This window comes from Ancylomarina sp. YFZ004, assembly GCF_054254355.1.
The window spans coordinates 173015-288357 of the sequence record NZ_JBTCHQ010000006.1 but is presented as its reverse complement, the minus strand read 5'-3'; the positions used below and the strand labels follow the sequence as shown (position 1 = coordinate 288357).

Annotated in this window: 100 protein-coding genes and 1 other RNA gene (2 of these 101 running past the window's edge); 45 read left to right on the top strand and 56 right to left on the bottom strand. The window is 35.7% G+C overall.

The annotated features are described in order from the left end of the window. The 8 genes from ACXR6G_RS12070 to ACXR6G_RS12035 all read left to right on the top strand — a co-directional run. A protein-coding gene (locus ACXR6G_RS12070) for an AAA family ATPase (protein WP_458361688.1) crosses the window boundary here: on the top strand, window positions 1–780 show its 3' portion. Its footprint begins 216 nt before the window's first position; only the last 780 of its 996 coding nucleotides appear in the window; its start codon lies off the left edge, out of view; the stop codon is at window positions 778–780. Window positions 781–883: 103 nt separating this feature from the next. Continuing rightward, complete coding sequence (locus ACXR6G_RS12065; RefSeq protein WP_458361687.1) at window positions 884–1753, top strand: DUF58 domain-containing protein; 870 nt, start codon at window positions 884–886, stop codon at window positions 1751–1753. Window positions 1754–1850: 97 nt separating this feature from the next. Continuing rightward, window positions 1851–2879, top strand: a complete 1029-nt coding sequence (locus tag ACXR6G_RS12060; protein ID WP_458361686.1) for a hypothetical protein — start codon at window positions 1851–1853, stop codon at window positions 2877–2879. Between the two features lie 88 nt (window positions 2880–2967). Further along, window positions 2968–3960 carry a vWA domain-containing protein gene (locus ACXR6G_RS12055; RefSeq protein ID WP_458361685.1) on the top strand — a complete coding sequence of 331 codons (993 nt, stop codon included), beginning with the start codon at window positions 2968–2970 and terminating at the stop codon, window positions 3958–3960. 94 nt (window positions 3961–4054) lie between these two features. After that, window positions 4055–5086: a vWA domain-containing protein gene (locus tag ACXR6G_RS12050; RefSeq protein ID WP_458361684.1), complete on the top strand. Its 1032-nt coding sequence runs from the start codon at window positions 4055–4057 to the stop codon at window positions 5084–5086. Between the two features lie 35 nt (window positions 5087–5121). Then, entirely contained in the window at window positions 5122–5928 is an 807-nt protein-coding gene (locus ACXR6G_RS12045; RefSeq protein ID WP_458361683.1) for a tetratricopeptide repeat protein, read from the top strand. A gap of 206 nt (window positions 5929–6134) precedes the next feature. Next, window positions 6135–7946: a BatD family protein gene (locus ACXR6G_RS12040; RefSeq protein WP_458361682.1), complete on the top strand. Its 1812-nt coding sequence runs from the start codon at window positions 6135–6137 to the stop codon at window positions 7944–7946. A 2-nt stretch (window positions 7947–7948) separates the two neighbouring features. Continuing rightward, a complete protein-coding gene (locus ACXR6G_RS12035; protein WP_458361681.1) occupies window positions 7949–8704 on the top strand; it encodes a tetratricopeptide repeat protein in 756 nt (251 codons plus the stop codon). Between the two features lie 86 nt (window positions 8705–8790). Here ACXR6G_RS12035 and buk read toward each other — a convergent pair whose 3' ends face one another. The 15 genes from buk to ACXR6G_RS11960 all read right to left on the bottom strand — a co-directional run bounded on the left by buk (window position 8791) and on the right by ACXR6G_RS11960 (window position 27849). Then, entirely contained in the window at window positions 8791–9864 is a 1074-nt protein-coding gene (buk, locus tag ACXR6G_RS12030) for a butyrate kinase (RefSeq protein ID WP_458361680.1), read from the bottom strand. Between the two features lie 60 nt (window positions 9865–9924). Beyond that, window positions 9925–11070: an acyl-CoA dehydrogenase family protein gene (locus ACXR6G_RS12025; RefSeq protein WP_458361679.1), complete on the bottom strand. Its 1146-nt coding sequence runs from the start codon at window positions 11068–11070 to the stop codon at window positions 9925–9927. A gap of 181 nt (window positions 11071–11251) precedes the next feature. Continuing rightward, complete coding sequence (locus ACXR6G_RS12020; protein ID WP_458361678.1) at window positions 11252–13048, bottom strand: acyclic terpene utilization AtuA family protein; 1797 nt, start codon at window positions 13046–13048, stop codon at window positions 11252–11254. A 64-nt stretch (window positions 13049–13112) separates the two neighbouring features. Continuing rightward, window positions 13113–15089: an acetyl/propionyl/methylcrotonyl-CoA carboxylase subunit alpha gene (locus ACXR6G_RS12015; protein WP_458361677.1), complete on the bottom strand. Its 1977-nt coding sequence runs from the start codon at window positions 15087–15089 to the stop codon at window positions 13113–13115. A gap of 9 nt (window positions 15090–15098) precedes the next feature. Beyond that, complete coding sequence (locus tag ACXR6G_RS12010; RefSeq protein ID WP_458361676.1) at window positions 15099–15887, bottom strand: enoyl-CoA hydratase-related protein; 789 nt, start codon at window positions 15885–15887, stop codon at window positions 15099–15101. Between the two features lie 39 nt (window positions 15888–15926). Beyond that, window positions 15927–17534, bottom strand: a complete 1608-nt coding sequence (locus tag ACXR6G_RS12005; protein ID WP_458361675.1) for a carboxyl transferase domain-containing protein — start codon at window positions 17532–17534, stop codon at window positions 15927–15929. 245 nt (window positions 17535–17779) lie between these two features. Then, a complete protein-coding gene (locus ACXR6G_RS12000) occupies window positions 17780–18607 on the bottom strand; it encodes a mechanosensitive ion channel family protein (protein ID WP_458361674.1) in 828 nt (275 codons plus the stop codon). Window positions 18608–18667: 60 nt separating this feature from the next. Continuing rightward, the gene (locus ACXR6G_RS11995; RefSeq protein WP_458361673.1) at window positions 18668–19465 is read right to left on the bottom strand and encodes a (Fe-S)-binding protein; all 798 of its coding nucleotides are present in this window, start codon (window positions 19463–19465) and stop codon (window positions 18668–18670) included. Between the two features lie 36 nt (window positions 19466–19501). Continuing rightward, window positions 19502–20761, bottom strand: a complete 1260-nt coding sequence (locus tag ACXR6G_RS11990; protein WP_458361672.1) for a 4Fe-4S dicluster domain-containing protein — start codon at window positions 20759–20761, stop codon at window positions 19502–19504. Window positions 20762–20827: 66 nt separating this feature from the next. Next, window positions 20828–21793 carry an electron transfer flavoprotein subunit alpha/FixB family protein gene (locus tag ACXR6G_RS11985; protein ID WP_458361671.1) on the bottom strand — a complete coding sequence of 322 codons (966 nt, stop codon included), beginning with the start codon at window positions 21791–21793 and terminating at the stop codon, window positions 20828–20830. A 71-nt stretch (window positions 21794–21864) separates the two neighbouring features. After that, entirely contained in the window at window positions 21865–22614 is a 750-nt protein-coding gene (locus ACXR6G_RS11980) for an electron transfer flavoprotein subunit beta/FixA family protein (RefSeq protein ID WP_458361670.1), read from the bottom strand. Window positions 22615–22707: 93 nt separating this feature from the next. After that, window positions 22708–23847 (bottom strand): acyl-CoA dehydrogenase, encoded by a 1140-nt coding sequence (locus tag ACXR6G_RS11975; RefSeq protein WP_458361669.1) that lies wholly within the window; start codon window positions 23845–23847, stop codon window positions 22708–22710. A 57-nt stretch (window positions 23848–23904) separates the two neighbouring features. Next, complete coding sequence (locus ACXR6G_RS11970) at window positions 23905–25149, bottom strand: thiolase C-terminal domain-containing protein (protein ID WP_458361668.1); 1245 nt, start codon at window positions 25147–25149, stop codon at window positions 23905–23907. 525 nt (window positions 25150–25674) lie between these two features. Then, window positions 25675–27006 carry a 3-hydroxyacyl-CoA dehydrogenase family protein gene (locus ACXR6G_RS11965; RefSeq protein ID WP_458361667.1) on the bottom strand — a complete coding sequence of 444 codons (1332 nt, stop codon included), beginning with the start codon at window positions 27004–27006 and terminating at the stop codon, window positions 25675–25677. Window positions 27007–27069: 63 nt separating this feature from the next. After that, window positions 27070–27849, bottom strand: coding sequence for an enoyl-CoA hydratase/isomerase family protein (locus tag ACXR6G_RS11960; RefSeq protein WP_458361666.1), 780 nt, complete (start codon window positions 27847–27849; stop codon window positions 27070–27072). 354 nt (window positions 27850–28203) lie between these two features. Between ACXR6G_RS11960 and ACXR6G_RS11955 the strand changes: the two genes are divergently transcribed. Further along, a complete protein-coding gene (locus ACXR6G_RS11955; RefSeq protein WP_458361665.1) occupies window positions 28204–30030 on the top strand; it encodes a peptidase U32 family protein in 1827 nt (608 codons plus the stop codon). Between the two features lie 75 nt (window positions 30031–30105). On the opposite strand, the gene pyk is transcribed toward ACXR6G_RS11955, so the two are convergent. Beyond that, on the bottom strand, window positions 30106–31518 hold the full coding sequence (gene pyk, locus ACXR6G_RS11950) for a pyruvate kinase (protein ID WP_458361664.1): 1413 nt from the start codon (window positions 31516–31518) through the stop codon (window positions 30106–30108). Window positions 31519–32120: 602 nt separating this feature from the next. After that, window positions 32121–32552, bottom strand: a complete 432-nt coding sequence (gene aroQ / locus ACXR6G_RS11945) for a type II 3-dehydroquinate dehydratase (RefSeq protein ID WP_458361663.1) — start codon at window positions 32550–32552, stop codon at window positions 32121–32123. Window positions 32553–32740: 188 nt separating this feature from the next. Between aroQ and xerD the strand changes: the two genes are divergently transcribed. Continuing rightward, on the top strand, window positions 32741–33649 hold the full coding sequence (gene xerD, locus ACXR6G_RS11940) for a site-specific tyrosine recombinase XerD (protein ID WP_458361662.1): 909 nt from the start codon (window positions 32741–32743) through the stop codon (window positions 33647–33649). Window positions 33650–33724: 75 nt separating this feature from the next. On the opposite strand, the gene ACXR6G_RS11935 is transcribed toward xerD, so the two are convergent. Both ACXR6G_RS11935 and ACXR6G_RS11930 read right to left on the bottom strand, forming a co-directional pair. Continuing rightward, window positions 33725–34342, bottom strand: a complete 618-nt coding sequence (locus tag ACXR6G_RS11935; protein WP_458361661.1) for a hypothetical protein — start codon at window positions 34340–34342, stop codon at window positions 33725–33727. Between the two features lie 110 nt (window positions 34343–34452). Beyond that, window positions 34453–35688 carry an S-adenosylmethionine:tRNA ribosyltransferase-isomerase gene (locus ACXR6G_RS11930; RefSeq protein WP_458361660.1) on the bottom strand — a complete coding sequence of 412 codons (1236 nt, stop codon included), beginning with the start codon at window positions 35686–35688 and terminating at the stop codon, window positions 34453–34455. A 169-nt stretch (window positions 35689–35857) separates the two neighbouring features. Between ACXR6G_RS11930 and ACXR6G_RS11925 the strand changes: the two genes are divergently transcribed. Next, window positions 35858–36877 (top strand): DUF2027 domain-containing protein, encoded by a 1020-nt coding sequence (locus tag ACXR6G_RS11925; protein ID WP_458361659.1) that lies wholly within the window; start codon window positions 35858–35860, stop codon window positions 36875–36877. Window positions 36878–36967: 90 nt separating this feature from the next. Here ACXR6G_RS11925 and ACXR6G_RS11920 read toward each other — a convergent pair whose 3' ends face one another. From ACXR6G_RS11920 to ACXR6G_RS11910, 3 genes are all read right to left on the bottom strand, one after another. Then, window positions 36968–37573: a LysE family translocator gene (locus ACXR6G_RS11920; RefSeq protein ID WP_458361658.1), complete on the bottom strand. Its 606-nt coding sequence runs from the start codon at window positions 37571–37573 to the stop codon at window positions 36968–36970. 145 nt (window positions 37574–37718) lie between these two features. Further along, entirely contained in the window at window positions 37719–39521 is a 1803-nt protein-coding gene (locus tag ACXR6G_RS11915; RefSeq protein ID WP_458361657.1) for a lysophospholipid acyltransferase family protein, read from the bottom strand. Between the two features lie 228 nt (window positions 39522–39749). Next, a complete protein-coding gene (locus tag ACXR6G_RS11910) occupies window positions 39750–40589 on the bottom strand; it encodes a histidinol-phosphatase (protein ID WP_458361656.1) in 840 nt (279 codons plus the stop codon). 231 nt (window positions 40590–40820) lie between these two features. Between ACXR6G_RS11910 and ACXR6G_RS11905 the strand changes: the two genes are divergently transcribed. Both ACXR6G_RS11905 and ACXR6G_RS11900 read left to right on the top strand, forming a co-directional pair. Further along, a complete protein-coding gene (locus tag ACXR6G_RS11905) occupies window positions 40821–42659 on the top strand; it encodes a YgiQ family radical SAM protein (RefSeq protein ID WP_458361655.1) in 1839 nt (612 codons plus the stop codon). A 96-nt stretch (window positions 42660–42755) separates the two neighbouring features. Then, the gene (locus ACXR6G_RS11900; protein WP_458361654.1) at window positions 42756–43481 is read left to right on the top strand and encodes a tetratricopeptide repeat protein; all 726 of its coding nucleotides are present in this window, start codon (window positions 42756–42758) and stop codon (window positions 43479–43481) included. A gap of 47 nt (window positions 43482–43528) precedes the next feature. Here the strand turns inward: ACXR6G_RS11900 and ACXR6G_RS11895 are convergent, their stop codons facing one another. Continuing rightward, entirely contained in the window at window positions 43529–44479 is a 951-nt protein-coding gene (locus ACXR6G_RS11895; RefSeq protein WP_458361653.1) for a TIGR01212 family radical SAM protein, read from the bottom strand. A 271-nt stretch (window positions 44480–44750) separates the two neighbouring features. On the opposite strand from ACXR6G_RS11895, the gene ACXR6G_RS11890 reads away from it, so the two are divergent. Next, window positions 44751–46307 carry a DUF4301 family protein gene (locus tag ACXR6G_RS11890; RefSeq protein ID WP_458361652.1) on the top strand — a complete coding sequence of 519 codons (1557 nt, stop codon included), beginning with the start codon at window positions 44751–44753 and terminating at the stop codon, window positions 46305–46307. A 74-nt stretch (window positions 46308–46381) separates the two neighbouring features. Here the strand turns inward: ACXR6G_RS11890 and ACXR6G_RS11885 are convergent, their stop codons facing one another. The 6 genes from ACXR6G_RS11885 to ACXR6G_RS11860 form a co-directional block, all read right to left on the bottom strand. After that, window positions 46382–47071 (bottom strand): IspD/TarI family cytidylyltransferase, encoded by a 690-nt coding sequence (locus ACXR6G_RS11885; RefSeq protein WP_458361651.1) that lies wholly within the window; start codon window positions 47069–47071, stop codon window positions 46382–46384. Window positions 47072–47160: 89 nt separating this feature from the next. Next, the gene (gene map, locus ACXR6G_RS11880; protein WP_458361650.1) at window positions 47161–47940 is read right to left on the bottom strand and encodes a type I methionyl aminopeptidase; all 780 of its coding nucleotides are present in this window, start codon (window positions 47938–47940) and stop codon (window positions 47161–47163) included. Window positions 47941–48258: 318 nt separating this feature from the next. Then, window positions 48259–50571, bottom strand: a complete 2313-nt coding sequence (locus ACXR6G_RS11875; RefSeq protein WP_458361649.1) for an ABC transporter permease — start codon at window positions 50569–50571, stop codon at window positions 48259–48261. Between the two features lie 75 nt (window positions 50572–50646). Then, complete coding sequence (locus ACXR6G_RS11870) at window positions 50647–51057, bottom strand: hypothetical protein (protein ID WP_458361648.1); 411 nt, start codon at window positions 51055–51057, stop codon at window positions 50647–50649. Window positions 51058–51280: 223 nt separating this feature from the next. Next, window positions 51281–52021, bottom strand: a complete 741-nt coding sequence (locus ACXR6G_RS11865; protein ID WP_458361647.1) for a DUF6261 family protein — start codon at window positions 52019–52021, stop codon at window positions 51281–51283. Window positions 52022–53082: 1061 nt separating this feature from the next. Further along, a complete protein-coding gene (locus ACXR6G_RS11860) occupies window positions 53083–53490 on the bottom strand; it encodes a hypothetical protein (RefSeq protein ID WP_458361646.1) in 408 nt (135 codons plus the stop codon). Between the two features lie 787 nt (window positions 53491–54277). Between ACXR6G_RS11860 and ACXR6G_RS11855 the strand changes: the two genes are divergently transcribed. After that, a complete protein-coding gene (locus tag ACXR6G_RS11855) occupies window positions 54278–55270 on the top strand; it encodes a sensor histidine kinase (RefSeq protein ID WP_458361645.1) in 993 nt (330 codons plus the stop codon). 397 nt (window positions 55271–55667) lie between these two features. Here the strand turns inward: ACXR6G_RS11855 and ACXR6G_RS11850 are convergent, their stop codons facing one another. After that, window positions 55668–56867 carry a PAS domain-containing sensor histidine kinase gene (locus tag ACXR6G_RS11850; RefSeq protein ID WP_458361644.1) on the bottom strand — a complete coding sequence of 400 codons (1200 nt, stop codon included), beginning with the start codon at window positions 56865–56867 and terminating at the stop codon, window positions 55668–55670. Window positions 56868–57251: 384 nt separating this feature from the next. On the opposite strand from ACXR6G_RS11850, the gene ACXR6G_RS11845 reads away from it, so the two are divergent. After that, complete coding sequence (locus ACXR6G_RS11845; protein ID WP_458361703.1) at window positions 57252–57437, top strand: S16 family serine protease; 186 nt, start codon at window positions 57252–57254, stop codon at window positions 57435–57437. On the opposite strand, the gene ACXR6G_RS11840 is transcribed toward ACXR6G_RS11845, so the two are convergent. Then, on the bottom strand, window positions 57434–58360 hold the full coding sequence (locus ACXR6G_RS11840) for a DMT family transporter (RefSeq protein ID WP_458361643.1): 927 nt from the start codon (window positions 58358–58360) through the stop codon (window positions 57434–57436). The genes ACXR6G_RS11845 and ACXR6G_RS11840 overlap by 4 nt on opposite strands. Before the next feature lie 680 nt (window positions 58361–59040). On the opposite strand from ACXR6G_RS11840, the gene ACXR6G_RS11835 reads away from it, so the two are divergent. The 3 genes from ACXR6G_RS11835 to ACXR6G_RS11825 all read left to right on the top strand — a co-directional run bounded on the left by ACXR6G_RS11835 (window position 59041) and on the right by ACXR6G_RS11825 (window position 60989). After that, a complete protein-coding gene (locus ACXR6G_RS11835; RefSeq protein ID WP_458361642.1) occupies window positions 59041–59655 on the top strand; it encodes a hypothetical protein in 615 nt (204 codons plus the stop codon). 7 nt (window positions 59656–59662) lie between these two features. Beyond that, the gene (locus tag ACXR6G_RS11830; protein WP_458361641.1) at window positions 59663–59947 is read left to right on the top strand and encodes a winged helix-turn-helix domain-containing protein; all 285 of its coding nucleotides are present in this window, start codon (window positions 59663–59665) and stop codon (window positions 59945–59947) included. A gap of 145 nt (window positions 59948–60092) precedes the next feature. Then, window positions 60093–60989, top strand: coding sequence for a hypothetical protein (locus tag ACXR6G_RS11825; RefSeq protein ID WP_458361640.1), 897 nt, complete (start codon window positions 60093–60095; stop codon window positions 60987–60989). 297 nt (window positions 60990–61286) lie between these two features. On the opposite strand, the gene ACXR6G_RS11820 is transcribed toward ACXR6G_RS11825, so the two are convergent. From ACXR6G_RS11820 to tnpA, 3 genes are all read right to left on the bottom strand, one after another. Next, window positions 61287–63257 (bottom strand): SUMF1/EgtB/PvdO family nonheme iron enzyme, encoded by a 1971-nt coding sequence (locus tag ACXR6G_RS11820; protein WP_458361639.1) that lies wholly within the window; start codon window positions 63255–63257, stop codon window positions 61287–61289. A gap of 521 nt (window positions 63258–63778) precedes the next feature. Beyond that, on the bottom strand, window positions 63779–65008 hold the full coding sequence (gene rocD, locus ACXR6G_RS11815) for an ornithine--oxo-acid transaminase (protein ID WP_458361638.1): 1230 nt from the start codon (window positions 65006–65008) through the stop codon (window positions 63779–63781). 391 nt (window positions 65009–65399) lie between these two features. Further along, the gene (gene tnpA / locus ACXR6G_RS11810) at window positions 65400–65855 is read right to left on the bottom strand and encodes an IS200/IS605 family transposase (RefSeq protein ID WP_458361637.1); all 456 of its coding nucleotides are present in this window, start codon (window positions 65853–65855) and stop codon (window positions 65400–65402) included. A 263-nt stretch (window positions 65856–66118) separates the two neighbouring features. On the opposite strand from tnpA, the gene ACXR6G_RS11805 reads away from it, so the two are divergent. Continuing rightward, complete coding sequence (locus ACXR6G_RS11805; protein ID WP_458361636.1) at window positions 66119–68458, top strand: TonB-dependent receptor; 2340 nt, start codon at window positions 66119–66121, stop codon at window positions 68456–68458. Between the two features lie 25 nt (window positions 68459–68483). Further along, window positions 68484–70529, top strand: a complete 2046-nt coding sequence (locus ACXR6G_RS11800; protein ID WP_458361635.1) for a BatA domain-containing protein — start codon at window positions 68484–68486, stop codon at window positions 70527–70529. An 80-nt stretch (window positions 70530–70609) separates the two neighbouring features. Here the strand turns inward: ACXR6G_RS11800 and ACXR6G_RS11795 are convergent, their stop codons facing one another. The 7 genes from ACXR6G_RS11795 to ACXR6G_RS11765 form a co-directional block, all read right to left on the bottom strand. Continuing rightward, complete coding sequence (locus tag ACXR6G_RS11795) at window positions 70610–70975, bottom strand: NifB/NifX family molybdenum-iron cluster-binding protein (protein WP_458361634.1); 366 nt, start codon at window positions 70973–70975, stop codon at window positions 70610–70612. A gap of 12 nt (window positions 70976–70987) precedes the next feature. Further along, entirely contained in the window at window positions 70988–71311 is a 324-nt protein-coding gene (locus ACXR6G_RS11790) for a NifB/NifX family molybdenum-iron cluster-binding protein (RefSeq protein ID WP_458361633.1), read from the bottom strand. Then, window positions 71308–71718 carry a DUF134 domain-containing protein gene (locus ACXR6G_RS11785; protein ID WP_458361632.1) on the bottom strand — a complete coding sequence of 137 codons (411 nt, stop codon included), beginning with the start codon at window positions 71716–71718 and terminating at the stop codon, window positions 71308–71310. The genes ACXR6G_RS11790 and ACXR6G_RS11785 overlap by 4 nt, the downstream gene beginning before the upstream one ends. Before the next feature lie 159 nt (window positions 71719–71877). Next, window positions 71878–72241: RNase P RNA component class A (gene rnpB / locus ACXR6G_RS11780), an RNA gene on the bottom strand. A gap of 149 nt (window positions 72242–72390) precedes the next feature. After that, complete coding sequence (locus ACXR6G_RS11775; protein ID WP_458361631.1) at window positions 72391–72777, bottom strand: YchJ family protein; 387 nt, start codon at window positions 72775–72777, stop codon at window positions 72391–72393. A 50-nt stretch (window positions 72778–72827) separates the two neighbouring features. After that, window positions 72828–73673, bottom strand: a complete 846-nt coding sequence (locus ACXR6G_RS11770) for a hypothetical protein (protein WP_458361630.1) — start codon at window positions 73671–73673, stop codon at window positions 72828–72830. Between the two features lie 26 nt (window positions 73674–73699). Further along, complete coding sequence (locus tag ACXR6G_RS11765; RefSeq protein ID WP_458361629.1) at window positions 73700–74836, bottom strand: MFS transporter; 1137 nt, start codon at window positions 74834–74836, stop codon at window positions 73700–73702. Between the two features lie 93 nt (window positions 74837–74929). Here ACXR6G_RS11765 and ACXR6G_RS11760 point away from each other — a divergent pair, with 93 nt between their 5' ends. Both ACXR6G_RS11760 and ACXR6G_RS11755 read left to right on the top strand, forming a co-directional pair. Beyond that, window positions 74930–75445: a nitroreductase family protein gene (locus tag ACXR6G_RS11760; RefSeq protein WP_458361628.1), complete on the top strand. Its 516-nt coding sequence runs from the start codon at window positions 74930–74932 to the stop codon at window positions 75443–75445. 60 nt (window positions 75446–75505) lie between these two features. After that, complete coding sequence (locus ACXR6G_RS11755) at window positions 75506–76468, top strand: CobW family GTP-binding protein (protein ID WP_458361627.1); 963 nt, start codon at window positions 75506–75508, stop codon at window positions 76466–76468. A gap of 49 nt (window positions 76469–76517) precedes the next feature. On the opposite strand, the gene ACXR6G_RS11750 is transcribed toward ACXR6G_RS11755, so the two are convergent. Beyond that, window positions 76518–78374, bottom strand: coding sequence for a sensor histidine kinase (locus tag ACXR6G_RS11750; protein ID WP_458361626.1), 1857 nt, complete (start codon window positions 78372–78374; stop codon window positions 76518–76520). Window positions 78375–78988: 614 nt separating this feature from the next. Here ACXR6G_RS11750 and ACXR6G_RS11745 point away from each other — a divergent pair. Further along, window positions 78989–80098, top strand: coding sequence for a metallophosphoesterase (locus ACXR6G_RS11745; protein WP_458361625.1), 1110 nt, complete (start codon window positions 78989–78991; stop codon window positions 80096–80098). Between the two features lie 66 nt (window positions 80099–80164). Here ACXR6G_RS11745 and ACXR6G_RS11740 read toward each other — a convergent pair whose 3' ends face one another. The 5 genes from ACXR6G_RS11740 to ACXR6G_RS11720 all read right to left on the bottom strand — a co-directional run bounded on the left by ACXR6G_RS11740 (window position 80165) and on the right by ACXR6G_RS11720 (window position 86749). Further along, window positions 80165–81349 (bottom strand): SpoIIE family protein phosphatase, encoded by a 1185-nt coding sequence (locus tag ACXR6G_RS11740; RefSeq protein ID WP_458361624.1) that lies wholly within the window; start codon window positions 81347–81349, stop codon window positions 80165–80167. A 73-nt stretch (window positions 81350–81422) separates the two neighbouring features. Further along, a complete protein-coding gene (locus ACXR6G_RS11735) occupies window positions 81423–83258 on the bottom strand; it encodes a [Fe-Fe] hydrogenase large subunit C-terminal domain-containing protein (protein ID WP_458361623.1) in 1836 nt (611 codons plus the stop codon). A 51-nt stretch (window positions 83259–83309) separates the two neighbouring features. Continuing rightward, window positions 83310–83561 (bottom strand): (2Fe-2S) ferredoxin domain-containing protein, encoded by a 252-nt coding sequence (locus ACXR6G_RS11730; protein ID WP_458361622.1) that lies wholly within the window; start codon window positions 83559–83561, stop codon window positions 83310–83312. Window positions 83562–83688: 127 nt separating this feature from the next. Continuing rightward, the gene (locus ACXR6G_RS11725) at window positions 83689–84873 is read right to left on the bottom strand and encodes a SpoIIE family protein phosphatase (protein ID WP_458361621.1); all 1185 of its coding nucleotides are present in this window, start codon (window positions 84871–84873) and stop codon (window positions 83689–83691) included. A 157-nt stretch (window positions 84874–85030) separates the two neighbouring features. Next, on the bottom strand, window positions 85031–86749 hold the full coding sequence (locus tag ACXR6G_RS11720) for a [Fe-Fe] hydrogenase large subunit C-terminal domain-containing protein (RefSeq protein WP_458361620.1): 1719 nt from the start codon (window positions 86747–86749) through the stop codon (window positions 85031–85033). 663 nt (window positions 86750–87412) lie between these two features. Here ACXR6G_RS11720 and ACXR6G_RS11715 point away from each other — a divergent pair. After that, the gene (locus tag ACXR6G_RS11715) at window positions 87413–87895 is read left to right on the top strand and encodes a YkgJ family cysteine cluster protein (RefSeq protein WP_458361619.1); all 483 of its coding nucleotides are present in this window, start codon (window positions 87413–87415) and stop codon (window positions 87893–87895) included. 136 nt (window positions 87896–88031) lie between these two features. On the opposite strand, the gene ACXR6G_RS11710 is transcribed toward ACXR6G_RS11715, so the two are convergent. Continuing rightward, window positions 88032–88625, bottom strand: coding sequence for a 2OG-Fe(II) oxygenase (locus tag ACXR6G_RS11710; protein ID WP_458361618.1), 594 nt, complete (start codon window positions 88623–88625; stop codon window positions 88032–88034). Between the two features lie 227 nt (window positions 88626–88852). On the opposite strand from ACXR6G_RS11710, the gene ACXR6G_RS11705 reads away from it, so the two are divergent. From ACXR6G_RS11705 to ACXR6G_RS11665, 9 genes are all read left to right on the top strand, one after another. Next, the gene (locus ACXR6G_RS11705; RefSeq protein ID WP_458361617.1) at window positions 88853–89140 is read left to right on the top strand and encodes a YtxH domain-containing protein; all 288 of its coding nucleotides are present in this window, start codon (window positions 88853–88855) and stop codon (window positions 89138–89140) included. Window positions 89141–89209: 69 nt separating this feature from the next. Beyond that, window positions 89210–89566 (top strand): hypothetical protein, encoded by a 357-nt coding sequence (locus ACXR6G_RS11700; RefSeq protein WP_458361616.1) that lies wholly within the window; start codon window positions 89210–89212, stop codon window positions 89564–89566. Window positions 89567–89662: 96 nt separating this feature from the next. Further along, window positions 89663–89866: a hypothetical protein gene (locus ACXR6G_RS11695; protein ID WP_458361615.1), complete on the top strand. Its 204-nt coding sequence runs from the start codon at window positions 89663–89665 to the stop codon at window positions 89864–89866. 225 nt (window positions 89867–90091) lie between these two features. Then, a complete protein-coding gene (locus ACXR6G_RS11690; protein WP_458361614.1) occupies window positions 90092–90634 on the top strand; it encodes an ester cyclase in 543 nt (180 codons plus the stop codon). A gap of 160 nt (window positions 90635–90794) precedes the next feature. After that, on the top strand, window positions 90795–91373 hold the full coding sequence (locus ACXR6G_RS11685) for a hypothetical protein (protein ID WP_458361613.1): 579 nt from the start codon (window positions 90795–90797) through the stop codon (window positions 91371–91373). A gap of 95 nt (window positions 91374–91468) precedes the next feature. Next, entirely contained in the window at window positions 91469–92674 is a 1206-nt protein-coding gene (locus ACXR6G_RS11680) for a winged helix-turn-helix domain-containing protein (RefSeq protein ID WP_458361612.1), read from the top strand. 559 nt (window positions 92675–93233) lie between these two features. After that, window positions 93234–93680, top strand: coding sequence for a GNAT family N-acetyltransferase (locus ACXR6G_RS11675; RefSeq protein ID WP_458361611.1), 447 nt, complete (start codon window positions 93234–93236; stop codon window positions 93678–93680). A gap of 144 nt (window positions 93681–93824) precedes the next feature. Further along, the gene (locus tag ACXR6G_RS11670) at window positions 93825–94367 is read left to right on the top strand and encodes a DUF5655 domain-containing protein (RefSeq protein WP_458361610.1); all 543 of its coding nucleotides are present in this window, start codon (window positions 93825–93827) and stop codon (window positions 94365–94367) included. Window positions 94368–94397: 30 nt separating this feature from the next. Further along, window positions 94398–95540 (top strand): dienelactone hydrolase family protein, encoded by a 1143-nt coding sequence (locus tag ACXR6G_RS11665; protein ID WP_458361609.1) that lies wholly within the window; start codon window positions 94398–94400, stop codon window positions 95538–95540. A 175-nt stretch (window positions 95541–95715) separates the two neighbouring features. On the opposite strand, the gene ACXR6G_RS11660 is transcribed toward ACXR6G_RS11665, so the two are convergent. From ACXR6G_RS11660 to ACXR6G_RS11645, 4 genes are all read right to left on the bottom strand, one after another. Next, window positions 95716–96246, bottom strand: a complete 531-nt coding sequence (locus tag ACXR6G_RS11660; RefSeq protein WP_458361608.1) for a 3'-5' exonuclease — start codon at window positions 96244–96246, stop codon at window positions 95716–95718. Between the two features lie 152 nt (window positions 96247–96398). Further along, a complete protein-coding gene (locus tag ACXR6G_RS11655; RefSeq protein WP_458361607.1) occupies window positions 96399–96770 on the bottom strand; it encodes a DUF1801 domain-containing protein in 372 nt (123 codons plus the stop codon). 108 nt (window positions 96771–96878) lie between these two features. After that, window positions 96879–97502: a hypothetical protein gene (locus tag ACXR6G_RS11650; protein ID WP_458361606.1), complete on the bottom strand. Its 624-nt coding sequence runs from the start codon at window positions 97500–97502 to the stop codon at window positions 96879–96881. A gap of 523 nt (window positions 97503–98025) precedes the next feature. After that, a complete protein-coding gene (locus ACXR6G_RS11645) occupies window positions 98026–98595 on the bottom strand; it encodes a hypothetical protein (RefSeq protein WP_458361605.1) in 570 nt (189 codons plus the stop codon). Between the two features lie 679 nt (window positions 98596–99274). On the opposite strand from ACXR6G_RS11645, the gene ACXR6G_RS11640 reads away from it, so the two are divergent. The 4 genes from ACXR6G_RS11640 (at window position 99275) to ACXR6G_RS11625 (ending at window position 104670) form a co-directional block, all read left to right on the top strand. After that, entirely contained in the window at window positions 99275–100384 is a 1110-nt protein-coding gene (locus ACXR6G_RS11640; protein ID WP_458361604.1) for a transglutaminase-like domain-containing protein, read from the top strand. Between the two features lie 162 nt (window positions 100385–100546). Next, window positions 100547–102328 (top strand): hypothetical protein, encoded by a 1782-nt coding sequence (locus ACXR6G_RS11635; RefSeq protein ID WP_458361603.1) that lies wholly within the window; start codon window positions 100547–100549, stop codon window positions 102326–102328. A gap of 176 nt (window positions 102329–102504) precedes the next feature. Beyond that, a complete protein-coding gene (locus ACXR6G_RS11630; protein WP_458361602.1) occupies window positions 102505–103767 on the top strand; it encodes an alpha/beta fold hydrolase in 1263 nt (420 codons plus the stop codon). A gap of 144 nt (window positions 103768–103911) precedes the next feature. Then, complete coding sequence (locus tag ACXR6G_RS11625) at window positions 103912–104670, top strand: DUF6090 family protein (protein ID WP_458361601.1); 759 nt, start codon at window positions 103912–103914, stop codon at window positions 104668–104670. A 232-nt stretch (window positions 104671–104902) separates the two neighbouring features. Here the strand turns inward: ACXR6G_RS11625 and ACXR6G_RS11620 are convergent, their stop codons facing one another. Continuing rightward, window positions 104903–106189 carry a citrate (Si)-synthase gene (locus ACXR6G_RS11620; protein WP_458361600.1) on the bottom strand — a complete coding sequence of 429 codons (1287 nt, stop codon included), beginning with the start codon at window positions 106187–106189 and terminating at the stop codon, window positions 104903–104905. A 518-nt stretch (window positions 106190–106707) separates the two neighbouring features. Between ACXR6G_RS11620 and ACXR6G_RS11615 the strand changes: the two genes are divergently transcribed. From ACXR6G_RS11615 to ACXR6G_RS11605, 3 genes are all read left to right on the top strand, one after another. Beyond that, on the top strand, window positions 106708–107259 hold the full coding sequence (locus ACXR6G_RS11615; protein ID WP_458361599.1) for a transposase: 552 nt from the start codon (window positions 106708–106710) through the stop codon (window positions 107257–107259). Between the two features lie 146 nt (window positions 107260–107405). Beyond that, window positions 107406–107591: a PspC domain-containing protein gene (locus ACXR6G_RS11610; protein WP_458361598.1), complete on the top strand. Its 186-nt coding sequence runs from the start codon at window positions 107406–107408 to the stop codon at window positions 107589–107591. Window positions 107592–107953: 362 nt separating this feature from the next. Then, window positions 107954–108523, top strand: coding sequence for a DUF1287 domain-containing protein (locus tag ACXR6G_RS11605; RefSeq protein ID WP_458361597.1), 570 nt, complete (start codon window positions 107954–107956; stop codon window positions 108521–108523). An 87-nt stretch (window positions 108524–108610) separates the two neighbouring features. Here ACXR6G_RS11605 and ACXR6G_RS11600 read toward each other — a convergent pair whose 3' ends face one another. After that, entirely contained in the window at window positions 108611–109519 is a 909-nt protein-coding gene (locus ACXR6G_RS11600) for a phospholipase A (RefSeq protein WP_458361596.1), read from the bottom strand. A 112-nt stretch (window positions 109520–109631) separates the two neighbouring features. Beyond that, complete coding sequence (locus ACXR6G_RS11595; protein WP_458361595.1) at window positions 109632–110009, bottom strand: RidA family protein; 378 nt, start codon at window positions 110007–110009, stop codon at window positions 109632–109634. Between the two features lie 570 nt (window positions 110010–110579). Between ACXR6G_RS11595 and ACXR6G_RS11590 the strand changes: the two genes are divergently transcribed. The 4 genes from ACXR6G_RS11590 (at window position 110580) to ACXR6G_RS11575 (ending at window position 114413) form a co-directional block, all read left to right on the top strand. Further along, window positions 110580–110993 carry a VOC family protein gene (locus tag ACXR6G_RS11590; protein WP_458361594.1) on the top strand — a complete coding sequence of 138 codons (414 nt, stop codon included), beginning with the start codon at window positions 110580–110582 and terminating at the stop codon, window positions 110991–110993. A gap of 180 nt (window positions 110994–111173) precedes the next feature. Beyond that, on the top strand, window positions 111174–111728 hold the full coding sequence (locus ACXR6G_RS11585; protein WP_458361593.1) for an REP-associated tyrosine transposase: 555 nt from the start codon (window positions 111174–111176) through the stop codon (window positions 111726–111728). Window positions 111729–111979: 251 nt separating this feature from the next. Beyond that, entirely contained in the window at window positions 111980–113209 is a 1230-nt protein-coding gene (locus ACXR6G_RS11580; RefSeq protein ID WP_458361592.1) for an outer membrane protein assembly factor BamB family protein, read from the top strand. A 37-nt stretch (window positions 113210–113246) separates the two neighbouring features. Then, window positions 113247–114413 (top strand): hypothetical protein, encoded by a 1167-nt coding sequence (locus tag ACXR6G_RS11575; RefSeq protein ID WP_458361591.1) that lies wholly within the window; start codon window positions 113247–113249, stop codon window positions 114411–114413. A gap of 363 nt (window positions 114414–114776) precedes the next feature. Here the strand turns inward: ACXR6G_RS11575 and ACXR6G_RS11570 are convergent, their stop codons facing one another. Next, window positions 114777–115343, bottom strand: the 3' portion of a protein-coding gene (locus tag ACXR6G_RS11570; RefSeq protein ID WP_458361590.1) for a hypothetical protein. 2484 nt of this gene lie beyond the right edge of the window; 567 of the gene's 3051 nt are visible here — the last part of the coding sequence; the start codon falls outside the window, past its right edge — the gene reads right to left on this strand; it ends in the stop codon at window positions 114777–114779.

Sequence of the window (115343 nt, the reverse complement as noted above, 5' to 3'; positions counted from 1 at the left end):
ATAGATGCTGACTTCAGCCGTATACAGTTTACGCCAGACCTTTTACCTGCCGACCTTATCGGTACAATGATCTATTCACAGAAGAAAGAAGAATTCGTAGTGAAAAAGGGACCAATCTTCGCCAACTTTATTCTTGCCGATGAAATTAACCGTGCTCCCGCAAAAGTTCAAGCGGCTCTTTTAGAGTCTATGCAAGAGCGTCAGGTAACTATTGGTGACCATACTTATAAGTTAGAAGAGCCATTCCTTGTTATGGCAACTCAAAATCCGATTGAGCAAGAAGGAACCTACCCTCTTCCAGAGGCACAGGTTGACCGTTTTATGCTTAAGGTGGTAATCAATTACCCTAAAAAAGATGAAGAGCAATTAATTATGCGTCAGAATCTTTTAAAGACATTCCCAGTTGCTAGTCAAATTCTTAAACCAGAAGATATTCTTAAGGCACGTTCTGTTGTTAAGGATGTTTATATGGATGAGAAGATTGAAAAATATATTGTTGATATTGTTTTCGCGACTCGTTTCCCAGCTGATTATGGTCTAGAGAAATTCAAAGAGATGATTGCCTTTGGTGGTTCACCTCGTGCGAGTATTTCATTGGCATCGGCAGCTAAAGCATTTGCTTTTATCAAGCGTCGTGGTTACGTTATTCCTGAAGATATCCGTGCCGTTTGTCACGATGTGCTTCGCCACCGTATTGGTTTAACTTACGAAGCAGAAGCTAACAACATCACAAGTGAGCATATTATCTCTGAGATTTTGAATACTGTTGAAGTACCATAGAAATTACGAATGAGGAATTAAGAATTACGATTGAAACTCCTTTCGTGATTCTTAAATTCAACGACTTAATTATTAATTTATAATTATCAATTCGTAATTAACTATGGAGACTAGCGAATTATTAAAAAAAGTTCGGAAAATCGAGATCAAAACCAAAGGCTTGTCTCGAAATATATTTGCTGGAGAATACCACTCAGCATTTAAAGGACGAGGTATGACCTTTAGCGAGGTTCGCGAATACCAATACGGAGACGACATTCGTAATATCGACTGGAACGTAACAGCTCGTTACAATACGCCTTTCGTTAAGCTTTTCGAAGAAGAGCGTGAAATGACCGTAATGTTGATGATTGACGTGAGTGGTTCACGAGAGTTTGGAAGCATGTCGAAGCTCAAGAAAAATCAGATTACTGAGATTGCAGCTGTACTTGCTTTTTCAGCTATTCAGAACAACGATAAAATTGGTGTTCTATTCTTTTCAGATATCATTGAAAAGTTTATTCCTCCTAAAAAAGGGAAATCTCATATCCTAAGAATCATCCGCGAGCTAATCGATTTTAAACCTGAACATCGTAAGACTGATATCAGTAATGCTCTTCGTTACCTGACTAAGGCAATTAAGAAGCGTTGTACCACTTTCGTGATATCCGATTTTATCGACGATAATGACTTTGAAAAATCTTTGAGTATTGCCAACAACAAACACGATGTGGTTGCTCTTAAGATCTACGATAAGCGAGAAGAAGAATTACCATCAATCGGATTGGTTAGAATGCTAGATGCAGAGACTCGTCAATATCAATGGGTAGATACCTCTAGTTCGAAGGTAAGAAATGCTCATGCTAAATGGTGGAGAGAGAATCAATCAAAAGTTGAAGAAACTTTCAAACGTTCAGGTGTGGATGTGGCAAATATCAGAACCGATCAGGACTATGTGCGATCGTTGATTGCCCTATTTAAACGAAGAGCCTAATTAAATTTAGGATTTTAGATTTGTGATTTATTCATATTAATCATTCATAAATCTTAACTCATAATTCAAAAATAATTGAGGGTTTTAAAGAAATAAGATGATAGGATTACAAACAATAAAAAAACAATTCCAAAGAAGCTTCTTACTTCTGAGTTTTGCCTTGCTCTTAAATCCAGCAATGGCACAAGACAATGAAGATGGCTTTAAAGTTAGTGTAGCATTGGATACCAATGTAATCTCCATTGGCGATCAGATCAACTTGAAACTTTCCGTTGATCAGCCTAAAGGTATGATAATTGGATTTCCTGTTTTCACAGATAGTATCACAAAGAACATTGAAGTCATAGGTCAATGGCCCATGGATACAACAAAGAAAAAAGATGGTAGCCTCAAGATTAATAAGAGATACCTGATTACTTCTTTCGATGGTGGCGTTCACAAAATTCCGCCCTTCGTTTTTAAATTGAATCGGGAGAATATCAATAACATTATTCGTACTGATACCATGCAATTGGGTGTGCGAAGTTTTGAAATTGATACCACAAAGGCCAATTTTGATATTGCTATGCCGATTCATACGCCTGTATCATTTGCTGAGGTTGCGCCCTGGGCTGGAGGTGGTTTAATACTTATTGCCATTCTTTTTTCTGCTTATTATTTCTATCGCAGATACAAGAGCAATCAACCATTATTCAAAGCTGAAGTTCCTGCTGAGCCTGCTCATGTTATCGCACTCAGAAAACTGGAAGAAATTGACACTCAAAAGCTCTGGCAAACAGGTCATATCAAGCAATACCATTCAGATCTTACTGATACGGTTCGTAACTATCTTGACGAACGTTTTGGTTTGGCAACTATAGAATCAACTACTGATGAGACTATGGATGCTATTTCTGAGAACATGATGCATAAGGATCTGATTTCTGACTTGAAAGTTATTTTGGAAAGAGCTGACCTGGCTAAGTTTGCCAAATTTCAACCTCTACCTGACGAAAATCAATTGAGTTTGAAATATGCTTATCGTATTGTCGAAAAAACACTGATAAAAGAAACAGTCATAGAAGAACCTGAAGAGGAATCTGAACCAGCTGAATTAACAAAAGAAGAAGAGAACAAATTAGTCTAATTAGTGACCTTAGTTATCTTCTGACTTTTCACTTAATATCTCGTTTGCTAAGAAATAATGCAAACCATTTACACTAGGTACTTAAAATATGAATAATCTAGATTTTGCAAATCCTGAATACCTATACTTATTACTGCTAATTGTTCCTGTTATTGCATGGTACATTTGGCGTGATAAGAAGGCACATGCCAGCATACAGGTCTCTACATTAAAGAGTCTGTCCAAGGCACCTAAAACGTATAAGTTTTATTTCCGACATTCTCTTATTCTTTTCAGAGTTCTAGCTATTGCCTTTTTGGTGATTGCTTTGGCTCGTCCACAATCGAGCAATGATTGGAAAAATGTGAGTTCAGAAGGTATCGACATCGTTATGTCACTGGATATTTCGAGTAGTATGTTGGCTCAAGACTTCGAACCCAACCGATTAGAAGCGGCCAAAGATGTGGCAACCCAATTTATCACGGGACGTCAGCAAGATAAAATAGGTTTGGTCATTTTTAGTGGAGAGAGTTTTACTCAATGTCCACTGACGACTGATCATGCTGTATTAATCAATCTTTTCAGCGATATCAAATCAGGAATGATTGAAGATGGAACTGCTATTGGTTTAGGCTTGGCAAATGCTGTGAATCGCTTGAAAGATAGTGAAGCTAAATCAAGAGTTATTATTCTACTGACGGACGGTGTTAATAACCAAGGTGTGATTGCACCAATTACTGCTGCTGAACTAGCTAAGACATTTGGCATTCGTGTTTATACTGTAGGTATTGGAACTCAAGGCACAGCGCCTTACCCTTTCAGAACACCTTTTGGTATACAAATGCAGGATATGCCTGTTGAAATTGATGAAGCTACTTTAACTGATATTGCAGAGCTTACAGGTGGACAATACTTTAGAGCAACAGATAATAATAAGCTAAAAGCCATCTACGAAGAAATTGATCAGATGGAAAAACGAAAGATAGAAGTGAAACAGTTTAGTACTAAAAGCGAAGCTTACAAAAACTACGCACTATGGGCTGCCCTTTTCCTTTTACTTGAAATTGCTTTCCGTAACAGTATTCTAAGAAACATTCCCTAATCAAAGGTTGATAAGTGATTGTTGTAGTAAATAAATTTATGAGTGAATAAGCATTTTACAGATGCTCAGATCTCAAACCTAATATTATTTGAAAATGAACCAGTTTCGTTTTGAACATCCAGAATATCTCTACTTATTCTTCATTATTCCAGCTCTTGTTGTGCTATACTACATTAGCTACAGAATGAAGAAAAAAGCACTAAAGGAATATGGTGATATGTCTATCATTTCGCAATTGATGCCTTTCGCATCATTCACACGACCTGTCTATAAGTTCGCTATTATGCTTTTGGCTTTCAGTTTTCTTATTATTGCCATAGCTGGTCCTCAGTTTGGCTCTAAGCTGAGAAAAATCAAGCGCAAGGGTGTTGAAATTGTCATTGCTTTAGATGTATCTAACTCAATGCTGGCACAGGATATTAAACCCAATCGTTTGGAGAGTGCAAAACGTGCTATTTCCCAAATGCTTGATAATTTGAACAACGACAAGATTGGTTTAATTGTATTTGCTGGTGAGGCTTATACACAGTTACCAATTACAACTGATTATTCTTCAGCTAAGTTATTTTTATCGACTATCAATACAGATATTGTACCTGTTCAAGGAACTGCAATTGGATCGGCCATTAATTTAGCAAGCAAGAGTTTTACACCGGATAGTGAAGCGAGCAAAGCCATAATTGTCATTACCGATGGTGAAAACCATGAAGATGACGCTATAGCTGCCGCAGAAGCCGCTCTTGAACAAGGCATTGTTGTTCATACCATTGCTATGGGATTACCTAAAGGAGCTCCAATTCCAATAAAAGGTCGATCTGGCCAATTTAGACAAAATGAAGAAGGCAATGTGGTTATCTCAAAGCTGGATGAAAAAATGCTTTCAGAAATTGCTGAAGCTGGTGGTGGTAATATGATTAAAGCCAACAACACAACGACAGGCTTAAAAGCACTTTTCAAAGAAATTAATAAAATGGAGAAAACCGAATTGGAACAAAGAATCTATTCGGATTACGATGAGAAATTTCAATACTTTATTGCCTTTGTCCTTTTACTTATTCTGATTGAATATCTGATTCTAGACAGAAAAAACCGTCATTTTAAAGACATTCACCTATTCAGCAAGTAAAAAATTAAGATCAGGATTGATTAAAAAAAATTATCATGAAGATAAGAATTAGCTTATTCATTATAGCTCTTCTCAGCCTTGCTTGTTTTGAAGCAAATGCTCAGAAAGAGAGAAAATTCATCAGAAAAGGGAATGGTCTTTTCGAAAATAAGAACTTTGAGAATTCTGAAGTAGAATATCGCAAGGCTCTTAACAAAGATGTGGCATCTTTTGAGGCTGCCTTCAACTTGGGTGATGCCCTTTACAAACAAAAGAAATACGATGAAGCTTTAGAGCAATTTCAAGCACTGGCTTCAAAAGAAACCGATCCTCAGCGTTTGGGTATCTTACACCACAATATTGGGAACACCTTACTCGTTAATAAAAAGATTGACGAAAGTATTGAAGCTTACAAACAATCTCTAAGACATTTTCCTGATTCAAAAGAAACCAAATACAATTTGGAGTATGCTCGTAAGATGAAAGAAAAAGAAGAGCAGCAGAAAAAGAAGAATCAGCAAAACCAAGACAATAAGGATAACAAGGACAATAAAGACAAAAAGAAAGATCAGGATAAAAAGGATCAACAAAATAAAGACGATCAAAAGAAGAAGCAAGACGATCAGAAAAAAGATCAGGATAAAAAGAAAGATCAAAAAGATAAACAGAAGGAGAAACAAAAACCTAATGAGGGTGACAAGGACAAAAAACAGAAGCCTAAAGAAGGTAAGATCTCCAAAGAGGATGCTCAACGCTTGTTGAAAGCTTTAGAAAACGACGAGAAGAAAGTGCAACAGAAAGTGCAAAAAGCCAAGGCTAAAGCACAAAAAAAGAAGAAACAAAAAATTAAAAAGGATTGGTAAAGCATAATGATAAATTAGGATTTATGAATTAAAAATTATTAGCTATTATCCATTCCTAATTCTAAAATTATCACTCAAAAATTAATTGCTAGTTTAATTTCTAAATTAACAATAGACTTATTGAGTGCTTCGCACTTATTTTGCAAAATTATCAGTAATTTTGATTTTGTTAAAATTTAAACCTTTAGAAAAATAAATAAAGATTGATGAAGAGACTATTTTTCTTACTACTTACATTTCTATTTATTAGTACTTCGGCCTTTGCCGATAAAACTAAATTTACTGCAAAAGCACCCAATGTTGTTGCTTTAGGTGAACAATTCCGTTTATCCTATAGTGTCAATGAAAAGGGATCTAATTTGAAACTCCCTCCTATCAAGGGCTTTCAAATACTCTTGGGGCCTTCCTCCTCAACCAATATGAGTACGCAGTATATCAATGGAAAAAGGACTTCCAATTCGTCTTATACATACACGTATGTATTACTTGCCGAAACAGAAGGGAAGTTTACATTTGAGCCCGCTGAAATTACAGTTGATGGAAAGGTGGTTAAATCGAATAGCCATACCATTGAAGTGGTTCGACAGAGCACAAAGAATAAACAGCAAGGCACGCATGGCAGCACATCGGCTCAAGCACAAAATATTACACCGGATAATCTATACATTAAGGTTAATGTAGACAGAAAATCTGTTTTTATGGGAGAACCCGTAAAAGCAAGTTTAAAAATCTATTCCAAAGGTGTTAAGGTTGTCAACTTTGAACAGTTTAAAGAACCTTCCTACCAGGGATTCTTGACTCAGAATATTGAAGGTGCTAATTCTAATGCCTTTCAAGGCGAGAATGTTAATGGTGAAATATTCTATACGTATACGCTTAAGGAAGTTTTACTGTTCCCACAACATGAAGGTGAGATTATAATAGATCCTTTGGAGCTAAGCTGTATTGTTCAGTTAACAGCACAAGCACGCTCAAGAGGTTTCTTTGATGATTTCTTTAACAACTACAAGAACGTTCGTGTTCCTCGTAAATCTAAGCCTGTTAGAATCAAGGTAAAGCCTTTTCCAAACAATGCACCTAAAAGTTTTGATGGTGCTGTTGGCCAGTTTAAGATGAGTACTAACATCAATCAAGATTCTGTTAAGGTTGACGATGCCATTACTATGAAAGTGAAAATTTCAGGTAATGGAAATATGAAGCTTATCAATCCATTGAATTTTAATTTCCCTGCAGACTTTGAAGTTTATGATCCCAAAACCAATCAAAACTTAAAGAGTTCAGCAAAAGGAATGACGGGTTCCACAACTTTCGAATACTTGATTATTCCTCGTCATGCTGGTGACTTTACCATTCCTGCAAACGAGTTTACATATTTCGATCCTAAAGCAAAACGATACAGAACCAAGCTAAGTCCTGAATTTAATATTCATGTGGCAAAAGGTGAAGGTGGCGTTTCAAATACAAGCATTAGTTCTTTCACTAAAGAAGATGTGAAGTTCATTGGTAAAGATATTCGCTTTATTAAGACCAATATATTTGAGCCAATCTACAAAGGTGAAATCTTTTTTGGAACGCTTAATTTCTATTTGGCCTTTATCTTACCTCTTTTCATTTTCTTAATGGCATTTGTTTTCAATCGTAAGCGAATCAAAGAAAATGCTGATGTTGCTAAAATGAAAAACAAGCGTGCGAATCGAATTGCTATGAAACGTTTAAAAGCAGCATCTATTAGCCTTAAAGCAAATAAAAAGGAAGCTTTCTACGATGAAATTCTGAAAGCACTTGGGGATTATATCTCAGATAAGTTCAACTTACCCTTATCAGATTTAAGTAAGGATAATATCAATGATATTCTTGTAGAGAAAGAAGTTGATCAGGAAATCATTTCCGATTTCATGACTATTCTAGATACTTGTGAGTTTGCACGTTATGCACCATCAAGTGGTTCGTCCGAAATGGATAGCCTTTATCAGAAAACCATCGAAACAATTACCAAACTTGAAAAAAATATCAAGTAATTATGCGAAAGTTCATTTACACCCTCATAGCCTTAGCTTTATCTATTCAGGTTTTTGCTCAAATTGAAGTAAACCCAATTCAAGAAGCTAATGACCTTTATCAGAAAGGCGAATACGAAGAAGCTGTCAAATCATACGAATCGGTATTAGAAACTCGTATTGAAGCTCCTGAAATCTATTTCAATCTAGCTAATGCCTATTACAAAACAGGTCAAATAGCTCCAGCGATTTTAAATTATGAAAGAGCTCTTCTTCTTTCTCCTGAGGATGAGGATATCAAGTACAATCTAGAATTAGCACAAAAGAATGTTACTGACAAGCTAGAAGTTCTTCCTGAGTTCTTTGTGAGTTCATGGGTTTCTGGCTTATGGAACAGTTTTTCAGCCAATGCTTGGTCTTGGTTATCGATAGGTTTCTTTTTCTTCTTCTTAGCTTTAATGAGCTTGTACTTGTATAGCAAGCTAAGTCGAATTAAAAAACTGGGATTCTTCCTAGCAATCCTGTGTTTACTTTCAAGTCTGGTATTCTACAACTTTGCTTCGAAAATGAATAAGCAACTGACACTTCGTGAGTATGCTATCATTTTCAGTCCAAGCGTTACTGTTAAAGGATCACCTGACGAAAGTGGTACTCAGCTCTTCTTACTACACGAGGGCACCAAAGTTAAAGTTATTGAAGAACTTGGCGATTGGAGTAACATCAAACTAAGTGATGGTAATCAAGGTTGGCTTAAAAAAGAAGATATTGAAGTTATTTAGATTCTGAATCAGAACTCAAAAAATAAGGGCAACAGTAATGTTGCCCTTATTTTTTTGTCTAGCAGACTTAATTAAAGATGTGTAAATTAATAATTCTTGACCTCAGTTTCACCTCTAAGAATCATTTGCCCATAATAGGATAAAGCACCCAATACTTCCGCCCCCGGAATAACATATACAGGAGCAATTACCTCTACTCTATTACGAATTTCACGAACAAATTTATCATCCTTAGCTAAGCCACCAGTAATTACAATACCATCAACTGCTTCCCCTTCAAAACAGACGTATAATGATGAAATATATTTAGATACCTGATAAGCCATGGCAGATAAAACCTCTTCAGCTTTCTCATCTCCGGCATCTCTCATTTGGCAAACATCGAAAGCGCTATGCGTCTTGAAATAAGAATACAAGCCCCCTTCGCCTGTCTGTATCTTCAGCATTTCTTCTTTTGTATATTTTCCAGAGTAACACATTTTTATCACATCACCCATAGGTAATGATCCCGAGCGGATTGGTGAAAATGGTCCATCTCCATCATAAGCTTGATTGGCATCTATCACGCGTCCTTTTTTATGAGCACCAATACTAATTCCTCCACCAAGATGTGCCACAATCAAGTTCATGTTTTCATACTCTGAATATTTAAGCTTAGCATATTGTCGAGCAGATGTTTTTTGATCAAGTGCATGAAAAATTGAGCGACGTTTAAGGTCTGGATGACCCGTAAATCGAGCAATATCCTGAAGTTCATCTACCACAACCGGATCAGCAATAAAAGCATGAGCTCCTTCAATTGCATTTGCAATGCCATAAGCCAATAAACCACCTAAATTAACAACATCTTCTCCAAATTCTGCAGATCTAAGATCTTGAACCATTGCTTCGTTTACACGGTAAACCCCCGATTCAACAGGCTTAATCAAACCTCCACGACCAATAACAACCTTAATGTGTTTAATCTCAATATCATTATCTTCAAGTTCTTTCAATATCACCGAAATGCGATAATCAGCCTGATCGTTAAAGGATTGATAAACACCTTTTTCTAAATCATGATGATTAATTTTCTTGAAAAACAAAGTCGAATTGCCCTGATATACAGCCACTCTGGTGAAATACATTCGTGGATTAAGTGCTAATACTAGATCTCTCATATTATTCGTGTTTATTGTTCCTAATTTGATTTTATCTCCTATTTCTAACGCTTTGACTGTTTAACATCCAATATAGCGTGCTATGACCATGCGTTGAATTTCTGATGTTCCTTCTCCAATCTGTAATAAACGCTGATCTCGGTAAAAACGCTCAATAGGATACTCTTTCATAAGACCATATCCTCCATGAATTTGAACACCCTCATCAGCGACTTCTTTTGCAATTTCAGAGCAATATAATTTCGACATAGCCGCTTCCTTTTCAAATGGCTGGCCATTATCCTTCAACCAACAAGCTTTGTACAAAAGGGTTCTGGCTAACTCAATCTTCATTGCCATATCAGCCAATTTAAAACTGTTGATTTGAAACTTTGAAATTGGCTTACCAAATTGCTTACGTTCCTTTGCATATTCCAGAGCCATTTCAAAAGCACCTTGTGCTAAACCAAGTCCCATAGCAGCAATTGAAAGTCGTCCCGAATCAAGTGTCTTCAACATGATTTTAGATCCCATTCCACGTTCTCCAAGAATATTTTCTTTGGGTACTCTGCAATTATCAAAAAACATTTGTGATGTATCTGAAGCACGCCACATAAGTTTGCCATGCATTGCCTGACTCTTCCAACCTTCAGTCCCTTTTTCAACCAATATACAAGTGAATTCTTTTTCCTCACCATTTATTGCTGATATGGTTTGAACTGTAACGCCTGAGGTTAGCGTATTAGATCCATTTGTGATAAAAATTTTGGATCCTTGAATCTCCCACATTGTTCCATGGTCCTTCACAAAAGTCTTGGTCCCTCTTGAATCAGATCCAGCTTCAGCTTCAGTTAATCCAAAAGCCCAAAGCTCATTCCCAGAACAGAGCCCAGGTAAATATTTTAGTTTTTGCTCTTCAGTTCCAAAATTATAGATTGGACCAATTCCCAATGAATTGTGTGCAGCTAAAGTTGCTGCATGCGATCCATCAACTCGAGCCACTTCTTCAACTGCAATAATATATGAAAGATAATCGCTTCCATGTCCACCATACTTTTCGGGTAAGAACATACCGAATAGTCCCATCTCTCCCATTTTCCTTGTCAGTTCAGGAGAAAATTCTTCTTTCTCATCTAATTCAGCAGCAAGAGGTTTAATCTCTCTTTCAGCAAAATCGCGAACCGCCTTTCGTATTATATGATGTTCTTCGTTTAAAAAAGGATCCATATGCTGTGTATTTTCATCTGTTAATAATATTCATCTTAAGGTCAGATGGAACTTTCCATAGATTAAATAATCATTTTCCTGTGTGAATTAATAATGATTTAATCATGGACGTTTCTTGTTGATTATAAGTTAAGAATTATTTTAAGACTCAACTTCATTCAAATAATAATTCAATCTATTTTCACTTAATATCTTTTAAGTAAGCCTTTGGAATAGGGAATGATTGATTTAAAAGTGCCGAAGCCATTGTCTTACCTTGTGCATCAATCATCAAGGATTTTGTACCACCTCCATCTAAAGATTCTTCTAAAAGGAAATTAAAAGCCAATAAGTTATCCAGTTCATAGCGCTTCACTTTCCCCTTACATATACTTTTAAACATCGTTTTCACAAGCTCAGAGCTTAAACTTGATTTCAGATAATTATAAATAGATTCTGATCGGGCTAAAACACCAATATTAAAGGTATCACCCTTATCACCAGAACGGGCCATACAAACTGTTCTAAGAGGCACATTCTCCATCTCCATTTGAGAATACTTATCATTGGAAGTCAAATGAGATTTTGATTTTTCTACCTTAAAGTCTGCTTCATTTCCGAGAACGGAATCAATTTCATGAGTTTCTTGTATGTCTCCCTTTGAATCTAAGACATGTACTGTAGTTTGAATCAAAGTTTTCGGAATAAGTGTTGGCCAATAGGTCATAACCTGCTGACCACGAGCCCTACCACCTATAACAGCCACGCCTGGAGGGCCACTTAATATTAAAGGGGCAATGCTTGTCGAAAAGGCTTTAATTTTATCTAAATCATCATCGTAAACAGAAAAACGTAGAAGAATCTCATTGGGATCTATTTCCTCAACCAAATCCTGATGACATGCATTGTACCCAATATATTCTGTATTTGTTTTCTTATAATCAATGTTCAGCCTTTGCCAGAATATCTTTTCAAACTCACGAGCTTTATTTAAAACACGCCCTCCTGATATCACGATAGAACTGACTGCCTTATATCCATCCTCGTATGCCATAGATACTTTTAGAAAATGAGTAGAAGGATGACCTTTAGCATTTTTCACTAAGACTCTATTCGGAGCCAATTCTTTTAGTTCCAACTGGCTAAAATCTGCAACCACATCAGGACTAATATAATGCTTAGGATCTCCCATTTCATAAACCAACTGTTCACGAATGGTATCACGACTGATTAGCCCACCTGTATTGGGATGTTTATAAACCTCAAAACTGCCATCACGATTCATCTCAACAATTGGATAACCCATATTATCCCACTTCTGGACTTTTTGCCAATCGGTAAAATTACCTCCACTGGCTTGTGCACCACACTCAATTATATGTCCTGCAACCAATCCTGCAGCTAGTTTATCCCAATCACCTAAATCCCAACCGAGTTCATAGATGAAAGGTGCCATGGTTATCGATGTATCGGTCACTCTGCCTGCAAGAATTAAATCAGCACCACTTTCAAGAGCCTTCAGTAAAGGAGGAACACCTAAATAAACATTTGCAGATTGAATATTATCTTTGATATGAGCAAAATCATCACCTGTTTCCATATCTGTAAACATGGCCTCATCAGGATAGAACTCATCAATTCGATCAATGATATTATCACCAATAACAACAGCAATTTTCAAGTCAACGCCTTTAACTTTCAGCTCTGCTAAAATTTTACGTGCACAAGCTAAAGGGTTTATACCACCTGCATTAGTTAGCATTCTCACCTTTTTGGCTTTCATCAATTCAGCCACATCAACAATCTGATCGACAAAATCACCCACATAGCCCATGGCTTCATTCTTTAACTGTTGTTTTCGAAGGATACTCATGGTAACCTCAGCCAAAAAGTCTGAAGAAATATAGTCCACTTCTCCACCTTCTAACTGACGTCTTAAAACCCCAAGATCATCTCCCCAAAAGCCACCGGCATTTGCTATTCGAATTTTGTCTTTCATCTGTCTATCTTTTAATTAACAATTGAGAATACTCGATTCTAATCGTATAAGTTCATAATTTATCCTACGCCTCAATCAATTTTATAAGTTCCATTTGACTTTTAACCTGATCACCTTCCTTAATCACTATTTCAGAAACAACGGCATCGAAAGGTGCCAATATGCTATTTTCCATTTTCATGGATTCCAGAATAAGTAAAACATCTGATTTTTGAATTTTATCTCCTGACTTTACATTAATCTTAACAACTTTACCCGGAAGAGGAGCAAGAATCCTATCTCCAGAATTACTTTCACTTTCAAAGCTCTCATTGAAAAGTTCATTAACAGAATCAGACCAACGTCTCAAACTCACAAGTATCCCCTTACATGAAATATGTGCTTCATTACGCTCATCCTTTGAAACATAGAATGAATAGATTTTCCCTTTATAAATCAGGTCAATACAATTGTCATTCAATTCTAGCTTTTCAAAACGATAAGGCTTACTATCTATCTCGTAAGTCATTTCATCAATTGCAGAAACTTCAATCGTTTTATCATCGTGAGTTAACTTAAATACTTGTCTGGCATTACGCCAATAGCCTATTTCTTCCCAAATGTTTTTAGCTTGGTCTATATGCAAGTCAAAATGTGAGAAGGCAGCATAGAATAAAGCATGATCAATGGATTGCTGATCTTGATTCATCCGAACTAAAAGTTCTTTCTCATTATCCTTGCAGAAATGAGTTGAAATCTGATTTTGAATATATTCATTCGTTCCAATCAGGTTCTTAAGAAAGTGAATGTTGTTTTTTATGCCATGAATATGATAACCTGACAAGGCTTGTTGCAAACCATTAATAGCTAAATCTCTTGTTTCATCCCATACAATCAATTTCGAGATCATTGGATCAAAATCCGGATAAATTGTACTCGCATTCGAAAGTGACGAATCTACACGAAGCTTAGTGTTTGTAACAACCGGTTCCTTATAAAGCACAATATCTCCAGGAGCAGGTATAAAATCGTGCTCAGGATCTTCAGCATAGATTCTGGCTTCAATGGCATGACCATTCAAAACAATGTCCTCTTGATTATATCTGAGTTTCTTACCTGATGCAATCGCCAGCTGCTCTTCAACCAAATCAATACCCGTAATCATTTCAGTAACGGGATGTTCAACTTGAATTCTCGTATTCATCTCCAGGAAGTAGAACTCATTGTTCTCGTCCATCAAAAACTCAATTGTACCCGCATTAGAATAGCCTAAAGCTTGAGTTAAACGAACGGCAGCGTTCCCCATTCTTTGTCTAAGATCAGGGCTTACACTTGCTGATGGCGCTTCTTCAATGATTTTCTGGAAACGACGCTGAATCGAACATTCTCTCTCAAACAAATGAATGGCATTCCCATGCTTATCTGCTAGAATCTGAACTTCGATATGACGTGGATTTTCAATATAACGTTCTAATAGCACTTCACCATTACCAAAGTATTTTTCAGCCTCACGAGATGTTGCCGTAATAGCTAATTCCAAATCTGATTTTGATCTAACAATGCGCATCCCCTTACCACCACCACCTGCAGCTGCTTTTACCAAAACTGGAAATTGCAACCTTGAAGAATTCTTAAGTAAAGTAGCCTTATCGCCTACAATCCCCTCAAGGACAGGCAAATTCTGTAAAACAGCAAATTCACGAGCGTTAACCTTATTTCCCATCAATTCAATGGACTTTGCATCAGGCCCCACAAAATCAATTTTTGCCTCTGAACAGGCTTTAGCAAATTCAGGATTCTCTGCAAGAAATCCATAACCTGGGTGAATCGCATCGGCCTTATTCTCAACAGCAATCTTAATTATCTGTTGTTTATTCAAATAAGTTGACAACAAGTCATCTCCATTAAGAGGGTATGCCTCATCAGCAAGATGAACATGATCAGCATCCTTATCTTTATCAGAATAAATAACCAAGGTCGAAATACCCAATTTATGAGCGGTTCGAATAATTCGAACGGCAATTTCACCTCTATTTGCTATTAATAGTCGTTTATAATACATCTGTATCTATTATTTCACCCAATTCGGTTTTCTCTTTTCCAGGAAGGAATTCATACCCTCTTGTCCTTCATCTGATTTTCTCAGATCAGCTATCATTTTAGCTGTATAAGTCATAGCTTCTTCATGACTCAGTCTATTACTCATATCATAGATTAACTGCTTGCACTGAGAAACTGCAATAGGTCCACTAGTGCCAAGATTTTGAATCAATTCCTCGAGTTTAGCTTTTCTTTTCTTCACTCCCAGTGACCAATTCACAAGGCCATATTTTTCAGCTTCTTTTCCCGAAAAACGGATTCCTGTAAGCATCAATTCTTTAGATTTATATTCCCCAACTCTTTTCATCACATAGGGCGAAATACAAGCTGGAACGATACCGATTTTAACTTCACTAAGTGAGAAAACAGCTTTTTTATCGGCAAGTACAAAATCGCAAGCTGCTAATAAACCATTAGCGCCACCTATAGCTGCCCCATGAACCATGGCTATTGTTGGAAACTTACAGGAGTAAATAGCATTAAAACATTGTGACAACTTAAAACTTTCCTGATAATTCTCTTCATGAGAATAATTAACAACCGACTTCATCCATTTTAGATCTGCTCCAGCACAAAATGAAGGACCTCTACCTTCAATAATAAGTAAACGAATTTCAGTATAATCCATTTTTCCTACCTCAGCAAAACAATGAATCAACTCAGATATCATGACTTCATTAAAGGCATTGTGTATCTCAGGTCGGTTCAAATAAACGTAACCAATCTGATTCTCTATTTTAAATTCTATCGTCTTATACATGATCTATGTTTCATTCAATTTTCAAAAAAACACTTAGGATTACATTCGGAATACGCCAAATTTAGGTTCTCCGTATTCTTTATTTTGAGAAGCTGCAATACCTAAAGCAAGGACTTGTCTGGTTTCCAATGGATCTATAATACCATCATCCCACATACGTGATGTGCTGTAATATGGAGAGCCTTCTTCTTCAAATTTCTGAAGGATATTATCACGAAGTTTGTTCTTCTCAGCCTCATCAAACACCTGACCTCTTGATTTTAACTGTTGTTCTTTCACTTGAACCAAAACACCTGCAGCTTGTTCACCACCCATAACTGAAATTCTGGCATTTGGCCACATCAACAACAAACGGGGCTCATAAGCACGTCCTGCCATTGCATAATTTCCAGCTCCAAAAGAACCACCTACAATAACCGTAAATTTGGGTACTTGCGCATTAGCCACAGCATGAACCATTTTGGCACCATCACGAGCAATTCCTCGATGTTCGTATTCTTTACCGACCATAAAGCCAGTAATGTTTTGAAGGAATACCAAAGGTGTTTTACGCTGACAACACAACTCGATAAAATGGGCTGCTTTAAGAGATGTTTCGGAGAAAATAATACCATTATTGGCTATGATCCCGACTGGATAGCCCATTATTCGTGCAAAGCCTGTTACAATAGTTGGGGCGTAACGTTCTTTAAATTCATTAAAAGAACTACCATCAACAATTCTCATGATCAGCTCACGAGCATCTAGAGGCTTCTTGAGATCTAAAGGTGCTAATCCATACAATTCTGAAGGATCATAAGCCGGTTCTACAGCCTTTATCTTATCTAAGGTTTGTTTTTGAGGAATTGGAATCGATTCAAAAATATTTCGGCAGATTTGAATGGCATGTCTATCGTTCTCAGCCAAATAATCGGCTACACCAGATGTTGATGTGTGCACCTCAGCACCACCAAGTTCTTCGGCAGTGACTTCCTCTCCAGTAGCCGCCTTAACCAAGGGTGGTCCACCAATAAAGATGGTGCCTTGTCCTCTAACAATAATGGTTTCATCACTCATGGCAGGCACATAGGCTCCACCAGCAGTACACGATCCCATCACCATTGCAATTTGAGGAATGCCTTTGGCTGACATTTGAGCCTGATTGAAGAAGAATCGACCAAAATCCAACTTATCAGGAAATACATTAGCCTGCTCAGGAAGAAAAGCACCTCCTGAATCGACCATATAAATACAAGCCAAGTGATTTTCCATTGCAATCTCCTGAGCTCGAATATGCTTCTTAATTGTTGATTGATTGTAGGTTCCACCTTTAACGGTTGCATCATTAGCAATAATAATGCATTCTCGTCCCTGCACAACACCTATTCCTGTGACTATTCCAGCTGATGGGAATTTATTTTCGTACTGGTTATAAGCTGCAAGTGGTGAAAGTTCTAAAAATGGGGTGTTTTTATCTAATAGAAGTTCTATCCTATCGCGTACCAGAAGCTTTCCTCTAGAGAGGTGTTTTTCTCTTGCTTTAGGATCAGCATCCTCAATAACTGATTTCAGTTTTTGACGATAGTCCTCTACCAAAGTTGCATAAGCAGCTTTGTTCGAAATAAATTCTTCAGATTGTGTATCTATTTTTGATTTTAAGCGGTACAATGTTTTTCATTTTTCGTGAGACAACTGAACATATCATGTTCATTATATTCATCAAGTCAATACATTCAAATTTTACTTGAATATAAATCAAATTTAAACAAAATACTAGCAGATCTGTTTTTCTTAATTAAAATATTACCTTAAGAAAAACTAATTATCTAAGCTTATTAAAGATCATTAAGATTTATCCGAGAATGCTTTCTCCTCAATCAACATCTTTCCCTCTCATTATCAAAATAAACACTTTATTTTATAAGATGCACATCTCTTTGAGGAAATGGAATTGTGACTCCATTCTTTCTAAAAGCCTCATCAATGGCAAATCTCAAATCACTTTTAATATTTTCAACTAAGAAGGTCTCTTGCACCCAGAAGTATAATTGAAAATCGAGTGAAGACTCTCCAAAATTGTTAAAACGTACAAAAGCTTCTGGTTTATTAGCAATCTTATTATGAGCCATGGCACAAGCTTTTAATAAGTCACTTACCAACTTCACATCAGAACCATAAGCCACACCAACTTCTACGCAAAAACGAGTTTTAAAATCGATATGGCTCCAATTAATAATTCTGTCATTAACAAACTTCGAATTTGGAACAATCATCACAATATCATCCCTTGTTTTAATTTTAGAAGTTCTCAAGCCAATTTCAATTACCTTACCAACCGTGTCATCATCCAATTGAATGACATCATTAATCTGTAGATTTCTTTCTATTATTAAAACCAAACCTGAGGCAATATCATTGAAGAGTTGTTGAATCCCCAAACCAACTCCAACCAAAAGAGCCGCGATACTGGCAAGTAGAACAGAAATCTGTACGCCTACCGTATCAAGTAGAGCTATAACAACAATTACCCAAGTTAGATATTTTACAAATAAGAAAACTGACCAATAAACACCTTGATCTCTCTCTCGTTTGGCAATAAAACGTTTAAAAACACGCTTCAGTATTCTTAAGATAATAATGGTTACAATAACGACACCAATAACGATTAGAACACCATAAACAGTCAGACTAAAGTTCTTAGACGTAATCAAACTGTAATTTAAAAATTCACTTATTCCCATTAATTAATTTGTTTCAAAAAATTCATTGCTTCACTATAAATAGCGAAGCCGTAGTATATGTTATAGATCTAGAGCCTGTGCAACAATTTCTGCTATATCCAGGTTCTCAACTTCGGTTTCCTTATTCTTAAACTTTATCCCATCAGTTAACATGGTCATGCAAAAAGGACAGGCTGTAGCCACTTTATCTACTTTTTGCTCGAGCACATCTTCGGTGCGTTCAATAAAGACCTCTTTATCTCCCTTTTCAGCTTCCTTAAACATTTGAGCTCCTCCTGCACCACAACAAAGAGCTGAACTTTTGCATCGTTTCATCTCTTTAACTTCACCATAAACAGCCTTTACAATATTTCTAGGTGCATCATAGATCTTATTTCCTCTACCTAAATAGCATGGATCATGATAAGTGATAGATTGATTCTCAAATGGATTCTTGTCTAAGTCTAAGTTTCCCTTTTTAATTTGATCATCTAAAAACTCAGTATAATTAATCACCTCGTAATGACCGCCTAAATCTGGATATTCATTCTTAAGGGTATTATAACAATGAGGGCAAGTACAAATGATTTTCGTAACGCCATATCCATTTAAAATTTCAATATTTTGCATGGCTTGCATCTGGAATAGCATCTCATTACCTGCACGTTTTGCAGCATCACCAGTACAACTCTCTTCGGTGCCTAAAACAGCATAACTTAATTCAAGGTGATTCAATATTTTTGCAAATGAGCGAGCCACTTTCTGATAACGAAGATCAAAAGCTCCTGCACATCCTACCCAGTATAAATACTCAACTAGTTCGCCTTTAGCAGCGACATCAGCCATTACTGGAATATTTATTTTCGTGTCTTTATTCATATAATTTAGATATGATTTTTCAATTTTTAAGATCAATTATTCTGCCCACTTCATTCTATCCTCAGGAGAATATTGCCATGGAGCTCCATTATTTTCAATATTTGCAAACATGGCATTCAATCCGGCTGGAGCTGAAGCTTCTTCCATCACTAAATACCGTCGCATATCCATAATCAAATTTGGATGACTTATTTCTATAGGGCACTCTTGTGCACATGCATTACAGGATGTACAAGCCCAAATTTCTTCTTCGCTAATATAATCTCTGATTAAACTCTTCGCATCTTCTTTCCCTTGTAATATAAGAGCACCTTTCTCATCCATTCGGTGTCTTAAATCAACAAATATTTTACGGGGTGATAAAAGCTTGCCAGTGATGTTTGCAGGACAAACATCAGTACATCGTCCACACTGAGTACAAGCTAATGAGTCCATATAATTACGCCAAGTGACATCCTCAATATCCTTGACGCCAAAGCGCGTTACTTCTTCACTATCATCGTAAGCTGCTTCAGGATCTAACATCAATTTTACCTCTTTCGTTATAGATTCAAGGTTTGGATATTTTGTTAATGGCTCAAGATTAGATAGAAAAACATTTGGTATAGATAAGAATACATGGAAATGCTTAGAGTAAGGCAGGTAGTTCGCAAAAATAAATATCAATAGGATGTGAACCCACCAACCCGATTCTTGCAAAGCTCCAAAATCCATGGAAGTCCATTGGATAATTTTAGAAGAGACAGGATAAACACCCAAAACCTCATTGGAGTGGTTACTGATATAACCCAAATTAAACACCAATAGGGATAACATTAGGAAACCAATAAAATAAAGCGACAATTGAGCATCTAAATTCGTTTTAGGCGTTATCTCAACGCCTTTAAAACGAGAGATATTCAAGAAATTTCTTCTGATGATGAAGAAAATAATGAAAACCAGAATAATAAAAGCAAACACATCTCCAGATGCCATCATCACATCATAAAAAGTGCCCATAAAAGCAAAGGATCGATCAGAGCCTACAAGCCCATCAAAAACCATCTCGATACTCCCCAAAGTGATCACTAAAAAACCCCAAAAAACTAGCGCATGCATGAAACCAATAACGGGTTTTCTGAAAATTTTACTCTGTCCAAACGCAACATTCAATGTACGTGTTATTCGTGCTGATATATTCTTTATGGGGTATGCAGGCTTAGTCAATTTAAAGAAAGCTCTTAAGCGAAATACCGACCAAACAAAAACACCTAGGGTAATAAGAAGAACAACAGTAAATAGGGTTTGCTTTATCATGATGTATAGGGTTAGCTTTTAGATTTGAAAATAATGAGTCAGCTACAAGAGCTGACTCAATGTGTATTACTCTCCACTACGAATAATCTCAGTTAATTTTGGAAGCACTGTCATAGCATCACCAACAACACCATAATCAGACACAGAAAAAATGGGTGCCTCAGGATCGGTATTGATAGCAACTATACATTTGGAGCGACTAACCCCAGCTACATGCTGAATAGCTCCTGAAATACCAATTGCGAAATACAAATTTGGTGCAATCACCTTACCTGTTTGTCCGACGTGCTCTTCGTGACCACGCCAACCATCATCAGATACTGGGCGTGAACATGCTGTTGCTGCTCCCAATACAGAAGCTAAATCCTCAACGGGCTGCCAATTATCAGCAGCTTTCATTCCTCTACCGGCAGAAACCACAATATCAGCATCAGCCAAAATAATTTTATTATCAGCACTCTCTACAGATTTTACTTTAATCTTAAAGAGACCATCACTTAGCTCAGGTGTAAACTTCTCGAGGTTTAAACTCGTTGGGTTTTCGACTATACCAAAGGAATTCTTCGATAATGTCAATATCTTCTTTTCAGAGTCAATTTGAACGTAAGCAAAAGCCTTACCCGTGAAGACTTGCTTCTTTATTACAAAAGGATCTAAAGATTTCGGCACATCTAAAACACCTGCTGCCAATCCTGCTTTCAGTTTAACTGATAAACGTGGTGAAATAGCCTTTCCCGAATTATTATCGCTCAAGATCACACAGGAAACATTCTCTTTGTTTACGACTTGATTAATAACTTCAGCATAAATACGGCTACTAAGAATATTTAAACGGGAATCATCAACAGAAATAATTTTATCAGCTCCATATTGAGCCAATTTTTCCAATTCTGATTCGTCAACCTCTCCAATCGAAAGAACGAGAGTTTGTGTATTAAGACGAGAGGCCAAATCCTTAGCATAGGAAACCAACTCATAAGTTGATTTTTTAAATTTACCCTCCCAATTTTTTGCAAATGCGATTACTGACATAGCATATAATATTTTAGAATTTATCTTCTCAAATTTATCTAATCACTAATAATAAAGTCAATTGTAATAGCCTATAGAACTTTGGCTTCTGACTTGAGTAGATCTACCAATTCCTCCAATTGTTCAGCATCTATCATTTTACACGACGCTTTGGCTATTGGTAATTCAAACTCAACAATATGACTTAGAGATTCCATTTCAACTGCTGACACGACTTCTAAAGGCTTCTTTCTTGCCATCATAATGCCACGCATAGCTGGAATTCTTGGCTCATTCGTGATTCCTTTTTGAACGATACCTACAAAAGGAGGTGTCAATTCGAGTATTTGTTTTCCACCTGGAATGGCTCTATGAATAATTACATTCCCATTCTCAACTTCCAGTTTAGTCATCGATGAAATGGCAGGACAATCCATAAACTCACTGAGCATACCTCCTACTGAAGAGCCATTATAATCGCTCGATTCAATACCACTTAGAACAATATCAAAAGGGTTGTTTTTAAGATAGTCTGAAATTTGACCTGCGACAAAATAAGCGTCAATAGGATCAGCATCAATTCTGATGGCCTTATCAGCTCCAATTGCTAGTGCTTTTCTTAAAGTTGCATCACATTTAGGTAAGCCTACATTAATAACACAAACTTCGTCAATTGAATTGTTAGCATCTTCCTTCAATTCTATGGCTCTGGTTAAAGCTAGTTCATCCCATGGGTTGATAATCCACTGAACACCTGCATCATCAACCTGCTTTTTATCATCGGTGAACTTTACTTTGGTAGTGGTATCGGGAACATTACTGATACAAACTAATATTTTCATATGGTTTATATTTTTGTGGTTAGTATTGATTTATAGTTCGATACTAGAAATAGGTATTCTAATATTCATAAATCTTTAATTAAGATAATCAATCTATGCTAATAATCCCCTTGAAATAACAATTTTTTGTATCTCTGAGGTACCTTCATAGATCTGAGTTAGTTTTGCTTCACGCATCAAACGTTCAACATGATACTCTTTCACATAGCCATTACCGCCATGAATTTGGACGGCTTCTGTGGTCACTTTCATAGCTGTTTCAGCAGCATATAATTTAGCCATAGCACTTGCTTGTCCATAAGGTTTTCCTTGGTCTTTTAGCCAGGCGGCTTTCAGACAGAAGTAGCGAGAAGCTTCAATCTCAACTGCCATGTCGGCCAGTTTAAAGGCAATAGCTTGATGCTTAAAAATTTCTTTTCCAAAGGTCTTTCTCTCCTGAGCATACTGCAAGGCTAACTCGTAAGCACCTGATGCAATACCTAAAGCTTGCGAAGCAATTCCTATTCGCCCACCCTCAAGTGATTTCATTGCAATTGTAAAACCCTGTCCATCCTCTCCTAAACGATTCTCCTTAGGTACCTTCACATTATTAAACATGACTGAGTGGGTATCCGAAGCTCTCATTCCCATTTTATTCTCATGTGGACCAATAGTAATCCCTTCTAATTTTGAGTCTATCAGAAAGGCATTTATGCCATGATGCTTTTTTTCTGGATGGGTGTGAGCAATTAGTAAGTAGGTTGATGCCGTTCCTCCCGAAGTAATCCAGTTTTTTATACCGTTTACCAAATAATGATCTCCCATATCAACAGCAGTCGTTCTTTGTGATGTAGCATCCGAACCTGCCTCAGGCTCTGAAAGCAGAAAGGCTCCAATCTTATCTCCTCTAGCCATTGGCTTTAAGAATTCCTCTTTTTGAGCTTCACTTCCATATTTCTGAACTCCCCAGCAAACTAAAGAATTATTTACAGACATGATAACTGAAACGGATGCATCTACTTTGGATATTTCTTCCATTGCTAAAACATAGGAAACAGTATCCATTCCTCCTCCATCATATTCAGGACTAACCAGCATGCCTAGAAATCCCAGCTCGCCTAATCGTTTAACTTGTTCTTTGGGGTAAGTTGCATTTTCGTCACGTTCAATCACTCCTGGTAATAATTCACGTTGTGCAAAGTCACGAGCTGCATCTCGAATCATCTCTTGTTCATCGGTGAGTTCAAAATTCATAGTGTGGTTTGTTTAAGGGTTAATAGTTAGTGTGTGTGGTTATTTTTTATTCCAATTCTAGCCCTTTTTATATACAATAGAGACCAATGTTTTATCATCACCTCCCATATTAATACTTAAGGCATAAGGTCTATCCTTACTAATTTTAATTTGGGCATCACCTGCTTTGCCAGTCAATTGTTCCCATAGGGTAACTGCCTGATGAACGCCTGTTGCTCCAGTTGGGTGTCCCCATCCAATTAGTCCCCCAGTGGTGTTAATTGGCATTTCTCCATTCCTTTTTGTTTTCCCATCGATCACGAAATCGATTCCTTTTCCTGGCTTTGCTAGGCCAATAGCTTCAATAGCCATTATACCTGCAATTGAAAAACAATCGTGTAATTCAATTGTGCCTAGCTGGCTGATACTAATACCTGCCATATCTAATGCTTTTGTAACAGTATTTCTTGTTGTTTCTAAAACGGTAAGATCTGTTGGGTCTTGAGTAATATCTGATGTCACTTGTGCAAAACCAAGTACTTCGATAGCTTCTTCTGGTTTAAAACCTAAACGTTTTAAACCCTCCTCTGAAACAACAGCAATAGCTGAAGCACCATCTGAGACCTTAGAACAATCGAGAACAGTTAAATGATCAACAAATTTCTTAGGATTCAATGGCATCTTAAGTGCCATATCGTATAAATTTGATTTTTTATTCTCCGCTTCTTGAGCCGTGTGACAGAGTCTGGCATTTTCTATAGCATTAACATACCATTGGCTCATGGCCATTCGAGTTCGGTCTTTTCCATATTTTTTATAGTAAGCTCCAGCTCTTTTACTAAATACACCTGGAAAGAAATAGGCATGTCCAGCTTTTCGAGATTGATTCCAACCTGCTGCAGCTAGAATATCAGCACCATATACTGCTTTCTTTGTGTTCTGAACTTCAACTCCCAAAGCCAACACCACATCTGCAGTTTCTGCTAATACCGATTTTATGGCAGATACTAAAGCCAAACCTCCCGAAGCACAAGCCCCTTCAACACTTACCGCTGACTTAAACTTAAGACCTTCATCAATTAAAGGGAAAAATGCGGGTAAATTTGCCTGATTATTAAATCGAGCAGCCATAAAATTCCCAATAACGCCTTCGTCTACTTTATCTGCGCCGCCGATATTTTCTAACACTGCTTGCCCAGCTTCCTTGATGTAACTTTCCAGAGGACGACTACCTTTTTTAGGATTGAATTCGGAACGACCTGTTCCCATTGATACGGTATTATAACCGGCAAGCATGTAGATTTTTCGACGTGGGGATTTCATATGAGTTAGCATTTGTTAATAAATCTCTATTCAAACGAATAGGAAAGACTAATTGAGTCTTAATTTTAGTGTGAAATTAAGTTCTTATAGTCTAGACTTTATTGCTCAATTGGTGAAGCAAAACATCGTTTCAGTGACTTAATTTAGTAATAATTCACTTAAAATCAGAATCATGACCAAGCTTATTTATTTTAAATAAACATAAGAGAATCGATACATCTAGTAAATACAGCATAAAGAGTACAAATTGATAAATGCTTTTTTTATTTTATATAATACTGAATTTATTATCTAATCAAAATGTCAAATTAGAAAGAATGAACTGTAAGCTCCCAATTATAACCCTTACAGCTCAAAGCTCTAAATACTGAACCAACAAACGATTATATTGATGAATAAGTTCGATATGACTCATTCGGCAAGAAAAATTCCAATTTATATGGGAATCATAAAACTCAGAAATCATGGGGTATAAAAAAAGCCCAACCGAAGTTGAGCTTTATCATATCTATAATAAGAATAATCCTATTCGAAATAGTTGTTTACTGGACCATAAGAATGATAGAAACCTGTTTCCATCACTTTATTTACTGCATTGGTATCAGCAGCAACACCACCATCAACTAATAATTGTCCGATAGCTTTAGACTTTTGTCCGTAAGCAACAGCCAGTTTAGAAGCAGGACTAGCTAATACTTTTAACTCATTAAAGAATGGAGATAGAATAGCTTCTCTCTCTCTTTCGCGAATCACCGTTTTCCAATTCAATTTTCCAGAAGGTTGAGGTGTAAAATAAGCCTCATTAGAAGTTTTCACATCTGCAATTGCCTTATAAGCTTTTGCAACCATATCGTAAACAGCAACAATTTTACCTTTCTCGTACTGGAAGAAACCATCTTTCTGAGAACCATCAGAATATTGACCACCTGTTACACCAAGTTCGATGTATTGGCTCAAAATTTCATGAGATAATTTTTCTTGTGGAAATGCAGCTTGCATACTCTTAAGAATAAAGCACATCACATCTACCCCTACATAATCCATCAATTGGTAGATACCCATTGGACGAAGTAATAAATCACGACTTACAGTATCAACACGATAAATCGCATCTGCCAAAGAAATCTCATTTGTCATCCCTTTAGCTTGATCCAAAGCAAATAAAGCATCACGCATAAAATGACCATTACCAATAAATCCAGCTACATCGCTAGAGTAAACAACAATCTTTCTCATCGATTTTGCTAACTCTTCAGATAACTTAATCAAATCAGGGTTGATATTTTCTACTGGAATAACTTCAAGTAATTTCTGAATAACTGGTGGGTTATAGAAATGGAAACCAACAATATCACCATTCAAACCAGCTTCCTTGTCAATCTCACCCAATGGAATTGAAGAGGTGTTACTTAGGAACCAAGTATCCGGGTTATTCTGCTTGATCTGTGAGAACAACTTTACTTTTAAGCCTTTATCTTCTTTAATTGCTTCAAAAACAAGTTGAGAATCATAAGCCGTTTCGATACGTGTACTTGTTTTGATCATTGCCATCACATCGTTGGCATAAGCTTCAATTACTTGCTCGTTTTCTACTAGCTCAGCTGAATCTTTATACCACTCTCTTAGCTCAACGATATTTTTCTCACCCGACTTTAAAAGTTGAGATTTTAAATACTTCAACAAGCCTTCTAATGCCTCAGGAGAAACATCAATTGCATTAATCACAAAAGTTTCTTCACGTTTAGCACCTATCTTAAGTTTTCCAACTTCGAATGCTAAAAGAGCCATAATACCGCTACCCATTTTACCTGCAGCACCTAATAGACTTATGTTTGTGTATTTATTAATGTAGTTCATTTTGTTATTTTGATTTTGGATTTCAGATATTGAATTTACAATTACAAATCTAAAAGCCTGTGATTATTTCCAGTTTGGTTTACGTTTCTCAATAAATGCGTTAACACCTTCAATTCGTTCAGTCTGATCTGCTTGAAATAAATTTCCGAATTCTTTAGATTCCATTTCTTCAGCATCCGTACGAGTCATCTCTTTACCCTCACGTAAAACTGTCTTTAATAAACGAAGTGCATTCGGACTATTCTTAGCAATCTTCTTAGCCATATCAATAGCTTGATCAAGAACTTGGTCAGCCTCAGCCAATTTTTGAACCAATCCCAAGTCATATGCTTCAGTAGCCTTAACACCACCGGCAGTCATCATTAAATACATGGCATGACCTAAACCAATTTGTTTTAAAGCTTCAACGGTTCCATTAAAACCTGGAATTAAACCTAAAGACGCTTCTGGTAATCCCAATCGAGTATCCTTATTGGCTACACGAATATCACAGGCTAAAGCTAACTCTAAGCCCCCACCAAGAGCAAAACCATTAATAGCTGCAATAACAGGAATTGGTAATTGAGCAATATTTCGAAAGACAGATTTACCTTTCTCTGAAAAATCATAGCCTTCCTGAACAGTCATATCCTGGAAAGCTTTAATATCAGCACCAGCAACAAAAGCTTTTCCTGCACCAGTTATTATTAAAACTCTGACATTAATTGACTGTTTAAACGAATCAAGAAAAGACTGCAATTCGTCAAAGACTTCATTATTAAGAGCGTTTAAGGCGTTCGGACGATTCAGAGTCAGAATACCAACCTCATCCCTTTCTTCATAAATCAGATAAGAAAAATTCATAAGATTGTGTGTTGTATAAGTAATAGGTATGATTTAATTCGTTAATTAATAAGTAACAGTAAAGATTATCTTAGTCCATGAAATGAAATTTTCAACTTATCGGAAACCTTTGCGTTAGAGATCATAAATTTAGAAAAAAAAGTGACTTCTTGAATTAAATCTGATGAGAGAATATATAGATATGATAATCCCCTGATTAAAACCATGTTTGACACAAAATATTTGAGAAAGTAAACTGATTGCAAATTAAATTTCATCTATAAGATAAATTCTGAGCCCCTTTTTCCTGAGTAGCTCATCTCTTAAACAGAATTTCAGCTATAATATCTTATCTTCGCAATCAAATTGAAACAAATGCGTAAAATCGAACTTTTAGCTCCGGCTAAGAATCTTGAAACAGGTATTGCAGCCATAAACTATGGTGCAGACGCTGTTTATATAGGAGCTCCAAAATTTGGAGCCCGTGCTGCCGTAGGCAATACTCTAGAAGATATTGGAGAGCTAATTAAATATGCTCATCAATACTGGGCCAAAGTATTCATTACAATGAATACCATTTTGTATGACAATGAACTAAAAGAAGCTGAAGCTTTAATTCATGACCTTTACAAATTAGGAGCAGACGCTCTTATTGTGCAGGATATGGGTATTTTGGAAATGGATTTGCCTCCTATAGAGTTGCATGCCAGCACACAAACTCATAATTTCGATTTAGAACGCATTCAGTTTCTTGAAAAGGCAGGTTTTAAGCGTATTATTTTAGCCAGAGAACTCTCTCTTGAACAAATAAAAGAAATACGAGCCAATACTAATGTCGATTTAGAATATTTTGTAAACGGAGCACTTTGCGTTTGCCTAAGTGGACAATGTTACTTCTCACATGCCATTACAGGTCGATCGGCCAACCGTGGCGAATGCAGTCAGGCTTGTCGTATGAAGTACGATTTAGAAGATGCTGATGGCAATATTTTGGCAAAAGACAAACACCTCCTTTCGCTTAAAGACCTAAACCTTTCAAACGAGATTTCAGATATTGTGGATGCAGGTATTTGTTCACTTAAAATTGAAGGTCGATTAAAAGATATTTCATATATAAAAAATATAACCAGTCATTACAGCCAGAAGTTAGATCAAACTATAAATCAAAACAAGAAACTTGAAAGAGCTTCTTCAGGAAATACTCAAGTCAACTTCAAAGCAGATCCTGAGAGAACTTTCAATCGTGGTTTCACCCCTTATTTCTTCAAAGGAAGAGTGCCTGAGATTGCAAATTTCTTCTCACCGAAAGCATTAGGTAAGGAAATCGGGAAGATCATCGCAGTTCGAAAAGATCACTTCATTGTTAAAAGTAAACTTCCTATTCACAATGGTGATGGTTTATGTTTTTTCAATAAAAGCAAGCTATTGAAAGGTATACAGGTAAATGGTGTTAAGGGTGATAAAATTTATCCAAACGATATGGGCATGGTTTGCGATGACGTAACACTTTATCGCAACAACGATCATGAGTTTGCCAAGGAGTTAAAGCAAGACAAAAGCACTCGTAAAATCTCCATAGATATTCTGTTTGAACAATTAGGTGAGCAATATTGCTTACATATCACTGATGAGAATGGTATATCTGCTTCAAATAGTATAGATGAATCATTCGAGCTTGCCAAGAATGAAGATATGGCGAAAAGTAATATTGAAAAACAACTATCAAAGCTGGGTGATTCAATTTATGAATTAGGATCCATACAACTGAATTTGGAGAACACTCCATTCATACAAGCTAAGTTATTAAATGAACTTAGAAGAAAAACCCTCGAAGATTTAACTCGGGCACGGATTGAATTTGCAGAAAAAGAGGAAACCCGTCCTTTAATTTCTCATCCAAAATATTATTCTGACAAAATTACTTATATGGGAAATGTAAGTAATTGTAAAGCTGAGGATTTCTATAAAAAATGTGGTGTTAATGATATTGAGAAAGCCTTCGAACTTCAGAAAAATTTCGATGGAAAAACGCTTATGGTGACCAAACATTGTTTACGTTACGAATTTGGCAAGTGTCCTAAATTGGTGAAAACTATTGGCGAAAAACCAGGACCACTTTATTTGGTAGATAACAACAGAAAATACAGTTTGGAATTTAATTGCCAACGTTGTGAAATGAAGGTCATCTTAATGCCCAAATAAACTAATCACAAAAAAACAAATGCTCATATCTTATAAGATATGAGCATTTGTGTTATATACTAATTCGAAAATAGACTAAACTTTATGGGTTAGTTGATAAGCATTGGAAACTTCCATAAAACTAACACCTTTTGAAGGTCCAAAACTACCTCCTAAGATAATAACAGAATCTTCACTTGTGAAGTAACCTTTCTCCATTAGGGTTAATAACGCTTCCTTCACAAATTCATCACGACTAGCTAACAATGTTTTATAATCAGCTTCCACGCCGTAAGACAAAGCCAATTCTCTCATCACGCGTTTAGAGTAACAAAGAGCATAAACTGGAACATTTCCTCTATAGGCAGATAAATAACGTCCTGTCCTACCAGTAAGCGTATCAGTTACAATTGCTTTAATAGGAAGAAATTGAGAAGCATTTACAGCTGAACGTGCCAAAACTGAAGTTACCTCCTTATGTCTCGGTTCACGATCTAATTTATCTGGCACCAACTCTTTTTCAACTTCCTTAGCAACCTCAGTCATTACTCGAACAGCCTCAACAGGATAATCGCCGTATGCCGTTTCACCACTTAACATGATAGCATCAGTTCTGTTGTAAATTGCATTGGCAATATCACTCACCTCGGCACGAGTTGGGCGAGGATTTTCTATCATCGAGTGTAACATTTGAGTTGCAATAATCACCGATTTTTTAGCATCGATACATTTGCGAACAATACGTCGTTGTATCACAGGAATTTTTGCAGCTGGGATTTCGATTGCCAAATCACCTCTTGCAACCATTACACCATATACATATTCAAGAATCTCATCTATATTATCAACACCTTCTTGATTCTCAATCTTAGCAATAATCTTAATCTTAGACTCTCTTGCATCAAGAATCTTCTGAATCTCTAAAACGTCCTCTTTTTTGCGAACAAAAGAATGAGCGATAAAATCAATATCCTGATCTATGGCAAATTGAATAAATTCTCTATCCTTTTCGCTCAAGGATGGTAAGTTGATTGAAACACCAGGTATATTAACACTCTTACGATTCTTCAAAGCACCATCATTCTGTGCCTCAACAGTCAAGAAATCATCATTCTTTTCAATCACAAGAAGTTCAAGATCTCCATCATCAATAAGCACCCTATCTCCTACGTTAATATCTTGTACAAAAAACTCATAACTAACAGCGAAAGTGTTTTTTTCACTAATATTTGATTTAGATCCAACTACTTTCATCTTATCTCCTTTAGAAAGATAGAAGTCTTCTTTAATATCAACTGTTCTAATCTCAGGTCCCTTTGTATCGATTAATAAGGCAATTTTCTCTGAAACCGCTCGTACATTATCAATTACCTTCTGTGCATCAGCGTGAGACTGATGAGCCGTGTTTAAACGAACGACATTCATCCCTTCTTCAAAGAGTTCAGTTAAAAATTCAACATCGCATTTCTTATCAGAGATTGTAGCAATGATTTTGGTACCTTTCTTCATAATTAAAATTTTAATATAAACCGAACGTATACTGACAACAGTATGAATAACAAATTTATGAAAAGAAGAATTGTGTATTATTTAGTATGTACTTTATATTAGAAATCTACATATAAAAGATAAGTAAATCTTTTAACAAAGTTCATATTTCTAACACAGTAATAAACTAGCATAAACACGTAAGAATTTCATATAAGCCCATTAGTTTTTAACAAAAACACGACAAATCATCAGTCATTTTCATTTTATAAAACAGGGTTGTAGAAATCTAAAATTCACGCTTAGAAGTATGTTATTTTAACACAAAACAAAAGCAAATTCTCAGATATAGACATCTGATTTCCTCTTCAAATACTAAAGTATGAATTTTTGCAGGTATAAACCATCGTATCGCAGAATATTAAAGGAGAAGGGCTTTGTAAAACGTTTGCGAAGTGTATAAATGGAATAGGTCTAAATAACTTAGGTGAGTTTAACGATTATTTTCTTGAATCAGATTTTAATCTATTCAAAACATTAATTCGTCAATTTTGATAAATACAAAAAAATGACAAATGATAAATCTCTTATCGAAGATAAAATCACCATTTGTCAAAAAAAACTTATTTATCTTGATAAATTTTTGAAAGGGCTTCTACTCCTAATCGATATGAATCCAAGCCAAATCCAGCAATAACACCAACACAACTCGCACTAATCATGCTAGTATGTCTAAAGGCTTCTCTTTTGTGTACATTTGAAATATGTACTTCAATAATTGGAAGATCGACAGCTGAAATTGCATCTCGAATTGCAACTGAAGTATGCGTATAAGCCGCTGCATTCAAAACGATTCCATCATAAGATAATCTAACCTCATGAATCTTGTTAATAATCTCACCTTCAATATTTGATTGAAAATATTCTAAAGTGAAATTAGGAAATAGTCGCATCAATTCTTCGAAATATTGATCGAAGCTTTCAGATCCATAAATCGTTTTCTCTCTAGTCCCTAATAAGTTCAAATTAGGTCCATTTAGGATTAAAATTTTCATTTCGTCAAAATTTCACTTTAGTTTAACATAGAGTTCTTATTCGATTTTCGCAAACCTTACGTAATAAATTCATACAATGTTTTGTAATATTATCATAAAAGTACGTATATTGCTATCGTTAAAGCAAAACTAGTAAAATAGATTTGATTAACAATTACAACTAAACTACATACTTAAAATTAATTGAAATGAATTGGATAACAACAATTGAGAATTTCAAGACTTATCTCACGTTAGAAAAGTCTTTGTCTAAGAATTCTATTGATGCTTACATCAATGACATCACTAAATTAACAACGTTTTTCAAGGAGCAAGGTAGAACTGTAGCCCCTGTTGAAGTTGTTTTACAAGACCTTAAGGACTTTGTTACTTGGATTAATGACGCAGGTACAAGCCCTAGAACTCAAGCTCGAGTTATTTCTGGTATTAAAGCTTACTTTAAGTACTTATTACTTGAAGAAATAATTGACAGAAATCCAACAGCTTTATTGGAAGCTCCAAAGATTGGACGTAAACTTCCTCACACTTTAACAGTTGAAGAAATTGATGTTTTAGTAAAAGCTGTTGATACAAACAAAGCTGAAGGACAACGAAACAGAGCAATTCTTGAAACCTTATATTCTTGTGGACTTCGTGTTTCTGAATTGATCGATCTTAGAGTTTCGAACTTACATTTCAGAATGGGTTTTATTAAAATTCACGGAAAAGGAAACAAAGAGCGTTTAATTCCAATTGGGAAAAGAGCTAAAAAAGAAATCAAGCTTTACCTTAAGAACTATAGAGGTAAATTGAACATCGATAAGGATAGCGAAGATATCTTATTCCTAAACCGTAGAGGTCGTAAGCTTTCTCGTGTTATGATTTTTACTATCATTAAAAACCTTTCTAAGAAAGTTGGTTTAACTAAGAATGTTTCTCCTCATACTTTCCGTCACTCGTTTGCTTCTCACCTAGTAGAAGGTGGTGCTGACTTAAGAGCTGTACAAGAGATGTTAGGACATGAGTCTATTTTAACAACTGAAATCTATACGCACTTAGATAGAGATTATTTGAAAGAGACAATTAAGAATTGTCATCCAAGATCTAAAGATCAATAATCAAAAAAAAAGAGTAGCTAATCGCTACTCTTTTTTTTGTCTTTTATATTCTTAACATTCTGAATCTGACTCCGTTTATAGTTTCACAATATAAGCATCAGGAAAGCCCTTAGAGCGAATATCTCTTAACTCTCGACGACATACCCAATAATTATCGTAGCTACGATAAAAATATCGATAAAGACTCTCATCATTATCAAAATTCTCGTATAGTCCTGTCAATTTGAGCTGACTAACACGAGTTGTTTTCTTACTTGCAAAAACATGTATAGAATATTTAAACTTAGGATCTTTTAGATTCTTTATGCCGTAGGTTTCTTCATATAAGTTTCTCATTTTTTTTGAGAACTTCATCCGACTCACATCACGATAATAATTCCAGAATTCCCACTTGCCATATCTATTAATTCGAAACAGCGTTTCAGGAGGTAGTTCCTCTACATAATTATCAACGTCTTTTTTTTCATTTGGAATAGACTTAACTTCCACAACAACTACGGGTTTCTCATCCTTCTTTTTGATAGTATCTATAACATTAACGGCTATCTCTTCGGGTTCTATTTCAACGACTTCGGTATATTCTATTTCTTCTCTATTATCAGGTTTAAATAATTCTGGTGAAATTAGAGGAGAAAGTAAGCCGACAATAATCGATATAAGTAAGCAAGCTACTATATAGAGGAGATTTCTCATAGATAAGGTATTCCTTTTAAGATAATGAATCTTGAGCTATAAGCTCTAGCAATAACAGCAAAAGCTCTTATCGGTAATAAATATAATAAAATCTATTAATATATCTTCAATTATGACTTCATCAATAAAGAACTATCACCATAACTTAAAAAACGAAACTTATTATTCAAAGCATAATCATAAATTTCGCGCCATTTGTCACCCACCAAAGCTGAAATTAATAAAAGCAAAGTACTCTGAGGTTGGTGAAAATTAGTCACTAATCCTGAGATAACTTTAAAATCATAACCAGGTGCAATGATAATCTGTGTAGCAGCATTAAATAAAGATAAATTCTCCTTCTTCATAAAATCTATTATGGCCTGATATGCTTCCAGTCGAGTATAACTTCCATTTAGCGTATATGCATCCCATTGTTCAAGTAAGTAGGGATTTTCCTTACCTGAGAGTAACTTAACGCCTAACCAGTATAAACTTTCAAGTGTTCTAACCGAAGTTGTACCTACTGCAACAATACCATTCTCTGCATCAATCACTTGTTGTAAGCTCGATATATTCACCTGAATATGCTCAGTGTGCATTTCATGATCACCAATCTGTTCTACTTTTACAGGTTTAAAAGTTCCTGCACCAACATGGAGCGTTAATTCGGATCTTTTTACGCCATTTTCATCCAGACGATTAAATACGGCATCTGTAAAATGCAAGCCAGCTGTTGGAGCAGCCACAGAACCCTCATGCTTAGAATAAACCGTCTGGTAACGAACGAGGTCTGTATTTTCGGTGTCACGATTCAAATAAGGAGGAATTGGAATCTTACCTGTCAGTTCAAGAACTTCACTAAAACATAATGTCTGATTCTCCCAGGTAAATTTAATTTCATGTGCACCATCCAAATTCTCAATATGTTCTGCACAAAGAAATTCTTCTTTCCCTTCGAACATAAAACTCATTTTAAGAACTCCTGTTTTCCACTTACGCAAATTTCCAATGATACATTTCCATGTGCAAACGCTTTTCGCTTGAAATGCCAAATTATAATCAGCTGGATTTAAAGGTTCCAGACAAAATACTTCTATACGGGCACCAGTTTCTTTATAGAATATTAATCTCGCTTGAATCACTTTGGTATTATTGAAAACCATTGTTGTGCCTTCAGCAATTTCTTCTGGTAAATTTTGAAATCCTCTTTCCTTGATTTCATTGTTCTTATACACCAACAACTTAGATTCCTCACGATTGCCTAAAGGATATTTGGCAATTTTATCATCGGGTAAATCATATGTAAAGTCTGATATTTGAATGCACTGTGGATTCATTACTGTATCTTTTGTTCTAATTTCCATCTCTCCGCTTAATATTACTCAACAATACCATTCTCCATTGTTAGGGAATGGAATTGGTGTGCAAAAATAGTTAACTTTGTTCGTAATATAAAACAATGCCTCAGATTCCACTCATTCGGGATATTATTTTTCAAAGATTTAGATCTGAAGGCAACAAAACAGATAGCACATGCAAATTAATATTGGAGATAAAGTCAAATTTCTTAGCGAAACCGGAGGCGGAAGAGTTACCCGAATTATCGATGCTAAAACTGTAATGGTTAATGATGAAGATGATTTCGAGATTCCAACTCTTAAAAAGGATCTAGTTGTTATTGAATCAAAATCTGAAGGCAACTCATCAGCTTCCCACAGTCTGTCAACAAATAAAAAAGTGGCGTCAACTGCAAAGAGTGAGCCTCTAAAAGTTCAGAAGGAAGATATCTATTTTGCTTTTGTGCCACGAGCTGGTTATGAAATCACATCTAGTCCATTAGAACTCTATCTTATAAACGATACCAATTCTATTCTTCTTTACAATTTCTTTAATCAGAATGGTGAAAAATTTGAAGGGATTACAACTGGTAATATCGATCCGAATTCAAAAATATTATTAACTGAGTTCGACCAAAAGGATCTTGGAAAAATAAGTGCTTTTCATTTTCAAGTATTGTATTATCAGTCAGGTGACTTTACGCCTAAATCACCGATTAATAAAACGGTGAGAATTCCAGCCGTAAAATTTTACAAATCGAATTCCTACAAGCTCACTGATTATTTTCACGAACAAGTCATTCTTCATCAACTTACAGCTGATGGTATCGAGCATAAGTTAGATGAGTTGAGTCAGAAAGATTTTAATAAAGTGATTCGAGAAAAAGAAGGAACAACAAATAAGCCTCAAAGTCCAAAACTGAATCCTAAGACTAATATTTTAGAAGTTGATTTACATATCAATAAATTGATCGACTCAGTTACAGGCTTCTCAAATGCTGATATATTGAATTTCCAGATGGAAAAATTTCATGAAGTATTACGAGAGAATGAAAGTAATAAGGGTAAGAAAATCGTTTTTATTCATGGAATTGGAAATGGAACTTTGAAACAAAAAGTACTTAGTGAACTAAAAAGGAAATATAAAAAGCATAGTTCACAAGATGCCTCATTCAAAGAATATGGTTATGGTGCAACTATGGTTACGATTAAATAATCTGCCAATAACAAAAATATGATTTAACAAAAAAGAGAAAGTAAATTAATTACTTTCTCTTTTTTTTATATTTTAAGAACTGAAGTTCGCTTAATTTAAAAATGATTTTATTGGTTCAAAGCAGGATAGAAATAACAGAAAACCCAAAATGGCAATAATGATTCCTGAAATCTTATTGATCCAAAACATCTGCTTTAGTCTGAATTTTTTCCTGAAAACATTAACTAAAGTTGAAAGCCCATACCACCAAAGTGATCCACCTAGCAAAACACCTAGCAATAAAAACATAGACACCCTAGTTGAGTTAGCATCTCCAAAAACGGATGCCCCTGCAAACATAGCTCCAAAGAATATAACGGCTATCGGATTCGAAAGTGTGAGGAAAAAGATAGCAAAAAAATCACCTAACATCCCTCGTTTCCCGGGAGTCTGGGACTTTCTGAATTGTTTTATAGTGTTGGTAAAGAAAATTCTTAGACCGACAATGACTAAAAATATCGATCCAACTAATCTAAAATAAAATTCCTGTGCTTCAATAAAGTTAATCACAAAACCTAGGCCTAATACAGCGATTGAAGCAAATAAAGTATCAGCAACAGCAGCACCTGAACCAGATATAAAACCTGCAAGTCTACCTTTCTGAAGTGTCTTTTGAATAATTAAGACACCAATTGGCCCCAATGGTATTGATGCCATGAGACCTATAAAAATTCCTTTTATTATATATTGAATATCCAAGTGATGGGCTTTTTCGAATAAAAAATTAAGCTGCAAAGATCGCAATTATATACAATTAGACCTCTGCTTCTTTAAAATATTGTGTTAAAAAGAATAAAATAAATTACTTATTCTTTTCACGAGTAATAAAACGACTTGAAACCTCTTCGCTATTAATCTCCTTAGTCAATGATTCTATCATATTTACAGGAACATCGAATAAGTCGACAACAATTAAGCCATCTAAACAGTCGTTAAAGTTTGGATCGATATTAAAACCAATAATTTTGGCATTTAATGAAATATACTTCTTAAGTAGCACTGGAAGCTTATCATTGGAAACCTCAAAATCACCAATTAGTTTATCAAGCTTATTGATATCACTCTTAGCTGCTTCAAGCAAAATATCCATATCAAGACCTTTCACCTTCACTTTAAATTTATTACGCGACTTAATAAACTGCCCCATCTCGTAATCGAAATAGTTACGCATAATAAACTTGATAATCAGATCTTTTGATGTATTAGAATACTCATTACTGATACTAACAGGACCTATTAAATAGCGACACTCAGGGTTCTTGAGTAAGAAGTACATAATACCCTTCCACAACAAGAAAAGTGGCATTGGTTTTCTTTGATATTCTTTGACGATAAAAGATCGACCCAACTCGATTGATTCACTCAAAACGGGTTGAAAAGCCTTTTTCATTTTAAACAGAGATTGTAGATAAAACCCTTTCAATCCATATTTATTCAAAATCTCCTTACCTTTTCCTACACGGTAAGCACCAACAATTTTTCGATTTGCCTCATCCCAAATAAAGAGCTGATGGTAATACAAATCATACTCATCAACATCAATACTCTGATTCGTTCCTTCTCCCACTTCACGAAAAGTGATTTCTCTTAATCGACCAATCTCATTTAAAACGTTAGGTATCTCATCTGATGGTGCACAATAAACTGAGAAACTTTTCGACTTAAATAACAAATGATTAGACAAGCCATCAATTTCCTTACTAATTAGCATAGGGTCAACAGGGGGAATAATATCCTCAGCTTTCTTCTTTTTGCTAGTTGACTTGTTTTCGTAAAACTTTTTCACTTCAACAGTACTTCCTAGCATATAGGTTTTCGCTCTTAAGAAGCGCCCATACTGATTGATGTCTGAGAAACCTTTTTGGTCTTTAACCGAAATAGGATTTCCTATACGTATACGAATGGTTTTGTTCTTTTTATTTAATAATTCCGATGGTAACTTTACTGTTCTCAAAACAGGATGAATCATTCCCATCAAGTAAAAAATCAAACTATTACTTCCCTGAAAGTGAATTGGAACAACAGGAACCTCAGCTTTCTTAATAAACTTAAGAATAGAAGGCTGCCATTGTTTATCGGTAATATTTTTAGATTCTGATTGATAAGCAGAAACCTCTCCTGCTGGAAAAATCCCTAAAGGAGCACCGTCGCTCATGTGACGTAAAGCCTCCTTTATTCCAGCCATACTTGAGGCTGCAGCTTTTCTATCTTCAAATGGGTTTACGCCTAAGAAACAATCCTTAAGAGGTTCTATTTTCTGCAGAATGAAATTAGCCATAACCTTAAAGTCAGGACGAATATCACTCAAGAGTTTTATCAATAAAATACCATCTATCCCACCAAATGGGTGATTGGAAATACTGATAAAGCTTCCATCCAAGGGAATGCGTTTTAACTCCTCTTCATCAAATTCAAACTTGATTCCCAAGTCGTCAATTAAACCATCAATAAATTCTACACCTGATTTCTCGCAATTTGCAGAATACAAATCGTTCAATTTATTCAATCGCAGAATATACATTAATAGCTTGGCAAAGCTCTCTCCTCCAAACCAACTCAAACTCTCACTCGCTTTCAATAAATCTTTGGGATCAACCAATTTCATCGGTAAATATTTTATATTAAAATGGACTATAGAAACAACACCTAACTCTATGTGTTTCAATAAAAACATTATTCCGAAGAATATGAATCCACCTGTAATTCTTTTTAAATTATAAACGACTGAGAATTAAAAACCAACACCTATTACCAGATAAAACGTATGCTCAGCCGCTTTTCAATCGAGTAAAAATAGTATTTATTCTCATAATTAATGAACATTATTAACATTTTATATGCCCACATCTTTCCACCTTCCCTTATCATAAATCCGAATGCTATCATAACCAGATTCTTTCAGCATTTTGGCTGCATCATCAAAATACAGCAATAATTCATCTGGGTGGTGAGCATCGGTGCTGATGGTCATAGGAATCTTATATTTTTGGCATGTTTTTGCAAAACTATAGTCAGGATAAAATGCAGGTGATTTCTTTGTATAAAGCCCACGCGTATTAATTTCCACAATACAATCTGTTTCTTTTAAAACAGCTATCGATTCTTTCAATAAATCTTGATACCATTTTTCTTCTTCTGAAAAATATCGACCTTTATTATTCATCTTTATTTTATCGATATGACCAATAATATCGGGTTTTTGATCAAGAATCATCTCGTTAATTTGTGAAAAATAGTCCGTAACCATTTTCTTTATATCTCCATTGTAGAAACATTCCAATCCATGAGAATAGTTCGTGTCGGGCCCATCCAAAAACAAGAATTCATTTTCAACTGGTGATTTAACCAGATGTACAGACCCTATGGTATAATCTAAACCACACTGTTTTTTCGTTTCTGCAAATGGTTTAGTAACTCCAGGTATATAATCCAACTCCAACGAGAGATAAACATCAATTTCATCCTCATATTTAGCAGATAAGGCCCTAATCTCACTCACATAACTCATCAAGCGATTCTCATCCATATTCCACGAAACTTCTACAGGGAATGGTGCATGCGAAGAAAAGCCCACCGCTTTCATCCCTAATTCTATTGCTCGTTTTATGAAAGCTTCAGCTTTAGCTTTTCCATCGCAATAATTTGTATGAGTATGGTATGAAAAGTATCTCATGAAATAAATGTCTTTTTTTGTGAAAACTTGCAGAACTACCAAAGATAATGGATCAAGCCACCCTTTGTATAAATTCATGCTTCTTTAAAATGTTTATAAATAAAGTAGTAACTTTGCGCCAATGGTACAAAACAAAGTGATTTTGCACCTCTCAATCACAATTGAGATAAGGTTTTAAGTATATGAGTTATCGATTTGTTTTGATTCGATAAGTCAACGAAAATAATAAAGATGAAAGACGATATATCAGGACTATACAACCAATGGTTACCAACTTCGGCAAAAGAAGTTGCAGAAAGAGGATGGGAAGAACTAGATGTTATTTTATTTAGCGGTGACGCCTATGTCGATCATCCTTCATTTGGATCTGCGGTTATTGGTCGTATCCTAGAGAATGAAGGCTTAAAAGTTGCTATCATTCCTCAACCCAATTGGCAAGACGATTTACGCGACTTCAAGAAGTTAGGCGTGCCACGTTTATTCTTCGGTATTACAGCTGGTAATATGGATTCCATGGTGAATCATTATACAGCGAATCGTCGATTACGTCACGATGATGCCTATACGCCAGATGGTAGACATGGACAAAGACCAGATATGCCAAGTATCGTTTATTCTAAAATTCTAAAAAAACTATATCCTGACACCCCTATTTTATTGGGTGGTATCGAAGCCTCTTTGCGTCGTTTAACACATTACGACTATTGGCTAGATGAGTTAAGACCTAGTATCCTATGCGACAGTGCAGCCGATTTATTGGTTTACGGTATGGGTGAGAAACCTCTCAAAGAGATCGTTAGATTACTAAAAAGAGGTGTTCCTTTTGAAACACTAACAACGGTTCCTCAAACTTCATTTATTGCAAAAAAAGATGAAGAGTATGCAACTAAGAAAAAGTGGGAAGTTCAAGAGCTATATTCTCACGAAGATTGTTTAAAGGATAAGAAAAAATTCTCAGGTAACTTTCGCCATATCGAAATGGAATCTAATTCCATGATGGCAAAAAAACTAATTCAAGGCTATAAGGATTCTGAGATTATAGTAAATCCTCCCTACCCTGTGATGAAAGAAAAGGAACTTGACTCTATTTTCGATTTGCCATACACGCGTATGCCGCACCCTCGTTATAAAGACAAGAAAATTCCGGCATATGATATGATTAAATTCTCTATCAACATGCATAGAGGGTGTTTCGGTGGTTGCTCATTCTGTACAATATCTGCTCATCAGGGTAAATTCATTGCAAACCGATCACAGAAATCAATTCTAAAAGAGGTTGAATACGTTACAAAAATGCCTGACTTTAAAGGGTATTTATCTGACCTAGGTGGTCCTTCGGCCAATATGTATCAGATGAAAGGGATTTTTGAAAGCATCTGCCAAACGTGTAGACGACCTTCATGTATTCATCCAAATGTTTGTCCTAACCTGAATACCAATCACAAACCGATGCTTGATATTTACAAAGCGGTTGATAAAATCCCTGGTGTTAAGAAATCATTTATTGGTAGTGGTGTTCGTTACGACCTGATGCTTCACAAAACCAAGGACGAAGAAGCAAATAAGGCTAATCGTGAATACGCAGTTGAACTGATTAAAAATCATGTATCTGGACGACTAAAAGTTGCACCAGAGCATACTTCTGATGAAGTTTTAGATATCATGCGCAAGCCTTCATTTAAGTTATTTTATGAGCTTAAGGATCTCTTCGATAAGATAAATAAGGAAGAAGGGATTAATCAGCAATTGATTCCCTACTTTATTTCTAGCCATCCTGGATCTCAAGGTGTTGACATGGCTGATCTAGCTGTAAAAACAAAGGAACTCGATTTCAAACTTGAGCAAGTTCAGGACTTTACACCAACACCAATGACTGTTGCAACAGTTATATATTATTCGGGCTACCACCCTTATACGCAGAAAGAGGTTTACACGCCTAAAACAAAGGAAGATAAACTCTCGCAACGTAAATTCTTATTCTGGTATAAAAATGAGTATAGAAACGCAATAAAGACTGAATTAATCAATATGGGAAAGAAAGATTTAATAAAGAAGCTTTTCGGAGCTTAGACATAGAAGCTTTTTAATTTACAATATATATCGGCAAAAACCTTTTAATTTTTGTCGATATTATATACATTAGATCAAAATTTATAATTCCCTTATATGCCTATTGTTATTAAGAGATTAAAATTCATAAGCTTTATTCTACTTTTTGCCTTGAGTTTTTCATCATGTACTCAGATGAAAATTGACAAGCTCAATAAAAAAGGGATGGAACTTTTTCAACAGAAAAAATTCAAGAAAGCGAATCAAGTTTTCACAGAAATATTAAGCTTAGATAAAGATTTTCTTCCTGCTTATTTCAATCGTGCTATATCTAACACATTTTTATCGAAGAATACCAAAGCACTGAAAGATCTTAATCATATCATTAAAATCCAGGGCTATTCAGAAGAAGCGCTTTTAAATCGAGCTATTATCTTTGAAAACTTAGGTAAATATAATGAGGCTATTAAGGATTACGATCAAATTCTTGCAGTTAATCCTCATCACCTGCAAGCCTTGCACTACAAAGGCATCTCCTTATATTATATTGGGGATTTCAATGCTGCCATAAGAGAATACGATAAGGCTATAAAAAATGGTCTTGATGTTTCAGGACTGTATTACAATAAGGGAGTCGCTTTAGATTGTCTCAACAAATACAAAGAAGCCATCAATAACTATAGCAAGGCTATTAAAATTGACAAGAAATTCAAAAAAGCTATCTATGCCAGAGGTATTGCCTACTTCAATATAAAAGACGTCAAACTGGCTAAAGCTAACTTAGAGTATGCAAAAAAATTAGGCCACCCTAAGGCAGCCAATATGCTAAAAACAATGAAGTAAATTCAAACTCATTTTATATCTTAATCCTGATCACTTATTATAGTCGATCAGGATTTTTTGTATAATCTACCTTGCCAAGTATCTCTTTCTACCAATCGCTTTTCGAGTTTTGCCACAAACTCGAAATTTTTGATGCCCCACTTAGGAGCAATCAACCAACCAGGAGGTGCCTGATTCACAAATCGATCCAACATCACTTTAGGATTCATTTGCTCCATCACATCTATGACAAAATCAATATATTCCTCCAGTTCAAATAAATGGAACCGATTGGGATCTTCCTCATACTCTTTAGCCATAGCCGTATGATTCAATATCTGCAATTGATGCAACTTTAGAGTTTCAATAGGTAGATTAGATAAACGAATGGCATGTTCCAACATCATTTCCGTTGTATCATAAGGCAAACCATTAACCAAGTGTGCACCAATATGAATACCTCTATTAGCTGTAGCTAGAATTGTCGCTTCAGCTTCCTCGTAGCTGTGTCCACGATTAATCGCATCCAGTGCCTTATTGTTAGCAGACTCAACACCATACTCCACGGCGATATAATGATCCTTAGCCAAGCTCTCCAGATAATCAAGCAGAGGCTCGGAGATACAGTCAGGACGTGTACCAATGACCAAACCAATAACCTTTTCGTGAGAAAGCGCCTCTTCGTAAAGTCGTTTTAAAAGATCTAGTTCTCCATAGGTATTAGAAAATGCTTGAAAGTAGGCCAGATATCTTTGTGTTTTATACTTACTTGAAAAAAACAAGATCCCTTTATCAATCTGCTCACTCACCGATTCTTTGGGCGTACAGTAAGCTGGATTAAAACTCTTATTGTTGCAATAAGTACAACCGCCTGTTCCCTTACTACCATCTCTATTTGGACAAGTAAAACCGGCATCGATAGTTACTTTCTGAATGCGTTCTGAAAACTTCTTTTTAAAAAAACCTGGAAAATCGTTATAGCGCTTGCTATGCCCCCAAGGGTATATATCTGTTTGCATATTTATTTTTACTTTGCCGCAAAAGTACAAACTTATAGGCAGATTGCAATCACTATGGCATCCGTCATATTACCATCAACATAAAAACGATTTTGTTCATGTTGTTTATACAGATATAAATCTTTTATTAAGTATCAAGACCTAAAACATTATTATAATGCAACTTAGGAATCACACACAATATAACTTATCAAAATATTGATTAAAATTGGATTCATATTTAAAACAAATTTTTAACTTGGTCCTTCGACAACTTACAAAAAGCAAAACCATGTTCTCAAAAAAAGACCTTAGCCTCATTAAAAAACGAGGTATGGACAAAACCAAAATCGAAGAGCAGCTTAAGCACTTCGAAACAGGTTTTCCTAAAGTAAAGCTTGTAAACCCAGCCATTATTACAGATGGGATTATGAAAATTGAAGATGACCAAATAAAAACTTTAAGAGATAACTACCTCAATAGACCAAAGAAACTATCAGTCATCAAGTTTGTCCCAGCATCAGGCGCTGCTACTCGAATGTTTCAAAAACTCTATGATTTCCTCAATAACTATCAGGAAACAGAGGAAGATTATCTTGCTTATATGAAAGATAAATCGCCCGAGGGAATGCTGAAATTCTTCGAAGACATTGAAGACTTTGCATTTTTCGTTGACCTTAGAACTGCCTTGCAGAAAAAAGGTTTAGATATGGAAAATCTTATAGAGAAAAATAATTTCAAAGAGATACTGAACACCTTACTTAATGCCAATGGTTTAAATTATAGCAACAAACCTAAAGGCTTATTAAGGTTTCATAAATATCCAGATTACACCCGAACAGCTTTCGAAGAACATTTGGCTGAAGCTTTGCACTACTCGATGAATTATAAAGGTACAGCTCAGCTTCATCTTACTATTTCGGAAGAGCACAAAAAACTTTTTGCTCGCAGGCTAAAGAAATCAAGATCTTCTTTTGAAAAAAAATACGATGGGAAACTGAAGGTGACTTTCTCTTATCAGAAAGCATCTACTGATACCATTGCTGTTGATACAGAAAACAAGCCTTTCAAAAATGTTGATGACAGCTTACTTTTCAGACCAGGAGGACACGGTGCCCTCATCGAAAACTTGAATGAACTAAAAGCTGATTTAGTTTTCATTAAGAATATTGACAATGTAGTACCTGACAGACTAAAAGAGCAGACCTATAAATACAAAGAAGCATTGGCTGGTGTTTTATTAAAATACCAAAAACAAATGTTCGACTTTATTGCCGAACTGGATAACTCTAAGCTTGACCTTAGTTCAGAGAGGTTAAATGAGATGCTTATCTTCGCTGTTAACCAACTCTGTATAAAAACACCTAAGACACTTAAAACTGATAATCTAGCTAAACTTAGAGCTTATCTGCTTGTTAAATTTAACAGACCTATTCGTGTTTGTGGTATGGTTAAAAACGAAGGTGAACCAGGCGGTGGACCTTTCTGGGTTAAAAACTCAGATAACTCTTCATCCTTACATATTATTGAGAGTTCACAAATTGATCATGAGGATAAAAAGCAGGCTAAAATTTTTGGTGCTTCAACTCATTTTAATCCTGTTGACTTAGTTTGTGGCATTAAGAATTACAAAGGAAAGAAATATGACCTGACTCAATTTATTGATCCTGAAACAGGCTTTATTTCTAAGAAAGCTCACAATGGCTCACCATTAAAAGCGATGGAGTTGCCAGGACTTTGGAATGGTGCAATGGCGGATTGGAATACAATTTTTGTTGAGGTTCCAACCATCACATTTAATCCGGTTAAAACTATTTTCGACTTACTTCGTGTAGAACACAGAAACTAAATAGAGAATACAACATACAGAAATGCCCCTCAGAATTCAAATTCTAGAGGGGCATTTTTATATTTATTAGAAGCTTATGCGATGATATCTTCGCCTTTAGCTAAATCTTGTTCAAAGGTAATCTTGATGTTCTTCTCATCGCCCTCAACAATATGAATGGCTTCATTGGGCATATATCGTAGAACCACACCACAATCGTCAGTCGCTCTAAAGTTAGGATCGTTTAAAGCTAAATCGTAAGCTTGCTTTATGATTTTGCACGAAAATGCCTGAGGTGTTTGCGCTCTATAAAGAAAATCTCGTGGCGGAACCGACTCAATACATTTCTTATCGTTCAGTTTAAAAATGGTATCGGTACTTGGAATAGCAACAGCAACCGATTTCCCAGCAGCTAAACCAGCAAGCACATCGTCGATAATGCTTTGGTTTACGAAAGGACGAACCGCATCGTGGAATATTAAATTAACATCTTGCTCATTCTCGTAGGCCGAAATGGCTGCCATGCTAGAATCACTTCTTTGCTTACCGCCACACAAAATCTTGTTCACCTTTTTAAAGCCTGCTTCACTTACAATACGCTCAACATCGGCAACAAAATTCGAATGGATAACCACACAAACCTCTGAGATTCCTGCATGCTTCTCGAAAATAGCAATACTGTGCTCAATGATAGATTTACCAGCAATCTTCAAGAATTGCTTAGGCAGATAGGCTCCCATACGCTTACCGGTACCACCCGCAAGAATAACGGCTACATTTTTCATATATATATTTAAGGTATGAAAAGTCAAAAGGTCTGAAAGGTCAAATTCTACTTTATCCTTTGTTCACTTAATCCTTTAAACTTGAATGATTATTTGAAGATATCGTATTCACCTACATCAGTTAAAATCTCATACCCTTCTTTGGTAACCAAAATAGTATGCTCAAACTGTGCCGATAGTTTTTTATCAATTGTACGCGCTGTCCAACCATCCTTCTCATCTATTTTGGCACGAGCCTTACCCATGTTTATCATCGGTTCAATGGTGAAAATCATACCTGGTCTCATAATCTCACCAGAATTGCGCTGTGAGATATGCTCAACCTGCGGCTCTTCGTGAAACTCCATACCAATACCGTGACCACAGAACTCGTAAACCACACCATATTTTTTGGCCTTAGCAAATCGACCAATTGCAAAACCAATGTTTCCAAAATAGTTATCTGGCTTTACTTGCTCAATACCTAAGTATAAAGCATGCTCAGTATCCTCAACCAATTTGGCTGCCTGCTTCGAAACATCACCAATGGTGAACATGGTACTTGTATCGCCAAAGTAACCATCAAGAATCGTAGTTACATCGATGTTTAAGATATCACCATCTTTCAAAATGGTTTTCTCGTTTGGAATACCATGACAAATTACATCATTTAAAGAGATGCAGCTTGATTTTGGATAACCGTGGTAGCCTAATGTTGCAGGAATTGCCCCATTATCGCGCATATATTGCTCGATTAAGTTATCAAGATAAAGCGTATTAACGCCCTCTTTCACATAATCACTAATAAACTTAAGTGTATTTCCAGCCAACTGAGAACTCTTTCTGACACCCTCAATTTGCTCTACATTTTTAATTATAATTTCGCTCATCTAGTCTGTAAACCTATAGATTAGAACTGCATGTTTTCACAGAATTGTTCTCGATTTAATTCCCAAACAGCCCTTAATAAAAGAACACCCAAAGGTCTGCAATGATTCCTACTTATGCAAACAAATGCTTTCAAAATAAATCAAAAATTTGAGTGCGGTCTTGAACTATAAATTTATTCTACGATGTAACATCAATAAATAAAAGAGGCAGCTCTTTCGAACTGTCTCCTTGCTACCTCTCGATTGCATTCTAATGCTTAAATTTAAAACTTAAAAGAAACACGACTCAATTGTACACCAGAATGGTATAACAATTCTTTATTCGTGTCTTAAAGCCTGAATCAAATTCACCCTGTGTGTTTTAACAATCAATACCAGAACAGCCAGAAGAGTTAAAACGAGAGTAATCATGAGTGTTTTTATATAAACTACAAAATCAATTTCCTGTCTAAACTGAAAATTAGTTAACCATTTTCCCATAAACCAATAACTAATTGGCAACGCCATGATATTTGCAATTAGAACAATCCAGATTTGTTCTTTACTCAACAATTTTGATGTATCACTAAAATTTGCCCCGAAGAGTTTTCTTAAACAAATCTCTTTATTCTTCTTCCTAATCAAAAATAAAGTCAAACCAAAAAGGCCGAGCAGAGCTATTACTAACGTGATGAAAGAATAAAACTGGATGCTATTTTTTAAATCCAAGTCCGATTGATACAAAGCTTTAATTCTATCTTCCAATAAACTGTAGTCAAAGTCTGAATTTGGAGAAATAGCCTTCATTACAGATTCTATTTCTTGCAGCTTGTCATCATTACAGGCACCCGAAAACTTAAGTTGTGCAATAGCCCCATCTTCACCACAATATATTACCAATGGTTCAACTTGACTGTACAATGAGGTAAAGTTAAAATCATCGACTACAGCTAGAATTTCCTTCCCTTCGAACAAATCAGTCTCAATATTTTCAATTCCAAAAGCAAGCAAAGCTGCTTTATTTAGCATACAAGTCTTACTAAAGTCAGCCGTTCTATCCCATGAAAAATTACGCCCCTCAACAAGCTTAATATTATATAAATCAGTATAACCAGGATCGATGATAGTCCAGTAACACATCCTTTTATTATCAATATTACCCATTGATGATTTTGAATAGTCACCTCCCATTAAGCAAGTCGAGAACGAAATACCTTCGACGTAAGGCTTCTTTAGTAAGGCCTGTTTTAAAACCTCCTTTTTCGCTAACAAGTCTTTGTTCAAACGAAAAGTGATGATGTTTTCGTACTTGTATCCCAAATCTTTTTCAAAGATATAATTGATTTGATTTTTCATGATAAAACTTGCATTCAGAAGGCAAGCCACAATTAATAATTGGAATACCAAAAGAGCTTTACGTTGTAAGCCATTGGAATTGAAAATCGTTTCTTTTTTCAGCACGCTTATCTCTTTCAACTTTGAAAGAAATAGCCCAGGAATTAGACCTGACAAAGATCCAATTAGGACAATAATAATTAGATAAATAAGATATAAGCTTGAGCGATTGAAGACGAGAGAGATTTCAATGTTTAAAAGTTTGCACAAGTCTGGCATCAGCATTTCGACAAACAAAAGTGCAAGACCAAAAGATACAAGTGCAGTGGCAATAGCTTCGAGCAGCGTTTGTGCCAAAATTTGAGAGTCACTGGCGCCATTTAATTTACGGATAGCGATCTCTTTCATTCGCCCCCCTGCTATTGCTGTAGAGAGGTTGATATAATTGATAACAACAATACCAATTAATAGTAGAGCAATGGCGAAATACAGAGTCACGGTTTGTGCGTTCACATGCTTCGATCCATCATATTTATTATTGGCATAATCAAAACAAATCTCATTCAATGGCTGCAGCTCCAAAGGTATTTTACCCTCGGAATCGCTCATTCTAAATTCCTCAAGAGCAGCATTTATCTTAGTCTCAACATCAGAGATCACAGCATTATATGACAATTTAAGATAGCTTAGACTTGACCACGAGCCGCAATTAAAATCATGTTCCTCACCCTCTCCTCTTAAAGTTTCGAGAGAAATAAAAGCCTGTGCCTGAATATGAGAATTGTAAGGTATATCCTCCATCACGCCCTCTACCCTAAAGGTTTTGCCATTTTTAGCATAAAGACTCTTTCCTAGAGGAGATTGATCCCCAAACAGTTTACAGGAAAGTGAACTACTAATAACTATGGTATTGGGTGCTTTTAATAGCGTGCTGGCGTTGCCAGACAGAAGTTGAAACGAAAAAACATCAAAAACTTCGGGGTCGGTATATTCGACTTTTCCAACTCTTATTTCCTTATTGTTATGAACAACACTTAATTCCCCTCCACTAAACCTGACCATAGATTCTATTTCGGGCAGTTTATCTTTTAACTGATCGGCAAAACCCAGAGGAGTAACACCATACCCGACTGAATGTAAGCGGTAAATATGACTGGAGTTTTTATGAAACCGATCGAAGCTGGTTTCTTGATAAACATAGGTGAAAATAAGAGTAAGTAAAAGGAATGCCATTGCAAAGCCAATGGTATTAAGTAAGTAGAAAAAACGGTTCTTTTTAACGCTTGCTACAAACGATTTTAGGTAATGAATAAACATTGAATAAGAATTAATTTAACAAATAGAGATCAGTACCAGTTGTAGAAACAACTGATATTTAAACACAATTATCTATTAAACAAGTTCGTGATCGTCCTGATTGCTGAATGGCAGGCAGAATATTAGCCGAAAGGGTTTATCCTTTTCTGCCTTTAGGTTCAATCGTTTTAATTGGTAGGATTTCAGATTGGTTCTGGTAATAAGTTGCTTGATGCGATAGGTATCCCCGAAGAAATGCGGACTTAAAAACAAAAAACTTTTCAGACTGGGTAAATGACTTTTGAAGGCGAATTCAATTTGAGGCAAAACGCCTTCGGTGCCATTGGGCATGTCAACTGAGAGGCAGGTGGAATAATCTTCGTCTGCAAGTTTTTCCCGGTTTGTATCCGAAGAAACAAGCAGTATAAAGCAAGCTATTAAGAATATATAGAAGATCGCATCTCGCATACCTACAAAAATACAATTATATTCATAATAAACGAACATAATTAGTAATCACTTTGGGGAAAGAGTGAAACTGAAATCAAGGGAGCCTATGGAATAAAATATGGGACATAAAATTGCCTTAGTTGCAAATTGCGATACACTGAAAAAAGATTCGTTTACGATCATTATTTATTATCTCAATTATTAATAGTGGAATTTAAGCATAAAAAAATGCCCTCTCGTTGACTAGACAAGAGGACTCACTTATTAACTATTCACTGAATCATGACATTTCAGTTTCTTCGAGCTCTGAGCTCTTATGACTCCGCATTTTAACAGCCGTTTCAATTTTCTGAATACTCACGTTTATTTGTTTGATCATATTATCCAAGTCCCCACCTGGCGATATGTCAGACATCACCTCTAAATACTTAAACATATTAATCAAGTTGTCAGTCAATCGAGTTCTAATCTCGCGAGTTTGGTTATCATTCAATTCATTTACTTTTTTGTCTTTCCTTAAAGCAATAGCAGCAAGCAAAGTATCCAATGCTGTTTGTATGTTAGTGATATAGCTGTCTAATTTAATAGTTGTAATAGCCGCTTTAATTTCTGGCTTATTAGCACAATCGTTTAGGAAAAGCTTTGCTGTAGCATTTTGAACTTGATAACTCTCGTTGTGCAGATTAACAACATGCGTATTGATCAGTTCGTTCAAAATAGCCGCATTGATTCGCTCAGCAGCTACCGGACTTAACAAACAAGCCTTAAGAACATATTTTAAGGCTCGCCACGAATCGTTAAAAGCATTGTCGGCTATCTTCACCGCCTGCGTTTCGTTGACAGTATTCAGCTTGTTTAGCTGATTCTTAAATTCGACATTACTCTCCTGAACCCAAGTTTGGAGCTTAAGCACATTTACTCCTGCCCAATCGTAAGAATGGGTGATATTTAACACATCATTAGTCAATGATAGTTGTTCTGCATTACGCAATCTTTTAGAATAGAACTTTATTATTTTCATGACATAAGTATTTATTAAAAGCTTATTCAAGTTATAACTTACATTTCTAAAAACAAAACACATGATAACTAAACACTTACAAACATATTAACTAACAACGAATAAGCAAGTGTTTATCATCAAAGCAACAAGATGCGAATGCTGAACAACATGTTTTATTCAGATTATCAATATTATTTTGAACACCTAAACAAGAAACACTAAAATTGTTTGCCCTATTTCCAATACAGAATGACAAGAAATAGAAGTATTCTAAATTTCCCACTTTTGGGAAAGACCAAACTGGCTGCGATTATAGCTTTCCCATTTTGGGACGTATTAAACCAAAGGGATTTCTGAGCTTCCCAATTTGGGATAAGACCAAACTGACTCAAATTATAGCTTTCCCATTTTGGGACGTATTAAACCGAAGGGATTTATAAGCTTCCCAATTTGGGGTGAGACCAAACTGACACAAATTATAGCTTTCCTATTTTGGGACGTATTAAACCGAAGGGATTTATAAGCTTCCCAATTTGGGCTAAGACCAAACGGACTCAAATTATAACTTTCCAATTTTGGGATGTATTAAACCGAAGGAATTTATGAGCTTCCAAATTTGGGCTAAGACCAAACGGACTCAAATTATAACTTTCCAATTTTGGGATGTATTAAACCGAAGGGATTTATGAGCTTCCAAATTTGGGCTAAGACCAAACGGACTCAAATTATAACTTTCCCATTTTGGGGAAGGCTCAACCAACTCCGATTATAGCTTTCCCATTTTGGGGAAAGCTTGAACTGACTCTCTGGGAGGCCTATGAGATAAGGGAAGAACATAAAAAATGCCCAAACTCTTGTGGAGGATGGGCGATTCTATTTAATCTTTACGGTCTTGCTAAGTTTCGTGGGCGATTAAAAGAGTAATCTTATCAAAACGCCAAATAAGCAAGCCGAGTGAAATTGTTTATATTTTGAACAAACCAATTTTAGTAGCTTGCTGGTGTTAATTAATTGCACTAAACTTCAATTCGCATTCCACCGCCCATGAAATTTAGCTTTTGTTGTGCCATCGTGCATTTTCATTTATTGTCAACTGGAGAGTTTTCTATATCGATAGTGTTCATTTTCCTTTCAATTATTTCTTTCAAAATATAAGTCAAACCTCCGCTAATAAAGGTCGCTACAATATCTTTCCAATCAAATGTCCCATGGATCCCGATTAGTCCAAGAGGCTCCCATACTATGCTGTAAAGAATTGTGGCAAGTATAATCTGCTTATTCTTTTCTCTGTTTGAATAGCTCTTTACCCCCCAAAAAAGGAAACAGATACCAAGTACGCATACTAAACTTCCAATTGTATCTGCAAATCCATAGTCATTTATCCTATTGCTATAGATATAAGGTCTGTAAAAGTGGGTCAGTAATTGTGAAGAAGCCAATACAATAAAAGCTAAAATCAGGTAAATTTTTTGTTTCTTATTATTCATTGTTTAAATATCTATTCATAAGTTAATTCTTCATCGAGCCACCCAAAAATGTAACTACGTTTTAGCATGTGGCACAACAAGTGTATATGTCGCAATGCGACTTATATCACTTATCTGTCATTATTTGTAAATCATTGTTATTATTGCCTTTGCTCATAGAACACATACAAAAAAGCGCATTTCATTTTGCAAGACTTAAATCTGTATTTAAGAATATGCTTGGCTAGTTATATAAGCCACTACCCTCCTTTTTATAAATACAACCAAATTTATGAAAATAAGCTTGTAAACAATATGTACAACCAAAGCAAAACGATAAGTGGAGGTAAAATAGAAAGTTTCTGTTTAGTGTGCTTGGAAGAAGAAATACGCCTCCATCAACTCCCCCGCTCCCGCACGATTGTATCGTGTGGTCTTAGTTTAAAACAAAGGAACGCGATACTACCGAAACGAAGTGGAGCTCAGCGAAGCTAATCGCGCACCAGCTAAGGGAAGTGCCCATCAACCCAAAAGAGTTTGGGTTGATGGGCAGTTTTGAACGGTCTGGCTAAGTTTCTTGGGCTCCCGATAACTATCGTGATTAAACAGTTGCCTTATCTACCGACCAAAGGGAGATCACGAAACGAAGTGAGTAATACGCCGAACAAATGTATATTTTATGTATCCTTAATTTGGAATTATTCTACTCGTTAGGAATGTGTGAATTTTCATATTGTTTTATTACTTTACACTCAAAGCGGAAAACTTTCCCCAATAAACAGTTGCCATTTTGTACAAAATTAAGTTTATGAAAAACCTCAACCTGATCCGAAAGTTCACTTTAGGCGGAATCGCTTTTGGCCTTATATTTCCTGCAATTGCATTTACTTTTGATTTAGGAATTAAGAATTTACCCTTCACACTGGAGAACATCAAAAAACTACATGCTGTTAACCCAATTCATTTTATTATTGACACCGCGCCCATCATCATTTCTATTGTTGCATATTTAGTTGGCCGACGCGTGTACAAACATGATGAGATTGCAAAATTAACAATCAAAGCCCAGCTAATTGAGATCCATAAAAAGAACGAAGAACTTCAGTTAATCAATGCTGAAAAAGACAAATTCTTCTCTATCATTGCGCACGACTTACGTAATCCCTTTATTGGCCTTATGGGCCTCACTAAAATGATGTCTGAAAAATTTTCCGGACTGACGATTGAGGAAATGCAGGAATTTGCCTTGAGTATTGATAAATCAGCAACGTCCCTTTATAGCTTTCTCGAAAACCTCCTAAATTGGGCAAGTATGAGCCGAAATTTAATTCCTTTTAATCCTGAGCCAATCCATTTGCTTTCAAGCGTATATGCGTGTGCCGAAATAATACAGGAATCGAGCAAGAATAAAGATGTTGAAATCATATGTGATATCCAGGATAATGTGAACGTTTTTGCTGACAAAAATATGCTTCTGCTAGTCATCAGAAATCTGGTCACCAATGCGGTAAAATTCACACCAGGAGGAGGGAAAATATATCTCACTGTTAAAAATGAGTATGATAAAAACGTTGTTATTTCAGTTAAAGATACCGGCATTGGCATGAATACTGAGATGCTTCAGAAATTATTCCAATTAAATGCAAAAATAAATAGAAAAGGTACAGATGGCGAACCAAGTACAGGCCTTGGATTATTACTCTGCAAAGAATATATTGAGAAACAAGGTGGCAAAATATGGGCTGAAAGTGAAGAAGGAAAAGGCAGTGAATTCAAGTTCTCTCTTCCAATAGCAAGCTAAGCCAGTAAAGTACCTGTTCTCTCGAATAAAGCAATAAATATTCGACAAAAGCATTTAAAATGCAATTCGTGAGAACTCCTCTTTTCCCAACAATTCCCCCGTTACCGTACGATTACATCGTGTGGTTTTAGTTTAAAACAAAGGAACTCGATACTACCGAAGCGAAGCTAATCGCGAACCAGCAGAAAGAGTCCATAAATGTAAGGGAGAGCAAAAAAACGATGCTTGATAAACGAATCTCTCCGTCAAGCAAAGCTTGCCACCTCTTTTACATTTCGACTTCGCTCAATGTCCTAATTTGAACACAAATAAAAAGGGACAATTCTTTCGAACTGTCCCTTTACATATGTTTTAAAATTCGTTGTCTATTCGAATTCTACCATTGAATTTAAAGCTCTCATTTATTAGGAAGGATAAAGTGAAAGGCACTCCCCTTTCCCTCATCGCTTTCAGCCCATAATTTGCCCTTATGATTTTCGATAAATCCTTGACATAGAAACAAACCTAAACCCGTACTTACTTCACCTTCTGTTCCATTACGACTGGTATTTTCACCCAATTTAAACAGATTATCTATCATATTTTTATTCATACCTATTCCCGAATCACGAATCGATATTTTAAGTTGATTATCGATCAATTTACCAACAATTTCCACCTTGCCTTTACGGGGCGTAAATTTTATAGCATTCGAGAGTAAATTCCTGATCACAGATTGAAACATATACCGATCAGCCATAAACTGAAGATTCTCATCCATATGACAAGCGACTTGGAGTTCCTTCCTTTTTATAGCTTCCTTTTCAATATTGAGAACTTCCCTAGTTAGTAGGGATATATTTATTTCGCTAGGAACAAAAGGAATTCGTCCTTCTTGTAATTTCGCCCATTGTAAGAGATTCTCAAGCAGACCATACAAACTCTTTGCAGAATTATTCATTCTTACAGCAGATTCTATAATTTCTTCTGATGACATTTGAGATATATCTGAAGATAACAACTCTGTCAGACCCAGAAAACCATTAAAAGGTGCCCGTAAATCGTGAGAAATGATTGAAAAGAATTTATCCTTTTCAATATTTAAATTCTCAAGTTCTACATTTTTCTTTTCTATGACCTCTTCAGCTAACTTACGTTCGGTAATATCTTCAATAATTCCCCAAACCATTTTTTTACCTGTCGTATCGGTAAATGAAGAACCGCTGATAGTAAGTGGGTATCGTGTACCATCCTTACGGATGTATTCTTTTTCGTTGGGACCAAAATGACCTGTCTCATTCAAATCCTTAATCTGATGAATCTCTTGCTCTTCATATTCTCTAGGTGTGATATCCCAATAGCTAAGATTCAAAAACTCTTCTTTAGTATATTGAGTAGCTTCTAAAACAGATGAATTAACCTCTAGAAAATCTCCCGTTGCATGATCAACCATAGCCATACCAATAGGGGATAATTCGAAGAGCATTTTGAATTTATTTTCAGCCCTCTCTTTCCACGTTTTGTAGTTCTCAAAAGAAGCTTTAATAGCAGAATTATTCTCTTTTAAAGCTTCAATTTCCTTTATCAAATCTTCCTTGGTTTTTTCCTTGATGTTCATATTCTACAAATTGCTTTTATACAAGAACTTTTTATGAAATTAAAGATACGATGATGATGGGATTTTTCAAAAGATAAGTTTATCACTAAATATAATCTTTTTTATCTGTACTACAATCAAAAAAAAAGGAACAGCTCTTTCGAACTGTCCCTTTACATATGAATTAAGAATTCTTTGTCTGTTCGCATTCTGCCATTATTTTCTTAATAATCTCAATCGCTTCTCGAAGTTGAGTTTCGTTAATTGTCAATGGAGGAGCAAAACGAATAATAGGCCTTCAGCAGATATCACGATGGCATTGGGACTTCATCTTATAATGAATCGGAGGGGCAGAAAAGAGATTACTCTGACAGGAGAATTAAGTCTAACCGGTAAGTTCTTCCAATTAGAGGGGTTCGTGAAAACACGATAGCTGCTATACGTGTGGGCATTCATGAACTTTTTTTCTCAAAAGAGGATAAAAAGGATTTTGATGATTTACCTCAATACTTAAAAAAAGAAGTAAAAGCACATTTTGAAGATTACTTTAAGGCTGTTTTAAAATGGCATATTCATAATCGTTCAGATTAAGCTTTCTTTAATCGATTCAGCCTTTTGTTATGAAACAAAAGGCTGAATTTATTTTCTTTTGTTTGAACAATAGTAAGCACCGATGCTAAAATTAATAGAATTGCCAGAGAACTTTTCATATCCATTTTTTCGTTGAACACCAATATCCCAACAATAACACCCGTGAGAGGTTCCAATGTTGATAAAAGAGATGCCTTACCCGGTCCAATAAATTTCATTCCCCTATAAAACAAAACAACTGCAAGAAAAGTAGACCACACACTTAGGTTCAAAATATAAAATAATGAGCTCGGTGTGAAGTTGGTATTGATCTGACCGGTGAAAGAAATCTTAATAAAAAAAAGAAGAGAGGTTATCCCAAAAATCCAAAATGCCACACTAAAAGGCGACAGCTTTTTAAGCTCTTTATGCGCCATCCCAATAATGTAAATGGCATATAAAAGTCCCGACAATAAAGCCCAAATAATACCCGTTATATTCAAGTCAGTATCACCTCCTATCGATAAAAGACCGATACCTATAATCGATAATAATAAAGCCATCATTTTTCGAAGAGTGAACTTCTCTTTGTATATGATACTTGCGAGAGTAATGGTTATTATGGGGTATACAAAATGAAGTGTGCTTGCCAGTCCCGAAGAAATATATTGATACGATAAAAAAAGCGTGTAAGTGGTCAGCATGGTTCCAAAAAAAGCGACAAATAAGATTAAAAAGAATTGCTTTTTATTTATTCTGACATCAATTTTTCGGTACAAACAAAATAGAGCTATCCAAATAAAAGCAAAACTAAAACGATATAAAAGCAAGTTATTCACATCGAAACCCGCGTCATATATCTTTAGGGCGAAAAAAGGCATAAGCCCAAAAAATATTGCCGAAAGCAAAATCATAAGTGTGCCTTTTATTTTTGTACCGATCATCGTATTTTATCTATTTTAAATTCGTCTTATTCATGAAAAAATCAAACGCATACCGGAAGTTTTGCCAATCGATTTCTGGTACTGATCAAACAACCATTGGATGACCGCAAATCTATGAAATAAGTTGATCAATAATATCAAGTCACAAAAGAAAAAGATGAGCTAAACTGAAACAAAAGCTTTCAGTTTAGAGTTGGAAATCCCTCCATTCAAGAAGTATCTAATTTACATAAAAATTTGATTTAAAATCCTATAATAAAAAAAAAGGACAGCTCTTTCGAACTATCCCCTCACCACCTTACAATTACATTTTTAGATTAAAATATTTAGAAGATACAATAGTTCATCAACATAGGAAAGTCTGAGAGCATACAAAGTAAGCATAAGGCATAAAAAAGCCCAAACTCTTTGGGGAGGATGGGCGTTTCTATCTTTGTTTAAAATCAGATGGTTGATACCATAACTGACTTGTTAGTCTTCATTAATTGTGCTATCGGGATCAGACAGCTCGTCACCACCCATGAAATTTAGCTTTTGTTGGCGTGTCTTTGTTATTTATTCAACTCTTCCTTTTTATCTAAAGATGACTTTATACACGGCAAAATTTTAAAAAAATAATCAACTTTATTTGGTTAATAATATTAACTAGTTTATATTTGTACTAAAGTAACAATTAAATTATGGAAACAAAGAACTTAACACCGGAAGAAAGTTTTAACATAATTAATAAGGCTATTGGCAATTTCAAGATGAATTATAAGGAAAATGCGACAGTATTTCTCCTTTGGGGTTGGGTCTTATCTCTTGCCAGCTTTTCACATTTCATTATCTTAAAAATTTTAAAGGGCTATGAAGCACATGAACTAAAGCTCGGAAATTGGGAGCTTACGGGTCTTTTTAGCATTGGCAATTGGTTTTTGTTTAGTTTAATTGGTTTTATAATATTGTTTTTTATGGAACGTAAAACAAATAAGAAAAAGAAAGTATACAGCCATTTAGATAGTTATATCAAAAATCTTTGGTATGCAACAGCTGCTGGATTCTTTGTTGCGATATTTCTTTGTTTTAAGTTAGATATAGTTCCACCGGCATTAATGTTGTTAATCGCAGGTATTGCAACAACAACTACAGGCTTATTTATTAAGTTTAAACCTTTAATGTTTGGAGGTATTGCATTTTTTATATTCAGTATTGCTTCAACTTTTGTATTAAATGAGAACATAGCATTAATTGTTGGCTTAGCCATAGTTTGTGGTTATCTGATACCAGGATATTTATTAAAATCAGCAAAATAATAGTAATATGTACAACGATTTAGATCCTTTATTACACTCACAACTGCGATTGACAATTATTTCAATGCTGGTAGCTTCAGAGAAAGTAGATTTTACGCATATTAAAGAAGAAACGAAAGCTGCCGCAGGTAATATCAGTATACAAATTAAGAAGCTTCAAGAAGCAGGATATATTAGTGTAGAAAAAACCTTTATGAATAATTATCCTAAAACCATGTTAACAATCACTGCCAAAGGAGTTAAGGCGTTTGAATCCTATGTGAATAATTTGAAAAAATACCTTAATCCCTAATCGTATTTTTTTTATCAATTTAGTTTATATTTTTAACTACTTAATTTTATAAATCATGGAAAACACTTTATCAATTTTATTGATTTCCACGTTGATGGGAGTTTGTAGTACCAAAACAAGCCTATATGAATCTGATGCGTTGTCAATGAAAAAAACCAATGAACCTATTGATATCTCACTATTAGAATTCTACCGACAATATAGTTCATATACCGATCCTGGAGAATATGCATATATGTATGAAAACCTTCCAGATTCATTAGCAGAACTTTGCAAGTTAATCAGATCCCAGTTTATTCATCCCTATGCTGAATTGCCAAATTATCGTGAACAAATCCCCAAAGAGAGATGGAGTGAGTCCTTTAGGTATCCATCAGTTAAATCGATTTTAGAGGGGCTAATATCCTATGACTCTTCTGGGATTGTGCATGATCGAAAACCTGAAGCTCGACTTGTTCTGGCTTGCAACCAAAATGCTATTTTACTAGCATCAATATTAAAGTATCGTGGAATACCCGCCAGGGTACGTTTTGGGCATGCCACCTATATTATACCTGGATTTCATATTAGTCACACAATATGTGAGGTCTGGAATGAAGATGATAAGCGCTGGATACTTGTAGATCCTAGTATGGATATGGTTGATTTTAACCGGGAAAAATTTGACATTAGTAATGATTTATGGTTAAAAATACAAAAAGGGGAGATAGATCCTAGACTATATGGGATACCCCGTAGATATCGCGGATTGGTTTCGATAGTAGGTAAAGTTTGTACAGATTTGGCATCCATATTGGGAACCGAATATCCAATTAATAAATATGCGCCAATATTGGAATATGCTTTTGAAAACGATAAGCAATTAACAGCTGAACACATAGATTTACTAAACAGAATTAGTGAATTAATGAAATCCATTGATGCTGATAATATTTCTGAATTACAAGAAATTTACTCTAATACTCCTGAAATTCAGATTACAAAGACATTCGGACAGGTTTCAACAAATTCTGATAATAGCACAGGGCCCCAAAATAATTAGCACAACGTAAAAGTGTTTTATCCTTTTGTGTGTCGAAACTAACAAAAAAAGGGACAACTCTTTCGAACTATCCCCTCACTACCTTAAAATAACATTCTTAGATTTTTAGTTCAAAACTTAAATAAATGTGACACAATAGCTCAACAACAGAGGAAGATCTGAGGAGCATACAAAATAAGGGGAAGGCATTAAAAAAGCCCAAACTCTTTTGGAGTTTGGGCTTTTATGATCTTTAAACACGATATTCAGTTTAGACTGTGGCCAGTACCCCCTGTTTTGTTTAAACTATTGCTGTATTTACTTTACAATTCTAAATCCTTTTAACCCACCGTAAGCAGGTTCAAAAGTAAATATTCTTTCATAATAATTCACTGGAGTACCATTATTAAAGCTTCCTCCTCGACAAACTTTTGTGGTTCCACTTATTGGTCCTTGTGGGTTATGCGTTGGACTTACCTTATAGTAATCTTTATCGTACCAATCGTTGCACCACTCCGAAGCATTACCCAGCATATCGTGAATACCAAGTTCATTTGCCATTCTTGTTCCTACATCATGTAATCTTGTATTCCCCCCTTCTCCAGAGTTATCCATATTCCACGAAATATCATTTATCTTGTAATCTGTTTTATTATGAATTCCGCTTCGAGCAGCAAATTCCCATTCGGCTTCGCTTGGGAGTCTTCCGCCTGCCCATTTACAATACTCATAAGCTCCATACCAGGTCACATAAAGAATTGGCTTGTTTTCATATCCTGATGCCGGTGCAAATGAGCCATTCTTATATTGAATATTTACATTTTGAAACCATAAATTCTCGATCATAACTTTTCCATTATAAACACCTTGTTCAGAAACAACTACACTATTTAAGAATTGGCAATACTCCGTGGTTGTAATTTCATATTTCCCGATATTAAAGTCATCTAATGTTACATTATGCTTAAGGTGATATAATGCAAATTTTGGATCTTGGTAACCCATTTCAAAGATTCCACCCTTAACAGCTATCATTTCAGTTGTTATAAATACAGGGGTTTTAAACTTAATAAGCTCTTTATCGGTTAGTGAAACATTGGTAATGAAATTCTCATCATAAACCATATCGCTTTCGAACGTACAGAAATACTCTGTGTCGTAATCTAATTTATTTGCCAGCGATACATATACATAATTGTAAACAACATTTGAACTTTTTATTGTAAACGACTCAACCAAACTGTTATCCTTGTACTTATACAGGTTTAAAGTTCTATTATCCTTAAAAAGTTTTACTTCCTTATTGAATCGAATATTCAATACTTTAGGTAGTGTTTTCAAGTTTCCTAAAGGGTATATCTCTTCAATAGTTAGATTTGGTCTATCTATGGAAACTTCAATATTAGTAGTTTGTTCTGCATCGTTTTTTGCACGAACTCTATAGGCATATTTATAACCACTCAAAGCTTTCGTATCGATATATTTCAATGTATTGATATCAACTTCGGCATATCCTACAAGCCAATCTTGATCATCTGTCTTTTTATCAATAACAAACTTTGTTGCATCATCTTTCTGATGTTTCCAATTCAGTTCAATATTCGAAGGCGACAATGTTTTAGCTGTCATATCAGAAGGGGCTATTAGAGAACCCGAAATGCTAATATCTGCAATTAGTGATTCACCTTCAGCGTATCTAACTCGAACTCTATAAAAAGTTTCAAGACCTGCTTGTAGTTCGCTATCAGCGATTGAAAATAACGTTTTGTCTTTTCCGTCCTTCACCACCTCATTTGTCATTAAAGTCCAGTCAATTTTATCGGTTGATTTCTCTATGTAGAATGTCATCCCATCTATAAAATCATAATGCCAAGAAATAACGTTTATATCGTTATTGATTCTTTTAATGACTGTATTTTTAGGCGCCTGAAATATTGTCTTCATAGAGACCTTGGTTTCTGCAGAGGTATCATATTCAGAAGAAGTATAGACCGTAAAATTATATATAGAACCATCACTTGGTATAATCGTTTCGATATATTCAACTACCTGACCTTTGAGTTGTTCTATTTTAGGATAATAATTTGTGAAATCCGAACTTACAGATACAGTTACATCTTTGAAATTCCATTTAGGTTTGTCCCAACTAATTTTTATCTCATTCAAGGATATCTGAGTTGCCGTTAAATTGTTCAACTCAAAGGAATTAATAACTTCAATTTTATTTTCTTGCTTATCGCATGAAAATAAAATAAAGCTCAACAATACAATAAGAATTTTCTGTCTCATAAAATAGATAAGTAAACATTAAAACCTACTTATGAGACAAGTGATTAAGCCTGATGAGGAATCAGGCGAATATGGCGTGCCGCATAAGTTAGATGTTTTTAAAAACAACTTATGCTATAGCACACAGTAGAGGTACTGTGAAGAGTATTTTGTATCCCAATTTCTTCTATAGCGTTAGACACAAAATATATTTAACTCAATCCGCTGCAAAAATAGATATTTTCACCTCTCAACAAAACCCCTACTTGTTAAATTATTATAAATACTAACACCATTTTAATTTCAAAATCAGCTTTAAATAAAAATGAATTATTTTAATAAGATCAAGACAAAAAATAAATGATAGACGAGTTATCTTACCTTTAATTAACAAAAACACATCTAAAAAGAACGGTTTATAAGGTTGGTGATGTTAATTTGGTATAGTATTAATACTAAGATATTAACTGATAGAAGAATTTAAATGAAAAAAGGGACAGCTCTTTCGAACTGTCCCATTGATATAATTATAAATTCGTTGTCTATTCGAATTCTGCCATTGTTTTCTTGATAATCTCAATCGCTTCGCGAAGTTGAGTTTCGTTAATTGTCAATGGAGGAGCAAAACGAATGATATGTCCGTGAGTTGGCTTAGCTAACATACCGTTGTCGCGAAGACGCATACACACATCCCAAGCAGTTTTACCACCCTTAGGCTTAATAACAATCGCGTTAAGCAATCCTTTTCCGCGAACAAGTTCAATCATATCAGATTTTACAGCTGATAATTCTTCACGGAAGATAATACCCATAGCTTCAGCATTTTCAGCAAGGTTCTCATCTTTTATAACATCTAAAGCAGCCATTGCTACAGCACAAGCAACTGGGTTACCACCAAAAGTAGAACCGTGCTCACCTGGCTTAATACAAAGCATGATATCATCATCAGCTAATACCGCAGATACGGGTACAACACCACCTGAAATTGCTTTTCCAAGAATCAATACATCTGGACGAACACCTTCGTGATCTACTGCTAATAACTTACCTGTACGAGCAATACCTGTTTGAACCTCATCAGCAACAAATAAAACGTTGTTTGCCTTACACAAATCGAAAGCCTTCTTCAAGAAACCATGCTCTGGTACATAAACACCAGCCTCACCTTGAATAGGCTCAACCAAGAATGCACATACGTTTGGATCTTTCAATTCTTTAGCCAATGCTTCAACATCGTTGTAAGGAATCGAAACAAAACCTGGTGTGAATGGTCCGAATCCTTTATATGAATCTGGATCATTAGACATAGAGATGATTGTAATAGTACGTCCGTGGAAGTTACCATCACATACAATAATCTTAGCCTCATTATCTGGAATACCTTTTACATCGTAACCCCAACGACGAACAAGCTTAAGAGCTGTTTCATCAGCTTCGGCACCTGTGTTCATTGGTAATACTTTATCGTATCCGAAATACTTTGTTACGTATTCCTCATATCTTCCTAGATTTTCGCTATAAAACGCTCGAGAAGTTAGAGTTAATTTCTGAGCCTGATCAACCATTGCCTTAATGATCTTTGGATGACAGTGTCCTTGATTAACAGCAGAATAAGCTGAAAGGAAATCGAAATATTTTTTCCCATCAGTATCCCAAACATGTACGCCTTCTCCTCTTTCAAGCACTACTGGAAGTGGATGATAATTATGAGCTCCAAATTTAGACTCTTTTTCCATATAGGCTGCTGCGGTCATTTTTGTTGTAGTGGTCATGAAAATAACATTTATAAGGTTTGTAATTTTTTGGGTTTAATAATTTTGAATCTTTGGTGAGCACAATTTTGTTATTTTTTTTCACAAAACAAACATCTATTCATAATATTTTCATGTCAATTAACATCTTTTAAAATCTACCGCAAAGCCTTTAGTTACGACAAGTATAATAAAGCTTAACAGTAAATTTATTCTAATATTATGCTTCATCCAATAGATACAGATCATTTCATTTTCCTAATAAAAAATTGCATCAAAATTTACTGTTAATTATTACCCCTATGCTCTTCTTAAATTTTTCTTTGGAAATTTTTAAATCGAAATATCAAAAAAAACAGAACTATACGCTCTGTTTTTACAGTGAAAACAAGCCTTACAGGATTAATTCTGACTAATTCCAGAAATAAGACGCATCGTACTCAATAACCCCAAACTGTTCCATTATTTCATCAACTTCTTCTTTATAGGTCTTATTATCGTGATGTTTTTTCTGATTTTGAATAAATCTTGTGACAACATCAACCTGAAAATGGCTTACAGAAAATGCTCCATACCCATCCTGCCATTCAAAATCCTTATTAATATTACCTATAGACTTGATCCATTTTGTTGATTCCTCTTTAAGCTCATCCACAAGAGAACTCAATGCCTGATCTTTAGACAAACAAAATAGAATATGCACATGATCAGTCACAGAATTTATCCTTAGGATAGGACATTTATATTTCTGAAAAACAGCAGAAAAGCAAGCATATAGCTTTAATTCCCATATTTCTTGAATATAGGGCTTTCTATCCTTGGTACTGAATGTTAAATGAACATAGAGTTGTGATATTGATTGTCCCATAAGCTGAGTTTTCATTAAAACAAAACAGAAGAAAACTTAATTACACATTAAAAATCAAGCTCTTACACAATTTAATCAATTGTAAATGAATAAACAAAAGCTCTTGACCAATAAAATTGAAATCTCTAATCATAATTTTAAGGATCTGTTGTATCTTAGCCTCTTCTATATTCACATCTAGGACTTTTATAATGCACAAAATCGTTTCCCTCTATATTACACTAATCCTTATAGGCATATGCCCAAGGCTGCAGGCTCAAAATATGGCAAGCATAAAAGGAATTATTAAAAATGAGCAAGGACAGGCTCTATATGGTGTGCATATTATTAATACCATGAATTCACAAACCACAACCTCAGACAAAGAAGGCAAGTACCTAATTCATTATGAGGCCAACAAAAATCTAACACTACAGTTTACTCATATTGCTTATCAGAATTTTGAGAAAACATTCATTCTAAAGTCTGGACAAACAAAGGTTTATAATCCGACACTAAAAGAGAAACGCCAAGGACTTGATGAGGTTGATATTAAAGCTCAAATTAAGTTACAGAATAAAGGCATTTATTTACAGACCAAGGAAATTGATAAAATTGCTTCAGCTGGTGGAGAAAGCATAGAAAATCTATTAAAGACACTACCAGGTGTGAGTTCCAACAACGAGCTTAGCTCACAATATAATGTTAGAGGTGGTAATTTTGATGAGAATCTGGTTTATATTAATGACATTGAAGTTTATCGTCCGAGTCTTATTCGTTCTAGTCAACAAGAAGGACTCAGCGTTATAAATCCAGATTTGGTTTCTTCGGTTCTCTTTTCAGCTGGTGGTTTCGATGCCAAATATGGTGATAAACTCTCATCGGTATTGGATATCAAATATAAAATTCCCCGTCAGTTTGAAGCATCAGTAGATGTAAGTCTATTGGGGACTAGTGCTCATATTGCCAATGCCAGTAAAAATGGTAAACTGTCCTATCTTGCAGGATTCAGATATAAAACCACTCGCTACCTATTGGCATCTTTGGATACCGAAGGCGATTATAATCCCAAGTATAAAGATTTCCAGGCCTTAGTAAACTATTCATTCAATCCGAAATGGAGTCTTCACCTATGGGCAAATATTAGTCAAAACAAATATGGGTTTAAACCTAAGGATAGAGAAACCAATTTTGGAACCATTAGTGATGCCCTTCAGTTAAAAATGTATTTTGATGGTCAGGAAAAGGACGAATACATTAGCGATATGGAAGCTCTTACTCTAAAGTATCGCCCCAACAGCAAAAGTCTATTTCAACTGATCACCAATAGATACGCCACCACAGAAAAAGAACGATTCGATATTCAAGCTCAATACTACCTTCAAGATTTATTTATGAGTCAGGGGGGCGAAAAGGATGAAACACTGGAAAATCTTGGTATCGGAACCTATCTCGATCATGCCAATAATAAGCTTGAACGAAATGTGGAAAGCATCAAACTAAAAGCAGATCATAACTTTGGTAATTTGCATCTACAGTGGGGTTTAAAAGCCTTACACGAAAAGGTTGATGATAGAATAAACGAATGGCAATATCGAGACTCAGCGGGCTACTCTGTTCCTTTTTCTGATTCAGAAACACGTCTTGCCTACTCACGTCAAGCTGTAAATCGTATTAAGGGAACTCACCTAAGTGGATACTCGCAAGGGAATTACACCTTCAGCAATGGTTCTGGTGATTTTCAATTAACAGCAGGTCTTCGCTACCATCACTGGACATACAGCAAAAGTTACTTTCTCTCACCACGCTTTTCATTGAACTTTGTGCCCAATTGGGAAAAGAAAATGAAATTCCGTTTAGCTATTGGTAATTATCAACAAATGCCATCCTATAGAGAGAGTTTGAGAATTGATGGGAGTATTAGTTCCAAGCTTAATATTCAAGAAGCCTGGCATTATACACTTGCCCACGAATATCTGTTTAAGATTAAAGAACGTGATTTCCGTTTATCTTCCGAACTCTATTATAAAGATTTAAAATCGGTCATCCCCTACGATATTGAGAATGTGCGCTTGCGATATTATGGCGATCAAAAAGCTAAAGGTTATTCTGCAGGACTAGAATTTCGTTTGAACTGGGAATATGTACCTGATACAGAATCATGGATTAGTCTTTCGTTAATGAAAACGCGTGAAGATATTTTGGGTGACAACAAGGGATATATTGCCCGCCCAAGCGATCAGCGTTTTAATTTCTCCATGTTTTTTCAAGATTACATGCCAGGAAATCCCACATACAAAATGCACCTAACTCTAATATATGCAGGAGGTTTACCGGTATGGGTTCCAAAACAAGGCAAACAAGGGCAAAGTTTTAATATGCCGCATTACAAAAGAGCCGACCTAGGTTTCTCAAAGGAACTTCTTGACAGTAATAAAGTAAAAAATAAAGGATTACTTAAGCATTTTAAATCGATGTGGATTGGTCTTGAAATCTTTAATTTATTCGATATTAACAATACGGTTTCCTACCTTTGGATCAACGATATTCGAGGAAATCAATATGCCATACCCAACTACCTAACGGCTCGTAAATTGAACCTAAAGTTGAGTGCAAAATTCTAAACGAATCTAATATTTAAGCGTTTATATGCCTTTACATTTTCAAAATCCAAATATACTATGGGGACTCATTAGCTTGATAATTCCCATCATCATTCATCTATTCAATTTTAAGCGATTTAAACCAATTTACTTCAGTAGTCTAAAGTTTCTAAAGAGCGTTACTGCAGAAAATAAGAATAAATCAAAAATAAAAAACTGGTTATTACTCCTAACTCGTTTATTAGCTTTGGCATGTATAATTATTGCATTTGCACAGCCATTTATTCCCAATAGAAACACCTCTCTTATAGATAAAAATCAAAATAATACGGCTCATATATATGTGGATAATTCTTTTAGTATGAATGCCGAAACTGAAAAAGGGATTGCAATTGAAATTGCAAAAGTAAAGGCTATAGAACTTGTTAATTCCTTTTCGGAAGATATTCAAATTAAGATTACCGATAATGACAGTAAAGCTAACTTACCCTTTTTAAATAAAGAGCGTGCTATAACACAACTACAAGAGATACAACCAACATCAGCAAGCAAAACTTTTTCACAAGTTTTGAAAGAATCATCCCTAATAGAGCCTACTACGAACAATAAAGTTTATCTATTTTCAGATTTCCAAAAATATCAGGCTGATTTCGATAAAATGCCTCAAGATAGCAATTTGAACATTAGCTTGATGCCCTTGTCTACTCAGAGTAGAAATAACCTATATATCGATTCATGTTGGTTTGAAAATCCAGCTCATAAAGTGAATCAAAACGAAGAGCTAAGAATTCGAATTTACAACTCATCGAATAAGGGATTCCGCAAAATCCCAATCAAACTCTATATCAACGATAGCTTAAAAACGGTTTCAAATTTCGATATTGAAGCTCAAGAGAATAAAGAGTTAAGCCTGAGGTACAAAAATAATAAATCAGGTATCTACTCAGGAAAAATTGAAATAAGTGATTACCCAATTACTTACGATAACAGACTTTACTTCTCTTATAAAATTCAGAATAGTGCTGAAATCATAAGCATCAATCAGGAAAAAGAGAATCGCTACATAAGTCAATTGTTCTCTAATGAACAATACTTTACACTTCGGAATATTAATAAATCACAATTCCATCAAGAAGAACTGAGTAAAACCAAGCTTATTATCTTGAACCAGCTTTCGGATATGCAAAGTGGTTTCAGACAGAATATTTCACATTATTTGAACCAAGGTGGTCAGGTTCTAGTTCTACCAGAGGATGAAAATAATGATTCAAACAACGAGCTTTTGAGCGAATTAGGTTCAGGCCAGTTTATGCAAGTTGATAGTCTTACTACAACTGTTGCCAGTATAGAACTAAATGCTGAAATCTATAAAGAAGTATTTAAGAAACTAAAGGAAGATGCGCGACTACCTCAAGTCTATCGTCATTTTAAATTGAGCGAAGCAAAGAATCAAATTAAGATTCCACTTTGGAAGACTAAGTCAGGTGAAAGTCTTTTCTCTCAATATAAAGTAGGCCAAGGCAAACTCTACATTTCAAGTTTTAAGTTCGATCCCAAATGGACGAATGCCATTAAACACCCACTATTCGTTCCAAGCTTAATTAATATTGCAATGAATAACAAAAGTCATTCACCACTTTATTACAAGCTAAACTCAAATGAATACGCTATTGCAAATGGTTTAAAACAAAATCGTGAAAAAGCGGTGTTTCATATCGAAAATAAGGTTCTGGGCATCGATCTTATTCCTGAACAAATAACACATTTTGATAGAGGCTTATTATTAAATGCGCACGGACAAATAAAAGAAGCTGGGAACTATTTCATAAGTCAATCAGAACAAATCCTATCGGGCATTTCCTTCAATTACGCTCGTCAGGAATCAAATTTGAATTTCTATTCCTCTGGAGAGATCAATGATCTATTGGAGAAATATCAACTCAATTATAATTTATTCGACCTGGATACTATAGACATAAAAAGCATGGTCGAAGAACAAAAAGAGGGCAAATCCTTTTGGAAGTTATTTCTGATTCTAGCTTTCACATTCCTGATTATGGAGTTGCTCGTACAGAAATTTAGATTTTTCTAACAAAATAATGTGATATAAAAAAGAGGAAAAAATGCATATTACATTTTTCCCTCTTTCCTAAACTACTACTTACTTATTTTTTAATGTTGGCAAACATGGTCTTCACCATGACCAGCACATGTGGTACCCGAATCCTTAACTTGCTCTTGTAGATATGCCTCTACGAGTTCACGAACATCTCCTGAGCATCCTCGATAAACTTGAATCCCAGCCTGAGATATTTTATTGACAGCACCCTGTCCCATATTTCCTGCAAGCATTACTCTAACTCCCATTTCGGCAAGCTGAATGGCAATATTCGATTTACAACCGCATCCTTCTGGAGATGCCATTAGTTCAATACTACTAATTTTATTATCTGCTGTTAGTTCTGCAATCGAAAAATGTTCGCAATGTCCAAAATGCGAATCTACCTGATTGTCTTTAGTTGGAATAGCTATCTTCATTTGTATTTTTTTTTATTCAAGTCCCATCAACTTAAGAATATCAACGAGCTTGTTATTGTTTTCGTTTAGAATAATAAACTGTAAGCCTTTTGTTTTGGCATGTTGTTGCAATTTCAACCCTAGCTCGAAGGCAACAAAAGAGCCAACGCCATTTTCTTCACACAGTAAGGATAAAATCTTCGGTCCTACGCCTTTTTCATCTTCAGCAAAAGGGTTTTCAATAAATCGATACGTATTAAACTCACGATCTACCAAAGCGAAAAATGGACTTCTTGCAAATTTCAAAGAAAGCTGAGCTTCTTTATCATTACTCATTACGGGAATAGCTGCTATCATTTTTCTTCCTCCACCTTTAAAATATCAGAACTTAAACACAAAGTACAATTTGTTACTTCTTGTCCATCGGTATTACTAAAGTGCGACTTGCATTTACCACACTGATACCAATGCTCATCGTAAACAATTTTTCCACCTTCAATACGAATTGGATGTACCTCGATAAGAGCCTGAGCTATTTTTTTTCGGGCACGATCATAAATTCTTGTCAAGCTTGGTCGAGAAATCTCCATAATCTTCGAAGCTTCGAGCTGAGATAAATTCTCATAATCAAGTAATCGGATTACCTCAAATTCTTCAACATTCAAATAAATTGCCTCCGAAGGCTTGGCATAAAAACCCTGAGGGTTAAAACCTTTTACTCGAGGTGGAATCTGAATTTTAGAATTATTTCTGGGTCGTGCCATAAACTATAATTTCAATTGCGATACAAATATAATGGACATATGTTCTAAACTGCTATTTTTCAAAAAAAAAAAAACGATCTCTATATTTGAGATCGTTTTCTATTCGCCCTTTAGGCAATATTGTATTTTTGATTCTAAATAAGAATCAAAGTTAATTAAAAAGGTGGCAAACCTATAAGCCGGGTCCTGTTTTCCTCGAAAGGAACTTCTATCATTTATCTAGAACATATGTCACCATATGTCTCGAGCAACCTACCCCCCGACATCGATCGAGTAAGATCTACAGCTGTCGGTGTACTTGGTCTTGCAAGCCATGAGGCACACAGCTACCTATGTTACCATAAGCACTGGTGAGCTCTTACCTCACCTTTTCACCCTTACCCTATTTCCGAAAAAATAAGGCGGTTATTTTCTGCTCCACTACTATAAGCTTTCACCTATCTTCCCGTTAAGAAGCATGGTACTCTGCCTTGCCCGGACTTTCCTCTCTTTCTTGCGAAACAGCGATAGAACGGTTTGCCGCTGCAAAGATAATTTTTTTTACGAGTATGTGATATTATGTATCCGCCTTTCTTCTAAAAAAGTCAATGTTTCTAGTCAACACAAGAAATTGATCTCAATTCTACCCTTTTCTCTGCTGGTCCCGAGAATCGGGATTAAGCTTTAACCTTCTTATTTACCATCTACATAAAGCCACTGCCCTTTTTCAAATCGAAAAAAAGAATCTTCTATCATTTCGTGAATCTTACCAGCTTCACTATATAGAGCTTTAAATTTAACACGCCCTTCCTGATCACCAGACTTCCCCTTTTGAGTTGAAAGCACTTGTAAACCAAGCCACACAACTGAAGAAGCCCATTGTTTTATCTCAGAACGTTCACTGTCCGGACGATTTTCAGGAGCATAGGTTCTAAGGATATAATCCACATCAGCCAGTGCGAAGGCGGAATAACGACTTCGCATTAGCTCTTCTGCTGTTTGAGCAAATCTATTTCCTAAATGCAAAGCACCGCAACAGTCTTCATAAACTAATGACTTTCCACAGAAGCAATTCTTCATACTTGTAATAAGGTTAAGTGATAAAGGTTAAAGTTGAAAAATATAAAATTCTACTTAAAGTCTTTAAAGAAAACATCTAGCTTATCTAAGTCCTGATCGCCTATCAGAGTCAAGAATCTAGAGAAACTTGGAGCCACTGTCTTCAGACTATCCTTAATCTTAAACATGGCATTAAACTCAGTGATAAACTCAGCTCGCATATCAAATGTGCTAACTAAGGTTTCATAAAATAATTTGAAAAAGCTTTGCTCATTCTCCAGCAAGGCATCATCCAAAGAAATCACCTGAAGTAAATTCTTTAGAAGCTTAATATCTTTGTATTCGATTGCCACAGCAAGCCCTTTTGTGTAGTGAGCAAATAGAAGCTGTAAAGATTCCTTATCGTTATAGGCAGGAATTGGCACCGGAGTGAATTTAACATCCTTATAAACAGCAAGTGCTTTTTCTTTTTCACCTAAACTCATCAAGATAAAAGCTTTCACATTTGACAAAGTCAACTGATAGAACTCACGATATTGGTCAAAAACCAAGTCTTTCTCTGCTTGCTCTAAAACAGGTAAAGCTTCTGAAAGAACTTCCTTTAATTTAGCTTTTCCTCTGTTGATAGAAAACTCAGCCATATATTGCAAAGCCCAATTTAAACCATAGACCCACTTACCTGAAGTTGAACATAAAGAATAACCTTTGGCGTATTCTTGCCCAGCTTCACTTAGCTCACCAAATAAAGCAAATGCTGCAGCACGATGTTGCAATATTTCTAAGTAGAATCGAGGGTCATCCTTTAAAGCCACATGCGTATTATCATTCAAAAATTCTCTAATAATCTTAGTATCCTTCTCTGTGATTCCCTTATTATAAAGTTCTACCAGGCTTTTGTATATATTTTCAGCTATCATATTTTAATAAATTTTCAATTCGAAATTTAGTTTTCTATTTTTATTTTCTGAACAAACACAAGTGAAACGACACAAAGTATAGCTCCAGCGATAAAAGGTATTTGCCAATGCCACATCCACAACAAGCCACCACATACAGGAATAACAACCGCCGAAATATGATTGATGGTAAAACCAACAGCCATAGATGGTGCAATATCTTTCTTATCACCTGTTTTATGAAAATAGGTATTGATTCCCATTGAGAAACCGAAGAAGATGTGATCGATTATGTATAAAATTGCAACCGCCAAACCATTTTCGATGAAGGCATATCCCAAGAATACAAATATTAAAAAAAAGTACTCTATACTTAGCATTTTACGCTCTCCAAATCGATTTATCCCCTTTGCTATATAGGGCGAAATGAAGTAAGTGATAATATTATTGATAATGAAAAGCAAAGCCACATTCTGAATGCTGAAGTGGTATTTCTGAACCAACATAAACACAGCAAACACAACAAAGATTTGTCGACGCGCACCACTTAAAAAATTCAATACGTAAAATAACCAATAACGCTTACGCAGAACCATACCCTTATTCTGTGCAGGAATATTTTTATCCTCAGGTTTCCAAAAGAAAGCCCAAGTTGCCATTAAAACAATGATAACACCAGCAACAATAAAGTTCATTTGTAATGATAAATGATCAGCTAAAAGCAAGATAAAAGCCCCCATAGCGACGTTAGCTACAGCCGCCCAACTCTTTTGCTTCGCAAAGACATGTGGTGCTTGCTCGTAATTAAAGTATTGTAAGGTTAAGGACTTATTAGTCGTTTCGAAATAATGAAAGCCAACCGACATAATTAAAGTCGTAAAAATCAAGCCATAATAGGAAGGAAAGAAACCAGTTAAAGCGACTCCCACACCTACCAGTAAAACAGAAATTGCTGATAAACGATGCTCACGCACAAAAAAAAGCACATAAATAACCAATAAGGCTAAAAAGCCTGGAATCTCTCTTACTGACTGAATAAGACCCAATTGGAAACCATTAATTCCAACCTCATCAACAGCCAAATTATTAAATAAAGTACGCCAAGCCTGATGTCCTGCAGTAGCCGCGACGACCAAAAGCATAAGATAGGCATACATTTTATTTTGCTTGAGTTCCCTGAGCATATCATTTTTGTTTAATAAGGCTGCAAAGTTATAAATAGAAACTTTAATGCACCTGAAAAATTTGTATTTTTACGCAGAATCAAAATTACAATTATGAGCTTATTAGATACCATTAAAGACCGCTACTCAGTTCGAGCTTATTTAGATAAGGAAGTAGAAGACGAAAAGTTATTGCAAATACTTGAAGCTGGTCAATACGCACCATCGGCAGTTAATTTTCAGCCATGGCATTTTATCGTGATTCGTGAGAAAGAAAATCATGCTAAGTTCTCACAAATCTACCATCGCGACTGGTTTAATCAGGCACCTGTTTATATTGTAATTTGCTCGGACCATAATAAGTCGTGGAAACGTGCCGAAGATGAGAAGGATCATGCAGATATCGATGCTGCTATCACTACAGACCACATGACTCTTCAAGCAACTGAACTGGGCTTAGGGACTTGTTGGATTTGCAACTTTCATGTTCAAAAATGTCGCGATTTCTTTGATCTTCCTGATCATATCGAACCTGTTGCAATTCTATCTCTAGGTTATCCTGATCATGAGAAACGACCTAATAAAAAGAGAAATAGCTTAGACGAAATTGTTCATTGGGAAAAGTTTTAATTTGTGGTTCAAATTCACAAGCACAAAATATATCATATAGAATCCAACTAGTATTAAAGAATGAGTAAAATTCCTGTAACAGTCATTACTGGCTTTTTAGGGGCTGGAAAAACCAGCCTGCTGAATCAACTAATCAAAAATCATAAGGAAAAGAAATTTGTTATCATCGAAAATGAATTTGGTGAAGAGAATATCGACTCAGAATTTGTAGCCAATATTGGAAACGAAGACTTGTTTGAGTTGAGCAACGGTTGTATATGTTGTAACCTAAATACAGAGTTATTCTTGGTTCTTGAAAACTTGGTCAAGAACAATCATTCTTTCAATCATTTATTAATTGAAACAACGGGTATTGCTGATCCAGGTAATATTTTAGCCTCCTTTATTTCTGATCCTGGCATTAAAGCTAAGTTCGAACTCGACTCCGTTATTTGTTTGATTGATGCTGCTAATGCTGAACAAGATCTAAAGAATGAAGATGTGCTGAATAAGCAGATTGCCATATCCGATACACTGATCCTAAACAAAATAGATCTCTCTAGTGAAGAGGCAATAAAACAGCTGTGTTCAAAAATAAAGGAAATTAATCCTACAGCAGATATTCATCAAGCTGTCCAATCGAAACTTGATGTCGAATTACTTGATGTTTATGCTTATAATCCGAAGCATATTTATCAGTTTCTATTCTCGGTAGATGGAATTGATTCTCATGAAAAAAAGCATGATCACAGCATAGAGAACTATTGCTTTAAAAGTGAACTCGCTTTTAATCAAATGAAATTAGGAGCTTGGCTAGATGCCTTTCTACAATTCAACTCCGACACAATTTATCGGGTGAAAGGCATACTGCATATTTCAGGTATGGATAATAGAATTCTTCTGCAATCTGTACACACTCAAATTCAAGCCACAGTTGGTCGAGTATGGGAAGAAAATGAAATTAAGGAAAGTAAAATAGTTTTTATTGGGAAGAATTTGAATTCAGAAGTTATTAAGAAAAATCTAATAGATCTTTGCGAATAATAAAAACCCCAATACAATTTAGTTTGTATTGGGGTCTATTCACTATCCGTTAATTACCACTGAAATAAACATCCGCACTTATTAGTGAGGCAGTATCTTGTTCTTTGAAAGGGAGTGTAAAATAGAAGCAAGAACCTTCATTTTCTTTTGAATCAACCCATATATTGCCTCCCATAGACTTCACAAAAGCCTTTGTAATAGATAGTCCTAAACCTAAACCACCATATTGTCGAATATCAGATTCCTCTACCTGTCTGAAATTATCAAAAATGATATGAACTAAATCATTGGAAATCCCAATGCCTGTATCCTTAATATAAAATTCAATAAAGTCTACTTTCTTATAATAACCAATCTCTATACACCCGTCATTCGTGAATTTAATCGCATTATCTAAAAGGTTCCTTATTATCTTCAATAAATATTGTTTATCAGCATAAACCGATTTCACAACTCTACTATTCATTAATTTGAGTTTCAAGCTCTTTCGTTCTGCAGGCACCTTATATCCAGCTACTACTTCAGACAACAAACTATCAACATCAACCTGTTCCATTTTAATATCGGAATGCCCCGATTGCACTTTGGCTATATCAACAATCTCATTAACCACATTCAAAAGCTGATGAGAATTCTCCGTTATTATTTCAAAATATTTAATTCGATCATCATCACTCACATCTGGTAAGGCTAAGAATTCAGAAAAACCTAGAATACCATTCATAGGCGTTCGAATCTCATGGGATATATTACTCAAGAATGCATTTTTCAACTCATCAACTTTACTAACATCTCTCTGCGCTTGAATCAATTCCTTTTTTAGGCAATTCTGTCTTTTAGCATAATAGATGAAGAAAAATAATAAGCCGCAAACGAATAAACTTATAAATAAAAATAAATACAAGGATCTCTTACTCAAATGGATTGAAGAAATTGGCATGTTAATTATTTCCCAGTCATTTGGGAAAATTGCAGGCATTAAATCCAACCTCTTTAATTCATTATAATCCAGACAATACTGGTTTGGACTCTCCTCTAAAACAGGAATACTCATCACTAACTCCCCTTTTATAATACGATCTGCTATCTTAAGAGCTTCTTGAGTTTGTCTATAGTGGTGAATTAAATTCCCGCCTACGATTCCCTCACCAACACCATGTTTCCACAAGTGATAAATTGGCAAATCAGAATTTTCTTTCACAAAACTTAGACCCTCATAAAATGGTTTATATTTGAAAGTTTTATCTCTGTACAGAGATAATAAGAGAAGAGCTTTCTCACCTTTAAGTTCCTTCAGATTCTTTTTGAATTCTGAAAAGCTAAGTTCAGACAAATTAAGAGTATGTATATCCACAAGTGTTGTCAAATCTTTAAGTTTCAACATTCGCTTCAAATCATTTTTCCCGGAAGTCGTATTATCACTTATGACATAAATTTCTTTTAGCTTAGGATTTAAAATTTTGGCTAAATTCAGGGTTTCCTTGATCGATATATCTTCAACGACACCTGTAAAATTAGGATTGGAGTTCTGCTCTAAAGCCAAATCAACATTGTTAATTCCGAAAAAAACGATAGGCTTATTCTTAAATAATGTCTTCTCATATTTCAGTACATACTCCAATGCATAATCATCGGCAACCATAAACAAATCATATGGCTTTCTCTTAGATAATTTATAGGTGAGAAAATCATGAAAGCGCTCAACGTAGACATCATCTACAAACTCTTTGCTATTCATAAATTCCACATCAACCTGATAATGTGTAGAATCTACAAATTCGTTAAGGGCCCTTGAAGTATGAGTGTAAGTTGGAAAATTAATATTATACGAATGGATCAGGCAAATTCGTTTACGCTTTGTTTCTTTTAACTTCTGACTACTAGCCTGAAATGGAAACAATAACATCAGTAACAGAATACAACAATAAAAAAAATACGAGTCCTTATATTCTCTTATAATTAGGGCTTTACAAGTCATTTTTCTATTGGGTATTAATCATAGGTTTTTGCTTAGAGATGTCCAATTTAATCATAAGCCTACCATTTTCCAAATATTTGATGAAATTATATTTATCATCCACTAACATCAAATTAATTATCACAGACTATCATATTATGTAGATTTACATATATATGAAATATAACATATACAATATTTTTCAATTCGGAATCAAACTCTATTTATACTGAAAATTGAGGCTTTAAAAAATCGCTTAGTCATATTTAATTAAGACAAAGAGAGTCTTAAAAAATGATAATAATAAGTATGCAAGCCTGTCGCAAAACCGAAAACAATGAAAATCAAGTCGATAAGCAATAAAAAAAACTATCTTTGCATCTGTAATTGATAATTGACATTTAACTATGAGAGCTAGTGCCTTATTAATCATTCCACTTTTAATCTTCATGTTTATAGTGGATCTATACACCTACCGAGGCCTAAAACCGCTCATCAATAAAATCCGAAACTTATATATAAGAAAGGCTTTTAAACTATTCTACTGGTCAATATCGTTATTCATGTTTGCTGCATTTGTTCTATTTTTCTTTAGAATTGAACATGTGCAAAGAGCTGATACCTACGTGTATTTTAGTTATCTGATAGGAGCTTTTGCCCTATTTTATATACCCAAGTTTGTTCTGGTTCTTTTCGTATTGCTTAAAGATGTGCAGAAGGCTGCAAGTTGGCTCATTGGAGCGCTTGCAAATGTGAAGAAGGAAAATAAGTTTGAATCAAAATCGAAAAGAAAAATGGAGCGCTCCGAATTTTTATATCAAATGGGCTTGATGCTTGCAGCCATCCCCTTTGCCTCAATCCTTTATGGGGTTACTAAAGGGAAATTCAAGTTTCGCATTATGCAGGAAAGACTAAGCTTCCCAAATTTGCCTAAAGCATTTCAAGGACTTCGAATCGTCCAAATATCAGATATGCATTTAGGTAGCTTTAATAAAAACTACCAAAAAATTGAAAAGGCAGTTGAGCTGATCAATGAACAAAAACCTGATATTATCCTATTCACAGGTGATCTGGTCAATAATTTTGCTGAAGAAACTGAAGGTTGGGCTCCAGTGCTAAGCAAAATGAATGCTTCAATGGGTAAATATTCCATATTGGGTAATCATGATTACGGCGATTACTCACACTGGCCATCTAAAGAAGCAAAAGCTGAGAACCTAAAAGGAATTAAAGATTTCCATGAAAATGCAGGCTTTAAGTTATTGTTGAATGAAACAGAACGACTTAAAATAGAGGATGATGAAATTGCCCTTATCGGTGTTGAAAATTGGGGTAAACCACCATTCCCTCAGCATGGTGATTTGGATATGGCGATGAAAGGCAATGAAGATTTAGCTTTCAAATTACTTATGAGTCATGACCCATCGCATTGGGATGAAAAAGTATTGGATACAGATATAGACCTTACTTTTGCTGGGCATACACATGGTATGCAGTTTGGTATTGAGCGTGCAGGCATCAAATGGAGTCCTGTACAATACAAATACCCACGTTGGGGCGGCTTATACAATAAAGGTAAGCAGTTTTTATATGTGAATCGTGGTTTCGGCTATATCGGCTTTCCTGGCAGAATAGGTATGCCACCGGAAATCACATTAATTGAACTCAATTAAAGTTGATGAGATGATGTGTTGATTTGGGAAAATGTTAGAACCCCTGACATTTGGACTTTTAGACTTTTAAATAAAACTCAAATTCACATCCTTCAGGAATTTTTCTTCCAGAAGGCGAACAACGCGCTTCACAACTGTACGACGAATCTCTAACTCAACTGGTAAATTAGGATCTTGATGCGCAAAATTGATACGCGTTCCATTTATGATTGAGATCTGATCACTTTGCAACAAGTAGTGCACAATTTGATCAGCAGGACCTTCACCCAGATTATAGTTATTATCGTAATCCTCAAGAATACGTGCAACCTTTCCAATTGTTAGAATACCTTCTGTCACCAAGTTTATTCCCTCCATATATGCAATTGGTGGTAATTCAGGATCCGTCATATTCATGCCTGGAGCAAACTTTAAACCTAATTCACGCGATACAATTTCAGCCGTCGATCCACCACAAATAATCTTTTTCCCCTTAAAGTGATAGATTTTCATTGCCAATTCAGAATCCTTATCCATTTCGAATGGAGGTCCTGTACACAGCAATAATTTACGAGGCTCTCTAAAATAGATTACGCCAGCGCTTGTATCATCCTTAGGTTCATCTTGATCGTTTCTTGAAGCACGCTTCACTATCTTTTTCCCCAATGCATTGGATGACATATAGGGTGATGATTTTATATTCTGAGTGACAAATTCTATTACATTATCCAATTCCCAACCAAACGGATAGGCTTGAGACCCCATTCCCGATTGCATAATACCATCAGACCAAAATAATATACGGTCTTCTTTTCGTGCTTTAAATTCGCAAGCTCTTAGAACCTTACCTTTATTTTCTTCACTATCTAATTCAATATTTTCCCATCCTGGATCGAAGAAGGTCGAACCTCTCATGACAACACAATCTGGATTATCGAATTCCATAATTCTAGTCGTACCATCATATTCAATATCGACAATCGTAAAAGTTGAATAGCTCACCTTTCTCACAGAACATATAGGAAGCGTATTCATGATAATCTCAGCAATGGTTTTGAAATCTTTATGCTCAATGGTAAAATTCATAGCCATTGAGGCAGTTAGTGTAGCTAAAACATTCGCTTTCACACCAGATCCCATTCCATCGCTTAAGATAACGATAGTGCGATTCTCTTCCTTAATTCGTCGAGATAAAAAAACATCTCCACAAATCATATCACCATGATGAAACAGTTGTGGGCAATCTATATCTAAGTGAAATTTTTCATCCATAGGAAAGTGATGACTATTTATGTGAACTTATTGGTTAGCTAATCAATTAATCAGAGAATCCTCTGAAAACCTACTACTCCTTAGTATGCGATTTAATAATCGAATTCAGAATCTTCTCTGTTTTAGAAGCTGATTCTCCCAAAAGAAAAGCAATTTGTTGAACCGTTTGAAGATTTTCCTTGATAACATCACGCGCTCGACCAATTACCTCTTCTGTTCTAACCTCTGGAGCATATAGGTCACGAATAATACCACCTACAACCTTATTCTTCTTAATTGTAAATACAGACACATTAAACAAACGACTTCCATAATGCACATCCTTTTTCAAGATGTCTTCGCCATTCATCAATACTGTTGAGAATAAGCGATGGAAAGGAATAACTTTAGTTAAATCGGCATCAACCAAGCCAGGAATAATCTCATTCAACAACTTGGTTTCCTCTCCTAATAGATTGACGAAGCTATTATTTGACTCGATTATCTTAAGGTTCTCATTTACGATAACCACACCAGTAGGTAATTTCTGAAGCATAGCCGAAGTTGTTTCACTTGCCTCTACAGCCAAGCGATGTTCTTCCTTTGCTTGTGCTTCCGACTCCTTAAGAGCAACCTTTGTGTCATTAAGCTTATCGTTAGTTTCGCCTAATTTCTTAATGTAGGCATTCATATTTTTGATCGTTACCGATGAACATTGCTCAAACTTGGCAATTCCTTGTACGGTAGCTTCTGCAAATTTCTTACATGATTCATAGCCACAAGATCCACAACCGAGTTGATCTTCAATTTTGCCTTTCCCCATATCCTTAAGAACCTCCTGCACTTCTTCTGCTGTTGGAACTGGCAAACGTTGATCCTTAATGGCAAACTTACGTGACAAATCTATATGTGAATAGGAATCAATCTCTTTTTGCCATTGTTCCTTATCAAAGGTATTTAAACGCTTTCGAACGTATTGCAACACTTGAGAACGGCGAGAAAATTTACGCCCATTCTTAGAGGTTCCAGCTCCCATAATACATCCTTGACAATAAAAGAGATCAAGGTGTTGGTTTAACTCAGTACTTCTATGAAATTCGTCCAAAGAACTTAGGAAGTTATTGCGACCTTCAGTACTAATAATATTCCCTCGTAGCATACTGTTGTCAATTTCAGCTGCCTGAAATAAGCCATGACTCATTGGGAATAGTCCCCCGATACGAGCGAATGGTGGATCAAATTCAGAGAATTCAACCTTCTTTGCAGTCACCCCTTTTTCATTAAAGAGTTTTCTCAATTCAATAAAGCTTAGAACAGCTTGAATTTCGCCATCACTCTTATTAAAGAATTTCACATCATCTTTACTTGGCACGCAAGGCGAAAGTGAAACAATCTTAACCTCTTTGCCATATTTCTCTCGCACAACCTTAGCCATCGCAATAATCGGATTCACAATAGGTGCAAGATTCTCTACCAAATCAGGATAGTAACGCTCAACATGATTAACCAATGCTGGACACTTGGTTGACAGGTAGTATTTTCCGTGGAAATTATTTAAAAGCTCTTTGTATTTATAGGCAACCAAATCTGCTCCAAAAGCAGCTTCAACCACATAGTCAAAACCCAATTCACGAATCATACCAACAAAGCTTCGATAATCGTTTATATCATCGAACTCGCCTGAGATACTAGGATCGCAAATAGCCACGACCTTCTCATCACGCTGAAGAAGATCCTGAACGTAGTCTTCCTCTTTACGATATTCAATCGCATCTTGGGCACACATGGTCACACAATTACCACAACCAATACAGCGATTGGCTATAATGTGAGCATGATTGTCTTTAATTTTTATGGCTTTGGCAGGACAAACTCGTATACAGGTATAACTCAGGTTACATTTATCCTTATTTACAGTAATCAGTTGCATGGGGTTGCGGTTTTAGGGTAAGGGATAGTGGGCTTGGCTAGATTTCAATTCTTAGGCTTCTTCAAAAACCTTTTTTAGAATATCAATTGCACCTTCCGAATCAACTTCTTGGTACAAATCCTCTTCAATCTTTAAAATTGGACCTTTAGAACAGTTACCTGTACAAAGTTCCCCATGAAAAAAAACTGAATCGCTTAAATTATTCTTATCAAAGAATTCTTTAACAGCTTGTAAGGTTTTGCCATTGCCTCTAGAAAAACAAGAACTTCCCAAACAGATGGTCACATCCTTTTTATCATTCATGCTTATTGTTTATTTGTTTTGTTTGTTGTTTTCTTTGTCAACTAGTTGTCGGTTGTTCGTTATCAGAAATAAACCTTTCGAACACCCGTAATTCATAATTACTAATTCGTAATTGATAATTGATCTTTTAAATATAACTAAGATCTACATCTTTCAAAAACTTTTCTTCCAAAAGCGCAGCGATATTCTTCACTACCGTACGGCGTATTTCGAGTTCAACAGGTAAATTAGGATCCTGATGTGCCTCATTTATTTTAGTCCCATTGATAATCTCAATTCGATCACTCTCCAAAAGAAGCTTCACAATCTGATCGGCAGGCCCCTGTCTTAAAACCGTATTCTGATTGTAGTCCTTTAGTATGCGTTGAACTTTACCCAGAGTTAATATGCCTTCTGTGAGCAGATCGACTCCCTTCAAAAATGAAATGGGAGGCAATTCTGGATCTGTAATCGTCATGTCTATTTTCAACTCTTCAGCGAATTCTCTCGATAAAATACAAGCTGTGGTTCCACCGCAGGCTATCTTTTTACCCTTAAACTCACTCACCTGGCGTGCTAGTTGAGTATCTTTCGATTTGCTGTATGGAGGTCCGGTGCAGAGTAATAGATTTCTAGGTTCACGTAAATAGACAACCGCACATGAGGTATCATCTTTGGGTACACCGCCATAATTTGCAGCAGCTCTATCCACTACGGCCCGCCCCAATTGCTTAGCCGAAAGGTAGGGATGACGCCTTATCAGGCCTCTCACAAATTCATTCAAGTTATCAGATCCCCATCCAAAAGGGAAACGCTTTGTTCCCATCCCCGAATTGGTTACCCCATCAGAACAAAAGACAATACGATCTTCTTTCTCAGCCTTAAAACGGTAGGAATACAAGGTCTTACCCAAATTATTAGCTCCCTCTATGCTTAACTCTTCGCATTTTGGCTGGAATAATTCCAGACCCCGAAGCACCAAACATTCAGGATTATCGTAACGGATAATTCGCGTTTCACCATCGCACTCAATATCAACAATAGTAAAAGTTGAATAGCTGGCTTTTCGTTTGCTGCAAATAGGTAAAGTTTGCATAATCACCTCGGCAGCTTTACGAATATCCTTATTCACACGCATATAGTTCAAAACCATGGATGCGGTTAAGGTTCCAAGAACATTGGCCTTAACACCAGAACCTAAGCCATCAGAAAGCACAAGAAGGGTTCTTCCCTCCTCCTTAATTTTCTCCGACATAAACACATCCCCACAAATCACCTGTTTACCAGGATTCTTTTGTAGACACTCAACTTCTATATAATAATCGGATTGCATGCTTTTATTTAAAATTCTTGATTAAAATATATTTTGACACTGATAAAAAATGATTATTTATACTCTTTTCCAGATTCACCCCTAAATCCCCTACAGGGGACTTCAAAGAAATGGGATAGCCCTATTTCATCATCACATTAGCACATCATCACATCAACTAGTTCTTCTCCTCAGCCAGTGTATAAAACTCAACTATCGAATTCAACATATCCTCTGTTTCTGAAGCATTCTCACCCAAGAGGTAAGCAATCTTCTGAACCGTTTCAAGGTTCTTCTGATTAACGGCCTTAGCTCTATTAATCACTTCTTCTTGCTGTATGAAAGGTTGTGACATATCCCTTAAGATAGCACCAACAATCTTATTTCTCTGAATGGTAAAGAGACTCAAATGCAACATTTTATTGCCTAAACGGAAATCTCGTTCCAGGTTGTCTTCTCCTGTTGATAATACGGATGAAAATAGCTTATAAAAAGGCGCTATTTTCTTCAAATCAGCATCTTTTAATCCGGGAATAGTATCAAACAATTGTTCCATCTCCTCTCCCATAATTCGAGCAAAACTCTGATTGGCTTCAACCACCTTCAAGTCTTCATTCACAATTAAGACCCCTGAAGGTATCTTCCCCAATAGAGCCGTTGATTTGTCGTGAGCAATCTTTCGCATGTAGGAGACACACATATTGGGTTCCGATTTGTCTTCCAGATAAGCCTTAGCAAACTCGCGGCAGGAATTATAACCACAGCCTCCACAATTAATCTCATCCTTATCTGAATATTTCCCAATCATATTCAGAGCTTCCTTAATTTTAGTCTCTGGATGTTCTGGTTTATGAGCAACATCTATATTATCAAAATCTCTAAGAATAGAGAAATTAGCTTCATACTCAAGTACTTCTTCTTCGCTTCTATTGATAATCTCTAAACGCTTAAGTGCTCTCGAATAGGTTTTTCTTGTACCCGGTCCATTAACACAACCGCCTTCACAAGCCAATAGCTCTAAGAACAACAAACCCGGCTTTCTATAATAATTCAAATCCTTTAGCACATCGTAAATACTGCTGATGCCTGAGAAAGTCATAAATACAGCATCCGTTGTCGAAGCATTATTCTTAATACCAGCAATCATGCCACCATCTATAGGATAAAGACTTCCTTTTCCGGCACGTCGGGGCACAAAACTCGGTTCGGTATCCGACTCGTAGAACATGTCAGCCTCCAAGCCTTCTTCATCAAACCATTCTGCCAAATCCTTAAAGGACAAAGAGGCTTCCAATAAATCACCAAAAGCATCACTTTCTAGCTTTTTCGCAATACAGGGCCCTATAAATACTATCTTACAGTCCTCACCATACTCTTGCTTTAACATTTTGCAATGCGTCAATAAGGGTGATAAAAAAGGTGTGATATTATCTTTGTATTGAGGAAAATGCTTGCAAATCATTTCAACCACCGAAGGGCAAGCCGATGAAATATAAATCCCCGATTGTTTTTCCTCCAAAAAACCATTCACCTTTTTTGAAACCAGTTCGGCTCCCAAGGCTGTTTCTGAAACATGAGCAAATCCCAATTCCTTGATGGCGGCTACCAGCTGCTCATCTTTTAGATTGGGGAATTCAGACATATAGGATGGTGCCAGAGAAACGACAACCTTATTATTTCGCTTCAATAGGGATTTGACACGCGTTAAATCATTACGAACTTTTTTGGCATTCACCGGACAAACCAGTGTGCATTTCCCACAATAAATACAATCCTCATGCAAAATCTGAGCCGCATTATTAATTACCTTAATGGCTTTTAACTGGCATTCACGTATGCATTTATAACAATCCTGACAATCGTTTTGTTCGGTATATACGGGTTTAAAAATATCCATTTGCTACAGATCTTACTTGTGATAAATTTCATATCAAAGCTCCATATTTATGTTATTTTTTATAGCCATATTCAGATATTCTAAAACACATCTCATCTATTCATATGGGGTTTAAATAAGCTTGAAATAAATGACGATCATCCACTTAAAGTGAGACATTCTCATAATTAAGAGGTACTTTACCAAGACCTATCTGCAAATAAGCACTGTAAAGACTACAACAAAGATTTTGACAAGCCAAGTTTTGAGAAAGCTTGGTAGTAATTTGTTGAAGTAATAGAAGTCAGCCATTATAAATAGATAGCTTCTTTTTTCTGCTATTAATTAGACAAAAAGTCAAAGAATCACAGAACAATATGGGTCTACAAGCTTCTTTATATATCCATACTTAAAACCATAAAAGCAGCCTCTTAAAAGAATAAACGATATTTAAAACACAATTTAAATTTCACATTCAGCATTCTTCATATTACTATGCTTACATTTGCGCTTCGAAAATTTAGATCGACTAAACGATTAACAGGTAGGTTTATATGAAAAGGTATTATTATCCTGCCATATTTTGGGAGTGTTAAAACACCTTTTTTCAATGATATAGAAAAAATAGCATCAATATTGATGTTATAACACAGATTGCACACCAGCCTTGCTCAAATAACAATCATGATGAAATTAGAAATAGACCTTAAGAATATAGAGCAGATAGCTAAACAAAAAGAAGCTGAAAATAAATCTTTTCAGACTTATCTTAAGGAGCAGAATTCTGAAAAGATAGATAAAATTGTTCATCGACTTTACAAAGAGGTTGAAGATCAAATTGATTGTCGTGATTGTGGTAATTGTTGTCAAAAACTGAGACCTGTAGCATCACACAAGGAACTTAGTAAATTTGTTGCAGAGGAAAATATTGAAGCCTTTATGTATGCAGAGTGTATACAATGTATGCATCATAAAGACAAGGTGTGTACCGACTATTTAAACCGACCAGAAGAATGTCGTTTATTTCCATACCTGGGCGAAGACAATTTTATAGAGAAGACATATAGTGCGTTGATAAACTATGAAATATGCCCCCATGTTTATAATGTTTTAGAGCTTTTAAAAATAGAATTAGAATGGTCTTACAATAAGACATCAGAACAATAAAATATAAAGCTTCGGCTAGTTAGAAGTTGAACAGAAGGCTTCTATCCTGTACTAATGCAATAACCAGAACATTATAAAAAAATATAGGCTGCCAATCTCAGATTAGCAGCCTTTTTTTTATCATCACGAAAGTGACTTAATTTGTTTTTAGCCAGCCTGTAATGCTTATGCGTTGCTGATTACAAGTTAAGACTTCATGTTCTAATTCAGAACTTTTAAAGAAGACGCAAGAACCGTTGACTGGATTAATCATTTGTGAGTGATTCTCATGAAATATACATAGGTTTCCACCGTCCTCTTCCTTCCAGTCCAGGTTTAAATACATAATCATCGTAAATGCCCGGCTCTTATTATCTTGAAATTGATCGAGATGCCTTTTATAAAAGGTTCCCTTTTCGTACAAAGCGTAATGGAACTCATAGCCTGTAATTCCTGTATAGCAGCTGCTATTTAAATAGCTAACAAACTCATCTATCAAATCAAAAAACTGATTTTCATATTCATCCTTATGGCTCCTATCCAACCAATAAATCTTATCCCCTCTGTTCGATAAGTCTTTGACTAGTTTTGCTTGATTGCCTATACCTGCTTCTTGAAGTTTTTTATTGGTATTTAAAGATCTCAAATTGTTTCTAAGCTGTGTCGCCAAAGCATCGCTTAAAAAACGTTGGCTTGAGCCAACTTTATCGTCAATAAAACTACTGACAATATCTTCATATGCTTTTTGCATCGTGTTGGAAAGTAAGTACACGTAAAATAACGTGTTTAGGTAATGTAGTCTTTATATGAGTAGAAACAGCATAAGCTGGAATATCTCTGCAAACAATAAAACATGAGAAAGCTCTAAAATCAGGAATAAAAAAATTGACTGCTTTCTTATAATTCACTAATTTTATGTAACACATTACGAATCAATTCATTCTACTCATCTTGTTGTTTAATTTAAAATCTAACGTTATGTCAAATTCAGGTGGGATTATTGCGGCTTTATTAGCAGGTTGTGCTATTGGTGTTGGTTTAGGAGTTCTTTATGCTCCTGACAAAGGAGAAGTGACTCGAGAAAAAATGAAGAAAAAAGCTAAAGAAAAGGCTGAGGAATTCGAAGTAGCATTCGATAAAAACATGGAGAAAGTGCGCGGGAAAATCGATGAACTTATTGAGGATCTTGAGAAAAAAATTGATTCCTTCAAAAGAAAAGAAAAAGAAGAAAAAGAAGAAGAAGAAGAACAAGCACAAGAGGTTTGATCCTTATTATCAATCTGTTCAGCATAATGGACGGTCAACTAAAATCAGTTCACTTAAAAAACTATCGTATTGGAAAATATCCCGGAACAATTCGCTCAACTGAAAGAATTACTGACTGAGTATTTCGATTCCAATCTTGAATATTATAAGTTTTCCGGTTTCGAAAAACTTATTCGCTTTGCAATAGCCATAAGTTTAACCGCCCTATTTTTCTTATTGGCTATGTTTGCTCTGCTCTTTTTCGGCTTTGGAACAGCGGTGTGGCTAAGCGATGTATTGAACAACGAAATACTTGGCTATATGGGAACTGGAGTCATATACCTAATAGTCATGTTCCTGTTTTATCTATTTAAAAAGCCTTTGATTGAACGACCATTAATCAAACTCTTTTATAAGATATTATACACCAAAAGTGATAAGGATTAGGCAAGCTGATTTTCAATTACGTTCTTATCAACAAATGAACGAGGGGAGACTTTGTATAATCACAAGCACAAAGTATTTGTGGTAAAAAAAACTCGGATGAACAGATATCGATCACTAAAGGATATTGAAAAAGAAAAGTATCGCCTATACCTGGAAAGGGAGTTGGCTGGCTACAAATTGAACTATTTTGTACGAAATGCTAAAAGCAATTTTAGCTGCGAGAAACTGATTCAAAATAGCATTGGAAGTGTCGTGTATCGCTTTGTAACAGGATTGATACATAAAAAAAACGACACTTAATTTTCTCTTTCAATTAAAACGCGCTGGAAAAAGGCTGCCAATCCAAGATTAGCAGCCTTTATTTTACGAAAATAAATAAGCCTATCGAATCATCATTTCAAATAAAACGAGTCTAATATCGTCCAATTCTGGTTAGATTTTATTTTTGAAAAAAAACGAGATAAGAGAAATAACAACAATTGTTGTTATAAATAAGTTGTAAACAATTAAAAAAAACTAATGATTATGAAAAACAAACTGATTTGTTTTTGTCCAATATTTGTATTAATGATTTCATTTTCTTCCTGTGACACAAAAAATATAGACATCGAGAAAGAAAAACAAAATGCTGTTGAGGAATATGTGACTAAAATAGAATCTGAAAGACAGCAAAAGTTAGATGTGATTGAGAAATTTTATGGAGTCTTTGCAACGGGAGACATGTCTATTTTACCAGAGATTTTAGCTGAAAATTATACTCAATACCCATCAGACCCAGGACAAACACCTAATATTGAAGGATTCATCAAACATGCTCAGGATTTTGGAAATATGTTTTCTGATTTAAAAGGAGCACCAACTCATATTCTTGTTGATAAAAATTTGGTTCATGTACGGAGTGAATTAGAAGTAACACATTCAGGAAATGTATTTGGGGTACCAGCAACTAATAAACGAATCAAATTAACCGCCTTTGATACTCACCATTTCAATGAAGAAGGTAAAATTGATAAGACTTGGCATTTAGAAGATTTCTGGGGAGCCTATTCTCAAATAAATTCTAAATGATTCAACAAATAACAGTTTACAACAATGGCTATAAGTAATTGATTGTTCTCTCTTTCTTCTGAAACCCCTTGCGGATTTTCAGCTTGGTGCGTACTTGCAAAGTTTAGTGTTAGCCCTCGCAACTACTCATAGCCTAGCCGTTAGCACTTATTATAAACAAATGAAGAGAGTAAGGAAAATAATTGATAAACATTCAACAGGGAAAAAGGTTCTATGGCTTTTTGTCTTAACTAATCTTGTTTATGCGATTATGCTGATAATAACAATCCCAAAAACAATGCATTTTTCAAATGGGATGAAATTATTGGATATGATGCCAATAGGATACGATTCAGAATATATAAATTCACTTTTTGAAACTTTAGGAGAAAAAGGACGATTTGTTTATTTATATAAGCAACTACCCATTGATATGATTTATCCATTTCTCTTTGGATTCAGTTATTGCCTATTGATTGGATACTTTTTAAAAAAAATAAACAAGTTAAATTCAGCGTTCTTCTATTTATGTTTCCTGCCCGTAATTGCAGGAACAGCAGATTATTTAGAGAATTTTGGTACTATCACAATGTTGAACAGTTATCCCGTTTTGTCGCAAACTGTAATGGAATACACAAATATTTTTTCAATTATAAAAAGTATGACAACGACAGTTTATTTTATAGCATTGATTATTGTCCTTCTAATGCTTGGAGTAAAAACAATTAAAGAAAGAAAAACAAGTGCTAGAAAAAGCTAAATTTCATGGGTTTTAAACTCCAATTGAAAGTCTAGTATAATACATACCAACAAGTACTTCAAAACATGATTCAAGCCCAACAGTAAAAAGAAGATATGACCAGAACAGAAACGCTCTCAACCCAACAAGCCAGAAAACTGGTCCTCCTCTCGCAAGGCTTGCCACCAGCCAAGCAAACAGGAACAGCCATAGCCGCCACCCTATCCGCTATTGAGCAGCTTGGCTATATACAAATTGATACCATCTCTGTTGTTCAGCGCGCACATCACCATACTTTGTGGAATAGAAACCCGCGTTACGAAAATGCCCATCTCGATCAGCTTGTTGCTGACAAACAGGTTTTTGAATACTGGTCGCATGCTGCCGCCTACCTGCCCATGTGCGATTACCGATACAGCCTTGTTCGCAAGCAAGCCATAGCAAGCGGTGAGCAAAACCACTGGTACACCAGAGATGAGAAGATGATGAAAGAGGTACTCAATCGCATTAGACTTGAAGGCCCTTTAATGGCTAAAGACTTTGAACATACAGGCAAAAAGGGCGTAGATTGGACGAGCAAACCCGCCAAACGCGCTCTTGAACAACTCTTTATTCAAGGCGAATTGATGATTCTTTCCCGACACAATTTCCATAAAGTTTATGATCTTACCGAACGCGTATTACCCAAAGGAATAGATACCCGTATGCCTACGTCTGAGGAATATGCCCGTTTTCTGATTACAAGATATCTGGAAGCAAACGGCTTGGGGCAGGCTGCCGAAATGGCCTACTTACTTAAGAATACAAAACCCTTGCTTAATGCGACTTTAAAAGACATGCTTTCCAATGGTGAAGTCTTACAAATTACTGTTGGTGAAAACAGCTATTACGCCCTACCTACTTCTTTGGAGCTTTTAAACAAAACGCATTCCCGCAGTCAACTCAAAATACTCTCCCCTTTCGATAATCTGCTTATTCAACGCAAGCGCATACAGTCACTCTTCAATTTCGATTACCAGATAGAGTGTTATGTTCCCGAGCCAAAACGCCAGTATGGTTATTTCTCTTTACCCATTTTATGGGATGGGAAACTGATCGCTCGCATGGACTGCAAAGCCGATAGAAAAACATCTGTGCTACACATTAAACATCTGGCACTGGAAGATGGCTTGTTAAAAACCGAGGCTTTCGCCATTGCTCTTAGCAAAGAACTTGCAGCCTTCATGCAGTTTAACGATTGTGCCTCGATACAATTACACAAAACGACACCAGCGAGCTTTAAGAATACACTTCAAAGCGTACTCAAAGACAATTTATCTTAAGCTTATTAATCCTTACAGGTAGATAAAATACTTTACATTTTATTTTAACTTTTCGCTTAAGCCGCTAGGGCTCTTACTTTTTTCTTAGATAAAAAAGTAAGCAAAAAATCAAGTCAGTCTGATCCTTGTTTTCTCTTTGTGGTAAAAACTGTAGCACGCCTCACGGCAGACTGACAAAGCACGCTCAAAACATCTATTAAAATTGATTCGGATTTTATCTTTAGATTGGCCTCGGCAGTCCCGATTCATCCCTTAGGTTTACATAGTCAAGGTTGATTCAGTATGTTTTTTCAGGAAAGCATCACCCCAAACCCCTAAAGGGGATTAAAATAGATACTCAAATCATAATTCGTAATTCATAACTCATAATTAAAAAGAAAAAGCCTAGCGGCTTGAGCGAAAGAATTAAAATTCAATACTTCAAATCATAGTTATAGGCTTCAAGGGAGTAAATATTCTTTGATTATGCTTATTTTTAGTATTGGAGGAAATAAAAACGGTGTACAATAGCGAGGCATAGCACATTCACCGGGTAACTTGCTCCTCATATAAAAGGCATATGATAAGAATTGTAAGAACAAACGCCGAAAATAAGGCATTCATAAAACTGGTTCAATTGCTGAATTCTGACCTTGCTGAAAGGGATGGTGCGAATCATCCTTTATCTCAATTCAATACAATTGAAAATATCAAATACGTTGTTTTGGCTTATGAAAATAATAAGCCAATCGGATGTGGTGCCATAGCAGCATACGATTCGAGCACCATGGAAGTAAAGAGAATGTATGTTTCACCTGAAGTGAGAGGAAAAAGAATTGGAAGCCATATGCTGTCTGAATTAGAGAGATGGGCTAAAGAATTGGGGAGTTCCAGCTGTATATTATTCACAGGTAAGAACCAGCCTGAGGCAAACAGGCTTTATGTAAGAAGTGGTTATAGTCAGATTAAGAAATATGGTAAACTGGCGGAAATAGCTGACAGTTTATGCTTTGCCAAAGAGTTATAGCAAAAAAACCGAAAGCAGATTAAAACATATCGCTTTGAGCGACCTTGAGGATATTCTGAAGAAAAAACATAACTTTAAGTCAGGTCTGGCTTCCTATAGATAAAAACTTTATGAGAACCCTTGTAGCCAATTAAAACTAAAAGCATGGACAAAGCGCTGAAAACAATGATAGCCAATATGCCCGAAAAAACGGGCAAGTCTCTGGATGAATGGAAAAAGCTACTTGACTCAAAATCTTTTGAAAAGCACTCAGAAGCAGTTAAATTTCTTAAAACGGAATATGGCATAACGCATGGTTTCGCAAATACGATCGTTTCGCTATCGAAAGAAAAGAATGAAACACCTGAAGACCTCGTAATAAACCAATATCAAGGCAAGGAAGATCTCAAGGAAATATATGACAGCCTAATTGAAATCGTTGTGGGATTTGGCGATGACGTCGTCGTGACTCCCAAGAAAGGAAGCGTTAGCATTATCAGGAAAAAGCAGTTTCTATTAATAAAGCCTGCCACCAAAACAAGAATAGATCTTGGACTCAAGCTTGCAGGTAAAGAATTAAGCCAACGACTTGAAGACTCAGGCCCTTTTGGAACGATGTGTACCCATAGAGTGAAAATATCAGAGATTAAAGAAATTGACAATGAATTGAAAAACTGGATTAAAGAAGCCTACGAAAAATCGAAATAAGGGGCTACAAAACGTTTATAGAACATTAAAATGAAGACTATTACATTCATATTATCACTCCTATTCATTTCTCTTGGATCAATAAAAGCACAGGAAGTTGATACGCTATATTTGCCTTACCCAATTTCTTATAAGGACAAGATAATCTACAAACGGCTTATTGAATTTGATGCGATTGATTCTTTATATCATGTCCGGGATTACTATCCCAACGGTTCTATTCAGATGGAAGGAACATACAGTTCCTTTGATAAGACGGTAAAAGAAAGAAGCCTTTGGTGCAATTATAAGACGAACACCAAAGAAGGTGAATTCAAAAAATGGCACAAAAACGGGCAAGTCGAGAGCATTGCCTATTATTCGAATGGCTTACGACATGGGCTTCATGAATATTGGTATTCGAATGGACAAAGAGAGTCGACTCAACATTATACAAATGGACAAAAACACGGGGAATGTACCTGGTGGAACCAGGATGGCTCATTACAAAACAAATTGGTTTTCGAGAGAGGACTGAATCAAAACCCAAAAGACACAAGCTACCATTACATATCCTATACACCTAAAGAATATGAAGCGGACAGTTTAAAAAAGTGGCCCTTGATTATTTATTTGCATGGCGGTTCCGCCAGAGGAACCGATACAATTAAACTTTTCACCTATGGTATACCTGATCAAATTTGGAGAGGACGCGAATTCCCTTTTGTCATTGTTGCACCACAATGTCCTATTAACCAACGATGGTCTACCGACAATTGGTTTGAGAACTTCTATGAAGAAATAACAAGAAAATATCGAGTGGATACGAATCGAGTTTACTTAACCGGATTAAGTTTAGGGGCTTCAGGAACCTGGTTTCTGGCAATAAAGCATCCGGAAAAATTCGCGGCCATTGCCCCTATGAGTGGATTCACACGGCATATAGCTTACATCACGAAAAATACGGACAAATTAATTGACATGCCTATCTGGGCTTATCACGGAAAATTAGACAAAATCGTAGAATTTGAGGATACGGAATGGATGATGAATAGCTTAGAAGGGAAAAATAAGAATTTAAAATTCACAATTGTACCCGATGGAGGCCATGGAATTCATTGGTATGAGTATCCCAAACAAGACTTATATGATTGGTTTTTAAAATATGATAAAAGATATAAAGACAAAAAATAAGAAGCTTCAAACCTGTTGCCGTTTATGTGTTGAATCGTCCTTAGTCAGTTACAGTTCTAATACGATCCCTTAAATACAAAAAGGCTGCCAATTCTATATTAGCAGCCCTTGTTTTTTCCTCAAAAAACTCAAAACTCCGACCTCAGTATCGCAGCTTGAGTGGAGACTAATATATTTATAGCTCCAACTTATAATTCAATGCCTCATTAGGCTTTACAAATAGCTTAATCGCAATAATAGCGCACGCATAAGCATCGTCGAGAGCCTCATGATGATTACGCATCTCGTAACCACAATGTCTTGATACCGTATGAAGTTGATGATTTTCAAGATCGGGGAAATTCTTTTTCGCAGCCTTTAAAGTACAATGAAACTCATAATCGGGATAATCCATTTGATAAGTTTGAAAAACAGCTTTCAGGCATCTTTCATCAAATCGACTGTTGTGAGCAATAAGAGGTAATCCCTCTATAAGTGGCGCAATATCTTTCCAAACCTTCGAAAACACAGGTGAACCATCGGTATCATTAGCCGTTAAACCGTGACATTTAGTATTGTAATAGCCATAAAAGTTGGGCTCAGGCTGAATCAAACGATAGAACTTATCGGTAATCTCACCATCTCTAACCACAACTACGCCAACAGCGCATACACTACTACCATTCTGGTTAGCGGTTTCAAAATCGATAGCTGCAAAATCTCTCATAAGTCTCTTTATATTTCTAGGGTCAAGTATAATTAAAACAATCAATGGAGCCCTTACTCGTATCATAAAGGAAAAAGTACGGCTTCTGAGTTTCTCCTAATCGTAATTCGTAATTAAAACAGAATAGTGCAATAGTACATTCCTACGTACTATTACCCATTCGTTTTAATAATTCCATTTCGATACAAATCTAAGGCATTATTCAAGAGCAATTCGATAATCTGGATAGGTAAATCGAGATTTGGATCAATTTTAAAAACCTTCATCCTTATTCTATCACCTCTATCTAAGCTCGGATGATCCAAACGACCACCTTCAACAAAAAGAATATAAGGCTGATCGCTTTGTTTCTCCACATTCAAAAAGCAGAACATTTTCGATTTATAACAAAAGCAGGGCAAGTTCCACTTTATGGTTTCGCATATATGCCCATCCTGTTTGAGAATAATATCTCTCAAAGCCAGAAGACAAGACCTATTGGGTTCTTCATGCTTTAAATAAAAGTTATGCAGCTGATCAATCATATAAAAAAGCATGTTTTTATTAAGCAGTTCTTAAAACGTTTTGTAGTACCAAAAGTAAAAATAATTTTCGGCAAGCTATAAAGGTTCATGATTGAAAGTCAATTCGTACTAGCTTCCCAAATTTGTAATTTGGTAGTCTTTTAATTCTTTAGCAGTCATCCAGTAAATATCATCAGCAGGTGCAGCTTCTATCGTGAAATAATAAAATTTCTCAGCCTTTTCTTTAGTCCAACCTACAGCCATATAATAATCGATATAAGCTTGGTGTGCCTTGTCGCCTTTAGGAAAATCTGTTGCAACTTTGTTCTCTCCTGCCCATGAATGTACACCTACTTTTGCTCCATCTTTAATAATTCTTGTCTTCCCTGCCAAAAAGAAATCTGTTCCTCCTGAAGCAATCATACTTTCAGATTCTAAAACAAATACCAGATTCTTTTTAGACACCCACTCGGCTACTTCCAAATTGGCTTCATCATCTACCGATCCTTCTACCGTTTTCATTATTAGAGTATCAATATTCGGATTTTCAGAAAACACAGCTTTAAATTGATCTGGTGTTTTAGAATTAATTAACCCGTCCATATACAAACTATTTCCTTCGACACTAAGCTCCGTTTGTTCGGTAACATTAAGAGCAATTACAAATACAATGTTTCTAACAATTGGAATTTGATACAAACCAACTCCCACAATAAATAATACGACCAAACTAATAATAACTTTTTTCATCATTTTGTTTTTAATTTTGGCGCATAAAAAAACTCTGTGCACCAATTAGTTAATACTAATTAAGGTATACAGAGTTTTTCTGTAAGAAATCCATTTATTTTCCCAATTTCTTCCTTAATGATAGAAAACAAATGTGTAACAAAGTTGTTACTGAAACTTCGGACAAAACAAATATATCAATTTATTTTACAACTAAAATTCTACTCCCTCATTGTATTTGTTAAGAAATATTAATTACCAATCTAATACAAATAAGACAGCCTCTCCACTAAAAGGGATAATTTATAAATTTTGAAATTGCTTCAAACAAGCTTTGTCAACCTTCCGCAATTCGTAATTATTTAATCCATCCTCTTGCTGAGCAAAGCCGAAGCAGCTCTACCGCAATTCGTTCCCGATATCTATCGGGATGACTCTTCCTAACTAAAAAAGAAAGCCCCTCATCCTAACGACAAGAGGACTCAATCTATGAAAAAAATCATTCACTTAGCTAAATAGTCTCTTCTTGAGCCTATATCTAAGGCATTTAATTCAACTGTTTCTGCACATGAACAGGAATCAGTTTTTTTAGGCCTTTAGCAAGTGATGAATTCACATCGATATACTTCCAATTTTCTGATCGTTTATCGGCAACAGCGACCATAGCTCGGTGTGCTTGTATGGTAAAGGAATTGCTTGCTTCATGGTATTTGACATTCTCTTTCCCAAATTCCTGTTCGAACTGAGGCTGCATTAAAGAGCTTCCCTGCGACATGAGTCCCGATAATTTAACACGGATAACGCCATAGTATTGAATCTTACAATATTTTTCGTTTCCAGATTTCACCACTTTTGAAATATGATCTATCGACCTAAAATCTGTGGTCATTTTCACACCCAAATTATCCATTTGCTCCATAAACATGAGCATATTTTTCTTGCTCATCATTTCGAAAACCCGAGGATACATCATTTGTGTTACCGTATTCCATTGCTTGTTATTAAAAGCATCAGTATAGCTGATTAAATCCTTTTCGAAGTGTGCTTGTAGATGCTTCTGACTAAATCCTGTTACAATCACAAAACTCAGTAAGAGCAATATGCCTAATCTCTTCATATAATTCGTTTTTAAAATCTTAGGAAGATAGATAAAAGAATGACATCATGATTTTAAAACATGTTAAAATACATAAACCCAATATCAGGATTAAGCTGCCTAAGCAGAATTTAGAATTCACCACCACTCGGTTGCAAGCTTCCGCCACCCTCAAATGCCAACAGAGCAAGCACAGATAGCAACTGACTACTGCAAAATGACAAATGAGCGAAAACAATTAACAATACGTTAAAACAGGAAAGCAACACGAGAGAATACAAAGCAATTACAACTATCATAACTTACAACACATAAGCACAACACCTCTAAACATAGGCATCACAAAGCAACTGAGCAAACTGTCTGATAATAAATGCACCACACAAATGAATAGGTGCATCCCAACAAAACAATATAAGACCGAATACTCTTCATATAGAACACCCTAACCTAAAGTTTATGTTGATATAATAAATATCATAATTGGAAGAATGAAAGGGCTTATTTGAAGGGATAATTCTTACTTTTAGGATTCGAAAAATAAATCAACACTTATGAATAAGAGTTAATTTATATGAAAGTTGATCTTACCCCTCCAATATAGAGTGATAACATCACCTTTTAGAAAGATATAAGAGAAATAACATCAATAATGATGTTATACATACGTCATAAGCCATAAAACAAAAACGATACAACAATGAAGCAATTATTTTTATTTTCGCTGACAATTTTGATGCTGTTGGGAGGTTGCAAAACTAAGACAATAACCTATAATGGACTGCCATTAATAAATGCAGAATCGGTTAAAGCAGACTACCGAATTGGAAATGATTGGGTAAAAGGAAATTGGACAATTTCTCCTCAAATTCAATTTGACAGTTTACTAATCAATTGTTATTCAAATAGCGAAACATTTGCTTTTTATACTGACCTCGATAGCATAACATTTGAATTAACACCAGGACAAGTTCATAAATTTTACGTTGCAATAAATAATACATCATACGCCCTGACTGTTGTAAAAGGTATTTCTCCCAATTTTGCAACTTTACAATTCGACTCAAAATTAAAAAGCAACAATTTGAAATTTTGGTACGAAAAGAATAATAATGACTATTTAAATTTACTTCGTTCAAAATATCCCATAGACAGTTTAGTAAAAGACACCAAATCAGATACTGAAAAAGCTCAAAATATAATGAATTGGGTGCATAACCAATGGCAACACAACGGAAACAATCAACCTAAAAAAAGTGATGCGATTTCTATTCTTGAAGAAGTTAAGCAAGGTAAAAACTTTCGATGCGTTGAATATGGAATAGTTACTACAGCTTGCCTAAATGCAATTGGGCTTAAAGCCAGAACTCTATCTCTTAGAACAAAAGATGTTGAAACAAGAAAATATGGAGCAGGACACGTTTTATTAGAAGTGTATTTAAATGACTTGAAAAAATGGGTTTTACTTGATCCACAATGGAACATTATACCAGTTTTAAATGGTATACCTCTTAATGCTGTAGAATTTCAAAAAGCAATTTCTGAAAATTATAAAGAACTTGAAATTATATCAGGATTAGCCTTATCAAAAAGATATTACGTTGATTGGATTTTTCCATATCTGTATTATTTTAACACTTCATTTGACAACAGAGAAGGAATCGAATTAACTAATAATATAAATGGGAAAAAGAAATTAATGCTTGTTCCTCTTGGTGCGAAAAATCCAACAATTTTTCAGATAATCTATCCAATTAACAATTGTATTTATACAAATTCCGTGAAAGACTTTTATGAACAACCCAAATAAATTACGGCTTATAAGATTTTGTATAAGTAATGGCAGGTGATGTGGTAAAGATCAAGGTTTGTAGCCCACACAAACTGCATAGCGGTTTAACAGCAAAGTGCCACGCAATCTGCCACTACTCATACAGTTTACTGTTATAGCCAACAACTTAAGATGAATACTATGAATAAAATTAATAAGGCAACAAAAATCCTCTTCATTATTCTGTTATGTAATGTCGCCTTTGCTTCTCAATCATTTTCTCAGGACAAGTACAAAAGAAAAATATCCATAAGTGAATGGATTGGGGAAATGGAGAAATGCAAAGACAAGGTATATCTATTAGAAGACACCGAAATTTATTTCGAATATCCTAAAGATTCTTTGTGTGCTCCTATGTTACCCAGATCCATAAAGCCAACAGCTAAGGATAAGAAAAGAGAAAAAACGATATCTCCACAAATTGTAATTAAAAATTGCAAATTACCGAGTGTCTCAACCTGTCAAGTAAGAAATGTAATTTTTCAGAAGAATATCACTTTTTTTAGTTGTGAGGGAGCTGTTCAACTTATTTTTTATAATTGCACCTTTAAGCAAGGGCTGGACTTTACTCATTCTGATTTGGGAATTTTAGAATTTTGGCATAGTTCAATACTGCAAAGAACGGTCGTCCTTGAATTACAAATTAATCTTTTATTATTCAAAAATTGCTCCTTTTATACAGACCATAATATTAGACAAAAAAATTACGGATTTGAAAATGAAAACCAAACGTATAAGTATCTTTTCAGGATTAGTCAGAATGAGAAAAAGATAAATACATTTTATTTGAGTAATTGCAAAATATTGCCAACCGAAGTGATGCCAGTTATAGCCTTTTTGGGTGGGAAATATGATGTTATTGGTTTTGAAGGGATGGATTTTTCCAACAGTATTGTGAGCTTTAATAATTGCTCAGTAAAGGAAAATCTCACAGTTGATAATTGCAAGTTTAAGTTACCATTGGGAATTAAGAAGTTTAATTTCCCAAAAGACAATACCAAATTTAATTGGAGCCAATTAGATTCGGCAGGTCTTGGATTGTATGGGAATTATGCACAAGCACCCTGTACCCATAAATCAGATACCCTAATTTCGGATGTTTATCTTTTTAATAAACTGAACAGCTCATACCGCAAGTTTTTTTCCATGTACAGAACTCAGGGCGATATCGAATCGGCCAACGCTTGTTATAAGCAAATGAAAGACATGGAAACCAGAAGGTATCATCATTTGTACCAACAAGACCCAAGTGTTAATAAATGGTTCAATTGGCGGTTTAACCAATTCCTTAAATATTTTTCAGAATATGGGACTAATCCAATACAATCATTGATCATTTCAATGTGGGTGATTCTTCTTTTCGCTGGGGTATACTTCTTTTTTTACAGCGATTGGGATGGTATAAACAGAACATTTCTGATTAAAAAGCACCGGAAAATAATGCAATATTTCCGCTCAGAGCAAAGGTTGGAAGATTTTTATATGGAGGATTATATAGAGGATTTGAAAACATTTGCTGGTTATAAGAAAGAAATGGCAGAGAGTAAGCTTGAAATTCCTGTTTTTATTATTATGCTGGGAAAACCCTTATATCTACTTTCAATTGTCAGGCATAAAATATTAGCATTTATCTACCGAAGAACTGAGGTGTTGCAGGGATGTTGGATAAACCTTGAGCCTAAACGTAAAGTATTTGTAGCCCTTATAGTTTCCTTTTCAATTGTAATTTATATGATTTCCCTAGGATTGGTTCGGGCGCTAAATGCCATAACATTAAGCGTTAATGCTTTTTCTACACTTGGCTTTGGGGCAATACCTGTAAAGGGAGCTTCAAGATATATTACCATACTCGAAGGATTTTTAGGCTGGTTTCTTCTGAGTATTTTTAGTGTTTCACTAATAAGTCAAATGTTACAAAATTAAAATAAGACTTTAATAACGAGCGAAAATAAAAAGTTCATTTGATGTGACTTTACTGGATAACAAGAGGAATAACAGCAAGTTATAAAAACAAGCAGATAAGTGGGATAAAGCACATTGCTCTTTATACACTAGTTAGTGGCAAGTTGGTTAAAAACCACATTATTAATTTGAACCATATGAAAAGAATAACAATATTTTTAATTTTTGTAATTTCTTCATCTCTTTTATTTGGACAGAGTGTTTCTCAAAATTATTCTGACCTTGTTAAAAAAGCAGACTCACTTTATCGTGCAAAAGATTTTCAGAATTCTGCTTTCATCTATTCTAATGCATTTAAAGCAAACGATTGGAAAGGCTTGTTAAATGATCGTTACAATGCGGCTTGCTCATGGGCTTTAGCAAATAATGCCGACAGTGCATTCAGTAATCTAAATTATATAACAAATTCGTTGAACTACTCTAATTATGAACATATAAAAGGCGATCCGGATTTAAAATTGCTTCACATTGATAATAGGTGGAAACAATTACTTGCAGCAGTTAAGGCAAATAGAGATGAAGCTTATGCCAATATAGACTTTATTACATTGAATGGATTCAAGGTTGAAGTCTTAACCTCAGGAATGGAAAACAATCAAGCAGATAAACCAGTTGTTGTATTTGAAAATGGAATTGCAAGCGGTTTTGGAAGTTGGGAAACAGTATCTGAAGAAATTTCTAAAACAAATGCTGTGTTTCGATACAACCGCCCAAGAATAGGAAAATCTGAAAACGACAGTCTCCCACCAACAACTGAGCACATCGTCAGTAATCTAAGAAAAATGCTTATAACAAAAGGGTTAGAGCCACCATACTTATTGGTTTCACACTCTTTTGGCGGAGCCTATATTAGAAGTTTTGCCTCACAGTATCCTGATGAAATCGCCGGTCTTGTTTTTGTGGATCCAGTTGATTTTACTAAGAAAAAAGGTTTTGGCGATCTGCCTTACCTTGAAATCGGATTAACGCAGCATCAAATAGATTCATTGTTCGGGGAATCTTATGATAATTTTACTGAGAAGCTTTATGAAGAAATGCCTGTTTTCTATGTAGAAGAAGTCAAAATTTTGAGGGCATTAACTGCAACAGGCTTTGAAGAATGTACTCGCAAGCCATTGCCTGATGTTCCCGTTCACTTCCTGATGGCAGGAGGATTTACTCTCTATCCGGATGAAAAACCTACAATCTATGATAGAGAAGAGATGTGGAGGGTTAATAGTAATATTAAAATGAAACGCTGGTTAGAACTTCTGTATCCCTTGAGTTATGGAAAGTTTTTTTACAGTTCTAATTCCGGGCATTCCATTCAAGTTGATGATCCGAAATTGGTGATTTATAGTATTAAGCTGACTTTGAGCGATTTTGATAAAATTCATAAGAAAAAGACAACCAGCCACTAACAATAAATATAGGGCATTTGGCGGATTGGTATATTTGAAAATTAGTACAATTAATAAAATATACAGCGGTTTGATAGGTTAAAGCTTCGAAATGCCAAACGCCCCATATTCTTAACGTTGTGTGTCATTAAAAAATAAAAACCAATGATAAAATTCTTTCAAAAGACAAGAAGGGAATTAATTGATAAAAGCAATCTAAAAAGTTATTTGATTTATGCTGTAGGAGAAATACTACTTGTAATGATAGGAATTTTATTAGCTCTTCAAGTGAATACATGGAATGAAAACAGGAAAATAAAAAGATCAGAATCAGAAGCAATAAAAAATTTGATAAATGAATTCGAAAGAAATCATAAAGATTTGATTAGAGTTTATAATGTTAAAAAAGCATCGGAGAAAGGTATGCGGAAATATTTGCAAACTTTGAATAATGATAGTTTGTCTGTTTCATATAAAACATCTTTCGACCGCCCAGATGTTGGTGGTTACACATGGAATCCTACGAATCCAATATTGAATAGTTTATTAACTACAGGAAAATTAGACAATCTTGGAAATGATTCCTTGAAATTAAAACTTGCAAGTTGGAACGACGCAGTAGAAGATTACTTGGAGCAACAATCAATATATAATCAAATAGATATACCGAACTTATTTGAATATGAAAAAGGAAAAGTTCCTTTAAGTGTAATGCATGGGAATTATACGCTAGAATCCACTACTGAAAAATACATTTCAAATATAGATATTCCAAAAGCCCGAGAAAAAGTTATAAACGAATTGGCATACCATAATCAGTTGGCTAGTTGCATAAATCGCATGTATATTCAGGTCATGTCAGCACAAGAAATCGTTCAAATATCAAATCATATTCAGGAAATTCTAAAGACAGAAGCGAATTAATAAACAGTGAAATAAAAACGAACACACAACAATAAATATAGGTCATTTGGCGGATAGTGCTAAATTGAAAATGAGTGCAATTAATAAAATATCCAGCGGATTGATAAGGTGGTTTTTCAAAATGCCCCACGCCTCTTATTCGTAGCGTTAAATACAAAAAGGCTGCCACTCCCCGATTGGCAGCCTTTCTTTGTATCATCAGAATGTCTCGTCCTGCCCCAGTAAAATTCTCTTAGTCTGGCGTCTTAAGTCTTTCAAGCACCCATTTATTGGTCACACTTTTAGGTCTAATAATTGGCTGTCCTAATCCCTGTGCAAGGATATTCTGAGCACAAAATCCCATGACTCTGGACACACCAAATAAAACGGTATAAAAATCGAACTCATTCACCCCGTAATGATGCAAAAGTGAACCCGACATGGCATCTACATTGGGCCAAGGATTTGCTACTTTACCTTTCTTATAATGCATTAAAATAAGCGGAACAATTGAGAAGAGTTTCTTTGCAATCTTAAAACAAGGACTACTTGCGCAATTGGACTCACCAAAATTCATAAAAGCCGTAAATCGAGGGTCGGTAACGCGCAATACGGCATGCCCGTAACCCGGAATCACATGACCCGAATTAAGAACATCTAAAACATACGCTCCCAAGACGTCCTCATCCGGGTCTTCTCCCAATTTGTCGTAAATTTTCAGAATAAATCGTAAACATTCCTGATTTGCTAATCCATGCAATGGACCGGCCAAGCCGTTAAGTCCGGCAGATACGGCATAATACAAATCGGAAAGAGCTGAATTGACCACCCTTGATGTAAATGCGCTTACATTCCCTCCTTCATGATCGCAATGCAAAACCAAATACAGACGTATTAAATCTGCAAAGCCCTTATCATCATTCACACCCAGCATATGTGCCAAATTACCCGACCAATCTAAACTGGAATCATGTGGAATTAAATGACCATCGCCAAACCTTATTCGATAGATACCCCCTGCTAGTGCAGGTAATATTGCAAGTATATTCATGGCATCCTCCAGGGTATATTTCCAATATTCCGGTTTTTCCAGACCCTTTTGATATGCCTTCTTAAAAACAGACTCATTTTCCATGGATAAAATACCGAGGCTCAACATGGTCATTGGATGCGTATCTTTAGGCAGATTACGCAAGACATCCCAAACATATTGAGGAATTATGGCACGTTTATTCAACTCATTCTGAAAATTAGCGAGCGATTTCTTGTCCGGAAATTTCCCGGTAGACAGGAGAAAAAATATTTCCTCAGGCAACTTATTCGAAAAATCATCGGTGGTATACTCGCCAATATAAAGTCCCGAATAAGGATCAACATAGGATGTGTTACAAGCCAATGCAACCAATCCACGCATGCCACCATATATTTGCCCAACGTTAACTTCCGAAACTACAGCATCACGCCCATTGGCAAAAATAGCATCAATTTCTAACTGCAATTCAAGTAAATGATTTTGGATTCCTTTTTTTAGATCAGACATATCCTTCTAATTATTCCGTTCAAACACAAATCTACAACACAGTGTATAAGACTACACTTTATAAGGGAAGGAGGACTCCTTGTAAGTTACGAAAAAAACGGCTAATTAAGGAAGTCAACACATAGATTAGTAGCAGCTTACTGAGTAATAAATAGTAAGGATAAACAGACTGTTGGTTTTTTATTCGCTAAATATAATTTCGGGTGCTCATGAGCCCTTCGGGCTAGCTTAGTTTTCCTGGCAAGGCCCAGCCAGGGCGAGTTTATAGCTCGTGCTCTGTGGAAAAAAAAGACCGATAATAGAGTCCGTTATCCCCGATTGGTAGCCTTTCTTATATCATCAGAATTAAGAAGGCATTACTACACATCAGACTTGGGGTTTCATAAATATTTGAGAAAGAACAGAAAACAACTTATTTTAGAGTTTTGATATTCATTCCGAATCTGTACAAAATAAGGAATTTGTAGAAAACGAGTAAACACCATGCTATGTTCCAAAATACGCGTCGATCAATTCGATTGAAAGGATTCGATTATTCCCAGGAAGGATTTTATTTCATAACCATCTGTTGTCAGGACAGGGCCTGTTTATTTGGTAAAACCAGCCAGGGTAACATGATATTAAATGAGTTAGGTTCTATGGTTTCAGCAGAATGGATGGCGTTAATAAAACGATTTCCTAATATAAAATTGCACGCCCATATGGTCATGCCCAACCATTTTCATGGCATATTGGAAATCGTAGGGGCGTCCCTAGCGGACGTCAAAAACGACAATAAAACAGATATTGGTAGAATCAATAATATCCTGATTGGGCAACCACAAGGGATTGCCCCAACGGGAAAAACCGTTGGCGATATGATGGCCGCATTTAAATCAATAACAAGCGTTAATTACATCCGCGGGATAAAAACCAAAAATTGGAAAGAATTCAATAAAAAACTGTGGCAACGAAATTATTGGGAACACATCATCCGAAACGAAGATTCCTTTGATCATATTTCGGAATACATTTTAAATAATCCTCGTAAATGGACTGAGGACAAATTGCATCTGCACCAACCTGATTAGGATAGAAAAAAGGCTACCAATCGGTGATTGGTAGCCTTTCTTATACCATTGCCTCTCCTATTACTAAGTTGACCTGAAATCTATTTAAAAGAGAGAAAATATTCTTTATAGGAGCAAGCTCTATCTCAGACAAGGAAATATTTCGTATGTTTAAGTCGTTTTTAAATCTAAAAAGAAAAATTATGATTTTAGGAGTTGCCGGATGGCTAAGTGGGAAATTAGGTTGGGATGTAAAGTTGATCAGAATTGCATTTGTTGTGTCAGCACTATTTTTTGGAACCGGAATAGGGCTTTACTTAATTTTGTGGTTGGTAAAATTGTTATCAAAATAAGGATCCTACTTTAAAAGTAATCATCCTTCAAAACAAATAAAAGGCTGCTAATCTGAGATTAGCAGCCTTCCTTCCTAATCAATTGAGACGTCAATCAGATAGGTAGGTATTCGTTGTAAGAATTATGCTTAGATTTAGCTGTCACATCATTCTCTTAACTGATATACAAATATGTATCCTTATCACAATAAGATAAAACAGCGCATAAAAAATAACGAATTGGAATCGTACGAATATGTGGATAGCTATAAAAACATCAACCCGTGTTTGTTATTACATTTTAATACTGAACCCAAAATAAGACCGATAAGAGAACATCGCTTTAAAGAATACGAAGAGCTATTAAATAAACTGGCGAATAAATGAAAAAACTAATACTATCCATACTATTTAGCCTTCTAATATGGCAACTTGGCTCTGCTCAAAATTTGTCCTTATCGGACTGTGCTCTGGAATTGATCAAGCAAAAAGTGACCTACGATCCTGCTTATTTTTCTATTGCTTATCCCAATGGAGATGTACCAGCTGACAAGGGTGTTTGTACTGATGTTATCATTCGGGCCTATCGTTTAAAGGGCATCGATTTACAAAAAGAAGTTCACGAAGACATGAAGGCCAACTTTAAACTATATCCAAAGATTTGGGGGCTAAAAACAACGGATAAGAATATTGATCACCGAAGAGTACCCAACCTAATGACTTTTTTTGATCGGAAAGGACATAGACAAGCTATCAGCAAACAGGCTAAAGACTATTTACCCAACGATGTTGTCTGTTGGAATTTGGGAGGTGCTATCACACACATAGGTATTGTGATCAACAAGAAATCTGCGGATGGGAAAAGGCATTTAATCGTCCACAATATTGGCGCTGGTCAAGTGATTGAAGATTGCCTATTCGATTTTAAAATAATTGGCCATTATCGATATTAAAAAAACACTGCTTACAAACTAGAAAAGGCTACTAATCTGAGATTAGCAGCCTTTCTTTATAGTTTTCTATTTCCTATTCAACACCTTCTATCGCCACTGAGTCAGCGAAAGACCTATACCAAAGGTTGTTTGTTTGTGGTTATAGTCAATCAGACTCTCGCCATAACCGTGAAATAGTTGAGCATTGAGTTTCAAATTATCCCAGATCTGTAAGGCATAATCAATTTGAAAGCTTCCCCTATTATTCTTACCCAAACGCATGGAGTGACGTGCTATCAGACTAATGTCGTGCCGCCCTTTACCATAGGCAGCCATTAGCTCTCCTCTGCCCAAATAGTTTTCTATACCGGGATTATTATCCTTGTCAGCAGGTTCTTTTATGCGCAACCAGGGTTTAAATATGATGCTTAGATTTTTACTTTCCCAAGCTATTTGCGCAACTATCCTATTCCAACTACGAGACATGGGATCGGACTGCCCATTACTTTGATGGTTATAACCAATCCCTGCAAAGAGGCCCTTTAGTCCACAAATTTCATAGGGGGTCGGCATAATATACATGATTTCGGGCTCGTAGTTCGTCTCGCGAAATGGGCGGGAAAAACCTGGGTTGTACACTTGCCATCTGGACGTTTGGGTATAGCCCACCCAGATATCACCACCCAGCTTTGATCCCATTAAATCATTAAAGATCTTTGTTTTAAAACTGATTTGAAATTTAGCTTCAACCTGATTAAGCGGCATGTCATCGGGCACCGAATTATTGGGGTTGCCACTTTGAGGTTTTTGATTGATATCGCTAGTATAATTACCCAATAAGATATAAACCGGCTTGTATTGCTTTATATGAAACAAGCCCGACTGATTCCTGGTTGTATCGGCAAGATCCCATTGTTCGAGCAAAGAGATCTGCTGTTTCTTAAATAAATCTTGTGCAACAGAGCTTGTGACAAAAGCAAAGCTAATGAGTAGTAAAAAGTAGATTTTGAGTTTCATTGATGGCATTGTTTTAAAGAAAGATCAGCTCTTGTGGCAAGTGACCATTTGCGGAAACAAAAAGCTGCCAATATCAGATTAGCAGCCTTTCTTATATGATAGCTTAAATAGCTTATTTTACAGCAATGGTTTCGATTTCAACTAAGGCACCCATAGGCAAGCCTTTTACAGCGAAAGCCGCACGTGCCGGGCTATCTTCCTTATAATACTCACCATAAACTTCGTTCATCACAGCAAAGCCAGACATATCACTCAACAAACAAGTTGATTTAACCACATCTTTAAAACTATAACCTGCTTCTTCAAGAATGTAACCAATGTTTTTCATCACCTGCTCAGCTTGCTCTTTGACGCCACCTTCAACAAATTTACCTGTTGTTACGTCAACTGGAATTTGTCCTGAAATATAGAGTGTTCCATTCGCTTCTACAGCTTGTGAGTATGGGCCAATGGCCTTAGGTGCTTTCTCTGAATTGATAAAACGTTTCATATGTTATAATTTGTTTTTAAGTTGTCATATAGAATTCGCCAAATAAACACCTGCTCTTTGCATTCGTTTTATTATATGGCTCGTTTCATATAAATAATTTTAGGGTTTGTATAAAGGTCGAAGAGTCAATCCCGATAGCCATCGGGAGTCTAAAAAGTCTCTCCACCCACAAAAATAGAAAAAAATGGATAGACGCGATTCTCAATAAAGTAATTTATGATGATTGAGCAATATTTTTTATCTTCAATGGGTAATTACAATTAGTGATGAATTATAAATTACGAATGATCATCCCGATAGTTATCGGGAACGAATGACGAGATCCATAAAGGTAAATTTACGGAGTTCTAAGCAGGAGGATATTTTTTTGTTTAACTCTTCTACCTTTTGACTTTTCAGACTTTTTCAAACAAGCCTCTCACTGCTGGGATCTCCTCCATAAAAATTGGGCCAAGATATATGACAAATTAAAATTTAGAATTATGAAACGTCCATACGTAAAACTTCCCTGCATAAGGAAACGCTAATATGGTAAGTTACATATGGCCTTAACTAAAAAATTATAAGCATATGAAACGCGTAACAGGTATAGGTGGCATCTTTTTTAAATGTCAGGATCCAAAATCGATGAAAGACTGGTATGGTAAGCATTTAGGCTTTGATACCGACGAATACGGCACCTCATTCGAATGGCGACAAGCTGATGATGCCAATAAGAAAGCCTTCTCGGTCTGGAGTCCTTTCGATTCAAGTACTAAGTATTTTGAGCCTTCGCATAAAGATTTTATGATGAACTACCGGGTGGAAAATCTGGAGTGGCTATTGGAAGAACTCAAAAAAGAGGGCATAGAAGTTTTAGATGAGATTGAAAGTCTGGAATACGGGAAGTTTGCACACATCATCGACCCTGAAGGCAACAAAATTCAGCTTTGGGAAGCCATTGACGAGGAATATGATAAGATAGTGAAAGGGAGAACGAAATGAAAAGGATAAAGGTGTAAAGGTGTAAAGGTGTAAAGGTGTAAAGATAAAAAAGTATAAAAGAGAAAGGGGCAAAGATTAAGGCTGAGTTATTGATTTTGGGTTACACCTTCGAATACGCTACCGCACGATTCCATCGTGTGGTTCATTAAAAAAAGTAGCATAAAATTATAAAACTTAGTTATGAGTCGTAATTATAAATTTCATAACGCTGAGGGCATCTATTTTGTAAGTTTTGCAGTAGTAGAATGGTTAGAAGTATTTACAAGAAGTGAATACATTGATATCATCATCGACAGTTTACATTACTGTCAAAAACAAAAGGGGATGGAAGTTTATGCTTGGTGCATAATGACGAATCACGTTCATTTAATTTTCCATAGTCAAAATAGTCAAAAGCCAGAACAACTATTAGGAGACTTTAAACGATTCACCAGTAAAGCACTTGTGACTGCAATAAAAAACAACCCTAATGAAAATAGAAAAGAACGGCTGTTAGAAGAATTTTTAAAAGCTGGAGCAATGTCATCCAATGTAAAACAGTATCAGTTTTGGAGACACGATAATAAACCAATCGAATTATGGAGTAACAAAGTATTCGATGAAAAGATAAATTATATACATAATAATCCAGTTGAGGAAGGCTTAGTTTCCTATCCTGAAGATTATGTGTATAGCAGTGCAAGAGATTATAGAGGTGATAATGGGATTTTGAAGGAAGTAATTGTAGTGATGTAGCAACCACACGATGGAATCGTGCGGCAGCGAATGTAAAGGGTAATGGTATTAAGGCTAAATTTTTGATTCGTGAATTAGTTGTCGGTTATCTGTTGTCATTCGTAATTAATTCACCCCTCAGACTTTCAAATAAATCGAGTAAAGATCGCCTTTCATCTAATTCTCTTTTTGATACTATTTCTTACGGCTAAACATGTGTATCTTAGGTACTGAAAAAACAAAACAATTCTAAACCTGAAGAAACACCCAAAATGAAGCAACTAACAATTTATTCATCCTTGTTAGCAGTTCTTCTATTGCTGCAAGCGTCCATTACTTTCGCACAAGTCAGCGAAAGCTGGACACAATTCAGAGGTCCTTCCCGCTCAGGTATCTCTATGGAAAACATTACAGACAGCCAGGCAGGCGATCCGTCACCAGAACTTATTTGGAAAAGAGATATTGGCTGTGCTTTTTCCGAAATCACTCTATCGGAAGATAAACTCTACACCCTACTCAGCGAGAAAACTGATAGTATTTCAGGCTTGGAGTTTATGGCTGCCTTCGATGCCAAAACAGGTGAGGAAATCTGGCGAAACAAAATTGATTCTATCTATATCGATAAGGATGGCTTTGGTGATGGACCAAGATCTACACCGCTTATTAGTAAGAACGCAATTTTCAGCTTTAGTAGCTATGGTAAGCTAACAGCACATTCTAAAACAGATGGGAAACAGTTGTGGCAAGTCGACTTCATTAAAGAGTTTGGCAGCACACTACCTCGCTGGGGCTTCTCTTCATCTCCTGTTTTAGTTGACGGCGTGCTTATTATGGAAGCTGGTGGTACAGAATCGAGAGCTTTTGTGGCATTCGATCCAAACACAGGCAAATTGCTTTGGGCTAAGGGCAAAGGCAATGCCTCTTATTGCTCTCCTCTTGTGGCTGAAATAGATGGTCAAACACAAATCATTTTCGCCAATCAGAAAACCTTATCATCCTACAACAGCAAAGGTGAAATGCTTTGGACTTATGCCATGAAAATGAGTGGCCCTACAGCTATGCCGACATTAGTTGACTCCAACAAGATATTTATTTGTACGGTTCGCAGCTCTGGTTTCGAAATTGTAGAAGTTAAAAACGATTCCGTAACTGAGGTGCTACAAGCTCCTACCATGAAAAACGACTACAGCTCAACACTCTATTACAAGGGTCATCTTTATGGTTTCAATGTGGCTGCTCTACAATGCATCTCTGCTGAAACTGGCGAAAAAAAATGGACAAAAAGAGGCTTTGGAAAAGGGAGTCTGATTCTAGTTGGAGACAAACTTCTTGTACTGTCAGACAAAGGCCTGTTGATTCAGGTTAAAGCCGATCCGACAGCCTACACAGAACAAAGACGCTTTCAGGCCATTAAAGGAAAATCGTGGACAGCCCCTTCCTTTGTGAATGGAAAAATCTACCTGAGAAACCAAACTGAAATGGCTTGTTACAAGTTCTATTAATTGAATAAGTTTTTATTACGATTTAAATATTCAAACAATGAATAAAAAAATATATCAACTCGTCATAATCTGTCTTTCTCTTTGTTTACCGAGCCTGCTTATGGCAGAAAATGTGGAGACAATCATCGCCAAACATATAGAGGCACATGGCGGACTTGAAAAGTGGAACAAGCTTGAAACAATGAAAATTACGGGTCAGTTTACAGCCTTTAGCATCGAAAAGGAATTTATGGCCTTCAAAACACGTTCCGGTGAATATTACGCCGATTTGCAATTGGGGAAACACCCCGTAATTGAAGCCTTCGATGGTAAAAAAGGTTGGACAATTGATCCTTGGCAAGAGATTAATTATGCTCGAAGAATCAACAAAGCTGAAGAGAATGTTTTTGCTCAGAAAGCTGAATTTACCACGCCTTTTTTCAATTACAAAGAAAAAGGTCATCAGGTGGAATTTGTAGGCAAAGAAAAACTTGAAGGTCTTGATGTTTTTGTTCTGAAGCTGACACGCTCGAATGGGAAAGTTGAGAAATGGTATTTGGATGCAAACACTTATCTGGAATACAAGTGCGAATCGAATTGGGTCGATTTTGCAACCGAAGTTCCTTGTGAAACTTTCTTCGATGATTTCAGGACTGTTGAAGGTCTCGTTTTCCCATTTTTTGTAGAGCGTACTTTTTGGCAACGAGATAGAATTATTCAGGTTGAAAACATAGAAATTAATCCTGCTTTTGATACCAAATCATTAGAAATGCCTAAGCGTGATGAAATCAAGAAACTTACCTTTTTAAAAGGAAACTGGGATGTTAAAATGGAAGTCTGGACCCGCAGAGGAACCTGGCATCCTATTGGACAAACGGTTTCAAACATTGACTTTCCGGCTACTAATATTCTGCAGGAAAAAATAAAGATTGAACGTACATTCCCTATGGATGTGACACTATCTTACACGTTTAATAAAACCAATGGAAAATATCGCATCTCTCTTTTAGATGATTTTACATCCAGCTTTGAAGTTTTCGAAGGTGATTTCTCTGATCAGGATTTTGTTTTTGATAATTCAGTAGAAAAAAAAGAGACTTTGACTCAATTCTCAATTAGTGATAGAACAGATGACGGTTTTATTCTGATGAAAAAGACATCCCGTGATCAGGGAAAGACCTGGCAACAAAGTGATAAGCTCACTTATACACAATGTAAAAAGTAGTCTGATATTAAAAAGATAAGCCATCTCAATTTTATTTGGGATGGCATTTTTTATAATTAAGAATTTCATATTTGATAATACACCCCTCTCCCCTGAAAGGGAGAATCTCTTTTTTTGGAACTTTAGAAGAAATACGGACATTGAGCGGAGTCGAAATGGGGTATTTTCAAATCATCAAACTATCCTTCCTTAAACTCTCCACTTTTCCTTCAACTCTGCTCAAGAAGCAGGAGGATAGATAATGTTATTTGACCTTTGGGCACAGATCACTTCGACTTGGCTCAGTAACCTTATTCTTTATCCTTCATTGATTCAACCTACTCCCTTAACACTCTCGACCTTAACGCCTTATTCTTTCAGACCTTAAAAATCGAAGCTGTATGATAAAAGTAGGTTTCCAAACACCGCACTCGTTTCATTCTCGTAGCCCAATCTGAATCCCAAATTCAAAGGAATAGGCAAACGCAAGACATGCATATCGGCGGTAAACTCAAGCCCTACTGAAGTGATTCTATTATCGAATTGAATTAAGCTTTCATCACTCACAAACTCGCCTTTCTCCATTCCATAATCAAAAAAGGCGCCCATTTTAACACGCTTGATATAAGCCAAACCACCCAAATTCCAATCAGGATAAGCGATAGGCAGGCGGTAATCTAAACTCAAGGTCGAGCAATCTAATCCAAATAAATTAGAAACCCCTCGTGGTGATTTAATGCTATTGCCGAAGATGGTATTCAATTCAGAACGATTCTGATAAGCCACATAAACACTTAGGCTATGATGCTTAGCAATGCCTGGAAAATAGAACTGTCCTATTCCCGACCAAACGTTTCCTGCATTGGACGCTTTAGATGGACTATTACGGTAATCGAATTGCAGAACTTGAGCCCAAGGCGATCGAAGATCTCGCTGAGAAGCTTTTATTGA

Coding starts and splice junctions, on each gene's coding strand:
- ACXR6G_RS11835 (WP_458361642.1), top strand. CDS start 59,041: ATGGAAACAAAGAACTTAACACCGGAAGAAAGTTTTAACATAATTAAT.
- ACXR6G_RS11765 (WP_458361629.1), bottom strand. CDS start 74,836: ATGCTCAGGGAACTCAAGCAAAATAAAATGTATGCCTATCTTATGCTT.
- ACXR6G_RS12015 (WP_458361677.1), bottom strand. CDS start 15,089: ATGTATTATAAACGACTATTAATAGCAAATAGAGGTGAAATTGCCGTT.
- ACXR6G_RS11795 (WP_458361634.1), bottom strand. CDS start 70,975: ATGAAGATAGCTATTCCAACTAAAGACAATCAGGTAGATTCGCATTTT.
- ACXR6G_RS11645 (WP_458361605.1), bottom strand. CDS start 98,595: ATGAAGAGATTAGGCATATTGCTCTTACTGAGTTTTGTGATTGTAACA.
- ACXR6G_RS11630 (WP_458361602.1), top strand. CDS start 102,505: ATGAAAAGAATAACAATATTTTTAATTTTTGTAATTTCTTCATCTCTT.
- ACXR6G_RS11655 (WP_458361607.1), bottom strand. CDS start 96,770: ATGATTGATCAGCTGCATAACTTTTATTTAAAGCATGAAGAACCCAAT.
- rocD (WP_458361638.1), bottom strand. CDS start 65,008: ATGACCACTACAACAAAAATGACCGCAGCAGCCTATATGGAAAAAGAG.
- ACXR6G_RS11825 (WP_458361640.1), top strand. CDS start 60,093: ATGAAAAAAACCAATGAACCTATTGATATCTCACTATTAGAATTCTAC.
- ACXR6G_RS11900 (WP_458361654.1), top strand. CDS start 42,756: ATGCCTATTGTTATTAAGAGATTAAAATTCATAAGCTTTATTCTACTT.
- ACXR6G_RS11725 (WP_458361621.1), bottom strand. CDS start 84,873: ATGCAATCCGATTATTATATAGAAGTTGAGTGTCTACAAAAGAATCCT.
- ACXR6G_RS12045 (WP_458361683.1), top strand. CDS start 5,122: ATGAAGATAAGAATTAGCTTATTCATTATAGCTCTTCTCAGCCTTGCT.
- ACXR6G_RS12020 (WP_458361678.1), bottom strand. CDS start 13,048: ATGAAAGACAAAATTCGAATAGCAAATGCCGGTGGCTTTTGGGGAGAT.
- buk (WP_458361680.1), bottom strand. CDS start 9,864: ATGAGAGATCTAGTATTAGCACTTAATCCACGAATGTATTTCACCAGA.
- ACXR6G_RS11720 (WP_458361620.1), bottom strand. CDS start 86,749: ATGGATATTTTTAAACCCGTATATACCGAACAAAACGATTGTCAGGAT.
- ACXR6G_RS11695 (WP_458361615.1), top strand. CDS start 89,663: ATGAACAGATATCGATCACTAAAGGATATTGAAAAAGAAAAGTATCGC.
- ACXR6G_RS11935 (WP_458361661.1), bottom strand. CDS start 34,342: ATGAGAAATCTCCTCTATATAGTAGCTTGCTTACTTATATCGATTATT.
- ACXR6G_RS11785 (WP_458361632.1), bottom strand. CDS start 71,718: ATGGCACGACCCAGAAATAATTCTAAAATTCAGATTCCACCTCGAGTA.
- ACXR6G_RS11750 (WP_458361626.1), bottom strand. CDS start 78,374: ATGTTATTGTTTCCATTTCAGGCTAGTAGTCAGAAGTTAAAAGAAACA.
- ACXR6G_RS11970 (WP_458361668.1), bottom strand. CDS start 25,149: ATGAAATCCCCACGTCGAAAAATCTACATGCTTGCCGGTTATAATACC.
- ACXR6G_RS11705 (WP_458361617.1), top strand. CDS start 88,853: ATGTCAAATTCAGGTGGGATTATTGCGGCTTTATTAGCAGGTTGTGCT.
- ACXR6G_RS11595 (WP_458361595.1), bottom strand. CDS start 110,009: ATGAAACGTTTTATCAATTCAGAGAAAGCACCTAAGGCCATTGGCCCA.
- tnpA (WP_458361637.1), bottom strand. CDS start 65,855: ATGGGACAATCAATATCACAACTCTATGTTCATTTAACATTCAGTACC.
- ACXR6G_RS11905 (WP_458361655.1), top strand. CDS start 40,821: ATGAAAGACGATATATCAGGACTATACAACCAATGGTTACCAACTTCG.
- ACXR6G_RS11580 (WP_458361592.1), top strand. CDS start 111,980: ATGAAGCAACTAACAATTTATTCATCCTTGTTAGCAGTTCTTCTATTG.
- ACXR6G_RS11745 (WP_458361625.1), top strand. CDS start 78,989: ATGTTTGCTGCATTTGTTCTATTTTTCTTTAGAATTGAACATGTGCAA.
- ACXR6G_RS11730 (WP_458361622.1), bottom strand. CDS start 83,561: ATGAATGATAAAAAGGATGTGACCATCTGTTTGGGAAGTTCTTGTTTT.
- ACXR6G_RS12025 (WP_458361679.1), bottom strand. CDS start 11,070: ATGGATCCTTTTTTAAACGAAGAACATCATATAATACGAAAGGCGGTT.
- ACXR6G_RS11850 (WP_458361644.1), bottom strand. CDS start 56,867: ATGAACATCAAGGAAAAAACCAAGGAAGATTTGATAAAGGAAATTGAA.
- ACXR6G_RS11660 (WP_458361608.1), bottom strand. CDS start 96,246: ATGAGAGATTTTGCAGCTATCGATTTTGAAACCGCTAACCAGAATGGT.
- ACXR6G_RS11575 (WP_458361591.1), top strand. CDS start 113,247: ATGAATAAAAAAATATATCAACTCGTCATAATCTGTCTTTCTCTTTGT.
- ACXR6G_RS11875 (WP_458361649.1), bottom strand. CDS start 50,571: ATGTTTATTCATTACCTAAAATCGTTTGTAGCAAGCGTTAAAAAGAAC.
- ACXR6G_RS12050 (WP_458361684.1), top strand. CDS start 4,055: ATGAACCAGTTTCGTTTTGAACATCCAGAATATCTCTACTTATTCTTC.
- ACXR6G_RS11790 (WP_458361633.1), bottom strand. CDS start 71,311: ATGATAGCAGCTATTCCCGTAATGAGTAATGATAAAGAAGCTCAGCTT.
- ACXR6G_RS11910 (WP_458361656.1), bottom strand. CDS start 40,589: ATGAGATACTTTTCATACCATACTCATACAAATTATTGCGATGGAAAA.
- ACXR6G_RS11860 (WP_458361646.1), bottom strand. CDS start 53,490: ATGAATAATAAGAAACAAAAAATTTACCTGATTTTAGCTTTTATTGTA.
- ACXR6G_RS11735 (WP_458361623.1), bottom strand. CDS start 83,258: ATGCAACTGATTACTGTAAATAAGGATAAATGTAACCTGAGTTATACC.
- ACXR6G_RS11895 (WP_458361653.1), bottom strand. CDS start 44,479: ATGCAAACAGATATATACCCTTGGGGGCATAGCAAGCGCTATAACGAT.
- ACXR6G_RS11590 (WP_458361594.1), top strand. CDS start 110,580: ATGAAACGCGTAACAGGTATAGGTGGCATCTTTTTTAAATGTCAGGAT.
- ACXR6G_RS12040 (WP_458361682.1), top strand. CDS start 6,135: ATGAAGAGACTATTTTTCTTACTACTTACATTTCTATTTATTAGTACT.
- ACXR6G_RS11855 (WP_458361645.1), top strand. CDS start 54,278: ATGAAAAACCTCAACCTGATCCGAAAGTTCACTTTAGGCGGAATCGCT.
- ACXR6G_RS11925 (WP_458361659.1), top strand. CDS start 35,858: ATGCAAATTAATATTGGAGATAAAGTCAAATTTCTTAGCGAAACCGGA.
- ACXR6G_RS11840 (WP_458361643.1), bottom strand. CDS start 58,360: ATGATCGGTACAAAAATAAAAGGCACACTTATGATTTTGCTTTCGGCA.
- aroQ (WP_458361663.1), bottom strand. CDS start 32,552: ATGAAAATTTTAATCCTAAATGGACCTAATTTGAACTTATTAGGGACT.
- ACXR6G_RS11990 (WP_458361672.1), bottom strand. CDS start 20,761: ATGATAAAGCAAACCCTATTTACTGTTGTTCTTCTTATTACCCTAGGT.
- ACXR6G_RS11775 (WP_458361631.1), bottom strand. CDS start 72,777: ATGAAGAATTGCTTCTGTGGAAAGTCATTAGTTTATGAAGACTGTTGC.
- ACXR6G_RS11685 (WP_458361613.1), top strand. CDS start 90,795: ATGAAGAGAGTAAGGAAAATAATTGATAAACATTCAACAGGGAAAAAG.
- ACXR6G_RS11870 (WP_458361648.1), bottom strand. CDS start 51,057: ATGTTCGTTTATTATGAATATAATTGTATTTTTGTAGGTATGCGAGAT.
- ACXR6G_RS12060 (WP_458361686.1), top strand. CDS start 1,851: ATGATAGGATTACAAACAATAAAAAAACAATTCCAAAGAAGCTTCTTA.
- ACXR6G_RS11710 (WP_458361618.1), bottom strand. CDS start 88,625: ATGCAAAAAGCATATGAAGATATTGTCAGTAGTTTTATTGACGATAAA.
- ACXR6G_RS12000 (WP_458361674.1), bottom strand. CDS start 18,607: ATGGGAATAAGTGAATTTTTAAATTACAGTTTGATTACGTCTAAGAAC.
- ACXR6G_RS11915 (WP_458361657.1), bottom strand. CDS start 39,521: ATGAAATTGGTTGATCCCAAAGATTTATTGAAAGCGAGTGAGAGTTTG.
- ACXR6G_RS11680 (WP_458361612.1), top strand. CDS start 91,469: ATGACCAGAACAGAAACGCTCTCAACCCAACAAGCCAGAAAACTGGTC.
- ACXR6G_RS11890 (WP_458361652.1), top strand. CDS start 44,751: ATGTTCTCAAAAAAAGACCTTAGCCTCATTAAAAAACGAGGTATGGAC.
- ACXR6G_RS11625 (WP_458361601.1), top strand. CDS start 103,912: ATGATAAAATTCTTTCAAAAGACAAGAAGGGAATTAATTGATAAAAGC.
- ACXR6G_RS11760 (WP_458361628.1), top strand. CDS start 74,930: ATGAGCTTATTAGATACCATTAAAGACCGCTACTCAGTTCGAGCTTAT.
- ACXR6G_RS11770 (WP_458361630.1), bottom strand. CDS start 73,673: ATGATAGCTGAAAATATATACAAAAGCCTGGTAGAACTTTATAATAAG.
- ACXR6G_RS11805 (WP_458361636.1), top strand. CDS start 66,119: ATGGCAAGCATAAAAGGAATTATTAAAAATGAGCAAGGACAGGCTCTA.
- ACXR6G_RS11885 (WP_458361651.1), bottom strand. CDS start 47,071: ATGAAAAATGTAGCCGTTATTCTTGCGGGTGGTACCGGTAAGCGTATG.
- ACXR6G_RS11980 (WP_458361670.1), bottom strand. CDS start 22,614: ATGAAAATATTAGTTTGTATCAGTAATGTTCCCGATACCACTACCAAA.
- ACXR6G_RS11600 (WP_458361596.1), bottom strand. CDS start 109,519: ATGAAACTCAAAATCTACTTTTTACTACTCATTAGCTTTGCTTTTGTC.
- ACXR6G_RS11715 (WP_458361619.1), top strand. CDS start 87,413: ATGATGAAATTAGAAATAGACCTTAAGAATATAGAGCAGATAGCTAAA.
- ACXR6G_RS11605 (WP_458361597.1), top strand. CDS start 107,954: ATGAAAAAACTAATACTATCCATACTATTTAGCCTTCTAATATGGCAA.
- ACXR6G_RS12065 (WP_458361687.1), top strand. CDS start 884: ATGGAGACTAGCGAATTATTAAAAAAAGTTCGGAAAATCGAGATCAAA.
- ACXR6G_RS11820 (WP_458361639.1), bottom strand. CDS start 63,257: ATGAGACAGAAAATTCTTATTGTATTGTTGAGCTTTATTTTATTTTCA.
- ACXR6G_RS11650 (WP_458361606.1), bottom strand. CDS start 97,502: ATGATGAAAAAAGTTATTATTAGTTTGGTCGTATTATTTATTGTGGGA.
- ACXR6G_RS11610 (WP_458361598.1), top strand. CDS start 107,406: ATGTTTAAGTCGTTTTTAAATCTAAAAAGAAAAATTATGATTTTAGGA.
- ACXR6G_RS12010 (WP_458361676.1), bottom strand. CDS start 15,887: ATGTATAAGACGATAGAATTTAAAATAGAGAATCAGATTGGTTACGTT.
- ACXR6G_RS12035 (WP_458361681.1), top strand. CDS start 7,949: ATGCGAAAGTTCATTTACACCCTCATAGCCTTAGCTTTATCTATTCAG.
- ACXR6G_RS11585 (WP_458361593.1), top strand. CDS start 111,174: ATGAGTCGTAATTATAAATTTCATAACGCTGAGGGCATCTATTTTGTA.
- ACXR6G_RS11865 (WP_458361647.1), bottom strand. CDS start 52,021: ATGAAAATAATAAAGTTCTATTCTAAAAGATTGCGTAATGCAGAACAA.
- pyk (WP_458361664.1), bottom strand. CDS start 31,518: ATGAAGAAAGGTACCAAAATCATTGCTACAATCTCTGATAAGAAATGC.
- ACXR6G_RS11995 (WP_458361673.1), bottom strand. CDS start 19,465: ATGAATAAAGACACGAAAATAAATATTCCAGTAATGGCTGATGTCGCT.
- map (WP_458361650.1), bottom strand. CDS start 47,940: ATGAGCGAAATTATAATTAAAAATGTAGAGCAAATTGAGGGTGTCAGA.
- ACXR6G_RS11640 (WP_458361604.1), top strand. CDS start 99,275: ATGAAGCAATTATTTTTATTTTCGCTGACAATTTTGATGCTGTTGGGA.
- ACXR6G_RS11755 (WP_458361627.1), top strand. CDS start 75,506: ATGAGTAAAATTCCTGTAACAGTCATTACTGGCTTTTTAGGGGCTGGA.
- ACXR6G_RS11670 (WP_458361610.1), top strand. CDS start 93,825: ATGGACAAAGCGCTGAAAACAATGATAGCCAATATGCCCGAAAAAACG.
- ACXR6G_RS11920 (WP_458361658.1), bottom strand. CDS start 37,573: ATGGCATCAATACCATTGGGGCCAATTGGTGTCTTAATTATTCAAAAG.
- ACXR6G_RS11620 (WP_458361600.1), bottom strand. CDS start 106,189: ATGTCTGATCTAAAAAAAGGAATCCAAAATCATTTACTTGAATTGCAG.
- ACXR6G_RS11930 (WP_458361660.1), bottom strand. CDS start 35,688: ATGGAAATTAGAACAAAAGATACAGTAATGAATCCACAGTGCATTCAA.
- ACXR6G_RS11830 (WP_458361641.1), top strand. CDS start 59,663: ATGTACAACGATTTAGATCCTTTATTACACTCACAACTGCGATTGACA.
- ACXR6G_RS11965 (WP_458361667.1), bottom strand. CDS start 27,006: ATGAACTACATTAATAAATACACAAACATAAGTCTATTAGGTGCTGCA.
- ACXR6G_RS11665 (WP_458361609.1), top strand. CDS start 94,398: ATGAAGACTATTACATTCATATTATCACTCCTATTCATTTCTCTTGGA.
- ACXR6G_RS11675 (WP_458361611.1), top strand. CDS start 93,234: ATGATAAGAATTGTAAGAACAAACGCCGAAAATAAGGCATTCATAAAA.
- ACXR6G_RS11975 (WP_458361669.1), bottom strand. CDS start 23,847: ATGAATTTTGAACTCACCGATGAACAAGAGATGATTCGAGATGCAGCT.
- ACXR6G_RS11635 (WP_458361603.1), top strand. CDS start 100,547: ATGAATAAAATTAATAAGGCAACAAAAATCCTCTTCATTATTCTGTTA.
- ACXR6G_RS11740 (WP_458361624.1), bottom strand. CDS start 81,349: ATGGATGAAAAATTTCACTTAGATATAGATTGCCCACAACTGTTTCAT.
- ACXR6G_RS11690 (WP_458361614.1), top strand. CDS start 90,092: ATGAAAAACAAACTGATTTGTTTTTGTCCAATATTTGTATTAATGATT.
- ACXR6G_RS11985 (WP_458361671.1), bottom strand. CDS start 21,793: ATGTCAGTAATCGCATTTGCAAAAAATTGGGAGGGTAAATTTAAAAAA.
- ACXR6G_RS11960 (WP_458361666.1), bottom strand. CDS start 27,849: ATGAATTTTTCTTATCTGATTTATGAAGAAAGGGATGAGGTTGGTATT.
- ACXR6G_RS11955 (WP_458361665.1), top strand. CDS start 28,204: ATGCGTAAAATCGAACTTTTAGCTCCGGCTAAGAATCTTGAAACAGGT.
- xerD (WP_458361662.1), top strand. CDS start 32,741: ATGAATTGGATAACAACAATTGAGAATTTCAAGACTTATCTCACGTTA.
- ACXR6G_RS12055 (WP_458361685.1), top strand. CDS start 2,968: ATGAATAATCTAGATTTTGCAAATCCTGAATACCTATACTTATTACTG.
- ACXR6G_RS11800 (WP_458361635.1), top strand. CDS start 68,484: ATGCCTTTACATTTTCAAAATCCAAATATACTATGGGGACTCATTAGC.